76 protein-coding genes, 1 pseudogene and 1 riboswitch are annotated in these 86,392 nt (G+C 63.6%); of the genes and pseudogenes, 51 read left to right on the forward strand and 26 right to left on the reverse strand.

The window, feature by feature from the left end; translation table 11 throughout:
* A partial coding sequence (locus AC0L2B_RS03705) for a co-chaperone GroES (protein WP_473512915.1) occupies nucleotides 1–251 on the reverse strand: 251 nt, incomplete at its 3' end.
* A gap of 250 nt (nucleotides 252–501) precedes the next feature.
* Between AC0L2B_RS03705 and AC0L2B_RS03710 the strand changes: the two genes are divergently transcribed.
* Complete coding sequence (locus AC0L2B_RS03710) at nucleotides 502–1,437, forward strand: bifunctional helix-turn-helix transcriptional regulator/GNAT family N-acetyltransferase (protein WP_473744238.1); 936 nt, start codon at nucleotides 502–504, stop codon at nucleotides 1,435–1,437.
* Between the two features lie 171 nt (nucleotides 1,438–1,608).
* On the opposite strand, the gene AC0L2B_RS03715 is transcribed toward AC0L2B_RS03710, so the two are convergent.
* Nucleotides 1,609–2,442 carry an AraC family transcriptional regulator gene (locus AC0L2B_RS03715; RefSeq protein ID WP_473744240.1) on the reverse strand — a complete coding sequence of 278 codons (834 nt, stop codon included), beginning with the start codon at nucleotides 2,440–2,442 and terminating at the stop codon, nucleotides 1,609–1,611.
* A 265-nt stretch (nucleotides 2,443–2,707) separates the two neighbouring features.
* Nucleotides 2,708–2,912, forward strand: a riboswitch (cobalamin riboswitch).
* 87 nt (nucleotides 2,913–2,999) lie between these two features.
* Between AC0L2B_RS03715 and AC0L2B_RS03720 the strand changes: the two genes are divergently transcribed.
* From AC0L2B_RS03720 to AC0L2B_RS03740, 5 genes are all read left to right on the forward strand, one after another.
* Complete coding sequence (locus tag AC0L2B_RS03720; RefSeq protein WP_473744242.1) at nucleotides 3,000–3,812, forward strand: ABC transporter ATP-binding protein; 813 nt, start codon at nucleotides 3,000–3,002, stop codon at nucleotides 3,810–3,812.
* Nucleotides 3,809–4,756 carry an ABC transporter substrate-binding protein gene (locus tag AC0L2B_RS03725; protein WP_473744243.1) on the forward strand — a complete coding sequence of 316 codons (948 nt, stop codon included), beginning with the start codon at nucleotides 3,809–3,811 and terminating at the stop codon, nucleotides 4,754–4,756. Before AC0L2B_RS03720 ends, AC0L2B_RS03725 begins: the two co-directional genes overlap by 4 nt.
* A 29-nt stretch (nucleotides 4,757–4,785) precedes the next feature.
* Nucleotides 4,786–5,802, forward strand: coding sequence for a FecCD family ABC transporter permease (locus AC0L2B_RS03730; RefSeq protein ID WP_473744244.1), 1,017 nt, complete (start codon nucleotides 4,786–4,788; stop codon nucleotides 5,800–5,802).
* Between the two features lie 466 nt (nucleotides 5,803–6,268).
* Nucleotides 6,269–6,910: a PAS domain-containing protein gene (locus AC0L2B_RS03735; protein ID WP_473744245.1), complete on the forward strand. Its 642-nt coding sequence runs from the start codon at nucleotides 6,269–6,271 to the stop codon at nucleotides 6,908–6,910.
* Nucleotides 6,907–8,955: a putative bifunctional diguanylate cyclase/phosphodiesterase gene (locus AC0L2B_RS03740; protein WP_473744246.1), complete on the forward strand. Its 2,049-nt coding sequence runs from the start codon at nucleotides 6,907–6,909 to the stop codon at nucleotides 8,953–8,955. The genes AC0L2B_RS03735 and AC0L2B_RS03740 overlap by 4 nt, the downstream gene beginning before the upstream one ends.
* A 68-nt stretch (nucleotides 8,956–9,023) precedes the next feature.
* Here the strand turns inward: AC0L2B_RS03740 and AC0L2B_RS03745 are convergent, their stop codons facing one another.
* Nucleotides 9,024–9,485 (reverse strand): CAP domain-containing protein, encoded by a 462-nt coding sequence (locus tag AC0L2B_RS03745; protein ID WP_208602469.1) that lies wholly within the window; start codon nucleotides 9,483–9,485, stop codon nucleotides 9,024–9,026.
* Nucleotides 9,486–9,917: 432 nt separating this feature from the next.
* Here AC0L2B_RS03745 and AC0L2B_RS03750 point away from each other — a divergent pair, with 432 nt between their 5' ends.
* The 5 genes from AC0L2B_RS03750 to fixJ all read left to right on the forward strand — a co-directional run bounded on the left by AC0L2B_RS03750 (nucleotide 9,918) and on the right by fixJ (nucleotide 14,157).
* Nucleotides 9,918–11,123 (forward strand): hypothetical protein, encoded by a 1,206-nt coding sequence (locus AC0L2B_RS03750; protein WP_473744248.1) that lies wholly within the window; start codon nucleotides 9,918–9,920, stop codon nucleotides 11,121–11,123.
* Between the two features lie 61 nt (nucleotides 11,124–11,184).
* On the forward strand, nucleotides 11,185–11,349 hold the full coding sequence (locus AC0L2B_RS03755) for a hypothetical protein (RefSeq protein WP_473744249.1): 165 nt from the start codon (nucleotides 11,185–11,187) through the stop codon (nucleotides 11,347–11,349).
* Between the two features lie 45 nt (nucleotides 11,350–11,394).
* A complete protein-coding gene (locus tag AC0L2B_RS03760; RefSeq protein ID WP_473744250.1) occupies nucleotides 11,395–11,865 on the forward strand; it encodes a group III truncated hemoglobin in 471 nt (156 codons plus the stop codon).
* A gap of 122 nt (nucleotides 11,866–11,987) precedes the next feature.
* On the forward strand, nucleotides 11,988–13,550 hold the full coding sequence (locus AC0L2B_RS03765; RefSeq protein ID WP_473744252.1) for a PAS domain S-box protein: 1,563 nt from the start codon (nucleotides 11,988–11,990) through the stop codon (nucleotides 13,548–13,550).
* Nucleotides 13,540–14,157 carry a response regulator FixJ gene (gene fixJ / locus AC0L2B_RS03770; RefSeq protein WP_287216617.1) on the forward strand — a complete coding sequence of 206 codons (618 nt, stop codon included), beginning with the start codon at nucleotides 13,540–13,542 and terminating at the stop codon, nucleotides 14,155–14,157. Before AC0L2B_RS03765 ends, fixJ begins: the two co-directional genes overlap by 11 nt.
* A gap of 101 nt (nucleotides 14,158–14,258) precedes the next feature.
* Here the strand turns inward: fixJ and AC0L2B_RS03775 are convergent, their stop codons facing one another.
* Entirely contained in the window at nucleotides 14,259–14,822 is a 564-nt protein-coding gene (locus AC0L2B_RS03775; RefSeq protein WP_473744254.1) for a TetR/AcrR family transcriptional regulator, read from the reverse strand.
* 75 nt (nucleotides 14,823–14,897) lie between these two features.
* On the opposite strand from AC0L2B_RS03775, the gene AC0L2B_RS03780 reads away from it, so the two are divergent.
* Nucleotides 14,898–15,719 (forward strand): SDR family NAD(P)-dependent oxidoreductase, encoded by an 822-nt coding sequence (locus AC0L2B_RS03780; protein WP_473744255.1) that lies wholly within the window; start codon nucleotides 14,898–14,900, stop codon nucleotides 15,717–15,719.
* A gap of 59 nt (nucleotides 15,720–15,778) precedes the next feature.
* Nucleotides 15,779–16,873, forward strand: a complete 1,095-nt coding sequence (locus tag AC0L2B_RS03785) for an alkene reductase (RefSeq protein ID WP_473744257.1) — start codon at nucleotides 15,779–15,781, stop codon at nucleotides 16,871–16,873.
* 177 nt (nucleotides 16,874–17,050) lie between these two features.
* Here the strand turns inward: AC0L2B_RS03785 and AC0L2B_RS03790 are convergent, their stop codons facing one another.
* From AC0L2B_RS03790 to AC0L2B_RS03805, 4 genes are all read right to left on the reverse strand, one after another.
* On the reverse strand, nucleotides 17,051–18,751 hold the full coding sequence (locus tag AC0L2B_RS03790) for a flotillin family protein (protein ID WP_473744258.1): 1,701 nt from the start codon (nucleotides 18,749–18,751) through the stop codon (nucleotides 17,051–17,053).
* Nucleotides 18,752–18,809: 58 nt separating this feature from the next.
* Nucleotides 18,810–19,430 carry an OB-fold-containig protein gene (locus AC0L2B_RS03795; protein ID WP_473744259.1) on the reverse strand — a complete coding sequence of 207 codons (621 nt, stop codon included), beginning with the start codon at nucleotides 19,428–19,430 and terminating at the stop codon, nucleotides 18,810–18,812.
* Between the two features lie 5 nt (nucleotides 19,431–19,435).
* Nucleotides 19,436–20,557, reverse strand: coding sequence for a PspA/IM30 family protein (locus AC0L2B_RS03800; RefSeq protein ID WP_473744261.1), 1,122 nt, complete (start codon nucleotides 20,555–20,557; stop codon nucleotides 19,436–19,438).
* Between the two features lie 237 nt (nucleotides 20,558–20,794).
* Nucleotides 20,795–21,154, reverse strand: coding sequence for a winged helix-turn-helix transcriptional regulator (locus tag AC0L2B_RS03805; protein ID WP_473744262.1), 360 nt, complete (start codon nucleotides 21,152–21,154; stop codon nucleotides 20,795–20,797).
* Between the two features lie 106 nt (nucleotides 21,155–21,260).
* Here AC0L2B_RS03805 and AC0L2B_RS03810 point away from each other — a divergent pair, with 106 nt between their 5' ends.
* Nucleotides 21,261–21,965 (forward strand): glutathione S-transferase family protein, encoded by a 705-nt coding sequence (locus tag AC0L2B_RS03810; protein WP_473744263.1) that lies wholly within the window; start codon nucleotides 21,261–21,263, stop codon nucleotides 21,963–21,965.
* Between the two features lie 59 nt (nucleotides 21,966–22,024).
* Here the strand turns inward: AC0L2B_RS03810 and AC0L2B_RS03815 are convergent, their stop codons facing one another.
* Nucleotides 22,025–22,165: a hypothetical protein gene (locus tag AC0L2B_RS03815; RefSeq protein ID WP_167366313.1), complete on the reverse strand. Its 141-nt coding sequence runs from the start codon at nucleotides 22,163–22,165 to the stop codon at nucleotides 22,025–22,027.
* Nucleotides 22,166–22,239: 74 nt separating this feature from the next.
* Between AC0L2B_RS03815 and AC0L2B_RS03820 the strand changes: the two genes are divergently transcribed.
* Nucleotides 22,240–23,067, forward strand: a complete 828-nt coding sequence (locus AC0L2B_RS03820) for a DUF2189 domain-containing protein (protein ID WP_473744264.1) — start codon at nucleotides 22,240–22,242, stop codon at nucleotides 23,065–23,067.
* Nucleotides 23,068–23,402: 335 nt separating this feature from the next.
* Here AC0L2B_RS03820 and AC0L2B_RS03825 read toward each other — a convergent pair whose 3' ends face one another.
* Nucleotides 23,403–25,364, reverse strand: a complete 1,962-nt coding sequence (locus AC0L2B_RS03825; protein WP_473744265.1) for a TadE/TadG family type IV pilus assembly protein — start codon at nucleotides 25,362–25,364, stop codon at nucleotides 23,403–23,405.
* 387 nt (nucleotides 25,365–25,751) lie between these two features.
* Between AC0L2B_RS03825 and AC0L2B_RS03830 the strand changes: the two genes are divergently transcribed.
* Together AC0L2B_RS03830 and AC0L2B_RS03835 are read left to right on the forward strand one after the other, a co-directional pair.
* A complete protein-coding gene (locus AC0L2B_RS03830) occupies nucleotides 25,752–26,612 on the forward strand; it encodes a TIGR01459 family HAD-type hydrolase (protein ID WP_473744266.1) in 861 nt (286 codons plus the stop codon).
* Nucleotides 26,613–26,655: 43 nt separating this feature from the next.
* Nucleotides 26,656–27,639 carry a bifunctional riboflavin kinase/FAD synthetase gene (locus tag AC0L2B_RS03835; RefSeq protein WP_473744268.1) on the forward strand — a complete coding sequence of 328 codons (984 nt, stop codon included), beginning with the start codon at nucleotides 26,656–26,658 and terminating at the stop codon, nucleotides 27,637–27,639.
* Nucleotides 27,640–27,788: 149 nt separating this feature from the next.
* Here the strand turns inward: AC0L2B_RS03835 and AC0L2B_RS03840 are convergent, their stop codons facing one another.
* Nucleotides 27,789–28,343, reverse strand: a complete 555-nt coding sequence (locus tag AC0L2B_RS03840; protein WP_473744269.1) for an HdeD family acid-resistance protein — start codon at nucleotides 28,341–28,343, stop codon at nucleotides 27,789–27,791.
* Nucleotides 28,344–28,672: 329 nt separating this feature from the next.
* Between AC0L2B_RS03840 and AC0L2B_RS03845 the strand changes: the two genes are divergently transcribed.
* From AC0L2B_RS03845 to AC0L2B_RS03860, 4 genes are all read left to right on the forward strand, one after another.
* Nucleotides 28,673–29,578, forward strand: coding sequence for an alpha/beta hydrolase (locus AC0L2B_RS03845; protein ID WP_473744271.1), 906 nt, complete (start codon nucleotides 28,673–28,675; stop codon nucleotides 29,576–29,578).
* Nucleotides 29,579–29,787: 209 nt separating this feature from the next.
* On the forward strand, nucleotides 29,788–30,600 hold the full coding sequence (locus tag AC0L2B_RS03850) for a MipA/OmpV family protein (RefSeq protein ID WP_473744272.1): 813 nt from the start codon (nucleotides 29,788–29,790) through the stop codon (nucleotides 30,598–30,600).
* 307 nt (nucleotides 30,601–30,907) lie between these two features.
* On the forward strand, nucleotides 30,908–33,892 hold the full coding sequence (ileS, locus tag AC0L2B_RS03855) for an isoleucine--tRNA ligase (protein ID WP_473744273.1): 2,985 nt from the start codon (nucleotides 30,908–30,910) through the stop codon (nucleotides 33,890–33,892).
* A gap of 191 nt (nucleotides 33,893–34,083) precedes the next feature.
* Nucleotides 34,084–34,758 carry a hypothetical protein gene (locus AC0L2B_RS03860; RefSeq protein ID WP_473518537.1) on the forward strand — a complete coding sequence of 225 codons (675 nt, stop codon included), beginning with the start codon at nucleotides 34,084–34,086 and terminating at the stop codon, nucleotides 34,756–34,758.
* A gap of 28 nt (nucleotides 34,759–34,786) precedes the next feature.
* Here the strand turns inward: AC0L2B_RS03860 and AC0L2B_RS03865 are convergent, their stop codons facing one another.
* Entirely contained in the window at nucleotides 34,787–35,239 is a 453-nt protein-coding gene (locus AC0L2B_RS03865; protein ID WP_091590719.1) for a nucleoside deaminase, read from the reverse strand.
* 176 nt (nucleotides 35,240–35,415) lie between these two features.
* On the opposite strand from AC0L2B_RS03865, the gene AC0L2B_RS03870 reads away from it, so the two are divergent.
* The 5 genes from AC0L2B_RS03870 to AC0L2B_RS03890 all read left to right on the forward strand — a co-directional run bounded on the left by AC0L2B_RS03870 (nucleotide 35,416) and on the right by AC0L2B_RS03890 (nucleotide 41,927).
* Complete coding sequence (locus AC0L2B_RS03870) at nucleotides 35,416–37,515, forward strand: pseudouridine synthase (RefSeq protein ID WP_473744275.1); 2,100 nt, start codon at nucleotides 35,416–35,418, stop codon at nucleotides 37,513–37,515.
* Entirely contained in the window at nucleotides 37,496–38,050 is a 555-nt protein-coding gene (gene rsmD / locus AC0L2B_RS03875; protein ID WP_473744276.1) for a 16S rRNA (guanine(966)-N(2))-methyltransferase RsmD, read from the forward strand. The genes AC0L2B_RS03870 and rsmD overlap by 20 nt, the downstream gene beginning before the upstream one ends.
* A 94-nt stretch (nucleotides 38,051–38,144) precedes the next feature.
* Nucleotides 38,145–39,509 carry a M16 family metallopeptidase gene (locus AC0L2B_RS03880; protein WP_473744277.1) on the forward strand — a complete coding sequence of 455 codons (1,365 nt, stop codon included), beginning with the start codon at nucleotides 38,145–38,147 and terminating at the stop codon, nucleotides 39,507–39,509.
* Nucleotides 39,510–39,771: 262 nt separating this feature from the next.
* The gene (locus tag AC0L2B_RS03885) at nucleotides 39,772–41,022 is read left to right on the forward strand and encodes a M16 family metallopeptidase (protein WP_473744278.1); all 1,251 of its coding nucleotides are present in this window, start codon (nucleotides 39,772–39,774) and stop codon (nucleotides 41,020–41,022) included.
* A gap of 20 nt (nucleotides 41,023–41,042) precedes the next feature.
* Nucleotides 41,043–41,927: a patatin-like phospholipase family protein gene (locus tag AC0L2B_RS03890; protein WP_236371366.1), complete on the forward strand. Its 885-nt coding sequence runs from the start codon at nucleotides 41,043–41,045 to the stop codon at nucleotides 41,925–41,927.
* A gap of 169 nt (nucleotides 41,928–42,096) precedes the next feature.
* Here AC0L2B_RS03890 and AC0L2B_RS03895 read toward each other — a convergent pair whose 3' ends face one another.
* Nucleotides 42,097–43,248 (reverse strand): helix-turn-helix transcriptional regulator, encoded by a 1,152-nt coding sequence (locus AC0L2B_RS03895; protein ID WP_473744280.1) that lies wholly within the window; start codon nucleotides 43,246–43,248, stop codon nucleotides 42,097–42,099.
* Nucleotides 43,249–43,605: 357 nt separating this feature from the next.
* Here AC0L2B_RS03895 and AC0L2B_RS03900 point away from each other — a divergent pair, with 357 nt between their 5' ends.
* Together AC0L2B_RS03900 and AC0L2B_RS03905 are read left to right on the forward strand one after the other, a co-directional pair.
* Nucleotides 43,606–43,965, forward strand: coding sequence for a hypothetical protein (locus tag AC0L2B_RS03900; protein WP_473744282.1), 360 nt, complete (start codon nucleotides 43,606–43,608; stop codon nucleotides 43,963–43,965).
* 75 nt (nucleotides 43,966–44,040) lie between these two features.
* Nucleotides 44,041–44,472: a c-type cytochrome gene (locus tag AC0L2B_RS03905; RefSeq protein WP_236473203.1), complete on the forward strand. Its 432-nt coding sequence runs from the start codon at nucleotides 44,041–44,043 to the stop codon at nucleotides 44,470–44,472.
* A 154-nt stretch (nucleotides 44,473–44,626) separates the two neighbouring features.
* Here AC0L2B_RS03905 and AC0L2B_RS03910 read toward each other — a convergent pair whose 3' ends face one another.
* Together AC0L2B_RS03910 and AC0L2B_RS03915 are read right to left on the reverse strand one after the other, a co-directional pair.
* Nucleotides 44,627–45,775 (reverse strand): CapA family protein, encoded by a 1,149-nt coding sequence (locus AC0L2B_RS03910; RefSeq protein ID WP_473744284.1) that lies wholly within the window; start codon nucleotides 45,773–45,775, stop codon nucleotides 44,627–44,629.
* A 487-nt stretch (nucleotides 45,776–46,262) separates the two neighbouring features.
* Nucleotides 46,263–47,159 (reverse strand): MBL fold metallo-hydrolase, encoded by an 897-nt coding sequence (locus AC0L2B_RS03915; protein ID WP_473744286.1) that lies wholly within the window; start codon nucleotides 47,157–47,159, stop codon nucleotides 46,263–46,265.
* Nucleotides 47,160–47,324: 165 nt separating this feature from the next.
* On the opposite strand from AC0L2B_RS03915, the gene AC0L2B_RS03920 reads away from it, so the two are divergent.
* The 3 genes from AC0L2B_RS03920 (at nucleotide 47,325) to AC0L2B_RS03930 (ending at nucleotide 51,154) form a co-directional block, all read left to right on the forward strand.
* On the forward strand, nucleotides 47,325–48,236 hold the full coding sequence (locus AC0L2B_RS03920; RefSeq protein ID WP_473744287.1) for a LysR family transcriptional regulator: 912 nt from the start codon (nucleotides 47,325–47,327) through the stop codon (nucleotides 48,234–48,236).
* Between the two features lie 875 nt (nucleotides 48,237–49,111).
* Nucleotides 49,112–50,122 carry a phosphatase PAP2 family protein gene (locus AC0L2B_RS03925; RefSeq protein WP_473744288.1) on the forward strand — a complete coding sequence of 337 codons (1,011 nt, stop codon included), beginning with the start codon at nucleotides 49,112–49,114 and terminating at the stop codon, nucleotides 50,120–50,122.
* A gap of 504 nt (nucleotides 50,123–50,626) precedes the next feature.
* Nucleotides 50,627–51,154 carry a YHS domain-containing (seleno)protein gene (locus AC0L2B_RS03930; RefSeq protein WP_473744290.1) on the forward strand — a complete coding sequence of 176 codons (528 nt, stop codon included), beginning with the start codon at nucleotides 50,627–50,629 and terminating at the stop codon, nucleotides 51,152–51,154.
* On the opposite strand, the gene AC0L2B_RS03935 is transcribed toward AC0L2B_RS03930, so the two are convergent.
* A complete protein-coding gene (locus AC0L2B_RS03935) occupies nucleotides 51,151–53,322 on the reverse strand; it encodes an adenylate/guanylate cyclase domain-containing protein (RefSeq protein ID WP_473744291.1) in 2,172 nt (723 codons plus the stop codon). The two genes, AC0L2B_RS03930 and AC0L2B_RS03935, sit on opposite strands and share 4 nt — an antisense overlap.
* 496 nt (nucleotides 53,323–53,818) lie before the next feature.
* Between AC0L2B_RS03935 and AC0L2B_RS03940 the strand changes: the two genes are divergently transcribed.
* The 7 genes from AC0L2B_RS03940 (at nucleotide 53,819) to AC0L2B_RS03970 (ending at nucleotide 62,053) form a co-directional block, all read left to right on the forward strand.
* Nucleotides 53,819–54,874, forward strand: a complete 1,056-nt coding sequence (locus AC0L2B_RS03940; RefSeq protein WP_473744292.1) for a LacI family DNA-binding transcriptional regulator — start codon at nucleotides 53,819–53,821, stop codon at nucleotides 54,872–54,874.
* A gap of 55 nt (nucleotides 54,875–54,929) precedes the next feature.
* Nucleotides 54,930–56,171: an ABC transporter substrate-binding protein gene (locus AC0L2B_RS03945; protein WP_128169790.1), complete on the forward strand. Its 1,242-nt coding sequence runs from the start codon at nucleotides 54,930–54,932 to the stop codon at nucleotides 56,169–56,171.
* Nucleotides 56,172–56,348: 177 nt separating this feature from the next.
* Nucleotides 56,349–57,275, forward strand: coding sequence for a carbohydrate ABC transporter permease (locus AC0L2B_RS03950; protein WP_287186211.1), 927 nt, complete (start codon nucleotides 56,349–56,351; stop codon nucleotides 57,273–57,275).
* Nucleotides 57,275–58,132: a carbohydrate ABC transporter permease gene (locus AC0L2B_RS03955; RefSeq protein WP_027153854.1), complete on the forward strand. Its 858-nt coding sequence runs from the start codon at nucleotides 57,275–57,277 to the stop codon at nucleotides 58,130–58,132. Before AC0L2B_RS03950 ends, AC0L2B_RS03955 begins: the two co-directional genes overlap by 1 nt.
* Nucleotides 58,133–58,159: 27 nt before the next feature.
* A complete protein-coding gene (locus tag AC0L2B_RS03960; RefSeq protein WP_473744294.1) occupies nucleotides 58,160–60,169 on the forward strand; it encodes a glycoside hydrolase family 127 protein in 2,010 nt (669 codons plus the stop codon).
* 110 nt (nucleotides 60,170–60,279) lie between these two features.
* Nucleotides 60,280–61,443, forward strand: coding sequence for a hypothetical protein (locus AC0L2B_RS03965; protein WP_473744295.1), 1,164 nt, complete (start codon nucleotides 60,280–60,282; stop codon nucleotides 61,441–61,443).
* Nucleotides 61,430–62,053: a hypothetical protein gene (locus tag AC0L2B_RS03970; protein ID WP_473744296.1), complete on the forward strand. Its 624-nt coding sequence runs from the start codon at nucleotides 61,430–61,432 to the stop codon at nucleotides 62,051–62,053. The genes AC0L2B_RS03965 and AC0L2B_RS03970 overlap by 14 nt, the downstream gene beginning before the upstream one ends.
* A gap of 140 nt (nucleotides 62,054–62,193) precedes the next feature.
* On the opposite strand, the gene AC0L2B_RS03975 is transcribed toward AC0L2B_RS03970, so the two are convergent.
* Complete coding sequence (locus AC0L2B_RS03975; RefSeq protein ID WP_473744297.1) at nucleotides 62,194–63,189, reverse strand: threo-3-hydroxy-L-aspartate ammonia-lyase; 996 nt, start codon at nucleotides 63,187–63,189, stop codon at nucleotides 62,194–62,196.
* A gap of 227 nt (nucleotides 63,190–63,416) precedes the next feature.
* Between AC0L2B_RS03975 and AC0L2B_RS03980 the strand changes: the two genes are divergently transcribed.
* Complete coding sequence (locus AC0L2B_RS03980; protein ID WP_473744298.1) at nucleotides 63,417–64,394, forward strand: ornithine cyclodeaminase family protein; 978 nt, start codon at nucleotides 63,417–63,419, stop codon at nucleotides 64,392–64,394.
* 364 nt (nucleotides 64,395–64,758) lie between these two features.
* Here the strand turns inward: AC0L2B_RS03980 and AC0L2B_RS03985 are convergent, their stop codons facing one another.
* On the reverse strand, nucleotides 64,759–66,084 hold the full coding sequence (locus AC0L2B_RS03985; protein ID WP_473744299.1) for an NAD(P)/FAD-dependent oxidoreductase: 1,326 nt from the start codon (nucleotides 66,082–66,084) through the stop codon (nucleotides 64,759–64,761).
* A 176-nt stretch (nucleotides 66,085–66,260) separates the two neighbouring features.
* Between AC0L2B_RS03985 and AC0L2B_RS03990 the strand changes: the two genes are divergently transcribed.
* The gene (locus AC0L2B_RS03990) at nucleotides 66,261–67,097 is read left to right on the forward strand and encodes a GNAT family N-acetyltransferase (RefSeq protein WP_473744318.1); all 837 of its coding nucleotides are present in this window, start codon (nucleotides 66,261–66,263) and stop codon (nucleotides 67,095–67,097) included.
* A gap of 22 nt (nucleotides 67,098–67,119) precedes the next feature.
* On the opposite strand, the gene AC0L2B_RS03995 is transcribed toward AC0L2B_RS03990, so the two are convergent.
* The 3 genes from AC0L2B_RS03995 to AC0L2B_RS04005 are packed head-to-tail and all read right to left on the reverse strand — an operon-like array spanning nucleotide 67,120 to nucleotide 69,302.
* Nucleotides 67,120–67,560 carry a GtrA family protein gene (locus tag AC0L2B_RS03995; RefSeq protein ID WP_473744301.1) on the reverse strand — a complete coding sequence of 147 codons (441 nt, stop codon included), beginning with the start codon at nucleotides 67,558–67,560 and terminating at the stop codon, nucleotides 67,120–67,122.
* Nucleotides 67,553–68,239, reverse strand: coding sequence for a class I SAM-dependent methyltransferase (locus AC0L2B_RS04000; RefSeq protein WP_473744303.1), 687 nt, complete (start codon nucleotides 68,237–68,239; stop codon nucleotides 67,553–67,555). The genes AC0L2B_RS03995 and AC0L2B_RS04000 overlap by 8 nt, the downstream gene beginning before the upstream one ends.
* Nucleotides 68,214–69,302 (reverse strand): glycosyltransferase family 2 protein, encoded by a 1,089-nt coding sequence (locus AC0L2B_RS04005; protein ID WP_023802304.1) that lies wholly within the window; start codon nucleotides 69,300–69,302, stop codon nucleotides 68,214–68,216. Before AC0L2B_RS04005 ends, AC0L2B_RS04000 begins: the two co-directional genes overlap by 26 nt.
* Before the next feature lie 323 nt (nucleotides 69,303–69,625).
* On the opposite strand from AC0L2B_RS04005, the gene AC0L2B_RS04010 reads away from it, so the two are divergent.
* From AC0L2B_RS04010 to lpxK, 6 genes are all read left to right on the forward strand, one after another.
* Nucleotides 69,626–70,969, forward strand: coding sequence for a TldD/PmbA family protein (locus tag AC0L2B_RS04010; RefSeq protein ID WP_473744304.1), 1,344 nt, complete (start codon nucleotides 69,626–69,628; stop codon nucleotides 70,967–70,969).
* Entirely contained in the window at nucleotides 70,956–71,765 is an 810-nt protein-coding gene (locus tag AC0L2B_RS04015) for a 3'(2'),5'-bisphosphate nucleotidase CysQ (protein WP_473744305.1), read from the forward strand. Before AC0L2B_RS04010 ends, AC0L2B_RS04015 begins: the two co-directional genes overlap by 14 nt.
* 76 nt (nucleotides 71,766–71,841) lie before the next feature.
* Nucleotides 71,842–72,087, forward strand: coding sequence for a DUF4170 domain-containing protein (locus AC0L2B_RS04020; RefSeq protein ID WP_023802307.1), 246 nt, complete (start codon nucleotides 71,842–71,844; stop codon nucleotides 72,085–72,087).
* 5 nt (nucleotides 72,088–72,092) lie between these two features.
* The gene (locus tag AC0L2B_RS04025; protein ID WP_473512991.1) at nucleotides 72,093–72,881 is read left to right on the forward strand and encodes a lysophospholipid acyltransferase family protein; all 789 of its coding nucleotides are present in this window, start codon (nucleotides 72,093–72,095) and stop codon (nucleotides 72,879–72,881) included.
* A complete protein-coding gene (gene waaA / locus AC0L2B_RS04030) occupies nucleotides 72,878–74,194 on the forward strand; it encodes a lipid IV(A) 3-deoxy-D-manno-octulosonic acid transferase (RefSeq protein ID WP_287068306.1) in 1,317 nt (438 codons plus the stop codon). The genes AC0L2B_RS04025 and waaA overlap by 4 nt, the downstream gene beginning before the upstream one ends.
* Before the next feature lies 1 nt (nucleotide 74,195).
* Nucleotides 74,196–75,224, forward strand: coding sequence for a tetraacyldisaccharide 4'-kinase (gene lpxK / locus AC0L2B_RS04035; protein ID WP_128176849.1), 1,029 nt, complete (start codon nucleotides 74,196–74,198; stop codon nucleotides 75,222–75,224).
* Between the two features lie 242 nt (nucleotides 75,225–75,466).
* On the opposite strand, the gene AC0L2B_RS04040 is transcribed toward lpxK, so the two are convergent.
* The gene (locus AC0L2B_RS04040; protein ID WP_027153867.1) at nucleotides 75,467–75,700 is read right to left on the reverse strand and encodes a DUF2093 domain-containing protein; all 234 of its coding nucleotides are present in this window, start codon (nucleotides 75,698–75,700) and stop codon (nucleotides 75,467–75,469) included.
* Between the two features lie 143 nt (nucleotides 75,701–75,843).
* On the reverse strand, nucleotides 75,844–76,770 hold the full coding sequence (locus tag AC0L2B_RS04045; RefSeq protein WP_473744308.1) for a LysR substrate-binding domain-containing protein: 927 nt from the start codon (nucleotides 76,768–76,770) through the stop codon (nucleotides 75,844–75,846).
* Nucleotides 76,771–76,859: 89 nt separating this feature from the next.
* On the opposite strand from AC0L2B_RS04045, the gene AC0L2B_RS04050 reads away from it, so the two are divergent.
* Entirely contained in the window at nucleotides 76,860–77,753 is an 894-nt protein-coding gene (locus AC0L2B_RS04050; protein ID WP_473744310.1) for a DMT family transporter, read from the forward strand.
* A gap of 206 nt (nucleotides 77,754–77,959) precedes the next feature.
* Here the strand turns inward: AC0L2B_RS04050 and mutL are convergent, their stop codons facing one another.
* On the reverse strand, nucleotides 77,960–79,819 hold the full coding sequence (gene mutL / locus AC0L2B_RS04055) for a DNA mismatch repair endonuclease MutL (RefSeq protein WP_473744311.1): 1,860 nt from the start codon (nucleotides 79,817–79,819) through the stop codon (nucleotides 77,960–77,962).
* 80 nt (nucleotides 79,820–79,899) lie between these two features.
* Nucleotides 79,900–80,802 carry a LysR family transcriptional regulator gene (locus AC0L2B_RS04060; RefSeq protein WP_473744312.1) on the reverse strand — a complete coding sequence of 301 codons (903 nt, stop codon included), beginning with the start codon at nucleotides 80,800–80,802 and terminating at the stop codon, nucleotides 79,900–79,902.
* Nucleotides 80,803–80,906: 104 nt separating this feature from the next.
* Between AC0L2B_RS04060 and AC0L2B_RS04065 the strand changes: the two genes are divergently transcribed.
* Nucleotides 80,907–81,899, forward strand: a complete 993-nt coding sequence (locus AC0L2B_RS04065; protein WP_128176860.1) for a zinc-dependent alcohol dehydrogenase family protein — start codon at nucleotides 80,907–80,909, stop codon at nucleotides 81,897–81,899.
* A gap of 15 nt (nucleotides 81,900–81,914) precedes the next feature.
* On the opposite strand, the gene AC0L2B_RS04070 is transcribed toward AC0L2B_RS04065, so the two are convergent.
* On the reverse strand, nucleotides 81,915–82,817 hold the full coding sequence (locus AC0L2B_RS04070; RefSeq protein ID WP_473744314.1) for a LysR substrate-binding domain-containing protein: 903 nt from the start codon (nucleotides 82,815–82,817) through the stop codon (nucleotides 81,915–81,917).
* Between the two features lie 92 nt (nucleotides 82,818–82,909).
* Here AC0L2B_RS04070 and AC0L2B_RS04075 point away from each other — a divergent pair, with 92 nt between their 5' ends.
* From AC0L2B_RS04075 to AC0L2B_RS04085, 3 genes and pseudogenes are all read left to right on the forward strand, one after another.
* Complete coding sequence (locus AC0L2B_RS04075; RefSeq protein ID WP_473744315.1) at nucleotides 82,910–84,460, forward strand: trimethylamine methyltransferase family protein; 1,551 nt, start codon at nucleotides 82,910–82,912, stop codon at nucleotides 84,458–84,460.
* Nucleotides 84,461–84,503: 43 nt separating this feature from the next.
* The gene (locus tag AC0L2B_RS04080) at nucleotides 84,504–86,153 is read left to right on the forward strand and encodes an ABC transporter substrate-binding protein (protein WP_473744317.1); all 1,650 of its coding nucleotides are present in this window, start codon (nucleotides 84,504–84,506) and stop codon (nucleotides 86,151–86,153) included.
* A gap of 96 nt (nucleotides 86,154–86,249) precedes the next feature.
* Nucleotides 86,250–86,392: pseudogene (locus AC0L2B_RS04085) on the forward strand (cobalamin-binding protein); the annotation flags it as partial.

The following is an 86,392-nucleotide window of genomic DNA, read 5'->3' on the forward strand; positions in this document are numbered from 1 at the left end:
TCTTCGCCATTGAGCTTGACTTCGGTGCCCGACCACTTGCCGAACAGGATGCGATCGCCGGCCTTGACGTCCAGCGGGACGAGCTTGCCGGCTTCGTCGCGGGCGCCGGAACCAACGGCGATGATCTCGCCTTCCTGCGGCTTTTCCTTCGCCGTGTCGGGGATGATGATCCCGCCGGCAGTCTTGGATTCGGATTCAACCCGGCGTACGACCACGCGGTCATGAAGCGGGCGGAACTTCGACTTTGCCATTTTTTATTCCTCGGTGAGAATGGTGAGAATAGTTCCTCCGTCCGGCGGCGCCGGACAAACCTATAAGCCCGGCGGCGCCGGACCTACGCTTAGCACTCACCAATGGCGAGTGCTAACGTGGCGGTGAGATAAGCCGGTGGCTGGCGAGAGTCAAGGCGCTGAGTGAGCTGATCGACAGCCGCAGCCTGCTTCGAACTGATACTTGACTAAGTCAACTAAATGGTTGATCTTGTGCGGGCAGGAGGATACCATGACGATTCATCATCAACCCGGCAGGGAGCGGATCGATGCTGTGCGGGGCTTTAACCGCTTCTACACCCGCCAGATCGGGCTGCTCGACGAAGGGCTGCTGAAAAGCGCCTTCTCGCTGACCGAGGCTCGGGTGCTCTATGAACTGGCGCATCGCGATGGCCTGACCGCCACCGATCTTGCGCGCGATCTCGGGCTCGACCCCGGCTATCTCAGCCGGTTGCTGAAAAAGTTCGAGGAGCGTGGCCTGGTCGAGCGCGTGGCGACGCAAGCCGATGCTCGGCGCTCGTCGATTGCGCTGACGCCGGCGGGAAGAGCGGCGTTCGCGCCGCTGAACCAGGGTTCGCACGATCAGGTCGCGGCCCTGCTCGAGCGGCTTTCCGCACCGGAACAGGACAGGCTGGTCAAGGCGATGCAGACGGTGCAGCGCCTGCTGGGCGAAAGTGCAGAGCCCAAGGTCCCTTACATGCTGCGGTCTTTGCAGGTCGGCGACATCGGCTGGATCATCCATCGCCAGGGCCTGCTCTATGCGCAGGAATATGGCTGGGACGAAACTTATGAGGCGCTGGTCGCCGAAATCCTCGGCGCTTTCGTCAAATCCTACGACCCGAAATGGGAACGCAGCTGGATCGCCGAGCGGGAAGGGGAAGTCGTCGGCTCGGTCTTTCTCGTGCGCCAGTCGGACGCGGTGGCGAAGCTGCGCCTGCTCTATGTCGAGCCCTCGGCGCGCGGTCTCGGCATCGGCAGGCGGCTGGTCGAGGAATGCATCGGCTTTGCCCGTGCCAAGGGCTACAAGAAATTAACGCTGTGGACCAACGACGTGCTGACTTCAGCGCGCCGCATCTACGAGGCGGCCGGGTTCAAGCTGGCCAATCAGCAGCGCCACCACGCCTTCGGCAAGGATCTGGTCGGCCAGAACTGGAACCTGGAGTTGTAGCGTCTTTCCCTTCTCCCCTTGTGGGAGAAGGTGGATCGGCGCGCAGCGCCGAGACGGTTGAGGGGTGTTGGCCGGATCGCCGGCGGTGCCAAGCTGGAACACCCCTCATCCGGCCGCTTCGCGGCCACCTTCTCCCACAAGGGGATAAGGCAAGACAAGGCGGAGGCTTCCTCACCCTTTGACCGGTATCCAGATTTCCAGCCCGCCATTGCCGCTGCGCGGATCGAATTCGGGACCGTAGCGCTCGAATTCGGGCGCGTCGGCAATCTTGTGCCCGGAGGCCGGCAGCCATTTGTTCCAGATCGTGTTGACCGTGCGGCGGATGGTCGAGATGTGGTCACGATGGGCGAACACGGCGCATTTCTGCGCCGGCACGCGTACGCGCGAAAACCCCTTCGGCAGGTCCGAAAAATCGGACACCTCGACGCCGGCGATATAGTCGAAATTGCCTGCATCGTCGCCGTTGACGCAGACGCCATAGGCGATGTCGCCGACCTCGCCTGGAATGTTGCCGACATAGGGGCCGAACCGCTGCCACTGCATCGGAATGCCGGCGCTGGTTTCGCAGCTGTAGCGCTCGCCGAGACCGGCGATGAGGAACGGCCGGCTGGTTTCGAAACGCGGCGGCTCGAGATTGGCGAGGAAGGACTGGTCCATCAGGATCGGCTCCACGAGATCGAGGTTTTTGAGCGAGCCTTGCGCGCGCACCAGTTCCGGCGTGGTGCCGAACTGGTCGCGGAAGGCACGGGTGAAAGCCTCATGCGAGGCATAGCCGGCGTCGAGCGCGACCGAGAGGATGTCCGGTGCGCCGGCGGCGAGCCTGCGCGCCGCCTCGGTCAGCCGGCGAGAACGCAGGTAGCCCATCACCGAACGTCCGGTCGCCGCACCGAAAGCCCGCGTCACGTGAAAGCGCGACACACCGCTGCTGTTGGCGACATCGTCGAGCGAGATGGCCTCCGGCAGATGGCTTTCGACGAACCACAGCGCTTTCTCGGTCGGGTTCATATGGCTCCTTGCTGTGGGACTGCGCATTGGCCAGGTCATGGTATCGCTTGCTGGTGGAGGCAGTTTGATCGAAATTGCGCACCGCGCAATGCGACGGTGGTCGGCAAGTCGAAGGCGTTGGGCGAAGGGCTTGACGGGAGCAGGCGTTGTCTTTTAAGTAGTAACGTTATTACATTACGAGATTCGGTATGCTCGTTCTGACAAGACCATTGCTCGCGGGGCACTCTGGAACCCGGAAATTTATTGCGCTGGGATTGGCGGAAAACTAGGGTCGCTGACTGATGGTCCCCAAGCCGAAAGGCGAGGGGTGAAAAGGGAACACGGTGAGATTTTCGGATCGAGGCCGTGGCTGCCCCCGCAACTGTAAGCGGCGAGCAAAATCCGAAAATGCCACTGGCCGGCAAGGCTGGGAAGGCAGGATGGCGCAAGGACCCGCGAGCCAGGAGACCTGCCATCGCACGAGTTGACCGGACGGGGTGTGCCGGGAGGAGACGTGGACATCGGTCTTGTCGGCCGGTCCAGCTTCCTTCCGTCGCCATTGAGAAAGTGACGGTAAGTTGGACGCCTGCCAGCCTCTTCTTGAAGCGCGTGAACTGAGCGCCACGGCGAATGGCCAGCGCCTGGTCAGTGCGGTCAGCCTTTCGGTCGCGGCGGGAGACCGCCTCGCCATCATCGGTCCCAACGGCGCCGGCAAGACGACGCTGCTGCGCATGCTATGCGGCACGCTGCGTCCGAGCGGGGGAGATGTGAGATTTTCCGGACGCCGGCTGGAGACATTTCCGGCCGCCGAGCGGGCGCTGCACATGGCGGTCGTCGGCCAGACCGGTCAGCCCGATCCGCGGCTTGCCGTGATCGACTACGTCGGACTTGGGCGGGTCCCGCATGCCGGCTTGCGACGCAGGAGCGAGCAACGCGACATCGTCGTCGAAGCGCTTCGCAGAACCGGCCTGGTGCCGCTGCTCGGCCGCACCATCGGCTCGCTGTCGGGTGGTGAGCGGCAACGCGCTCAACTGGCGCGCGCCATCGCCCAGGAGCCGAAAATCCTGTTCCTCGATGAACCGACCAATCATCTCGATCCGCGCGCCCGCAGCGAACTTCTCGAACTCGTATCGCAGCTTGGCATGACCGTCGTGGCGGTGCTGCATGATCTGTCGCTGGTCACGCCATTTGCCACCAGGGTCGCGGTGATGAACGAGGCCCGCCTGCAGGCACTCGCCGGTCCGCGCGAGGCGCTGACCAAGCAGTTGATCCGCGAGATTTTCGGCGTCGAGGTGCTTCGGCTGCGCCATCCCACCGAAGACCGCGAACTCACGGTGTTCGAAGTCCCGAACCGTGCCTCTTCTGATCTAACCAAGGAGCAACACCCGTGAAACGCCTCGCATTGCCTTTTGCCTCTCTGCTGCTTGCCCAGGCCGCCTTCGCTTTCCCGGTAACAGTCGACAGCTGCGGCACACCGCTGACGTTCGACGCCGCGCCGAAGCGCGCCGTCATCCAGGATATGAACATGGCCGAGATGGCCTTCGCGCTGCGGCTGCAACCGTCGATCGTCGGCCTGACCGGCATCACCGGATGGTACAAGGTCGATCCGGAATTCAAGGCCGGGCAGGGCGCGATTCCGGAACTTGCGCCGAAATACCCGACGCTCGAAAACCTGGTCGCGGTCGAGCCCGATTTCTTCTTCGCCGGCTGGTATTACGGCATGAAGCCGGGCGGCGAGGTAACGCCCGATACGCTGGCGCCGCACGGCATCAAGACGCTGGTGCTGACGGAAAGCTGCGTCCATCTCGACAACAACCGCCCCGCCGCCTCGATGGACCTGCTCTACGGCGACATCGAAAAGCTGGGCAGGATTTTCGGCAAGGGGGCCGAGGCGAAAAAACTCGTTTCAGGCTGGAAAGCGCAACTCGCCGATATCACGGCAAAGGTCGGCGACCGCGAGGGGACGCGGGTGTTTCTCTACGACTCCGGCGAAGACAAACCCTTCACATCAGGCAAGTTCGCGATCCCCAGCGCCATGATCGCCGCTGCCGGCGGCGACAACATCATGGCCGACATGCAGACGAGCTGGGGCAACACGGATTGGGAAACGGTCGCTTCCCGCAATCCGCAGTTCCTGATCCTGCTCGACTACCAGGACGGCGGCGGTTACAGGAAACTGCTCGACTTCCTCAAAGTCCATCCGGCAATGAAGGAGACCGACGCGGTCCGGAATGAGCGCTTCGTCGCGCTGCGCTATGCCGAGCTGACGCCCGGACCCGCCAACATCGAGGCGATCGGCAAGATCGCCAGCGCGATGCACCCGGAAGCCTTCTGAGCTTGCGCCACAGGGCGTTCGAATTGGCCATGGCAGCAGGAGTGGCAGCAATCGCCGCTCTTGCTCTGCTGTCGATCGCCTATGGATCGACGGTCATAGCGTTGAGCGACGTGATTGCTGCGCTCGGACATGCGGCCGGGCTGGATGGAGACCTCGTGCCCGGCTCGGTCGGCAATATCCCGGTCGCCAAGATCCCGGTTGCCAAGATTGTCGTCGATCTCAGGCTGCCGCGCACCATCATGGCGATCTGTGTCGGCGCCGGGCTGGGCGTCATCGGCGCGCTGCTGCAGACGGTAACCCGAAACGACCTCGCCGATCCGTTCCTGTTCGGCCTTTCCTCCGGTGCGGCGGCGGGTGCTGTTTCCGTCATCACCATTTTTGGCGACCGTTTCGGCATCTGGACGTTGCCGGTTGCCGCCTTCACCGGCGGCATATTGGCCGCCGGCATCGTGCTTTTGCTGGTTTCGCGGGTGAGGGGGCAAGGCCCCGAACGGCTGATACTGGCCGGGCTTGCCGTCTCGTTCATGTTCATTGCCTTGACCAACTATCTCGTCTTCGCCGGAGACCAGCGCGCCGCTCACTCGGTTTTGTTCTGGACGATGGGCGGGCTCGGCCTGGCGCGATGGGACAATGTCGGGCTGGCTGCTCTTGGCGCGTGCACCATTCTTGCTTATGGCCTGTGGAACCATCGCAAGCTCGACGCCTTCCTGGCCGGCGAGAATGCTGCCGAAAGCCTCGGCGTGCCGGTTGTGCGGATGCGCAGGACGGCGTTTCTCGTCGCTGCCTTCTCGACGGCGATCCTGGTCTCGGTCGCAGGTGTCATCGGTTTCGTCGGGCTGATGATCCCGCATCTGTCCCGGCCCCTGGCCGGCCCGTTGCATCTGCGCCTGATTGCAAGCTGCGCCCTCTTCGGAGCGATGCTGCTGCTGACAAGCGACCTTCTGGCGCGCACGCTGCTGCCGCCGCAGGAACTGCCGATCGGCATCATCACCAGTTCGGTCGGCGCTTTCTTCGTGGTCACCATGCTCATTCGCAATCGTTCATGATGGGCTGCCATGCACACTTGCCGGCTTCTGGCACAATGCCGAGTCTTTGGACTGACCTCTGGGACCGGCGCAGCGCGCCGAACCGCCTGTCGAGATTTTCACCGGCAGGATCGGCCATCATGTGCGATGGGCCTGCACGAGATTGGCTCCCCCTTCTCCCCTTGTTGGGGAGAAGGTGGCCGCCCACGGGTCTTGCCTCCGGCAAGCCCGAGGACAGGCTCCGCGGCCGGATGAGGGGTGCTCCAGCTTGGAACCGACAGCACTCCGGCCAGCACCCCTCAACCGTCTCGGCGCTGCGCGCCGATCCACCTTCTCCCACAAGGGGAGAAGGCAAGAACTGCGCCATCCCCCGGTCGGCATCGACCCGGTTCACCTGCCATTAGTATATCTGGACCACTATGCGGTCGCTCAGCTTGCAGCGAGCTTTCCTTGCTTTGCGCCAGGCGCCGAACCGGAGGAACTGTGTTTGGTCACGAAACCATCGAGGCAAGCCGCCCAGGCGCCCGAACCGACCGAGCTTGCCACGCTGGCGAAACTGGCGGGCTCCTCGTACGAGACGCTCGAGCGCGAACTCAGGGCTACGATCGCAACACTCGAGCAGCAGGCGCTGCGATTCGAGACGGCGATCGACAACATCTCGCAAGGCATCTGCTTTTTCGACGCCGCTGAACGGCTGATCCTGTGCAACCGCCGCTATGCGGAAATTTACCGCATCGCGCCCGAACACTTGCGCCCCGGCCGGACGCTGGGCGAAATCGTCGAACGCCGCATCGCTGCCGGGACATCCGCGATGGCCAGCGACGCTTATCTCGCATTCGCCCGGGCGGTCAATTCGGGCACGACGTTGAGAAACTGGACCGCCAAACTCACCGACGGCCGGACAATTCAGATCTGCCACCAGCCGATGCCTGACGGCGGATGGGTGGCCACGCATGAGGACATAACGGAACTCACCGCCAATCGCCTGATCGTCGACGAGCGCATCTCGCTGCAAACGCTGATCGACTGGGTGCCCGACTACCTGTGGGTGAAGGACACCGAAAGCCGCTTCGTCGTCGCCAACAGGCCATTGCTTCCGACAGCGGCAAGGCCAAAACCAGTGACATGATCGGTTTGACCGATTCCGATCTTCATGCCCCCGACCTTGCGCAGAAGTTTCGCGCCGTCGAGCAAGGCGTGCTGCGCAGCGGACAGCCGATGATCGATGAGGAAGAGTTCGTTGTCGATGCGTCAGGCGCCGGCAAATGGTTTTCGTCGACGAAGGTGCCGTTGCGCAATGTTCAAAACGATATCTTCGGTCTGGTCGGCATCGCCCACGACATCACCGCCCGCAAGCAAGCGGACACCCTTCGAGACGGGCAGGCGCAGATACTGGAAATGATCGCGACGAGCGCCCCGCTCGAAGATGTGCTCGACTGCCTCATGCGCCTCGCCGAGTCTCAGTTGACGGGGATATTCGGTTCCGTCCTGTTGCTCGATAAGGATGGCAGCCACTTGCGGCACGGCGCCGCGCCGAGCTTGGCAAAGGCCTATACGAGCGCCATCGACGGGATCGCCATCGGCCCCAAAATGGGATCCTGCGGAACCGCTGCCTACCGGCGCGAGCCGGTCATTGTCGCGGACATCATGCACGACCCGCTTTGGCACGATCACCGCGAATTGGCGGCGACCTATGGCTACCGTTCGTGCTGGTCGACCCCGATCGTGTCGCACCAGGGCGCTGTGCTGGGCGCCTTTGCCATGTACTCGACGACCGTGCGCGAGCCGACCGCGGCCGAGACCCGGCTCATCGATTTCACGACGCGTATTGCCGGGATCGCCATCGAGCGCAAGCTGGCCGAAGATCGGATCCACTTCATGGCCAACCATGATGTGCTGACCGGACTGCCCAATCGCGCTCTGCTCGAGGACCGGCTTTCGCAGGCGATCCTCTACGCGCAGCGATACGATCGCTGGGTGACGGTGGTGTTCATCGATCTGGACAATTTCAAACTCGTCAATGACACGCTTGGCCACAATGCCGGGGACGAGCTGTTGAAGACCGTAGCCGGCCGTATCGTCGAGAGCGTAAGGGCGACCGATACGGTCGTGCGGCTTGGTGGCGACGAATTCGTCGTCGTTCTGTTCGATCAACCGACGAATGTCGATCTCATCTCCGAGACCCTGCAAGCCATTCGGGCGGCGATTGCAGAGCCGGTTCAGCTCGGAGCACATCGGCTGAGGGCTACGGCCAGTATCGGCATCGCCAGCTACCCCAAGGATGGGACCAACCCCGACACGCTGCTGGCCAATGCCGATGCGGCCATGTATCGCGCCAAGGAATTCGGCCGCGACAATTTCCAGTTCTACGCTCCCGAATTCAACACCAGAGCGCATGAGAAATTCGTGCTTCAGGAGGACTTGCGTAACGCCCTGGCCCGTTCGGAATTCACGCTGTTTTATCAGCCGCAGGTCGACCTTCGGTCGGGCCTCGTCTTTGCCGTCGAAGCGTTGCTTCGCTGGAATCATCCGACGCGGGGCATGATAGCACCGAACGCCTTCATTCCGACGGCCGAGGAGACAAGTCTGATCGTGCCGATCGGCGATTGGGTCCTGCACGAGGCCTGTCGGCAGAACAAGGCATGGCAGGATGCCGGCCTGCCGCCGATGACCGTCTGCGTAAATGTGTCGACGCGGCAATTCAGGGAAAAGAACCTGATCGGCCGCGTCGCCGATGCCCTGAAAGTCAGCGGTCTCGAGGCCAGATATCTCGAGCTGGAGGTGACCGAAAGCCTGATCATGCAGGATATCGACCTGGCGGTCGCAACGATGAATCAGCTGCAAAACCTGGGCGTTCAGATCTCGATCGACGATTTCGGAACAGGCTACTCCAGCCTCAGTGCGCTCAAGACCTTTCCAGTGGCGCGGCTGAAGATCGACAAGTCGTTCATCAACGATATCGCTGCTCACGAAAACGACCAGGCTGTCGCCAGCGCCGTAATATCATTGGGTCAAAATTTGAATCTGAGGGTCATTGCCGAGGGCGTCGAAACGGACGATCAGGTGGCCTTCCTGCGCAAGAACAACTGCGATGAAATGCAGGGCTATCATTTCAGCGAGCCGGTTTCGGCCCCTGACATCGAGAAAATGCTCAGTGGCGAACCCATGGATTGACGGGTCGACGATGATCTCCCTCAGCCAAGGGCATTGCCGTCAGCGCGGATTGGCCTGTGCCCGCGTTGCTATTTGCCCAGGACAAGGCTCCAGTAACGCCGCGAGCTGTCGCGGCCGTCCCGCACATAGGCCAGGCCGAAGCGGGTGAAGCGGGGGTCGAGCATGTTGCGGCGGTGGCCGGCCGAATGCATCCAGATGTCGAACAGCTTCTGCTGATCGAAACGGCCCTCGGCGATGTTTTCGGCGGCAGCACCGGCAATGCCGTTGCCCTTGACGCGCAAAGCAAATCCCTTGCCCCAGCCGGTCGAGTGGGTCATGCGGCCGCCGCGCGCCATATAGCCGGACTGCTGCAGGGCTGCCTGTTCGAGCTGACGGTCGGGGACAAGCGGTTCGAGGCCGGCTGAGGCGCGGATGCCCGCCAGGGTGCCGACGGCGGAGGCGGAGACCCCGGCGCCTTCGCCGGTGGGCAGCACAGTGGCACAAGCGGCAAGCCCGGCCAGCGCGGCAAGGCCGACGGCCCTAAGCAGCATTCGCCTGTTTGGCGTCGGGCGCGTTTCGTCAGGGCGGGGTTCTAGGGATGGTTGATTGGCGGTGCCGGTGAGCGTCATGCCTGCCTGACATAGCGGCAATAGTGGCTTTTGCCGGGCAGGCGTTCAGAAATCTCGCTCGCTGCGTCCGTCGTCCCACTGGTGGATCCGGCGCGTGGTCCCGAGACGGAATACCAGTTTTCGCGTCAAGCTGATCTTCCAATTTCAATCCGGCGCACCCTGGCGGAAATTGGGGTGCGCCTATTCTGCCTACGTAGCATTACTTAGGCGAAGCACCTGAATTTCCGGAAGCAGAGTGAGGCCGTAAATATCGGGACAGGCGAGGACGCCGAGCAATTGGCTTGCGTTCTGTGCCGACAATGCCCGCCTCCACGGCTGAGTAGCGGGCGCCGCTCAACATCTCGGAGATCCGACATGCCATCCGAAGTCCGCGCAACCATCCAACTGACAAGCGTTCGGTTCAAACGCACTGTCCTTCAACGCCCGCTCCTGCTTGCAGCGGCCGCGCTGGTCGCGGCGTCCGGCCCGGCGGCGGCGCACGTCAAATGGTTCGCGCCCTATATCGTCGATGCTTCGCCTCAGCCGATCGCCGCGACGCTGACCAACACATGGTTCTGGGCAGGGATCGCGCTGGTTTTGGCATTCTTTCTGATCGCAATCGCGATCGAGCGCCGCTCGCTCGGCCAGAACGTCCTTGCTGCAATGGACCGTGTGACCGCCCCTGTCGCGCTCCGGGCCGACGATTTCATGCGCGCCGCGACCGCGGCGTTCTTCGTCGCTATCTTCGCAGTCGGCGGGGTCTATCTCACCCCGGACCTGCAGACGCCGTCCGAACTGGTGTCCTGGGCGCAACTGGCGATCGCCGCGGGCATCTTCTCGCGCCGGACCATGCCGTTTTCGGCCGCCGGCATCATCGCGCTGTGGTTGATCGCGCTACGCGACTATGACTTTTTCCACCTGCTCGACTATCTTGCCCTCGGCGTCGGCGTGGCCGGCTATCTCCTGCTCGCATTCCTCGACGACCAGCGCTGGCGCGAAAAGCGGTTCGCGGTGCTCTTCTGGGGGGTGGCCATTGCTTTGATGTGGTCGAGCCTCGAGAAGTTCGCCTATCCGGAGTGGTTCTACCCGCTGGTCGAAGAGAAGCCGTTTCTGACCTTCGGCCTGCCGCGGGACGTGTTCATCCCGATGGCCGGCGTGGCCGAGTTCACGCTCGGATTCGGGTTGATCTGGAGCCCGCTGGTGCGGCGCCTCTCGGCGATCTCGCTGCTCGTCATCTTCACGACTGCGGTATACCCTTTCGGACGCATCGACCTCATCGGCCACGCCATGATCATGGCTGCCCTGGTCCTGATCGCCGTCGATCCGGTCCGCAAGGATGCCGCCCAGGCCACCACCGCTCCGCTTCCGGCGCTTCGCACGCGGCGCATGGTCACCGTGCCCGCAGCCCTGTCCCTGGCGCTCGTGGCGGTTGCCTCCGGCTACTGGGGTCTCCATGCAGCATTCTACGGCATCGAGGCGAACGCCACCTTGAGGAACACCTCCACCCACTCCGACAGCGCGGAGCATCCGCACGGTCCCGGCAGTGCGAAGGCGGTGCAGCCGGCAACCCATAGCCATTGAGACGCGGAGGACCGGGTCGTCCCCGTCTCCCGAAAGGAATGACCTCCCGAAAGGAATGACGATGAGCCTTCTCAGATTGCTCCTGGAGCTTTTCCTCTATCCCGGAACCCTCGTGCTGCAGACGTGCGGGATCAGCATCGAAGATGACGGTGGGCTGTTCCGGTCTTTTATCAACATGCTGGTCTGGGGCACGGTGACGCTCGGTGTCGCGCTTCTCATTTTATGACCAGCTTTTATAACCAGCCAAGCCTTCAGATGATTGGATGCGAACATGGACGACCGCACGAATTCGATCGCAGGATACAGCCGCAAACATCCGGTGAAGGAACTGGCGATGGGCCGTGCCGGCCGTCTGGCGGCGGTTTCCGAAGAGGCGGTCGAGCGCCTCGTCCACTGTTTCTACGCCAAAGTACGCGGTGACGGGGAACTCGGCCCCGTATTCGAGGCAGCCATCGCGCCGGAGCAGTGGAGCGCACACCTGGCAACGATGTGCGACTTCTGGTCCTCCCTCATGCTGGCGACGGGGCGCTACAAGAGCAATCCGCTGGCCGCTCATACGCGGGTGAAAGGCATCACGCCCGAGCTTTTCGAGAGATGGCTGGAACTGTTCGGCGAGACTGTGGACGAAATCTTCGAGGAGGGCGTCGGCGCCACATTCCGCGCCAAGGCGGAGCGCATCGCGCAGAGCTTCCAAATCGGACTGTTCTACAGGCCTGAGATGGATCGCCCGAAGACGGCCTGAGGCGAGACCCGTTCGCGGCTGCCAATGTGCACCCAGTGCCGCCGATATTGAAGGCAGGTTTACGCTACAGGACTGGCGATCCTGCTGTCCCCGCCGTACCCTCTGTGAGGAGCCATGCCCCAATGCAGAAACGCGAGCAGACGGATTCCGGAATGCCGGACGAAACCATTCCCCAGGCTGGCCAAACCAGCGACGCGGAGCGCCTGGTCGATTTCGTCGCCGACACCGCGATGGCCGTTCTCGACGAGGTGGGGCGGATCAAGAGCTGGAACGTCGGGGCGGAGCAGATCACGGGCTGGCCACGGCTCGAGGTCCTGCACCTGAGTCACTCGTTTTTGTACCCGCAGGAACACATCGCCTCCGGCAAGCCCGCCGCCGATCTCGATCGGGCGCGTGAAAGCCGGCGGCAGGCCGGAGAGCGGGTCTGCATCCGAAAGGACGGATCTTCGTTCACCGCCGATTTCCAGATCGCGCACATGCCTGCGGCGGCGGAGCCCGGGGCAGGCGGCTTCGCGCTTGTCATCCGCGACATCACCGAACGGATCGCGGCGGAGGCGGCGCACAATGCGCGCGAGGCGCATCTCCGTTCGATCCTGGAGACGGTGCCGGACGCGATGATCGTTATCGACGAAGAAGCCCGGATGCAGTCATTCAGCACCACGGCCGAGCGGCTATTCGGCTACAGGGCTGAAGAGGTCGTCGGCGAGAACGTCAAGGTGCTGATGCCCTCGCCATATCGCGAGGAGCACGACAGCTATATGCACCGCTATCTCAGGACTGGCGAACGCAGGATCATTGGGATCGGACGCGTGGTCGTCGGTCAGCGTAAAGACGGTTCGACCTTTCCGATGGAACTCGCGGTGGGTGAAATGCGGTCCGGCGGCGTCCGCTACTTCACCGGGTTCATCCGCGACCTGACCGAACGCCAGCAGACCGAAACCCGCCTGCAGGAACTCCAGTCGGAACTCGTCCACATGTCCCGTTTCACGGCGCTGGGCGAGATGTCGTCGACTCTCGCCCACGAGATCAACCAGCCGCTGACTGCGATCGCGAACTACCTGAAGGGCTGCCGCAGGATACTCGGCCGGATGGACGGCAGCGAGGTGCCGATGCTGCGGGACGCGGTGGACCAGGCGGCGGACCAGGCGCTGCGGGCAGGCCAGGTCATCCGGCACCTGCGCGACTTCGTTGCCCGGGGGGAAAGCGAGCGCCACGTCGAGAGCCTGCCCAAGCTGGTGGAGGAAGCCAGCGCGCTGGCGCTGGTCGGCGCCAAGGAACAGGGCATCCGTGTCAGCTTCCGGCTGGACCCGCAGGCTCCGCTGGTCCTGGCCGACCGCATCCAGATACAGCAGGTTCTCCTCAACCTGGTTCGAAACGCGATGGAGGCAATGGGCGAGAGTGGCCGCTGCGAGCTGGTCATTGCAACGAAAGCGGTCGAAAACGGTTTGGTTGAGGTGAGCGTTCAGGACAGCGGCACCGGCATCGATCCGGAGGTGCAAAACCGCCTTTTCCAGCCCTTCATGACGACCAAGAAGCACGGCATGGGAGTGGGCCTGTCGATCTGCAGGACGATTGTCGAATCCCACGGCGGCAAGATCTGGGCCGAGTCCGCCCCGGGACAGGGAACCACGTTCCGCTTCACGCTCCGGTCCGTGGAGCGAGAGGAGCTTTCCGATGCAGGCTGAAGCAGTGGTGCATGTGGTCGATGACGATCTGGCTGTCCGCCAGTCTCTCGCATTTTTGCTCGCGTCGGACGGCCTTGCGGTCAGGCTGCACGAATCCGCCTCCGCCTTCCTGGAAAACGTGGAGGGTTCGGCTTCCGGCTGCGTCGTTACCGACGTGCGGATGCCGGGCATCGATGGCATCGAATTCCTGCGCCGGCTGAAGGCTCGTGGCTCGCTTCTCCCTGTGATCGTGATGACGGGCCACGCCGATGTGCCCATGGCAGTCGAGGCAATGAAGGAGGGCGCGATCGATTTCATCGAGAAGCCGTTCGATGACGACCTGCTCATCGCGACGATCCGCTCCGCGCTTGGCCGCCGGACGAAGACCATCCAGGATGGCGCACACGTCAGGGATGCGGCGAGGCGGGTAGGATCGCTCACAGAACGCGAACGCCAGGTCCTGGACCTGCTCGTCGACGGCAAGGCGAACAAGGTGATCGCGCACGACCTTGGCATCAGCCCGCGAACGGTCGAAATTTACAGGGCCAACGTCATGTCGAAGATGCAGGCGAAGAGCCTGTCCGAGCTGGTCCGGCTGGCGTTGTTGGCCGACCGCTCTGCCCAGTAGCCGCGCTGGAGGGCCAAGTTCTGCGTCTTTTGCCTGCATAAGGCGAGACACCAGCGCCCTTCGGCGGGCAGTACGATGGCGCAAGCCGGGCCGCAGACCGCCTATCTGGCAGACACTTGGCTGATTCCGGTATCGATCCAGGCACGCGTCTGTTCCAGAACTTCATCCGCAAGCGCCGGATCGTCGATAGCCCGGGCGAGGATCACTGCCCCCACCATCGCTGCCCAGCATCCGATCGCTGCGCGGCGTCTGTCTGCCGGATCCAACTCCGGCAGCGTCTTGCCGATATGGTCGATCTGCGAGCGAAGGCCTTCGGTCATGGCCGAGCGGGCAGCCGGGGTCTGGTGGCGGATGTCCGCAACAAGGCCCGCTGTCGGGCAACCACCGGCGGCATTGTCGCGATGCCGGGGCGAAAGATAGTCATCCACATAGGCGCGAAGGTCGCCCCCTCCGCTTGAGTCCGCGGCGAGGACATGGGCAAGGGTTTGGGCGATCAGGTCGTCCTTCGAGCTGAAATGGCCATAGAAGCCGCCATGGGTGAGCCCAGCGGCTTTCATCACCTCCGCCACGCTGACCGCGTCGAACCCCTTGTCGCGAAACAGCCGGCTGGCAACATCCAGAATTCGGCGGCGGTTCTCCGCCATCTGTTCCCGACTGACCTTCATTTCAAAATCCTCCGCCGGTGCCGTTGACATTTACATGATGGGTATCATATTTAGAACGCAATCATGATGATCGTCATGAATATAGAGTCCATCAGCGAAAAGAGCAATGCCATGACCATTCCGTCAGTCCTCATAACCGGCGCCTCCACTGGCATCGGAGCCGCCTATGCCGAGCGCTTCGCGCGCCGCGGGCACGACCTTGTGCTGGTTGCCCGCGACACGGCACGAATGGAGGCTCTGGCGGCCCGTCTAAGTCAGGAAAATGGCGTGGCGATCGACATCATCCAGGCTGATCTTACGCAGGCTGCCGAGCTTGCAACGGTAGAGACGAGGCTGCGCGACGACGCCCGCATCGGGATCCTCGTCAACAATGCCGGAACGGCCATCGGCGGAAGCTTTATCGAGCAGAGCACCGATGACGTCGCGCGGCTGGTTGCGCTCAACACCACCGCGCTTCTGCGGCTAGCCAGCGCCATCGCCCCGCGTCTTGCGGCGGCCGGCGAAGGGGCGATCGTCAACATCGGCTCCGTGGTCGGCCTGGCGCCGGAGTTCGGCATGACGGTCTACGGCACAACCAAAGCCTTCGTGCTGTTTCTGTCGCAGGGACTCAGTCTCGAGCTCGCGCCGAAGGGTGTCTACGTCCAGGCCGTGCTTCCCGCCACGACGCGAACGGAAATCTGGGGACATGTCGGCGCCGACGTCAACGCGCTTTCCAACGTGATGGAGGTGGGCGATCTGGTCGATGCGGCGCTGGTCGGCTTCGACCGCCGCGAACTGGTGACCATCCCGCCGCTACCCGATGCCGGGCAGTGGGACGCGCTTCAGGCCGCACGCCTGGCCATGCTGCCGAACTATGGGAACCAGCATCCCGCCGAGCGGTACCGCACGGTCGCCTGAGCACCAACGAACCCATTTCGATAACGACCCGCCGCGGCGGGGACAAACAAAGGTGACCCATGACAAGCACAACGCTGTTTGAGCCGTATACTCTCGGCTCGCTGACCCTCTCCAATCGTATTGTCATGGCGCCGCTGACGCGCAATCGCGCCGGCCCGGAGTTCGTTCCAGGCGATCTCGCCGCACAGTATTACGGCCAGCGCGCGTCGGCCGGCCTGCTGATTTCCGAGGCCACGCAGATTTCGCAGCAGGGACAGGGTTACCAGGACACCCCCGGCATCTACTCCCAGGCTCAGATCGGCGGCTGGCGCAAGGTCACCGACGCCGTGCACGCCAAGGGCGGGCGGATTTTTCTGCAGCTCTGGCATGTCGGTCGCGTCTCGCACGTCGACCTGCAGGAGAACGGCGCCGCGCCTGTCGCGCCCTCGGCGATCCGGGCCGCGACCAAGACCTTCGTCGGTAACGGCTTTGTCGACGTTTCGGAGCCCCGCGCACTCGAACTGGATGAATTGCCGGGCATCGTGGAGGATTTCCGCAAAGCAGCTGCGAACGCCATCGAGGCCGGCTTCGATGGCGTCGAGATTCACGGCGCCAACGGCTATCTGCTGGACCAGTTCGCCAAGGACGGCGCCAACCTCCGCACGGATGCTTATGGCGGATCGGTCGAGAACCGCGCCCGGCTGATGCTGGAGGTTGCGACTGCGGTGGTCGAGGAGATCGGCGCCGAGCGCACCGCCATCCGGATTTCGCCCGTCTCGCCCGCCAACGGCGTCTCGAGCAGCGCCCCCCAGGCACAGTTCGACTATATCGTCGAACAACTCGACGCTTTGGGCATCGTCTACATCCATGTCGTCGAGGGCGCCACGGGCGGATCGCGCGATGTCGCGCCGTTCGACTTCGGATCGCTCCGCCGGCGCTTCAACAACACCTATATCGCCAATAACGGCTATGACCTCGAGCTCGCCGCGTCGCGGCTCGCCGAGGGCAAGGCGGACCTGTTCGCCTTCGGGCGCCCGTTCATCGCCAATCCCGACCTTGTGGAACGGCTGCAGACGAGCGCGCCGCTGGCCACGTTCGATCAGGCGACGCTCTATGGCGGCGGCTCCGCCGGCTATACCGACTATCCCGCGATCGCCGCTTCAAGCCGGCCATGAGCCATCGGAGCGCCGCGCCCGCGCGGCCATCCCACGTCGACACCAGCGCCGCCGCCTTCGCCGGTGGGCAGCACGGTGGCGGCAAGGCCGCCTGCCTGACATAAGCGCAATCCTGGCGGCCAAATAAACCGGGCGTGGATTGTTTCCACGCCCGATCAAATCAGCGTTTTGGGCAGTTCAGGCCTTCGGTATCCCAGCCAGGGGGACGACCAGCGCGTCGTCCTCCCCGTCTGCCTCCTCGAACAGATCGGCCCCGTCAGCATCCGTTTCCCGCGGCCGCGTCGAGACCAGATCCTTCAGAGAGCCACCGGCGCCGGCGATGCCGGCTTCCTTCAGGAGCGCGTCGATCAGAGACTTGTTGCCGGTGAACTTCAGCAGCTGGTCGGCCAGATCGCCCGGACCCGAACGCCCGCCTTCGCCGCCCGAGCGACCGCCCGAAAATCCCGCCGTGTCGAACACGCGGATGCTGTCGATACGGCTCGCCGGCTCCATCAGCGCCTTTAGTGCTTCCGGCAGCATGGTGATCCGGGCCTGCGTCAGTTCAAGCTGGATCAGCCGGTCGGAGAGCAGGTTGCGGGCGTCGTTCGTGGCGCGGATGGTGGCGGCCTCGGCCTCGCCTTCCGCGATTACGCCTTCGGCGCGGACCTTCATCGCTTCCGCTGCCGCGCGGGCTTCCACCAGCGCTGCCTCGGCGCGGTCTTCCGCCGCTGCTTTTTCGGCGCTCGCGCCAACTGTCACCGACACAGCCTCAGATTCCGCCGCTTCCTGCGCTTGCAGAACGGCGATCTGCCGGGCGCGGTCGGCAATTTCGCGTTCGCGCGCCGTCTGCACCTTTTCTTCAGCCGCAACCGTCAGCGCCTCGGCCTCGCGGGCCTTGGCTTCAGCCTGGCTGGTTTCCTGGCTCTTCTTGGCGATGGCCACCGCCATGTTCTGGCGCGACAATTCAACCTCGCGCTCAGAATTGATGCGCGCCTCTTCCTTGGCGCGCTGAGCTTCCGCCGCATGCTCGGCGATCTCGCGTTCGCGCGCGATCTGGGCGGCCTGTTCGGCGAGCTTCGCCGCTTCCTCGGCCTTGGCCATTTCGGAGCGGGTGGAGGCCTGCTTGGAGACTACGTCGCGCTCCTGCTCCAGCCGCGCCTCTTCCTCTTGCCGCTTCAACGCGTACTTTTCGCGCGAGGCGTTCAGGTCCTGCTCGGCAATCGCCACTTCGGTCTTCCGCGTCACCTCGTTGCGCTCCTTGCGGCGCTGTTCGGTGATGGTTGTCAGCTTGGCCAAACCGACGGCGTCGAAGGCGTTGGTTTCGTTGAAGAACTCACGCGGCGTCTGGTCGAGGCCCGTCAACGACACCGATTCCAGTTCCAGCCCGTTCGAGCGCAGATCGGTCTCGACTGCATCCTGCACCGCCTTCACGAAGTCTGAGCGATTCTCATGCAGTTGATCGAGCGTGTTGCGCGCGGCCACAGAGCGCAGCGCGTCGACCAGCTTGGCTTCCACCAGATCCTGGATCGCCTTCGGGTCGTTGACACGGTCGCCAAGCGTCTGCGCAGCGAGGCCGATGCCGTCATCCGTGCCGTCGACGCGTACGTAAAACTCGGCACGGATGTCGACGCGCATGCGGTCAGAGGTGATGAAGGCGTCCTCGCGGCGGCGGTCGACCACCAGCTTGACCGTGTTGAGCTTGACCTTCGCCAGCGCATGCAAGATGGGCAGGATCAGCGCGCCACCGTCTTTGACCACTCTGCGGCCGCCGACGCCGGTACGCACAAAGGCCTCGTCACGCTCGGCGCGCTGGTAGAGCCGCCCGAGCACAAAGCCGATCACCGCGATCACGAAGAGAACGATGCCGGCCCAGATCAGAAATTGAACTATATTGTCCATACCTTGCCCCCAGATTTGAAAGTGTTTGATGTTCGGCTTTGCCCAGTGCGCGCTCTGGCTAGATATGCTCCTCGAACGGCATTACGAGCCAGACACGACCGGGTCCCTCGGCGGCTTTCACCACCACGACCAAGGCGCCTTTCTCGATTTTCATTCCCGCGTCTGCGGGCCGCGCCCGCAGCGTATGCAATTCGCCATGCTCATCGCGCACCCGGATCGAGCCGGGCCGACCGTCGTCCAGCGGCCCGAGCGTGACCGTGCCGCGACGCCCGACCAGATGATCGTGGTTGACGGCGTAGCTCTCGTCCTGCGGCAGGAGATGAGCGATCCAGCCGCCGGTGATCTTCGTGACCATCACCGCCGCCGGCGCCGCGCCAAAAGCGTAGCTCCATGCCGGCAAGGCCGGGAAGATCTGCCACAGCATGATGCCGACCATGCCGAACGTGACCAGCAGAAGCAGTATCAGGATGGCGAAGGGTACCCGACCGAAATTCAACCAATCGAATACGTCGCCCAGATGTGTGGCGTCGAGGAGGTGGTCGACCGCGCCGTCTTCGCCGCCACCATGGTCAAAATGCCCGGCTCCAACAAAGAACAGGACGATCTGCAGGACACCCAGCAACATCCCTGCCAGCAATGGATAGAGATAGAGCGCCGGCGCGTGGAGAATTTCTGCCATCGGCGCTACTTCTTACCCTTGAGTTCGCTGCGCAGAGCCGCCAGCCGGTCGTCAATGCGGCGCTGGCGCCCAAATTCTTCGAGTTCGACAAGATCGTTGTCGCGCGGCTTGCCAGCGGGCAGGTCGGTTAGCCGCGCCACGCTGGAAAGCGCGGCCGCAATGCGATCCTCTGGTGCGGGTTTGCGGAACCCGCCGCCAGCGTTGCCTGCCGTGCCCGGGTTCTGCGCCTCGCGGGCGCGACGCGCTATCTTCACCCGCTCCTCGGAATCGCGGCGGGCCGCACTTGCGGCGCTCAGCGCGCCTCGCGCTTCGTCAATGCGCACATCAACATCTTGGATCAGCTTGTCGATAGAGGCGGCCTGCGCGTCAATGTCGTCCTGACGGCCAATACCGGCCCGTGCGAGGTCTTCGCGACCCTCTTGCAGGGCGATACGGATGTTCTGGTCCAGCCCCTCACGTTCCTCGGTCAGGTCGTCCTTCTGCAGGGTGTAGCGCTTGCGCTCGGCGATCAGCGCTGCGAGGTTGGATTTCAGCTCGTCGGCGGCCTTGTCGATCTCGCGGATCGCTTGTTCGGCCACCGCCTCGGGAGCCTTCTTCTCAAGGCCGTCGATCACGGTTTCGACCAGGCTGGCGGCGAGGCGCGAAACGCGCCCGGAAATGGATTCGGTCTGCATGGCTTCGATCTCCCTGTGTTGCATGTCCGCCGACAGCGGAACGGTGAGCAGATAGGCCCCGTTATCCCGTACGAGATGGGAAAGTTGCGCCTTCTCCTGGCTATCGGAGTAGCCGGTGGCCAGGAATCCCGCGAGCACTCGCCCCTCGACGGTCGAAATCGAAACCTTGTCGACGCCCTTGAAGGACATGAGCTTGTCGTCGAGCGGCAGCCGATCGGACGACCAGGCGCCGGAGGCGTATTCGCGAATGCCATTGGTCACCAGTCGCGCCGGCAGGCCCGTCTCGGCGCGGATCGCTTCATAGGCGAGCTTCTGGAGTTCATACGTGTTGGTGCGCTGGGTAGAGGCAGTGCGATCCAGGATGTCGTGCATGACGGCATAAGCCGCGAAAGTCATGTCGATGGCGCGTTCGCCAGCGCGGCTCAGGATCAACTTGTAGTGCGCCGTCTTCATCTTGTTCCCCCTCCCAATCACCTAGCAAGTGATTGAGAGGATTTCAAGTGACAATCACCAAAAACGTGATTTAGTGATAGGAGGGTTAATACACGTGTGTTGTTTGGTAACCGCAGGTGTTGGTCAGTAGACCAACGTCTGGCGTTGCGCGCTCCCTGAGGTATTCGGCCCGGTCGGCTGATTCCACCCAAGCAGTTGCGCAACGTATAGTTGCAATCGCCAAATTTTCCCCACTGCTTATTCCGCCGCCACCAGCCTTGGCGCCGATGAGACCCGGCCGGCCCGATCGTCCTCGGTATCTTCCCACCAGTCGCCCAAGGCGTCGATGAGCGGCACAAGCTTGAGACCCGCTGCCGTGAGATCATAGTCGACGCGTAGCGGATAGCCGGCATGCGCCGTTCGCCGCACTGTCCCGGCTTCCTCCAGCTTGCGCAGTTCCAGCGCCAGAATGCGGTGCGACACGGTGGGGTTGTCACGCCTCAGGTCGCTGAAGCGCTTGGTCCCGTCCTTGAGATAGTAGAGCAGCAAGGTCGGCCAGCGACCGCTGAGCACACGCATGGCCTCTTCGATCGGGCAGCTTGAGACGACATCTTTCATGGCGGATCCTGGTTACAAAACAGTGCGTAATTTACATGGGACGACCAGCGTTTAGGGTCAAGCTTCGCTGCGCAGCGTGATCCCTGAACATGGAAGAGACAAAGAAATGGAACCTATCCTCCTTTACGGCGTCCCGGCGGGAAGTTCGATGGGGCTCGTCGCTGCTTTTGAACGCTTCGGACAGCCCTACCGCCTGTGCCGCGTCGACATGCTCACCGAAATGAAGAACGACGCCTATGCCCGCATCAACGGCCGTCAGGAAACGCCGGTGATGATCACCGACGAAGGCAGAGTGCTCACCGAGACCATGGCGATTGCCGCTTGGCTCGAAGCCCGCGACACGCAACGTCGCATCAGCTTCGACCCGCGCTCGCCGGAAGCCGACCGGATGCATCAGCTGATGGCTTTCGTGAACACTGGTTTCACCGCCGCTTTCACCCCGCTCTGGGCTGCCTATGAAATGGAATCGGCCGAACCGGCCCTGCTGGCGACCTTGCGTGACTTTGGCCGCCAGGCTGTTGCCGAACGCCACGACCGGCTTGAGGCGATGATCGGCGACACCGACTTTCTGGTCGGCGACCGCCTGACGCTGGCCGATACCACGCTGATCGGCGTGGCACGTTGGGCGGAGTTCCACCAGGCGGTCGACGGCGCCGCCTATCCCAGGCTGGCGGCGCTGCGCCGTCGGATCGAAAGCGATCCGGACGTGCGATACGCGCAGGCCATCGAGGACGGCGAAACGCCGGCGGGTTCGGGTGCCTGCCTTGGCCACGTTCCGCTGGCCGAGGTGATTGAACGCTTTGGTGCCTAATGCATGTCGCGCAAAAGTGTGCGGCGGTTTTGCGATAACGACATGCATAAACAAACAACCTAAAGCGCGTCGCAATGAATCCATTCAGCCGCGACGCGCTTTAGCACACGCCAGCGGCGCGGCACGAACACGGCCTGTGCCGCGCCGCGCATGCTCAATCCCACCCGATTCGCGACAAGCACATCGAATTCGGCTATCATGCCATCGCTCTTGAAGTGGCAGCTACGGGCGGCCATCCTGGCGGTGGCCGCCCCCTGAATACGGGAGAATGGGTATGGCCAGCTTTCATGTCATGTCGGACGCGCGTGGGATGCACGTGCAGCCCAGGGTGCGCCGCATCACCACGGCGGACCTGATCGATGTGCTGCGGCTCGGCGTCGAGGATTTTTGGGCAAAGCCATCGCATTACGTCTTCCTGTGCCTGATCTATCCGGTGGTCGGATTGATCATGGCGCAGTGGACGACATCCGGCGCCTACGCCATCCAGCTGCTTTACCCGCTGATGTCCGGCTTCGCCCTGCTTGGACCGTTCGCCGCGATCGGCCTGTACGAGATCAGCCGCCGCCGCGAGCTCGGCATGGACACGTCCTGGTGGCACGCGCTCGAGGTGCGCCACTCGCCGGCGCTGCCGGCGATCGCGGTCATCGGCATCATGCTGGTGGCACTGTTCCTGCTCTGGCTGTTCACCGCGCAATCGATCTACTCCAGCCTGTTCGGCGCTCAGCCGCCGGCCTCGATCGGTGGCTTTGTGCGCGAGGTGCTGACAACGCCCAAAGGCTGGACGCTGATCCTGCTCGGCAATGCGGCCGGCTTCGTCTTCGCCGCGATCGTGCTGGCGACGACCGTCGTCGCTTTCCCGCTGCTGCTCGACCGCGATGTCGGCGCGGTCTCGGCGATCGAGACCTCGGCACGGGCGGTGATGACAAACCCGCTGCAGATGGCGCTGTGGGGCCTGATGGTCGCCGTGCTGCTGGTGATCGGCTCGATCCCGCTGTTTGCCGGGCTCGCCGTCGTCATGCCGGTGCTCGGCCATGCGACCTGGCATCTCTATCGCAGGCTGGTCGAACCGGAGCGGGCGCAGCCGGACCGGCGGCCGATGTAGGCGGAAGTGGCGTTTGGCGCTGCGTGTCGGTCGCCATCCAGACATCTCCTCACGCGGGGGGAGATCGCCGCCGAGGTTTTCGCTCTACGATGTACCCCCACCCCTAACCCCTCCCCACAAGGGGGAGGGAGACTTCCGTTGGCGCCGACGTCGGCAGATTGCCTGCCTTTCGGCGCCAAAGGCGAAGTTAAAGGTGCGCGGCAGCGTTCCCTCCCCCTTGTGGGGAGGGTTAGGGTGGGGGTCCACCTTCGCAAGAATCCCTATGTGGTTGTGCTGCGCGTGAAAGAGGGTCCCTTAAGTCACCACTCCTCGCCTTCAGCCGACCCCCACCGCCTTCAGCCGACGATGCGCAGGTTCGACAATTCGTTGGCGATTTCCCTGAAATTGTCCGACAGCGTCGCCCCGGTCGCGTTCCAGAACAGCTTGGCCGGCTTGGTCGGATCGGTGGGATCCTTGCGGAAGCGCGAGTCCGAGGAGCAGGCCTTCAGCGCGTCGAGTGCTTTCTTGTCACCGGCATCGGTGGTCGACAGGTCGAGCGCAACGGTCATGACGAGAACGTTCGATTTCTTCGCGTTGCCGCAAAGGGTCTGCATCTGCTCGTCCAGCGCGGCGGTGTAGTTGGCGCCCGTGTAGGTCGTCTTGCCGATGTCGGTGCTTGTGTTCATGAACAGCCGCGTCACGCTTCCAGACCCCGGATATGTCAGGCCGGTGTAACCGTAAGCGGCATAGGTCGACCTGTTATTGGCGTAGCCGCTGTCGCTGACGGCGCTGTAGGTATTGGCGCCGTCGGTCAGCACGATGACCACCTTGTCGTTGCCTCTTTCAGTGTTCGGCCGGCCCGCAGTGAAAGGTTCGTTGCTCGACACCGTCCGCCAGCCCCAGGCAAGGCCTTCCGGCACGTTGGTGTTGCCGTTCGGCGCCATGGCGTCGATGGCGTTGTCGATCTCCTCTTTCTGGGCAAGCTGGGTCACATCTTTGAGCGGCGTGATCGGGTTGGTCGTGCAGGACGAATTTGGGCCGTCGCCCGAGGCAGCCGACTTCGAGCCGTAAGGCTTGACCAGGAAATATTTGCGCATGTCCGACTGCCGCTGCGAAGCGGTTGGGCTGTCGGTGTAAGGCCAGTCGGCCCACCAGTTGTTGCCGTAACCATAGTTCAGATAGATCACGTCGTTAGCGCCGTCGCGGTTGAAATCGAGCCAGAGGGTGCCGGCCTCGTCGGGTGCAAACATCGGCACGAACAGCGTGGCAGGTGTGGCGGTATCAGGCGTCGTGTCGTCGTTGTTATACGGGTGCGGCCTCGCCTCCACGCAACCCTGCCAACTCGCATAGCGGCTGGTGGTGTAGATATATTCCGGGGTGGTCCAGTGGCCGCTGCTGCAGTTACCTTTCTTGTTATAGGTGTCGCAGATATACTGTTTCGTGTTAGGCACTTCTTCGCGGCCGGACTCGACGGTGATGTCGGCGTAGAGGCTGAAGCGGGTCAGTGGCTGATCCTCGGTGTCGCCCCAGCCGGTGCCGCGTTTGTACCAGACGCCGTTGAGCTTCTCGGCGTATCTGTCCGGATCGTTGGCGGCGGTCATCTTCGTCCAGTCGAAATCCTCATGCTGGATCGGGGAGATGCCATCCTGGTCCATCCAGCTGTCCTGGTCATGGGTGGGACCGACATTGACCGAAGCAGCGAACGGCACGAGGGAGAACTGCACCGGTTTGCTGACCTGCTTCATCTGCTGTGCCTGCAGCGCCAGCGTATCGACAAGCTGCTTGGCGGCAGTCTTCAGCAGGTCTATTCGCCTCGCGCCGGTGCCGGAACCGAGTTCGTTCATCGAGCCGGAATTGTCGAGCACCAAAGCGACTTCCAGCGTGTTCTTGAGACGGATTTCCGAGCAATCCGTGAAAGTTGTAGCGCCGCTGGTGATCCCGCCGCCCAGCAGCATGGCGGCGGCCGGCAGAAAATAGGGGTGATAGGTAAGGGCGCTGCAGAGCTTCAACGTGCCGCCACCCGCATTGTTGTTGGGCAGGGTGACGGTAAGCGACGTGTTGGCCGGATCGACGGGGCCGAGATTGGTTTCGAAGAAAGTCTTGGCGTAGGCCCTGGCGGCGTCGTCGGTTGCGCCGGAGACGACTTGCTGAGCGGTGGCGAGACCGGCGGCGTCCAAAGCATTCAACGTGGCGTGCTTCTGGCGCAGCAGTTCCGAGTAATCGACGCTGAGCGCCACTCCGCCCATCAGTGGCACCATCGTGATGACCGTCATCAGCGTATAGTTGCCACGCCGGTCCCTACCGAATTTTCGGATCATTGTCTTCAGCCCCTCGCCAAAACCCCTAGTCGGCGAAAGATGCCATCAATCCTTAAATTTCAGATTGCTGAAAAACATCCAAGATCGGCTTGCTTTTTCAAGGCTCGTTAACCACGCCGCCGATGCCGGCATTGCTGCGCGCGGCTGGACCGGCCGCCGAAGCCTTCAGAATGGGGAAGTCTCGGCAAGAGCGGCTTGCGCGCTTGCCTTCGTCAGTGCCAAGGCGATCCTGAAACCTGGGCAATCCTGAAACCAGGGCAATTCTGAAAAATGTGAAAGCTGGTGACAGGGTCAAGTGCTTCGGTTAATGCGAACCTGCCGCGGTGGACCCCTGTCGCGGCGGACGTCGGCGGCGACGCTCGCAACCATCATGATTTGGGAAACGATATGGCGGACTCGCCCGATATTATCGGCTCGCTCGCGGATTTGTCGGGAGCCTATTGTGCCATCCTGTGCGACGTCTGGGGTGTGGTCCACAATGGCGAACGGCATTTTCCGGCCGCGGCTCTGGCGCTGGGCACCGTGCGCGAGGCGAAGATACCTGTCGTGCTGATCACCAATTCGCCGCGGCGCAGCGCCGATGTGGTGGCGCAGATGAATGCGATCGGCGTTCCCTCTGCGGCCTATGACCGCGTCGTCACCTCCGGTGACGTGACCCGCGACCTGATCATGGAGGGGCCGCGAAAGATCTTCCACATTGGCGCCGATCGCGATTTCACGCTCTATGACGGGCTTGATGTCGAGCTGGTCGAGGAGTTCGAGGCGTCCGGCGTGGTCTGCACCGGGCTGTTCGACGACGAGGTCGAGAAGCCGGAGGACTACGCCGATCTTCTGCGGCGGCTGCGCGCCAGGAACCTGCCCTTCATCTGCGCCAATCCCGATATCGTGGTCGAGCGCGGCGAGCGGATGATCTGGTGCGCCGGGGCCCTGGCCCGCGACTATGCCCAGCTCGGCGGGCGCACGCTGATCGCCGGAAAACCTTATGCCCCGGTCTATGACGTCGCGATGAAGGAGATCGCCGACCTGCTCGGCCGCCCGGTCGAGCGCTCGGACGTGCTGGCCATCGGCGACGGCATGATGACCGACATCAAGGGTGCTGCCGACAATGGCTTCGACGTGCTCTACGTGTCGGGCGGCATCCATGCCCGCGACTACGGCGATGCGCTACAACCGGATCCGGCCAGGCTGATCGCCTTTCTGGAAAAGCATGGCTACCGGCCGGTCGCGGTCATTCCGAGACTGCAGTAGGCTCGCTCGATGACGGAAGCCCCGAAATGACGCAAGCCCCGAAATGACGGAAGCCTTCGAACGCGTTTCTGCCATCTCGCCGCTGCCGGCCAATTTGCGGGGTGGCGTGGTGGCGATCGGCAATTTCGACGGTGTGCACCGCGGCCACCAGGCCGTGCTCGAACGCGCGCTGGCCGAGGCCCGCCGGCGCGGCGCGCCGGCGCTGGTGCTGACCTTCGAGCCGCATCCGAGAAAGGTGTTCCGGCCCGAGATACCGCTGTTCGTGCTGACACCGCCGCCGATGAAGGCACGGCTGCTGACGCATCTGGGCTTTGCCGCACTCGTCGAGCAGCCGTTCACGCGCGCCTTCGCCGCACTGTCGGCGGAAGCGTTCGTGACCGATGTGCTCGACAGGAACCTCGGCATCATCCACGCCGTGACCGGCTTCGACTTCCACTTCGGCAAGGACAGGCAAGGCGGACCGGCCTATCTGATGGCGGCCGGCGAACGCCACGGCTTCGGCGTCACCCTGGTTGACGCCTTTCGCGACGAAGGCGCCGAGGTGGTGTCGTCGAGCCGAATCCGCGCGCTGCTGTGCGAAGGGGCGGTGGCCGAGGCCGCGGGCCTGCTCGGCTACCGCTTCACGGTCGAGAGCGAGGTGATCGGCGGCCAGCGGCTTGGCCGGACGCTCGGCTTTCCAACCGCCAATATGAGGCTTTCGCCGGAAGCCACTCTGAAGGAAGGGATTTACGCCGTCCGCTTCCGCCGCGCCGACGGCACGCTTCATGATGGTGTTGCCAGCTTCGGCCGCCGCCCGACCGTCGACGACAACGGCACGCCGCTTCTGGAAACCTTCGTCTTCGACTTCTCCGGCGATCTTTACGGCGAGATATGCGCGGTGTCCTTCTTCGGTTTCCTGCGCGCCGAGGTGAAGTTCGACGGGCTCGACGCGCTGGTCGCGCGGATGAAACGCGACGAGGCCGAGGCGAGGGCGCTGCTTGCCGGCGTCAGCCCGCTGTCCGAGCTCGACGCGGCCGTTGCTTTCTAAAGCATGATCCCGAAAAGTGGGAACCGGTTTTCGGAACAGATCATGCCAAGACAAAGCATGATCCCGAAAAGTGGGAACCGGTTTTCGGAACAGATCATGCCAAGACAAAGCATGATCCCAAAAAGTGGGAACCCATGCCAAACAAGGATCTATTTTTTCAGCGCCAGGCCGACCGCAATGAAGGCCCAGCCCTGGAAGATCAGGTCGACGGCGAGAAACAGCCCCAGCACCCATACGCTGTTGACTGGCCAGCCCATGGCGATGACCAGGCCGGTCAGCGCGCTGATGACGCCGGCCGCAACCAGCCAGCCCCAACCTTTTTCCGGCCTGTGCCTGTACCCGACCCAGGCCCTGAGCACGCCTGATGCGAGAAGGGCGACCGCCAGCAGGAAGGTCAGCACCGCCGACGCCAGCAGCGGGTTGTAGAAGGCGAAGAACCCGGCGACGGCATAGAGAAGACCACTGAGCAGCCAGTAGAAAAACCGGGTCCATGTCTTCACACCGAAGGCATGCATGATCTCGATGATTCCGGCCATCAGCATCAGCCAGCCGACGACGTAGATCGAGGCGACAGTGGCGATGAACAGATTGCCGAAGGCGATGCCGCCGAGGATCAGCAGTAGAACGCCGAGCCCGACGAACCATCCCCATTTCGCCCGCGTCTGACCGATTGCATCTTTCAAGGCATCGCCGTGCAGTGTCATCGCCCTTCTCCCTCAGGTTACCTTTGCCGGCTTGGAAGATAACGCTGACAGGCTTGCCGGTAAAGCGAGCAGGATGCGAGCGCCACACCCCGAGCGATCGCTTGCCAGACGTGGCTAGACCCGAAGCGGCCAAATATCAGACGTAATATTCGACCATGTGCGGCGGCAGTGCTAAAGCATGACGAGCGGGTTCTGGACGACTGTCGTCCTCTTGTCTTCGCCATGGCGCAAACGAAAGCGGTGGCCCAGCGCTGGCTGTGACGCTTTATTGGATGACGTGAGGCTGCTGCTGTCGCCCGTTTTTATGCTTGATGAGGCTAGGGAAGCAAATGAGCGACGTGGACGAAAGCCTCGATCTGACGGAGATTAACGGAGTGCGCAGTTTGCTGACGTCAAAGCCACGACCGGTGGGCTGGGACGAACGCCGGGCACGGCTCGACGAGGTTGGTTCGGTCTGGCCGATTGCGGACGACGTCAGATGTGAGAATGCGGTTTTCGACGGCCTCGAGGGAGAGTGGTCGCTAGCGCCTGAGAGTGACAGCGATAAGGTTCTGCTCTTCTTCCATGGTGGTGGCTACTGCTCCGGCTCGCTCAAAAGTCATCGTCGAATGGTGACCGAGGCAGGTCGAGCAATGGGAATGCGCACCCTCGCGATCGACTATCGACGCGCACCGGAACATCCTTTCCCTGCGCAACATGAAGACGCACTCACCGCATGGCGCTTTCTGGGGCGGCAAGGGATCGCGCCGGATCGCATCGTGGTTGGCGGCGACAGTGCGGGCGGCAACCTCACCTTGTGCCTGGTCAGTATATTGTGCGCGGCAGGGGAGCGGTTGCCGCGATGTCTTTGGCTGGTTTCGCCCTGGACGGACCTCTCGATGGCCGGCGCGACACTATCAACTAAGGACGCAATCGACCCTATCATCCACCGGGCGTATTTGGAGGAACTGGCCACCGCCTATGTTCCCCATGGCGTTGGTCGGCGCGATCCCCTGATCTCGCCATTGTTTGCCGATCTGAGCGGATTTCCCCCAACGCTGATACAGGTCGGTTCGGCCGAGACGCTGTTGTCGGACGCAACTCGGCTCGCGCAAGCCGCTGGCGCGGCTGACGTCAAAGTACGTCTCGAAATTTGGCCGCATATGATTCACGCCTGGCCGGTTTGGAATGCAGGATTGAGTGCCGGTCGCCGCACTCTTCACAGCGCGGGAAGCTTTGTCCGCGGATTTTTGTAACTCTTGGGTGAGCAGCCAGGGTCACACGGCTATTGCCAAAATCCAAAAAGCAGCCGAGACATTCCAGAGTGGGAAGCCCGTTGGCAGCTGCTAGCGCATTTTCAGAAACGCCGCCGATGTTTCGGACATTAAGCCAAATTTTACTGAACTGGCGCCATGGCTTGCGAAGGCTGGTTGTATCGCCAACCTGTTCGACTTATGGAGTAATGATGCGTTTTGTCCGAGCGAATCCGGTGGTTCTGGCCGCCTTCATACTTGGGGCCACCGGTGCCGCCGAAGCCGCCGATGGCGCCTTGGGCTGGCTGTCTGGCGACTGGTATCTGACAGTCGGCGCCACCGGCCTGGTCGCGCCCGATTTCGAAGGCAGCAAGAACTATATACTCAGCGCTCAGCCGATCATCTCGCTCGGCAAGGCCGGTCCTGCGGCCCGCTTCACCTCGCGCAACGACAACATCTCGCTGGGGTTGATCGACGAAGGCGGCTTCCGCGCCGGCCTGGCCGGAAAAATCCTGTTTTCGCGCGATGGCGACGACGCCGACGAACTGAGAGGCCTCGACCCGGTGCGCTGGGGCGGCGAGGTCGGCGGCTTCTTCGAATTCTATCCTTTGGACTGGTTGCGCGCCCGCGCCGAATTGCGGCACGGCATTCGCGCCCATAGCGGCTTCGTCGCCGACATCGCCGCCGACGCATTCCACGATGTGACGCCGGAGGTCAGGATTTCGGGCGGGCCGCGCGTTTCGTTCGCCTCGTCGGACTATTTCGACGCCTATTACGGCGTCGACGCCGAGGAAGCCGTGGCGTCGGGCCTCAGCCGGTACCGACCGGACGGTGGCGTGAAGTCGGCGGGCCTCGGCGGCGCGGTGACCTGGAAAGTGACCGAGCCGATGACGGCCAGCCTGTTCGCCGAATATTCGCGGCTGATGGGCCCGGCGGCCGATTCCAGCCTGGTCGAGGAGCGCGGCTCAAGGGATCAATTCACGATCGGCGTTTCAACGACCTATCGGTTTGATTTCTCGATGTGAGTGCCTTGGCCGGCAATCGCGTATCGGTCGGGTGCATTGTGACCTCACAAGCCGCAGGGAAGACACCGAGAGTTCGGGCTTTTCAACATCGCCTGTCTCGGTTAAAAGCCCAGCCATGACGAGCTTTTCGCGCCTTTTCGCGCTGACGATACGAATTACAAGCCCGGTGTTCCGGGCGGCCTGAGCGCCGCCGGAGCCGCCGGGAATTTTGCGCGCGGCCTCTCGCGCTTTTTCCAGATCATGATAGTTCAACGCCCGGGCTCTTTTGCCGGGCAATGCATATGGCAGACCAATGACCGATACGCCGATGACCGACACTGTTGAAACGATCGACTACTCCAAAACGCTTTACCTGCCGCAGACGGATTTTCCGATGCGTGCCGGCTTGCCGGAGAAGGAGCCGCTGCTGGTCAAGCGCTGGCAGGAGATGGAGTTTTACCGCAAGCTGCGCGAAAACGCCGCCGGCCGCGAAAGATACGTGCTGCATGACGGCCCGCCCTACGCCAACGGCAACATCCATATCGGCCATGCGCTGAACAAGATCCTCAAGGACGTCATCACCCGCTCGTTCCAGATGCGCGGCTATGACTCGAACTACGTGCCCGGCTGGGATTGCCACGGCCTGCCGATCGAATGGAAGATCGAGGAGCAATACCGCGCCAAGGGCAAGAACAAGGACGAGGTGCCGGTCAACGAGTTCCGCAAGGAATGCCGCGAGTTCGCCGCGCACTGGATCAAGGTGCAGGGCGCAGAGTTCCAGAGGCTCGGCGTCGTCGGCGACTTCGACAATCCCTATACGACGATGGCGTTCCATGCCGAGGCGCGCATCGCCGGCGAGCTGTTGAAATTCGCCATGTCGGGCCAGCTGTATCGCGGCTCGAAGCCGGTGATGTGGAGCGTGGTCGAGCGCACCGCACTGGCCGAGGCCGAGGTCGAATACCAGGACTATGAGAGCGACACGATCTGGGCGAAGTTTCCGGTCGTCAGCCTCGCTCGTCAGGTCACCAACGTCGAAGATGGGCAGCCAGCCTTGGATCCGAGGCTGACGCAGACGTCACTGGACTTGCTGGAGGCCGATGTCGTTATCTGGACGACCACGCCATGGACCATCCCCGGCAACCGTGCCGTCAACTATTCGCCACGCATCAACTATGGCCTCTACGAGGTCACTGCGGCCGAGAATGCTTTCGGCCCGCAGCCTGGCGAAAGGCTGATCTTTGCCGAAGCGCTGGCGGAAGAGGCTGCGACCAAAGCCAAGGTGACGATGGACCGCCTCCGTAGCATTTCGGCCGAAGAGCTTGGAAGCCTTACGCTTTCTCATCCCTTCAAAGGTTTGAATGGCGGCTATGAATTCGACGTCCCAATGCTCGCCGGCGAGCATGTCACCGACGAAGCCGGCACCGGTTTCGTCCACACGGCGCCGGGCCATGGCCGCGAGGATTTTGACGCTTGGATGGACGCTGCGTCAGATCTTCGCCAGCGCGGCATCGACACAGCGATCCCGTTCACCGTCGACGATGCCGGCTTCTTCACCAAGGATGCGCCAGGCTTCGGCGCGGACCGCGAGGGCGGTGCGGCGCGCGTCATCGACGACAACGGCAAGAAGGGCAATGCCAACCAGGCGGTCATCGACGAGTTGATCAAGCGCAATGCGCTGTTCGCGCGCGGGCGGCTGAAGCATTCCTATCCGCATTCGTGGCGGTCGAAGAAGCCGATCATCTTCCGCAACACGCCGCAATGGTTCGTCTTTATGGACAAGGAGCTCGGCGACGGCACGACACTGCGCAGCCGTGCCCTGAAGGCGATCGACGACACCCGCTTCGTGCCGGCCGCCGGCCAGAATCGCATCCGCGCCATGATCGAGGAGCGCCCCGATTGGGTGCTGTCGCGCCAGCGCGCCTGGGGGGTGCCGATCGCCGTCTTCGCCGATGCCGACGGCAACGTCCTGCGCGACGAGGCGGTCAACCAGCGCATCATCGACGCCTTCGAGAAGGAAGGCGCGGACGCCTGGTTTGCGGCCGGCGCCAAGGAGCGTTTCCTCGGCAACCACGATGCCTCGAAATGGCAGCAGGTGATGGATATCCTCGACGTCTGGTTCGATTCCGGCTCGACCCATGTCTTCACCCTGGAGGATCGTCCGGATCTGAAATGGCCGGCCGACGTCTATCTCGAAGGTTCCGACCAGCATCGCGGCTGGTTCCACTCCTCGCTGCTCGAAAGCTGCGGCACCAGGGGCAGGGCGCCTTACGACACCGTCGTCACCCATGGGTTCACCATGGACGAGGAGGGGCGGAAAATGTCGAAGTCGCTCGGCAATACTGTCGTGCCGCAAGACGTCATCAAACAGTCGGGCGCCGATATCCTGCGGCTATGGGTGGTGACCACCGACTACTGGGAAGACCAGCGGCTCGGCAAGAACGTGCTGCAGACCAACATCGACGCCTACCGCAAGCTGCGCAACACCATCCGCTGGATGCTGGGCACGCTTGCCCATGACGATGGCGAGGACGTGCCGCTGGACAGGATGCCGGAGCTGGAGCGGCTGATGCTGCACCGGCTCGCCGAGCTCGATGAAGTCGTGCGGGCGGGCTACGACGCCTTCGAGTTCAAGCGCATCACCCGCACGCTGCTCGACTTCATGGTGGTCGAGCTGTCGGCCTTCTATTTCGACATCCGCAAGGACGCGCTCTACTGCGAGGCGCCGTCCAGCGTGAAGCGCAAGGCGTCCGTGCAGGTGGTGCGCCATCTGTTCGACTGCCTGGTGAAATGGCTGGCGCCGATGCTGCCCTTCACCATGGAGGAGGCCTGGCTCGACCGTCATCCGGACGCCGTCTCGGTGCATCTCGACCAGTTTCCGCAAATCCCGGTCGGCTGGAAGAACGAGGCGCTGGCGGAAAAATGGCGCAAGGTGCGGCAGGTCCGCCGCGTCGTCACCGGCGCGCTGGAAATCGCGCGCGCCCAGAAGGTCATCGGCTCGTCTCTGGAAGCGGTGCCGGTCGTCACGCTCGATCATGCGGCGCTCGAAGCGGCGATATCGGATGTCGACATGGCCGAAATGGCGATCACCAGCGATCTGGTCATTGCGCATGGCAACGCGCCTTCTGGCGCCTTCACGCTGGACGACGTCAAGGGCGTCGCCGTGGTGGTCGAGAAGGCCGAGGACCGGGGCCTGCTCAAATGCGCGCGCTCATGGCGCTACACGGCCGATGTCGGGCAGGACAAGGAATTCCCCGACGTTTCGGCGCGGGACGCAGCGGTGCTGCATGAATTGAAGGCGCTTGGTCGTATATAAGGCGGTGCACAAATGCCACGGCGGGCGGCTGATCGGCCTCGGCTCGTTGCCCTTAACGAGTGGTTGAGATAAACACGCGAAACTCCGGACGACAAATTGTCGCCGGATTTCCGTCGGAAGAGCATAGGCGATGGGGACCGGACCTTTGGCCGGCGGCGATCGAGAGGCTGTCTAGAGTGGGACTTTTTGGCATGACCGAAAGAACTTGCGCGCGCGTTGCGCTGCTGGCGCCGCTTGTCGCATCCGGCCTGGCCCTGTCCGGCTGCATGGGCTCGCCGACCTACGGGACCGACAAGACCGCCTCCGCCCAGCTTGCCGGCGATCTCACCAGCGCTTTTTCAGTCATGCCGAAGAACAAGCAACGGATCGACTACAAGCCGCGCCCCGAACTGGTGAAGCCGGCGCCGGGCCAGAAGCAACTGCCGCCGCCGCAGGACAGCGCCACGGCAAGCGCCGATTGGCCGGAATCGCCCGAGCAGCGCCGCGCTCGCCTGCGCGCCGAGGCCACGCTCAACCAGGACGATCCGTCCTACCAGGCGCAGATCGTCGATGACATCCAGACGGATCCGGTCGCGATCAAGTCTGCGATGAAGGACTCGGGTTCCAGTCATCCGCCGGCCTGGAAGCCGGCGGATTCGGACAAGGGCCGCGCCGCCGAAGTCAAGCGCCGCCTTGCCGAACAAAAGCAGGGCGACCCGAACACCCGCCGATATCTGAGCGAGCCGCCGGTGCAGTATCGCGCCGCTTCCGCCACCGCGCCGGTCGACGACCTCGGCGAGGACGAGTACAAGAAAGCACGCCGCCTCAAGCGGGAAGCGGCCGCCAAGAACAAGAGCGGCGGCATGTTCGACTGGCTGCCGTGGTAAGCTGCCGGCGCTAAGAAATCCTGCGACGTTAGGGTTCGCGTCGCTCCCTGAAAAAATCCTTCAGCAGCAGGGCTGCGTCGCTCTCGGCCATGCCTGGATAGATGTCCGGTGCATGGTGGCAGGTCGGTGAGGCGAAGAAGCGCACGCCGTTGACCACAGCGCCGCCCTTCTCGTCGGCGGCGCCGAAATAAAGCCGGCGCAGCCTGGCGAAGGAAATGGCGCCGGCGCACATGGCGCAGGGCTCCAGCGTCACATAGAGATCGTGGCCGGTGAGCCGCTCGCTTGACAGCTTGCGGCAGGCTTCGCGGATCGCCAGCATCTCGGCATGGGCGGTAGGGTCGGCAAGCTCGCGGGTGCGGTTGCCGGCACTGGCAACGACCGTATCGCCGCTGGCGATGACCGCGCCGACCGGCACTTCGCCGCGCAGGGCGGCGGCTTCGGCCTCCTTCAGTGCCAGCGCCATGAAATCCGGCCGCTTCAAGCGGTTTCCATTCCGATTATCTCCTCGCTACTCCGGCGTGATCCTGTTATCTAGCGCATGATCCCGAAAACCGGAATCGGTTTTCGGAAGGGATCATGCACCAAATCAAAGTCCTACAGCGTCCTTTGCGCGTCCGTACGGACGCGCGGCGCTGTAGTGCAAACGAGCAAAGCTACATGGACGACAAAAACAAGAAATTCCCGCGCCAAAAGGGTCCGGGCAAGAACGGCTCGAAACCATCTGGCCCGCGTGGTCGCGATGTCGCTGCCGGCAAGGGCGGCAAGCCGTCCTTCGGCGCGAAAAAACCTTACGCGCCGCGCGGCGACCGCCCGCCGGCAGCTGACGGCGAGCGGCCGAAGCGCGACTTCAAAAGCGGCGACCGGCCGTTCAGCAAGGGGCCGCGCCCTGAAGGCAAGCCTTACGAGAAGCGCGAGGGGCCGCGCAAGCCATACGCCCCGCGTGGCGACCGCCCGCTGGCGGCTGACAGCGAGCGGCCGAAGCGCGACTTCAAAAGCGGCGACCGGCTGTTCAGCAAGGGGCCGCGTCCGGAAGGCAAGCCTTACGAGAAGCGCGAAGGGCCGCGAAAACCGTACGCGCCGCGCGGCGACCGGCCAATGGCGGCTGACGGCGAGCGGCCGAAGCGCGACTTCAAAAGCGGCGACCGGCCGTTCAGCAAGGGGCCGCGTCCGGAAGGCAAGCCTTATGAAAAGCGCGAGGGGCCGCGCAAGCCATACGCGCCGCGCGGCGACCGGCCGGCGGCTGCCGAAGGCGAGCGAAGCGAAAGGCGCTTCGACCGTCCCAAGGGAGACTTCAGCGATCGCCCAAAACGCGACTTCGGCGATCGGCCCAAGCGCGATTTTGCCGGTGATCGGCCCCAAGGGGCATCGGGCGGCTTCAAACCGCGCCCGCGTCCCGCCGAAGCGACGGAAGAGGCTGGTGAGCGCATTGCCAAGCGGCTGGCCCGCGCCGGTCTTGCCTCGCGTCGCGATGCCGAGGAGCTGATCGCGGCCGGCCGCGTCAAGGTCAATGGAAGGGTGCTGTCCTCGCCGGCCTTCAATGTGATGCCTGGCGACATCATCCATCTCGACGGCATGGAGATCCCGCCGATCGAGCGCACCCGGCTGTTCCTGTTCCACAAGCCGGCCGGCGTCGTCACCACCAATCGTGATCCCGAGGGCCGCAAGACCGTCTTCGACGTGCTGCCGGCCGACCTGCCGCGGCTGATGACCATCGGCCGGCTCGATATCAACACCGAAGGCCTGCTGCTGCTCACCAATGACGGCGGGCTGGCGCGCGTGCTCGAACTGCCGGCGACCGGCTGGCTCAGGCGCTACCGCGTGCGCGTCCACGGCAAGGTCGAGGAAAGTGCGCTCGCCGGCTTGCGCGAAGGCATCGCCGTCGACGGCGTCTTCTATGGCGCCATCGAGGCGACGCTCGACCGCGAGCAAGGCACCAACGCCTGGCTGACGCTTGGCCTGCGTGAAGGCAAGAACCGCGAGGTCAGGAACATACTGGGCTCGCTTGGCCTCGACGTAACGCGACTGATCCGCATTTCCTACGGACCGTTCCAGCTCGACGACCTGCCCGAGGGCCATGTGCTGGAGATCAAGGGCCGGGTGCTGCGCGACCAGCTCGGCGAACGCCTGGTCGAGGAGTCCGGCGCCAATTTCGACGCTGACATCACCAAGCCGTTTTCCAACAGGCCGGTGCGGCGCGAAGCGGTGCGCGAAGAGGAACCTGAGCGGCCGAAATTCACCCGCGACGGCGAACGCCGTCCGATCGGCGAAGGCGGATTGATCAAGAACCGCAAGCGCCGCGAAGGCAGCCGCGACGAGGCGCTGGGCAAGCTGTCGACAAGTCCCGGCAGAAGCTTCGGGACGGAAAAGAGCTTTGCTGTGCGCGGCCCCAAATCTGAACGTAGCGGGCCGGGCGGCTTCGGCGGCAAACCGGGCGGCGGGAAAAAGTCCGAACGCGAGCAGCGCCCGATCGAGCCGCCGGGCCAGCGCAAGGCCAATGTCTGGATGGCGCCCGGCGCGCGGCCGATCGGGAAGGGCAGGGCGGACGCCGATGCCGCCAGGGCGGCCGAAGCCAAGGAACGCAAGGCCTCGTTCAAGCCGTCTTTTGGCAAGCCCGCCCATGGAGGGGGAAAACCCGGAGGCGCAAAGCCGTTCGGAAAGCCGCGTGGCGAACGCCCAAATGATGGCGGCAAAGGCGGCGACCGGCCGCGCAGCGGCCCCAAGGGATCCAGGGGAGGCAATGCGGATCGTCGGCGGTGAGTTTCGCGGGCGTCCGCTGGCGACGCCCCGCTCAAGCGCCATCCGCCCGACCACCGACCGCACCCGCGAGGCTGTCTTCAACGTGCTGGCGCATCGTTTCCCCGACAGGCTGGTCGGCGCGCGGGTGCTCGACCTGTTCGCCGGCACCGGCGCGTTCGGCCTCGAGGCGCTGTCGCGCGGCGCATCTTATGGCGTCTTCATCGAAGAATCGGCGGAAGGGCGCGGCCTGATCCGCACCAATGTCGAGGGTTTCGGCCTCACCGGGCGTACCAAGATATTCCGTCGCGACGCTACGGCTCTGGGCGAGGCGGGCACGATGGCCGCGTTCGGCCTGGTGTTCGCCGACCCGCCCTATGGCAAGGGCCTGGGTGAGCGTGCCTTGCGCTCGGCCAAGGCCGGCGGCTGGCTCGCCCCCGGCGCGCTCTGCGTCGTCGAGGAGGCGGCAGCGGCGCCGTTCGAGGCAGGGCCAGGCTTTTCGGTTGTCGACGAGCGCAGCTATGGCGAGACGGTTATCCGCTTTCTCGAGGTTGGATGAAGGGAGCGCAGCGCCTTCAAAATGACGAACAAATCAATTTGCCTGTGGCAACACCCCCGCCTATCGTCCCACCCCATGACAACCGGAGTCGTTAATGACATCTCAGGCTGACTGGCTGCGCGGAACGCTTTTTGCGCTGGCTGTTGTGATGACCGGCCCGGTTCTGGCCGACACCAAGCCGGAAGACGGCAAGGTGACGAATTTCCTGCTCGACAACGGCATGGAGGTCGTTGTCATCCCCGATCGCCGCGCGCCGATCGTCACTCATATGGTGTGGTACAAGATCGGCAGCGCCGATGAGCCGCCGGGCAAGTCCGGCATCGCCCATTTCTTCGAGCATCTGATGTTCAAGGCGACGACCAACCATGCGGCCGGCGCGTTCGACCGCGCCGTCTCCGCCATCGGCGGTTCGAACAACGCTTTCACCTCCTATGACTACACCGCCTTTTACGAGACGGTGGTGCCGCAGGCGCTCGAGCAGATGATGGATTTCGAGGCCGATCGCATGCGCAACCTCATCCTCAACGACGACGTCATCGCCACCGAGCGCGACGTCATCCTCGAGGAACGCCGCTCGCGCATCGACAGCAATCCGCAGGCAGTGCTCGGCGAGGAGGTCGACGCCACGCTCTGGCAGAACCAACCCTATCGCATTCCGGTGATCGGCTGGATGCAGGAGATGGAGAAGCTGAACCGCGCCGACGCCAAGGCTTTCTACGACAAATATTATACGCCCAACAACGCCGTGCTGGTGGTGGCCGGCGATGTCGAGCCGCAGGTGGTCAAGGCGCTGGCCGAAAAGACCTATGGCAAGGTCGCGCGTGGTCCAGACCTGCCGCCGCGCATCCGTCCGGTCGAACCCGAACAGAACACCAGGCGCACGGTGACGCTCGCTGACGCGCGTGTCAGCGTGCCGAATTTTTCGACGCAATGGGTGGTTCCCTCCTATCACACCGCAAAGCCGGGCGAAGCGGAAGCGCTGGACCTGCTGGCGGAGATCCTCGGCGGCGGCAGCCGCAGCCGGCTGTACCAGCAGCTTGTCGTCAAGCAAGGCATTGCCGCCGAGGCCGGCGCCTTTTTCCAGGGCACCATGCTCGATGCCACCAACTTCACCGTCTATGGCGCGCCGCGCGGCGACGCTAAGCTGGCCGATGTCCAGGCGGCGGTCGAGGCCGAGGTCGCCCGCATCGCCAGCGAGGGCGTCACATCGGGCGAGTTGGAGAAGGCCAAGGATCGTTTCGTCCGCTCGATGATCTTCGCCCGCGACAAGCAGGATTCGATGGCCAACATCTACGGCGCGACGCTCGCCACCGGCGGTAACGTCCGGGATGTCGAGGAATGGCCGGGCCGCATCCGCAAGGTCACCGCCGACGAAGTCAGGCAGGTTGCGGCGCGCTATCTCAATCTCAACCATTCGACATCAGGCTATCTCTTGCCGCAGACACAGGCAGGGAATTGATTTGATGAGGAACCAGCATAGCGGCGCGTTTTGCCTTCTCCCCTTGTGGGAGAAGGTGGATTGGCGCGCAGCGCCAAGACGGATGAGGGGTGTTGGACGGAGTGCTGTCGGTACCAAGCTGGAGCACCCCTCATCCGACCGAGCTTCGCTCGGCCACCTTCTCCCACAAGGGGAGAAGGGAAGGTCGCGCATAGCCCCTTTAGTTACCCTGCTCCTCTCCCTCGTCTTCCTCGTCCTGCCGGCGCTTTCCGCTCGTGCGGCCATGAGCATCCAGGAGGTGACGTCGTCAAAGGGCATCACCGCCTGGCTGGTGGAGGACTATTCCGTACCGCTCGTCGCCATCCGCTTTGCCTTCGACGGCGGCACGACGCAGGATCCCGCTGGAAAGGTGGGCCTTGCCAATCTGATGAGCGGCCTGTTCGACGAGGGCGCCGGCAATCTCGACAGCGAGGCCTTCCAGATCAAGCTCGACGACGTCGGCGCCGAGATGAGCTTCGAAGCGGCGCGCGACGGCATCTATGGCTCGATGCGCATGCTTGCCGAGCAGCGCGACGCGGCGTTCGACCTGTTGCGGCTGGCGGTCACAGAGCCGCGTTTCGACCAGGCGCCAATCGACCGCATTCGCGCGCAAGTGCTGTCCGGCATCATCGCCAACGAGCTTGACCCGGACACGCTCGCTCAGCGCAAATGGCTGGAGGCACTATACGGCACCCATCCCTATGCGCGGCCCGAAGAGGGCACCAGGCATAGCATCGCCACCATCACGCCGGACGATCTCATCGCCTTTCACAAGGCGAATTTTGCTCGTGATGGCCTGCATGTGGCGGTGGTCGGTGCCATCGATGCCGAGACGTTGAAGAAAAAGCTCGATCTGGTCTTCGGCGGCCTGCCACAGCATCAGGCGCTTAGCGCGGTCGCCGATGTCGATCCGAAACTCAACCAGCAGCTCGAAGTCAATTACGATCAGCCCCAGACGTCGCTGCAACTCGCCTATCCCGGCGTCGAGCGGAGTGCGCCGGATTTCTTCGCCGCGGTTCTGATGAACGAGATCCTCGGCGGCAGCGCCTTCACCTCGCGGCTGTTCGAAGAGGTGCGTGAAAAACGCGGCCTGGCCTACAGCGTCAGTTCCGACCTGGTCGACCACCAGCACGCCAACGCCCTGGCCATCACCACGGCGACCCGCGCGGACCGGGCGGCCGAGACTTTGGCTGTCGTGCGCGAGGTGGTGAAGCGCATGGCCCAGGAAGGGCCGACCGAAGCAGAACTGGCGGCGACCAAGAAATACTTGATCGGCGCCTACGCCATCAACAATCTGAACTCCTCCGCCGCCATCGCCGCGACGCTGCTCGAGCTGCAGCTCGACAAGCTCGGCAGCGACTATATGCAGCGCCGCGCCGCCCTCATCAACGCGGTGACGCTGGATCAGGTCAAGGCGGCGGCGAAAAAGCTGCTTTCCGCCGAGCCGGCCGTCATGGTCGTCGGGCCGAAGCACGGCGAGGCCAAGGAGGAATGAGCCCAAATGGGGGGCAGGGGATGAGCCCGAGCTTCGGCATCGCCTTCGGCGGCGGCGGCGCGCGCGGGCTGGCGCATATCCATGTCATCGAGGTGCTGGACGAGCTGGGTATAAGGCCGGTCGCCATATCAGGCTCATCAATCGGCGCCATCATGGGCGCCGGCATGGCTTCGGGCATGGCCGGCAGCGACATTCACCACTACATGCGCTCGATCCTCGGCCGCCGCGCCGAGGTGGCGGCGCGCATGTGGCGGGCGCGGCCAGGCACCTTTGCCGAGGCGCTGCAGGGCGGGCTGGGTGTCACCCAGTTCAATGTCGAGCGCATCCTCAAGGCATTCATGCCCGACGCCATACCCGAAAGCTTCGCCGAGCTGAAAATACCGTTGAAGGTGACGGCAACGGATTTCTTCGGCCATAAGCTCGCCGTGCTGCGCGACGGCGACCTGCATTCAGCGCTTGCCGCCTCTGCGGCTATTCCCGCGGTATTCCGCCCGGTGATGCGCGACGGCAGGCTACTGATCGACGGCGGCATCTACAATCCGGTGCCGTTCGACCTGATCGAGGACGACGCCGACATCATCATCGCCGTCGACGTCGTCGGCGCGCCGGCCAAAGGCGGGCGCAAATACCCGACCTCCGTCGACCTGATGTTCGGCGCCACGCAATTGATGATGCAGTCGATCATCGCCGCCAAGCTGAGGCAATGCCAGCCGGACATATTGGTCAGGCCGGCGGTGTCGAAATACCGCGTGCTCGATTTCATGAAGATCGACGCCTTGATGGCCGAAACGGCTGATATCAAGGACGAGCTGAAGCGGGAGATCGAGAAGGCGGTGGAGGCGCGGGCCAAGGTCGACACGAGCAAGCGGCCCAAGCAGGTTGGGGGCGTGGCGCGGAAAGTCTGACGCCTGGCGGCTTCAATCGAAACAAGCGCAAGCGCCGAACATTTTCCGCCGGACCGGAACCGTTTGGCTGATCGCTTCCCGGTCCGGCACTGGACCCGGCCAAGCCGGAACTGATCAAGACCATCCGCGGCGTTGGATACCTGTATCCAAAGCGGTGAACGAGTGTGGTTCAGGGACCAGGCTGCCCGGCGGGCGGAACGATCTGCATGACGAGGCGCATCAGATCGGCCTGGCGGGAGGCGCCGGTCTTCTGGAAGATATTGTCGAGATGCGTCTTGGCGGTCGCGTTGGCAATGTGAAGGCTGGCGGCGGTCTCGGCCAAGGTGTGCCCGGCGACAAGGCTGGCGAGCACGCGGGTTTCGGCCAGCGTAAGCCCAAAGGCTCTCGCCAGCATTCCGGCGGCGTCATGCTCGTCCGGTGCATTGCCGATGAACACCGCGGCAACCGCCGCGGGTTCCATGCCGGCGCGCAGGTCGCCGCCGGCCATCGGCAGCACGCGGGCGAAGACGGGCGGCAGGCCGGATTCGCTGAGGAGGACGGCAAGCCCTGTCTTGCCGATGCTGACCTCATCCTGAGCCGCAAGCATGATGGCGCTGTGAAGTTCCCTGGAAGCCGACGGGATCTTCGCTTGCAGAATGCCACGGACATCCTGAATCGGGCCGCCGCTCCGCAGCATGTGCTTGGCCGAGCGGTTGGCGTGCAGGACGGCACCACGTTCATTGGTGAGGACCACGGCGCATGTGAGCGCATCGAGTGCCTCGGCCATTCCTGCGCGCTCGACAGTGCCGATGTCCAGCATGTTGCTGATCATCACCGAACGGCGCACATGCGGCTGCAACAGTCTGCCAAGCTTGATTTCGCGCTCGGTGATGATGCCTTGCCGCTTATGCCGAGCAACGGCGAAGCCGGCAAGGCGGGTAGGGGTGTGGATCAGGAAGAACGACATGACGTCGACCAGGCCTTGCGGCTTCAGGAACTCCTGAAAATATCGGGAGGTCTCCAGGTAGGTTTGAGGGATATGGCGTGAGACCACATGCGGCATATCGAGCGAAGGCCATGTCGAGAGATCCTCGAGCAGCCGGGCGTGGATCTCGGGGATATATTTCGCCTGTTGCTCCAGCCAGTATGGCTCTATTCCCACGGTCCTGTAGATCAGCAGCTGATCATTGGCGAGGTCGTCAAGCTGCAGAACCGCAGTCTGGGCATCGAGCGCATCCCTGATCCCAGCCAGCGCCTGCTCCCATCGCCCCGGGTCGAGTGCGCAATCATAGATTGAGCCGATCAGCTTCGACAGATCATGATGCGACAATGCCTTGGCCATCGACGGCCCCCCGCATGTCGACAGCGCGTCCGACGCGGAAAGTAGCGCGCTCCCACAGGTGCTCTCGCCTCTCCAAATTTTAGCGATCGCTTAAATTCCGATTATCTCCCCCAAACAGGGGATGCGCAAGGACCCGGGCGGTGAAATACTCTCGCCCAGAAGATAAGGTCACACTTAACTGTGACAACCAGTGGGGTTCAGCGCGTTCCTGGCTCGCGGGCCTTCGCCACTGTGGTGCAGCCGGGGGGACTAATCCAGAATTTCTGCCTGCGTGCGCCGACTAACACGGCGCGCAACCGTCTATTGTTGAAAACTTGAGCCGGGTTCGTCCCGGACAATTCGGGATGGAGCAGCATTATGTACAGGTACATTGCTTTTGCAGCACTTTGCATGGCGGCGATGCCCGCGCATGCCGACGAGCTTGGAGCCATGAAGGCCGAAAGCATCGATCTCGCCGGCTTCCTTGGTGTCGTCTATTATACGCCTCAGGAGGACGGGTATCGGGTGGTCACCACAATCGCGCAGGGCGAGGCTGGCTTGCCAGTGCGTTTCGTGGCGACACTGACCGAGAACCAGATAGTCGCGGTCTCGGTGCCGGGCAAGCTGGGAGAGTCGGACCAGATCATCGAGATATCGCGTGTCGGCGGCAAGCTTGTCGTCAGCCCACAACCGATAGACGGGATCGTGGTTTCTACCCCGAAGCTCGCCGTCGACTGATCCAGGGTTGAGTGATCCAACATCAGTGATCCAACATCGAGTGGTCCGGGGGCATGCGCGTTGCGGCGGCGCTGGATGAGCCTGCAACATGGGCGACAGACGATGTCTCCATGGTTCGTCCTGGCTGTTGTTGTCTTTACCGTTGCCGCCGGCTTCGCCGCGTCTTCGCAGGCTGAGCTGGCCCCTGGCAAGTTCTACGAGGCTGTCGGCAACAAGGTCGATGCGCGAACCTATAACGGTTTTCGTCGCTACCATGGCAGCTGCAATCACTGCCATGGCCCCGACGGCATGGGCTCGACCTTCGCCTCGGCGCTTGTCGACCGGCTGCCCGGCATCGAGGTCTTTCGGCGCAATGTTCGCGACGGCGTGCGCAGCGGCGCTTCGGTGATGAAGGGCTTCGCCGACGATCCCAACGTCGCTCCCTACATCGACGACATCTACGCCTATTTGCAGGCCCGCGCCGACGGTGCGCTTGGCCGGGGTCGGCCCGAGAGGCTGGAAAATTAGTGCATGTCGCGCAAAAGCATGCCCTCGGGCCTGACCCGAGGGTGTGCAGCGGTTTTGCGATAACGACATGCATAAAACAACAACCTGAAGCGCGTCGCTTGAGCCGGTCGAACGCGACGCGCTTTAGCGCCATTGCCTGCCGACCGCAGGCGGTTCACCAAAGGACAGCGAGACGGTCGTCGCCGAGCGCCACATGTGTGCCGAAGGGTGAGCACTCGCGCTCAAGCATGGCAGCGTGCCAGGCGGCATCTTCGCGCAGGGCGCGGTTTAGCCGGAACCTGGCGAGCTGGAACGGCACCAGGTCGAGCGAAACAAGCGTACCGCCCGGTACGGCGAGCCGCGGCAGGTACATCAGCGCAAGCTCACCACGAAACGTTTCGTACCCTGTTATCCCCTCATAGTCGGTGAGGAAGTCGCCGCATCCATAAAGGATCAGCCGGCCGTTGTGGATTTCGATCGGCTTGGGATGGTGGGAGGAGTGCCCATGCACGACATCGAAACCTGCGACATCGATGAGTGCATGGGCAAGCGCGCGTTCTTCCGCCGGGACTAGGTAGCCCCAGTTGCCGCCCCAGTGGATCGAGGCCACCGCGAGGTCGCCAGGCTGTTTTATGGCCTGCACCGATCGGGCGATCTGCTTGAACGACCGGGCCGAGACATCCGCCAGCAAATTGACGCCTGGCTTATAAGCTTCGGCTGCCCATGAAGCTGGAACGCCGCTCGACTCCAGCGCGAAGCCGAAGACCAGCACGCGGCCGCCGCCGGCCAGTTCAATGACGGCAGGCGCCGCCGCCTCGTCCGCGTCAAGCCCGGCCCCGGCATAGGCGAGGCCGGCAAGTCGGAGCGTGTCGAGGGTCTCGACGAGGCCAGGCTCATCCCAGTCGAGCACATGGTTGTTGGCGAGCACGCAGCAGTCTATCCGTGCCGCCGCCAGGCAGCCGATGTTTGCCGGGTTCATCTTGTAATTGATCCCCTTGGGCGCCAAGGACAGGCTGGTGGTGATGCTGGTCTCGAGATTGACGATCCGCGCGTCGGGCGCTTCACGACCCAATTCGTTAAGCGCATCGCCCCAGACATACGCCTCGTCGACCTTTCTCGGGATCGGGCCATTGACGCGTTCGGCAAGCTCGACATAGGTCGTCGCCGATTTGACAAAGCGCTTGCCAAGGTGCGGATCGCCGGGACTGGCGAGGACCTGGTCGATGCCGCGCCCGAGCATCACGTCGCCGCACAGGAACAGCTTTGCGCTGCTTCGGACGGACCGTTCAGATCCTGCGGCGGCGTTGTTCGCGATCTGCGGCATCGCTCTCGAATCTCCTGCGTGCCAACACCCGGTGACCCCAAGGGGTTCCCAGCCAATTTGCGCGGATCCATCGCGCGCCGCGAGATCAACCTGTTCGTTGACCACAGCCAGATCGTGCAGCTCGAGGCGCATCGCTCCGGCATCTGGGGAACCAAGAGCACCTGGGGGCGGATTCAGAATGTTGGTGAGGGGGCTGAGCGACCGCGAACGGCAATCACCCCAGGTTTGCGCTGCCCCTCATCGCCCTGCCGGGCACTTCTCCCAGTATAGCCGAGGCTTTCGCTCTACGATGTACCCCACCCCTAACCCTCCCCACAAGGGGGAGGGAGTCTTCGGCTGGCGCTGATCTCGGCAAATTGCCTGTCTTTCCAAAGGCAAAGTGAGGGCGCGCGGCAGCGTTCCCTCCCCCTTGTGGGGAGGGTTAGGGTGGGGGTCCATCTTCGCAAGAATCCCTATTGGAGCGCAGCTTCATTCCAGCTTGGCGCTCTCAGCCCCACTTCATCTCGCCGGTGGCGACCTTGGAGCCGATGTCGAGCGCCACGCCCATGCCGAGGCCGGGAAAACGGGCTTCCATGGCGGTCTTGAGCGCGGCCGCGTCCTTGGCCTTGGCCAGTTCTTCCTCGAAGGCGATGAGATAGGTTTTGGTGTGCTCGACGCCCGAAAGGTCGGTGGCGGCCTGCAGCGTCATGTGGCCGGGCACGATGATTTCAGGCTTGGCGGCAACAATCTTTTCGAGATTGGCGAGCCAGGCGGCGCGCTGTTCCTTGCCCGACGTGTCGGCGGTCCAGACATGCACGCCGGAAAAAATCATCACCCCGCCGAACACCGCATTCAGCGACGGCACCGAGAGATAGCGCCGATTGGCAAGGCCTTCGGCATCGACGATCTCGATGGTCTCGCCATCGACGGTGAGCGTCTTGCCGTCGAAGACTTCGGGGATGACAACATCGGCGAGCGCCTGCGGGCCATTCTCCTTGAGCTGCGGCCCCCAGACGGCGATTTTCTTGTCGACGCTGCCATTGATGGCGGCCACCGTCTTGGCAGCGGCGATCACCCGTGCCTGCGGAAAAACCTGCTTGATCGGCTTGAGGCCGAAATAATAGTCAGGGTCGGACTGGCTGACATAGATGGTGGTGAGCGTCTTGCCGGTCGCCTTGATCGCCTCGGCCACGGCGCGGCCGTCGGAATAGGTGAAACCGCCGTCGATCAGCAGCGCCTCGGAGGCGCCGGTGATCAGCACCGGGGCGCGAAAGAAGCCGTTTTCGCCAGCCGGAAAATGTTTCCAGGAAAGCCCTGCGGCTGCACGGCCAAGTCCGGCGGGAGCGAAGATGGCAGCGGCGCCGGCGGCGAGGGTGGTTTTCATGATGGCTCTCCGTGTGAACATGGATCTCTCCTGGGCTTGAGAATGCGGAATTCGGGCGGGCGCATCTTCCGGCGCAGCCTCGATGCCGGGAAGATGGCGGAGGCGGAATGCGTATTGAAGGCCAACAAAATAGACGTAATGTATGCCATTGCCTGACAATGAGGTCGCATTAGCCATGAGCCGCGCATGAACCTGAACCGGCTGGCCTATTTCGCTGCGGTGGTCGATGCCGGCTCGTTCACGCGGGCCGCCGAGCGGCTGGGCATAACCAAGGCGGTCGTCAGCCAGCAGGTGGCGCGGCTGGAGCGTGATGTCGGAACGACGCTGCTGATCCGCACGACGCGGCGCGTCCATCCGACCGAGGCCGGCCGGACATTCCATGCCCGCTGCCTGCAGGTTCTGCAGCAGGCCGAGGATGCCTTCGACGAGCTCGCGCAGGCCGCCGCCGAGCCGACCGGCACGCTGCGCATCGCCGCGTCCAACGATTACGGCACCTCAGCGGTGGTGCCGGTGGTCGCCGCCTTCAGCGCGCGCTACCCCGCCTGCCGGGTGGAGCTGACGCTGGGCGACGAGACCATCGACCTGGCGTCCGGTGGGATGGACGTGGCGATCCGCGTCGGCTGGCTGGCCGATTCCAGCCTGCAGGCACGACGCATCGGCATCTTTCGGCAATTCATGGTGTGCGGCGCCGAGTTTGCCGGGCGCTTCAAGGCCGGCGACCCGCAAGACTTGGCCGGGCTGCCCTTCGTCGCCAACATGGCGCTGCGCGAACCGCTGCTCTGGCAATTTTCGCGCGGCGACGATGAGCATGAGGCTGTGCGCATGCAGGCAACGATCGCCATCGACGCGACGCCGGCAGTGCTGGCGGCCGTGCGCGCCGGCGCCGGCCTGTCGGTGCTGCCGGACTTTTTGGTGCGGGATGAGCTGGCCGCAGGGCGGCTCGTCCAGATCCTGCCCAAATGGCGGCTGCCCTCCGGAGGCATCTACACAGTCTACCCCGCCGCACGTTTTCGGCCGCCCAAGGTGACAAGGTTTGTCGAGATGCTGATCGCGGCCGAGCAGAAGGCAGAGTCAGGCGGGGAGGGGCGCCGAGGCTGAAGCTGCCGATCTCCCCCCTTGTGGGGTTGAGGAGTGGTCCGCGAAGCGGACGGAAAGCCAATTGCTTGGCTTTCCAAACGACGAAAGCCGGCAGGCCAGAGGGGATCGTCTAGCGTAATGCGCCAACCTCCACTGTCGCAAGAGAGGAGACCGCGCCCGGTCGAACCGACCCCCTCTGCCCTCCCGGGCATCTCCCCCTCAAGGGGAGAGATCAGCCGTCATCGGCGCCTTCGCCAATCACCAGCGTTGCAAGATGACCGCCAAGGCCCGAACTGCCGATCTCCCCTCTTGTTGGAGGAGATGACCATCTCGGGCAACAAGCACCGACCGCCCACCACTGCTTCGCGCTTCTCCTGCCGGTTGGAATTGGCACCGGGCGACAGGTCGACTGAGATCGACACTGCCGGGCTCTAACTTTATCCCTTTTACCCGGCAGCGTCTGGGAGTATGATTAGTCTTCACTAAAATAAAGGTTTGAAAACGGAAAACCTTCCGTCTTTGGGCGGAGGGACCTATGGGAGGCTCGCATGCTTAGCGGTTTCGGCAAGGCCTGCGCGGTAATCCTTTTTTCAGGGAACTGCGCTTTCGCCCAATCGGATTTGATAGAACCAGAGGCTGGAACGTGGAAGACGTGGGTAATCACGTCTGGCGAGGACTTCCGAGTCCCGCCGCCGCCTGACGCCTCCGCCGCAGCAGCCGAATTGGCACAGATGCGGGATCTCTTGGCGCAAAAGGATCCGGCTGCCGCCGACAAAATCACCTTCTGGGACGCCGGCTCGCCTGGGTACCGATGGATCGATCTGGTCAACAATCGCCTTCTCGAAAGCCAGCAGATTCCAAATGCGCACCGCGTCTACTCCTATTTGACGATGGCGATGTACGACGCCACCATTGCTGCCTGGGACGCGAAGTACTTCTACAATCGGCCGCGCCCGAGCGAGGCGGATGCGACACTGGCGACTGCGCTGCCGCCGCCGCGGAGTCCCTCCTATCCATCCGAGCATGCCGCAGCCGCCGGAGCTGCCGCGACCGTTCTTTCTTATTTCTTTCCCGAAGAGACATCGTCGTTCAAGGCAATGGCCGAAGAAGCGGCACAGTCGCGTGTCCTTGCCGGTGTCCAGTTCCCAAGCGATTCTTCCGCCGGCCTGGAGTTGGGGCGCAGGGTCGCAGAGCAGGTGATTGCGCGGGCAAAGGCCGATGGCTCCGATGCAGTGTGGAGCGGCACTGTTCCGACTGGGCCGTGCATGTGGGTCGGGAACAAACCCGCCAATGTAAACATGCCAAACTGGAAGCCGATCGTGCTGGCTGCACCCGATGAATTCAGGCCGCCGGCGCCGCCCGACTGCCAGTCCCCGGCCGTAAAGGCCGAGATGGATGCAATCCGACAGTCTGAACGAAAATTCCCTAGCAGCTACAAAGCGTTCTACTGGCAAAGCCCATCCGGCCTGTTCACCGACTGGTATGACTATGCCAGCAAGTGGATGTTCGAGGACAAGACGGATACGAACCCGCCGCGTGCCGCGCGGGCTTACGCGATGCTCGCAACGGTCTATTACGACGCCTATATTGCAAGCAACGACGGGAAGTACGCCTATTGGTATCTGCGGCCTAACATGCTTGACGCGAGCATCACTCCCCTGTTCGCAGTTCCAGCCCATCCCAGTTATCCGTCGAACCACTCCACGCTCTCGACTGCCCGATGCGAGGTCCTGGCATACCTGTTTCCCAGCCATGCGGAATTCATCCGCAAAGTTGGCAAAGAGGCCGGCGATTCGCGCGTCTGGGCCGGCATCCACTATGAGATGGACAACAAGGCCGGTGCCGCACTCGGCAAAGCGGTCGCGGAGAAATTCATCGAGCGGGCGAGAAAGGACGGAGCTGACTAGCGGAAGGAGAGGACACGTGCTCGACCCGTTCGAAACCTTCTTTGCCGATCGCCGGTCGAGGCCAAAGGGGTAGAACGGAACTTTGTTCGCCACGTATCAGAAAGTTGCAGGCGCCACGCGCCTTCATCTTCTGACGCTTTGTGACCTGAGACGCAACAGGGCTTCCAAGTTGCCGTTCCCCTGCGCCCCGATCTATAGACCCGCTTCGGAGTCGACTCGTGACATTGGCTGCGTCCGGCGCAAAACGTCAGCAGGTGGCGCAATCGAGGCGACCCGTGCTTTTAACCGCTCTGCACGCGGAAGAAGCCGTTGGAGGACTAGGTTGGGTGGGAAGCAGACCCTCAATGCGATGAGCACGAATGACCGCGATGCGGACTAAGCAGACGAAGAATGGAGCCCGGCGCCCCTGCAATGGGCGCCGGCCTCACCACATTCGCACTCCGAAAATCTCCGAAACGTGTTGCGGCCGAGCGCTACAAGAGCGATAATTAGTGCCCGAACGGAATGACGCAGACGGTTTCGCTTGCCGCGGGGCTGGTAGCGGCCCGGGACGGTCAAATCAGGGAATTCGCCATGCACAATGTCTCTCGGCGAAATGCCATTCGCTTCGTTCTGGCGGTCACAGCCGCCCTGTTTGCGACCTCGATGCCCTCTTTTGCCACGGAAGCGGTTCCGCTGGCGATCAAGGGTTATGACCCGGTTGCCTATTTCACCATCGGAAGCCCCACGCGCGGGCTGCCGGAGATCGAGTACGAATGGGATGAGCACCGCTACCTCTTCGCGAACGCCGAGCATCGCGAGCTTTTCAAGGCCGATCCTGTTCGCTACGCGCCAGAGTTCGGAAATTTTTGTGCAATGGCGCTGGCCCTGGGCGAGATCGACGAGGCCAACCCGGAGAACTGGCTGATCAGCGACGGAAAGCTTTATATTTTCGGCAAACCGGCCCCGATGGGACCCGCGCTCTTCCAGCAGGACCTTGCTGCGAACATCGCGAAGGCCAACCAGAACCGCGCGCTACTTCAAGGACATTAGCGGTTCATTCTCTCGGCCGGTGGCAGGTCGCCTGTGACGGGGTAGAGGCGGGCCTTGCGGAATCCGTCGCGCAGATGTTCGAGATCGCCAGAGCTTAGAAACTTGGTTCCGAACTCCTGCGGGTCGAAGGTTGGGTCGATGCGGCGTATCATCGTCACGACACGCGCGGCGTCCTCCGCTCGATCGACTTGTGCATAGGCGGCCGCCAGCAGGATACGGCTGAAGTTCGCGCCTGCGGTTGTTCGAAGACTAAGTTCCGCCTGTTCGATCGCCGCGTCGTAACGGCGTTTCAGATAGTAGGCCAGGCTCAGCGCAAAGCGATCGATCGCATTGAGATCGGGGTCGATACGCTGCGCCTGCTCCAAGGCCTCGATCGCCGCATCCGTCTGTCCCAGCCACAACAGGATGGTGCCGCGCCCGGCGAGGCCGTGAGCATCGTTCGGATTGATCGCAATGGCGCGCTCGATCTCAACCTCTGCCTGGTTGTATCTCTGACGAAAGAGGTGGATGTGGCCGAGAGTGATGCGCGCGCGCACGTCGGAATCATCAAGGCTCAGCGCCTTGATTGCCAGTTCCTCGGCACGGCTCAGGAAGGCGGTTGGCGATTCCGCCCAGCCCATCGAGCTGGCAATGTGATAGGTTTCGGCAAGTGCCGCATATGCAGCAGCGTAGTTCGGGTCAAGCTCGATGGCGCGTCTGAGCAGGGCGCGCGCCTCCACATTGTTTGCATGCGTCGGGCTCTGCAATGCCGGCCTGGCGCGCAGCACGTAATCATAGGCTGCGAGATTTTCGGTTGGCTTCGCGAACACCCGATTTTGTTCGATCTGGGTCACGCGAATCGCCAGGACTCTGACGATGCGAGTGACAATGTTGTCCTGCAGCGCGAACACGTCCGCCAGCGCCTCCTCGAAGCGTGCAGACCAAATCACCCGTCCCTGCCTTGTGTCGACGAGTTGCGCGATGACCCGCACGCGGTCGCCGGTCTGGCGGACGCTGCCTTCGACCAGATAGCTGACGGCGAGACCGCGGCCGATCTCCTCCGGGCTTGCGGGCTTTCCCTTGTAGGGGAAGACAGCGTTCCACGACATCACGGTCAGCGCGGAGAACCGACCCAGTGCGTTGATGATATCCTGCGTCAATCCATCCGCGAAATACTGACGAGCCGAATCGTCGCTCTGGTTCAGGAACGGGAGAATGGCGATCGCGGGTTTCGTGCTGACTTCAGCACTTTTTGTGAATTGATCGCCAGAGCGCAGAATGCTGAGAAATTTCCACTCAGAGCCAAGACCGGCCCACAGCGCGCCTACAATAAGCAAAATCATCAGAGCCAGAGCGGCGAACAATCCCCGGCGCCAGCCGGCGGGCGCCGGAGCGGCCGTGGCGTCGAGCCGCACGCGAAAGGCGCGCACCGGCCGAGCGATGTTCTTGAGCTTCTGTTCGCCGATATCCTCAAAGGCAATGTCGAGCTTGCCTTGCACGTCTTCCTGCACGCGGCCCGAGACGCAGATGCCGCCAGGCTCCGCGAGCCCCTCCAAGCGAGCCGCCACGTTGACGCCATCCCCGAAAATGTCGTCATCTTCGATGATGATGTCGCCGACATTGATGCCGACGCGGAACTCGATACGTTGTCCTGCCGGCACCGCGACATTGCGTTCCGCCATGCCGCGCTGGATCTCGACGGCGCAGCGCACGGCCTCGACCACACTCGCGAACTCGATCAGCATCCCATCGCCGGTGGTCTTGACAATCCGCCCGCGGTGTTCGTTGATCTTTCGGTCGACCAGAGCACGCCGATGCGCCTTCAGCTGGGCGAGCGTACCTTCCTCGTCGTTGCCCATCAGTCGGCTGTAGCCGGAGATGTCGGCCGCTAGAATGGCCGTAAGTCGCCGCTCTACATGCTCGGTTGACAATCCGACTCTCCCCCGTGCGCTTCGGCCACCTTTTTCCGATAGCTCTGGGCTAAGCACTACGGAACCTAGGGCTCCGTAGTGCTTAGCCCAAGGAGCCCCCAATCGAAGGCGAGCGTCGCGCCCACCGCTGGGCGGTGGAACCGCGAACGCTATGACCTGCTCGGCCACACCCTCACCGATCTTTTGGCCCGCAACCACATCGGAGCGAAAATGGACCCCGGCCCACATGCGCGCGTCGGCCGCCTGCTTGGCCGTCACGCTCCATCAGCGCGGAGTAGCCCACCACATCGGCAGCAAGAATGGCAGCAAGCTTGCGATCCACGACGGCGTTCTTTAAGACCACCTATGCTCGAGGAATGCACCATAGCAGAAGTCGGAGGCATTGTATCGCCGCAAGGCCCTTTGCTGTGCATGCACCGGAAGGTCTGGAATGGGCTCAATTGAGACGTTCATCGCCTGCACCGCAGATGACCGCTTGGGGTCGGTTTCGGACGATAAGCGAAGGTCCGCTCCCGTGAAGAGCGTCGGGAATGTCTGGAAATGGCGCAAAGCGGTCGTAGATCACAGCACCTAGCAAGAAATCTTAGACACGCCCAAAACCAAATCTATCCCTCTTGCCATCCCCACCACCTTCCCCTAATCTCTCCTGAGAAAACCTTTTCCCAATCGCGCTACGCTCGCTGACCCACCAATCAACGCCTCGCAGGACGAATAAGAGAAAACCTTTTTCCAATTAAGGAATTCGCCGCGCACCATGGTTTCCGACGCCTCGCCAGCGCCCGCCAAGCAGCCCGTCACCCTGCGTGAGGTGGCCTCCCTTGCCGGCGTCAGCGTGGCCACGGCGTCGAAAGCGCTCAACGGGCAGGGGCGGATGACCGCCGAGACCCGCGAGCGCATTCGCGAGACGGCGCAGCGGCTGGGCTTTCGCCCGAACAGCCTGGCGCAGAGCCTGTTGCGCCGGCGCTCCTTTACCGTCGGCCTGTTGACCAACGATACCTATGGCCGCTTTTCGCTGCCGGTCATGTCGGGCATTTCGGATGCGCTGGTCGACAAGGGCGTCTCGGTGTTTTTGTGCAATGTCGAGGACGACCAGCGCCTCGGCCAGCTTCATGTCGATGCCATGCTCGACAAGCGCGTCGACGGGATCATCGCTACCGGCAAGCGGATCGACCGCCATCTGCCGGTCGATCTCTCCAATCTCGGCGTTCCCGTGATTTACGCCTTCACTCAGCCCGACCCCGGCGCCATTGCTTTTGTCTCTGACGACGCCGGCGGTGCGCGCCTGGCGGTCGAGCATTTTTGCCGGCTTGGCCGGCGGCGCATCGCCCATGTCAGCGGGCCGGCGAGTTTTGCGGTGGTGCACGCGCGGGCACAGGCCTATCGTGACGTGCTGACCGAGAAAGGCTTGCCGGTCATGGAACCATTGCTCGGATCGTGGTCGGAAGCGTGGGGTCACGAGGCGGTGAAGACGCTTTTCGACGGTAAGCTGTCGAAGCGCGGGGGCGAAAAGCCCGATGCCGTGTTTTGCGGCAACGACCAGATCGCGCGCGGCGTCATCGACGCGCTGCGCGAGCGCGGGCTTGGCGTGCCGGGCGATGTCGGCGTCATCGGTTTCGACAACTGGCAGATCGTCGCCGAGGCAACCCGCCCGCCGCTGACCTCCGTCGACATGAACCTGGCGGCACTCGGGCGCGAGGCCGGCCTCACCTTGCTTTCGCTCGTCGGCGGCGAACCCGCCGAGCCGGGCATCCGAAAACTGCCGTGCCGGCTGGTGGTGCGTCAGTCATGCGGCCGTCCACCGGACGGCTGAGATTAAGACGCCGTGCGGGGAGCGCGGCCTAAGCAAAACCATCAGGAGGAGAACCATGAGAACTATGATTGCCGGGCTCGCTATTGCCGCGAGCATCCTGAGCTTTCCGTCCGCCGCCGCCGAGACCGCGAACATCTGGGTCCGGGCCGACGGCTCGAACTTCATGCCGCGCATCGTCGATGCCTTCAACAAGGGACATGAGAACCAGATCAAGCTGGACATCATCCCCAATGCCGAGATCATCCCGAAATACGGCGCTGCCGCCGCCGGCGGCACAGCGCCCGATGCGCTGTCGCTCGACCTGATCTACACGCCGTCCTTCGCTGCCGCCGGCCAGCTGGAAGACATCACCGACTGGGCGAAATCGCTGCCCTATTTCAACAGCCTGTCGCCGGCGCACGTCAAAACCGGCACCTACAAGGACCGCATCTACGGGCTGCCGTTCTCCGCCGATAGCTCGGTGCTGATCTGGAACAAGAAACTGTTCAAGCAGGCCGGCCTCGACCCTGAAAAGGGCCCGACCAACTGGGCCGAGATCGAGGCCTATGCCGAAAAGGTCAACGCGCTCGGCGGCGATATCAAAGGCTTCTATTTCTCCGGCAATTGCGGCGGCTGCAACATCTTCACCTTCACGCCGCTGATCTGGGCCTCGGGCGGCGACATCCTCACCGAGGACGGCTCGAAGGCGACGCTCGACAGCCCGCAGTTGCGCGGCGCCATCGATCTTTACCGCTCGATGGTCAAGAAGGACCTGGTGCCGGCCGGCGCGCAGACCGATACCGGCTCCAACTTCTTTGCGGCGTTTGCCGCCGGCAATATCGGCATCTCGCCGTCCGGCGCCTTCGCCATCGGCGCGCTGAACACGCAATATCCGGACATCGACTACGGCGTCACCTTCCTGCCTGGCAAGGATGGCGGCTGGTCGTCCTTTGCCGGCGGCGACAATTTCGTCGTCACCAAGGGCACCACCAAAATCGCTGTCGTGAAGGAGTTCCTCGATTTCGCCTATTCGCTCGAGGGCCAGACCATCCTGGCGAAATACGGCAGCCTTCCGGTGCGCGGCGATATCGCCAATGAGGCGTTGAAAGACCTGGACCCGCGCTACAAGATCGCCGCCGAGGCCATGGCCAAGGGCCGCACGCCCTATTCGGTGGTGTTCAACGACCTGATCAACTCCGCCAACGGTCCGTGGAACCAGATGGTCAACGAGGTCTTCTTCGGCGAAGACGTCAATGGCGCCATCGCCAATGCGCAGGAAACCATGCAGTCGATCATCGATTCGGCGCCGCAGCAGTAAGCGCCGGCTTACCTCCCCCATGAGGGGAGGTCGGACCGCAGGTCCGGGTGGGGTCGTTGCGGCAGTGCTCGACGTTCTCTTTGCGTCGGCGCGCTGCACAGGCGACCCCACCCCCGGCCTTCGGCCGGACCCTCCCCTCAAGGGGGAGGGGGACGCAGCGCTAATGGAAGAACAGCCATGACCTCCATCGCAGCCATCTCCACCCCAGCCCGCCCCAGAAAACTGGTCGGCGCCGGCCGCCGGCAGTGGGTCGGCCTGCTCTATGTCGCGCCGGCCGTCGCGCTGGTCGTCGTCTTCTTCATCATTCCGCTTGGCATGACGGCGTGGATGTCGCTGCACAACTGGCCGCTGATGGGCGCGCACTCGTTCATTGGCCTCGACAATTACTGGGCGATCCTGCGCGATACCAGGTTCTGGAACGCGCTCAAATTCACCGGCTACTATACGGTGATCGTCACCATCGCGATCTTCGTCGTCGCCTTTCCGCTGGCACTGTTTATCGAAAGGCCGCGGCCGCTGACCGGCTTCTATCGGACGTCGTTCTTCATGCCGGCCGTCATCGGTTTCGCCTCGGCCAGCCTGCTGTGGTCGTGGCTGCTCAATGTCGATTCCGGCCTGTTCAGCCCGGCCGCCTTCGAGCTCGGCCTGACCGAAAGGAAGGTCAACCTGCTGGCGACGTTCCAGCCGGCGTTCTGGTCGATCATCGCCATGGTCGTCTGGAAGGTGGCGGGTTTTACCATGATCATCCTGATGACCGGCCTGCAATCGATCCCGCCGGATCTGCAGGAGGCGGCGATGATCGACGGGGCAGGGCCGCTGGCGCGGTTTCGCGCCATCACCCTGCCGCTGATGCGCCGCACGCTGGCGCTGGCGCTGATCCTGTCGGTTGCCGGCTCGGTGCTCGCCTTCGACCAGTTCTACATCATCCTGCGCGGCGGACCGCGCAACCAGACGCTGACCGCCGTCTACTGGATTTTCAACCAGTCGTTCGTGTCGTTCAAGCTCGGCTACGGCGCCGCCCTGTCGATGGTCCTGCTGGTCATCCTGGTCGCGCTCAGCCTGATCCAGCTGCGGCTGCTGCGCCAACCGGAGGGCGTTGACTGATGGCGCAGGCAAGGAGCCGCAAACGCCGCATCGGCATGCAGATCGCCGAGCACGCGACGGGCATCGTCGCCTCGCTGCTGTTCCTGGCGCCGATCGTCTGGACCGTGCTTTCGGCCTTCAAGCCGGCACAGGAATCGCGCCAGCCGCCGCTGCCGCCCTGGCCGACGACGGGTTTTTCGGTCGAGAATTATGCCACGCTCAACACCTTTGGCGATGGCCTCTGGCTGCCGGCGCAAAACAGCATCTATGTCTCGGTCATGACGGTGGTGCTGTCGGTGATCGTCAGCGTGCTGGCCGGCTACGGTTTCTCGCGCTTCCGCTTTCCGCTGAAGAACCTGCTCTTCGTCCTCATCCTGTCGACGATCATGATCCCGTTCCAGTCGATCCTGACGCCGATCTTCCTGGTGCTGACCAAGATCGGCCTGCACAACACGCTGACCGGGCTGGTCTGCGTCTATGTCACGCTGCAGCTGCCGTTCTCGATCTTCATGATGCGCAATGCCTTCGACGCGGTGCCGCGCGAGATCGAGGAGGCGGCGCGCATGGACGGCGCCAACAATGTCACCATGCTGCTTCGGGTGATGCTGCCGCTGGTCTGGCCGGGCATCGTCACCATCGCGCTGTTCGCGTTCCTCGGCGCCTGGAACGAGTTTCTGGCGGCGCTGGTGCTGATGACCGACCAGTCCAAATTCACGCTGCCGATCATGATGACGGCGCTGCAGTCGGGCCGCTTCGGCGCCATCGACTGGGGCGCGGTGCAGGCCGGGGTCACCGTGATGATGGTGCCATGCCTGGTGCTGTTCCTGCTGCTGCAGCGCTTCTACATCCGCGGCCTCATGGCAGGGGCCGTGAAGTGACCATTCGAACCGAACCGGAGTAAATTGATGACCGCATCGCAATCCGCCAAGCCGGCTGCCGAGCTGGACCAAACCGGCAAGTCGGACAAGCCAAAACGCGCCTTCCGCCCGCTGCCGGTGCCGCAGGTCGATGTGCGCGGCTTCTGGGGCGACCGTGCCGATGCCGTCGCCACCACGACCGCCGGCATCCTCTATGATCGCTGCGTCGAGGCGCGCATGCTCGAGCAGATCGATCCGGACCGGCCATCTCCGGGCGTCGTCATTCCGTTCCACTCACCCTCGCCGGACGAGGCCGCCGCCGCCGGCAACGAATTCACCGGCTCGACGGTGACCACCCAGATGTTCTGGGACTCCGACTGGGGCAAGACGATCGAGACCGCCGCCTATTCGCTGTACCGCCGCCGCAACGACGCGCTGGAGAAGAAGATCGACGCCGTCATCGACATGTACGGCAAGCTGCAGCAACCCGACGGTTATCTCTCCAGCTGGTACCAGCGCATCCAGCCCGGCCTGCGCTGGACCAATCTGCGCGACTGCCACGAGCTCTACTGCGCCGGCCATCTGATCGAAGGCGCGGTCGCCTACTTCCAGGCGACGGGAAAACGCAAGCTGCTCGACATCATGTGCCGCTATGCCGACCATATCGCCGAGACCTTCGGCGCCGAGCCCGGCAAGAAGAAAGGCTATTGCGGCCATGAGGAGATCGAACTGGCGCTGGTCAAGCTCGCGCGGGTCACCGGCGAGCAGAAGTACATGGACCTGGCAAAATACTTCATCGACCAGCGCGGCCTTGAGCCGCATTATTTCGACGAGGAGGCGCGTGCCCGCGGCGCCGACCCAAAAGCCTATCATTTCAAGACCTACGAATACAGCCAGTCGCACAAGCCGGTGCGCGAGCAGGACAAGGTCGTCGGCCATGCGGTGAGGGCGATGTATCTCTATTCCGGGATGGCCGATATCGCGACCGAATATGGCGACGACACGCTGCGCGCGGCGCTCGACCGGCTGTGGGACGACCTCACCACCAAGAACCTCTACATCACCGGTGGCCTCGGACCGTCGTCGCACAATGAGGGCTTTACATCAGACTACGATCTGCCCAACGAAACCGCCTATGCCGAGACCTGCGCTTCGGTCGGACTGGTGTTCTGGGCGAGCCGCATGCTCGGCATGGGCCCCAATGCGCGTTACGCCGACATGATGGAGCGGGCGCTCTACAACGGCTCGATTTCGGGCCTGTCGCTCGACGGCACGCTGTTCTTCTATGAAAATCCGCTGGAAAGCCGGGGCAAGCACAACCGCTGGAAATGGCATCGCTGCCCGTGCTGCCCACCCAATATCGGCCGCATGGTCGCCTCGATCGGCAGTTATTTCTACGGCCTGTCCGGCGATGCCCTTGCCGTCCATCTCTATGGAAACAGCACGGCTCGTTTCGATATCGCAGGAACGCAAATGGAGCTGCGCCAGACCAGCAACTATCCATGGGACGGCGCGGTCTCGATCACGATCGAGCCCGAGGCGCCGACGACATTCACCTTGCACCTGCGCCTGCCGGCCTGGTGCCGCAAGGCGGCGCTCAAGGTGAACGGGGAGGCGCTCGATCTGCAGGCGGTCACCAGCGACGGCTATGCCGCGATCCGGCGCGAATGGCGCAAGGGCGACCAGGTCGAGCTCGACCTCGAAATGGCCATCGACCGGCTCTATGCCAACCCGCAGGTGCGGCAGGATATCGGCCGCGTCGCGCTTGCCCGCGGCCCGCTGATCTATTGCGTCGAGGAGACCGACAATGCCGGCCAGCTGCACCGCATCGCCTTGCCGCCGACAGCCGAGATCGAGGCGCATCAGCAGCCCAACCTTTTGGGCGGCGTCGTGACGCTTTCGGCTGTTGCCAGGAAAGAGGCGTTTGAAGACTGGGACAACGGCCTCTATCGCACCGAACCGCCGGCGGTTGAGGAAGCAAAAATCACCGCCGTGCCGTATTTTGCCTGGGACAACCGCAATCCCGGCGAGATGCTGGTCTGGCTGAGAGACTCGTGATCCGGGGACGAAGATGATGCCGCCGACGACAGGGATGTCTTGAATTTGCCCCGGCGGCGCTAATTTAGAGGGGAGAGTGGCGCTAGCCGCTCGAATGGGTGGAGGCAGAGTTGGCGCTCGAAGATGTCGCGCGTCCGAGCGCTGGTGCTCGCGCCATGGTCATGACCGTCGCGGCGGTGCCGTTGCTGTTCGTGATCGGTGGACTGGCCATCCGCTATACGGCTTTTGCTTCGGTGTCGGAGGAAACAGGTTTTGCGGCTTATGCCCGTGCGCTGTGCCGGTGGGATTGCGCCTGGTACGTGGGCATCAGCGAACAGGGCTATGAGCGTTTTCCCATTCCAAACCACAGCAATGTCGGTCGCTGGAGCTTCTTCCCCCTCTATCCGATGCTGGTGGCGGCGATCCGGTCAGTTTTCCCTTTCCCTACGATACTGATCGCGACGATCACCTCGATTGCGTGCAGCTACGCCGCCTGTCTGGTGGCGTGGCCGCTGCTCGAGAAGAACATGCGTGCCTATATACTGTATTGCGCGTTTTTGCTCAGCGGGCCGTTCTCGTTTCACTTCACGACCTTCCTGAGCGAACCGCTTTTCGTGCTGCTGACCTCCTGCGTCTTTCTGGCGCTCAAGCGCTCCAGCTATCTCGCCGCGGGCGTTTCATCCGCGCTGCTGTCGGCGACCAGGCTGGTCGGAGTCTTCGTCGTCTTTGCAACCGTCATTCAAATGTTCAGCGAGCATCGCCGGCAGGGCGGATCGGCGCTGTCTTTCCCACGCTGGCTGCTTGGCCGACCGGATCTGCTGGTCGCTGTCCTTATCTCGCCGGCCGGTTTGTTCGCTTACATCCTGTTCCTGTACCTCACCGTCGGAGACGGCTTTGCATTCCTGCACATCCAGCGCGCCTTCGGACGGGTGGCGGGCAATCCGCTGGTCTTCCTGTGGGACGGGCTCTCAGCTGTCCCGACCACCGGATGGCTGCCTACGTCGCCGCAATGGAGTGCGCTCGCCGCGATCGCCGGTCTGGCGCTGTCGGCCGTCCTGGCGGTACGCAGGCAATATGGCGCGGCACTGTTCTGCGCGCTCTGCATCATCCTGCCGCTGATCACCAACCTGGCCTCGATGGTCAGATATGTCATTGGACTTGCGCCCCTGACCATGTTGCTCGTCGTCCTGTTGTCGGCGTCGAGGCTGATTTGGCTCGCGGCTTTGGTTCTCTTCCTTGGCGCCTGTTATTTCATGACTGTGGCGTGGATCGGAGGCTATCTTGCCCTGGTCTGACATTCCGGCCCCGTATCGGCGCGCCGCCTCGCTTGGCGGCTACGCGCTTGCGGCAGTTCTGGCCGGGTCCGAGATCGTCATCCTAGCGCTGGCTCTCAATCCGAACGTCAACGCCGATTACCGCGCCTTTTACATCGATCAGACGACGACCTGCCTCAATCGCGATGCGACCGGCAGCTACACACTTGGCCAGACGGTGTCGTTCCGGAGCGACGGCGCCAAACGGGCAGCCAGCATAAAGGTCTGCGGCTGGTCGGGGTCGGCAGGCGACGGCACCCATTCGCTAGGCGAGACCTCGCGGCTTCGCGTGAAGATACCGCCGCTCCGCGACGGCCTGATGGCCACGCTGCAAATGGCCGCCGTCATTCGTCCACCGCAGATCACGCAAAGGGTGGTGATCTCGGTGAACGGTGTTCGGGTGCATGCGGAGACGCTGTCTGGCAAAGAACCACGAACGGTCTCGTTCGTCGTTCCACCGGCGGCTCTCGGCAAGGCCGATATACTCGAAATCGCCTTCGACTATCTCGACGGCATTCCGCCGACTCCGGCCGCCAGCAACATCTACAAGCGCTCCATCAAGCTGGTGTCGTTGCGGCTGGATGCGATTTGATCACGCTCAACGGCCTGCAGTCCCATGCCTTTCGTGACGCACGCAATGCGCGTACTCACCGAACGCTGCATCACGGCGTTACAACCAAAAAGTGCATTGCCAGCGCAGGACCGCACCATACCAGCTGCGCCCGACCTGCCTTAGGCCTGCCCGCGCGGCGTTTTGTCTGCGGCCGCCATGATCAAGCTGGCGAAGCGCGTGAGATCCACATTGCCGCCACTGACGATGACACCGATGCGCTGGCCGCGCAGTTTTTGCGATTCACTGCGAACCGCCGCCGCTGCAAGGCAGCCGGTGGGTTCGACCACGATTTTCATGCGCTCGGCGAAAAAATGCATCAATTCGATGAGCTCGTCGTCGCTGACCGTGGTGATAGCGGCAACCTTGTCGCGGATGACAGGAAAATTATGCGCGCCCAGATGGGTGACGACCGCGCCATCGGCGATGGATTTCGGCACCTCGATGGTGACGACCTCACCCCGCGCGAGCGATTGCTGACCATCATTGCCGGCCTCCGGTTCAACCCCGACGACCCGGCAGGCGGGCGCGCATTCCGCTGCCGCCAGTGCGGCGCCGGCGAGCAGGCCGCCACCACCAAGGCAGACATAAAGGGCATCGAGAGAGCCGGCCTCCTGGATAAGTTCAAGTGTCGCCGTGCCTTGCCCGGCAATCACATCGGGGTGGTCATAGGGTGGAATGAGGGCGGCTCCCCGCTCGGCGGCGATCCTGCCGCCAATCTCTTCGCGATTCTCCGTGTAGCGGTCGTAGAATATCACTTCGGCGCCATAGCCGCGGGTGGCACGCACCTTCAGCTCGGGCGCATCCCTGGGCATGATGATGACTGCCTTCACGCCCTTGATCGCGGCCGCATAGGCCAGCGCCTGCGCATGATTGCCCGAAGAATAGGCCACCACTCCGCGCGCCCGCGCCGAAATATCCAAGGCCAGAAGCGCGTTCATGGCGCCGCGGAACTTGAACGCGCCGCTACGCTGGAAGTTCTCGCACTTGAAGAACACCTCGGCGCCGGTCAGCTGGTTGAAGGTGCGCGAGGTCAGCATCGGCGTCCGGTGGGCCAATCCGGCGAGGCGCGCCGCGGCGGTCAGAACATCGTCGAATGTCGGGATATTGAGGGGCATTGCGGGTCGCCTTCTACGCTTGCCGGTGGTGGGCTGGCCGATGGTGGGCTTGCTTGTCTGCGAGGATACGTGTTTGCGCGAACCAGCGATCGCATTCGATGGGAAGGTCGGCGCAACATTCGCCCGAATGGCGGGCGACAAACCGTAGGAAATGCCGCTCGTTAGCCAACACCGCTGTCTTCCCCCGAGAACCGCTGGCTAGAATGAGGGAAAGCCGGGGAGATGTCATGTCCGTCACCGCAGACGAGTCGCAGCTGGTACTGCTTGCGGGCGATCAGGTCGCGCCGCTGTTGGAGCCGGATGCCGTCCTCGATGCCGTGCGGCGGTCCTTCGAGCTTCACAGTGCGCGCGAAGGCAGGGTCTTTCCGCTTGTGCGCGAGAAGCTGCATACCGGCGGCATTTTCGGCATCAAGTCGGGCGACGTGCCGAAAGCCGATCTTCTGGGCTTCAAGGCAGCGGGCTTCTGGCCAGCCAACCGCGAGCTCGGCAAGGAACCGCATCAGGCGACCATCGTGCTTTTCGACCCGCACACCGGGCGTCCCTTGTGCATCATCGACGGGAACGCCATCACCACCTTGCGCACAGGGGCGGCTGGCGCCATTGGCCTGACCCTGCTGGCCCGCCCCGAAAGCCGGTCGATCTGCGTTTTCGGCACCGGCACCCAGGGCCGGATCCAGCTGCGCCTGGCACTGCGTGAGATGCCCGGTCTGGACACCATCCATTACCTGACGGCGGACGGCCGCCCCGACGCGGCGTTCGAGGCGGCATTCGAGGATTTCGCGCCGGCCCATTCGAACCAAGCCGCCAAAGCTGTCGGCTCGAGCGATATCATTATCACCGCGACCCCCGGCAGCGGGCCGCTGTTTCCGCCAGAAGCGGTGCGGCCCGGCACGCACATCAACGCCGTGGGTGCCGATACGCAAGGCAAGCGGGAACTGCCCGACGGCCTGCTTCGCCGGGTACGGCTCTTTGCCGACGACTGCGAGCAATCGGCCGCTGTCGGCGAAGGCCAGTGGGACACCGGCTGCCGGGCAATCGAAATCGGCGATCTTCTGACCGGAAAAATTCCGTTCACGCGCGATGCCGCCGACATCACGGTCTTCGATATGACCGGGCTCGCGCTGCAGGATCTGACGGTCGCGGATATGCTCTGGCGACAGGCCAGGAGCCGGGGCACGGGAACGCGCGTGCCATGGCGCTGGTAGGCCGGGCCGAAGTGACCGACGGCGACGGAACAAAGCTCGAGACGCAATCTTCGTTGCGCACGGAACAGTCAATCAGCTCGCCCCGAAGGGTCCACTCAAGAAGATCTTCGTCATCGCTGAGAACTGACCACAGCTTCCTCTGTCCGAAAGGAACGAACTGCCACGCCGGACTATGGCGGACATGCGCCGTGGACGCGGTGAAGCTGTGTGCCTGAAGCGCGCCTGTATGTATTGGATGCCGGAAGAGGGTGCGGCGGCGGCGACCGCATCGGCGAGAGCGGTCATCAAACGGTCCAGATCGCGCCTGAGCCCGTAGGTAACGATCGCTCAGCGCCCTTTGCTGTTGCCATTGCGGTCAATCGCGTCAGAAGGCGCCGACTTCCATTTTGGATCTGTCCGCGAAGCGTGACAGGCGGAATGGCGTCGGATCGACGCTTGCCGCGTCACCGGCGACCAGATCCGCCGCCAGATGGCCAATGCCGGGGCCGGCGCCGAAGCCGTGTCCGGAACAGCCTGCGGCGACGAACGCTCCGCCGATGCTGTCCACCGCCGAAATCACCGGCACTGCGTCCGGTGTGAAGTCGATATACCCGCCCCAGGAGGACACGATGCCGGCATCGGCAATGGCGGGGAACAGGGCCCTTATCTGCGTCATGATGCTTGCCGCCATTCGCTTGTCCGGAGCGGGATCGAGGACGCGGATGCGCTCAAACGGGGTCGGCCTGTCGAGATGCCAGCGACCGAGTGTTTCCGGGCCTGCGAAAAACGAGCGACTTACGCCGATCTCGACGGCCTTCAGCCGTTTGATGAACATCGGCAGAAACGGGCGGGCATAGCGGATCCCCTGCGGCGTGATCTCGAGCGTCGCCCTGCCGCTGGCGGCTATCGTGTAGCTGCCGTCGATCCGGCGCGTCAGGGCACCGTCAGAGGTAAATATTGCCCCGCCAAGATCCGGTGCCGGACCGGTCCGCAAGGTGGTCTGACGGACGCTGGCCTGCGGCAGCGAAACCGCATGCATGCGCAGGAAAGCAGAAGCCCAGGCGCCGGCGGCGCACAGCACCGCGTTGGTGCGGATCAGGCCTTTCTCGGTGACGACGCCGCTCACTTGCCCATTGGTGATATCCAGGCCGCGTGCCGCGCAGTTCTGATGAATGGTCGCGCCATGCTTGCGGGCGCCCTCGGCGATCCGCGGGGCGGCCAGCCAGGGCTCGGCCTTGCCATCGTCTGCCGCGTGGACGCCGCCCAGCCATTTGCGGCCGCCAGCCGTGGGAACGGCGGCAGTGGCCTCCTCGGCCGTAAGCATCCGCGTCTTGACGTCGAACCGCCGCGCAACCGCGCGCCACTTGTCCCATTCGGCGAGCTGCTTTGGATCGTCCGTCGCATAGATGAGCCCGCAACGGCGAAAGCCAAGGTCGTGCCCGATCTCTCCGGTCAGCTCTTGCCACAGCCGCAGCGCCAGATTGGCAAGCGGCAATTCACGTGCATCGCGGTTCTGCCGGCGGCACCAGCCCCAGTTCCGGCTCGACTGTTCGCAGCCGACATAGCCCTTTTCGATCAGCGCCACCGACAGGCCGCGCCGCGCCAGGGAATAGGCCGCGCTGGCGCCGACAATCCCGCCGCCGATCACCACGACGTCCGCTGACTTGGGCAGCGTTTCATCGCTGCTGATGTGGTGGATTAAAGGGGACATGGCGGCCTCGGCAATCAATGATAGCTCGCAGTATCGGCGACCGGTGCCGCAGAATGCACTGACTGCAGCGGCATTTTGGTATTTTTGCACCGAATATTGCCGGCATTCGGCGGGTGGCGCGGAAGAGGCGGTTCTATCGTCCTGTCAGTCTTCCCACTCCAACAGTCCTGGTGCTCATGAACACCCAGTCCGTCACATTCGAACCTTTTGAAGCGCACCATCTTGGGGAAGCGACGGACCTGTCGCGAGCGGCCGGCTGGCCGCACCGGAAGGAAGACTGGGCCATGATCTGGTCCCTGAGCGAAGGTCAGGTCGCGTTGGAAGGCGGCAGGGTGGTGGGAACCGCCTTCATGACCCCTTTCGGAAATACCTGCGCAACTCTCAACACCATCATCGTCGATGAGGCAATGCGTGGTCGCGGGCTGGGACGGCGGCTGACCACCACCGCGCTCGAGCAGGCCGGCGACCGCGAGTGCCGCCTTACCGCCACGGCCGACGGACTGCCTCTTTATGAAAAGCTGGGTTTTGTCGCGACGCACGATGTTCGGCAGCACCAGGGCACCGTCGGGCAGATCAGTGCGCCTCCGGCCGTGGAATGGATCGGGTCCGAGCACCTTCCGACACTCACCGTGCTCGATCGCGCCGCCTTCGGTGCGGATCGTGCCGCGCTCATGAACGCCTTGGCGGGCGAGGGACGGTTTGCCGCCATCACCAACGAGGACGGCATCGCGGCCTTCGCGGCCGTGAGGGCATTTGGCAGGGGCGAGGTCGTCGGACCGGTCGTGGCGCAGGATCGCGATCAAGCGAGAACCCTGATCGCCTTCATTCTCTCCGGAATGCAGGGCCGCTTCGTGCGCATCGACATCCCTGAAGACGCCGGCCTTTCACCCTGGCTCGAAGGACTGGGGCTCGCTCATGTGGGCGGGCCGGTTGCCATGCTTCGGGGCGCAAGCAATATCCCGGGTTCCACGAACGCACGCATCTTTGTCCTGGCCAGCCAGGCCCTCGGCTGAGGCCAACTCAGAAGGCCATGGATCAGGTGGAGCGGTCGCTGTGCTCGCCGGGTCCTCGCTGCGCAAAAACCCATCGGTCGAGCATGAGAAGATTGACCGCCGGAACAAGCAGGCATGTAACCACAATGGCAATGATCGGCGGCAGGCCGAGTTTCGCCGTCAAGAGCGCCGGCGCTGCGTAAGCCACGGCAAAGCCTGTCGCCGTCAGCAGGAGAAAACGCGCAGCTTCCGATCGATGCGATCCATTCGACATGAAGGTTACTGATTTATGGGCGAAATATGAAAACACGGCAGCCGCCGCGTAAGCCGCGAGCGACGCCGGAACCGGCGAAAGGCCGATCCATTTCGATTCGACCAGACCGATAGCCAGGGCAGCATACAGGATTGTCGCGGCGATGCCGACCAACCCGAAGCGCGCCAGCAGCTTCAGCCCGGCGCCGGCAGTCGAACGGTCCTCAGACATGCGCGCTGCACGCATACTGGGCCCCGAGCGGTAGAGGCGCGAGCAGGCGCTCGAGTCGTCTGGCGAAGGACCTGGCCGACGGCAGCAGCAGGAAGTGCTCGGATCGGATATCCTGAAAACCCGTCTCCTGAAAAAGCGACCTTGCTTTGGCGGCGTTGAGCAGGACCGCGTCCTGGTCGAACGGACACCGCAACACCGCGAGACGCGTCAGCGGATTGTAAGGGTTGTGCTCGATGATGCAGGCGACGCCGCCCGGCCGCACGACGCGCCGCATTTCCCGGAAGAAATCGAGCCAGGAGGCGGGCGGAACGTGATGGACGACGCAACTGGCGAAAGCCAGATCGAACGCGCCGTCGCCATAAGGCAGGCGCGGCGTCGTGCAGGCCCGGTAGCTCACACACGGATTGTCCTGGCCGGCGCGCAGGATCGATTGTTCCGAAACGTCGCAGCCATCCAGGCTCTCGAACGCGCCTTCGAGATAAGGGTGGAGCGACCCGACGCCGCAGCCGATATCCAGTGCCCGCACCCCGCCCTGTCGAAGCCCACGCTCGACGGCGAGACGCCGCAGCAGGTCGGCCTTGGCGATCAGAAAAAAGTCGTGCCCGAGTCCGGAAAACCGGATGGATCCTGCGACCGTCTCGCCATAATTCGATTTATAGCTGTCGAAGAGTTCGGCCATCAGCCGAGGCTCCGTTCCTGGGTTTTCGAAACGGTCGACGGCTCTCACTGGCGGCACGCATCGCCTTGTCGAAGCCGGCGACCCGATCGATCACGTAAAGCGGACGGCGTTTCACCTCGGCGTGGATGCCGCCGACATAGAGCCCGACCACGCCGGTCATGAAAAGATTGATGCCGCAAAGCAGCGACACGATCACCACCGTGGATGTCCAGCCGGCAATGATGCCGGTTTCAAAAATCCAGGCGAAGATGGCGTAAATGCCGAACAACACCGCAAGCGCGGAGATCGCCAATCCGCCCCACAGCGCCATGCGCAGCGGCTTCTCGGAGAAGCTTACGATGCCGTGAACGGCAAGGTGCATCATCTTCCAGAATGGGTATTTGGTCTGGCCAAGGGTCCGCGCCGGGCGTTCGAAAGGCACCGCCGTCTGCTTGAACCCCATCCAGGCGAACATGCCCCTGACGAAACGGTCGTGTTCGGGCATTTGCTTGAAGGTTTCCAGAGCCTTGCGCCCGACCAGGCGAAAATCGCCGACGTCGCGGGGGATGTCGACCGACGTCATCTTCTCCAGCAGGCGGTAGAAGAGACTCGCCGTCAGGCGCTTGAACCAGGATTCGCCCTCACGCTTGACACGGCGGGCATAGACGATCTCGAAGCCTTCCTTCCACTTCGCCACCAGATCGAGGACCACCTCCGGCGGGTCTTGCAGGTCGGCATCCATGACGATGACGGCATCACCCGCAGCCGCATCCATGCCGGCGGTGATCGCGACCTGATGGCCGAAATTGCGGGAAAGCTCGATCAGCCGGAAGCGCGGCTCGACGGCGACGACGTTGCGCAGGTATTCGACGCTCCCATCGAGGCTTCCGTCATCGACGAAGATCGCCTCAGTCTCGCCGTCCAGCCGGCCGATCAGCGAACTGATCCGCTCGATCAGTCGCGGCAGCACCTGTTCTTCATTGTATATGGGAAGGACCAGCGAGTACCGCGGCGGCGACACGTTCACCGCAGTCCTGATGCTTTGGATCACAGGGTCTCGCATGCCGTTGAAAATGGAACGCAAGCTACAAAGTTCCAAGGACATACAAGAAATCGCTAAATTTAGCGGTTTCGGGCAGGTGCCGATCATGCGTGGAAAGGAACACAGGCGTTACCGCAATCGAACGTCCACTTGTGGTCGGAGCACGGCGCCATTGGGCAATCGGCCAGTCCGAAACCGCCGCGAAGCAACCTTTGAGGCCCGCTTCGATCATGCCGCCCAAAACCGGGTGTCTGCTGGCCGATCTACCCCGCTTGCCACTTCTGCCATTGCACAAGCCACATCAGAACAATAGATGGTGCGGAGCGGCCGCCCCTTATGTCAGGCGGAAAAACAGGACTATGCGCATGACCGATACGCTGGACTCAGCGAAATTGACCGACCGGGTCGCGGCCCTGGTCGAGGCTGCCAAACGGGCCGGCGCCGACGCCGCCGACGCGGTTGCGGTGCGCGGCCGTTCGACCGGCGTGTCGGTGCGGCTTGGCAAGGTCGAGGGCACCGAGGCGTCCGAGAGCGAGGATGTCTCGCTGCGCGTCTTCGTCGGCAAGCGGGTGGCGAGCGTCTCGGCAACCGCTGCCTCCGACCCGAAAGCGCTGGCCGAGCGCGCCGTGGCGATGGCGAAAGTCTCGCCGGAAGATCCCTACCAGGGCCTCGCCGATCCGGCCTTGCTGGTCAAGAAGCCGCGCGACCTCGATCTGTTCGATCCGACGGAAGTCTCGGCCGACCAGTTGAAGGAAGCGGCGCTGGCCGCGGAAGCGGCGGCCCTTGCCGTCAAGGGCGTTACCAATTCGGCCGGCAGCGGCGCCAGCGCCGGGCTTGGCGGGCTGGTGCTCGCCACCTCGCATGGCTTCGTCGGCCACTATGTCGCCTCGCGCTTTTCGCGCTCGACCAGCGTCATCGCCGGCGAGGGCACCGGCATGGAGCGCGACTATGAATACTCCTCGCGCCAGCATTTCTCCGATCTCGACGCGCCCGAGGACATCGGCCGCAAGGCCGGCGAACGCGCGGCGCGGCGCATCGGCGCGCGCAAGGCGGCGACCGGACCGGTCGATGTGGTGTTCGACCCGCGCGTCGCCCGCGGCATCGCCGGCCATCTCGCCGGCGCCATCAATGGCGCCTCCGTCGCGCGCAAGACCAGCTTTCTGCGCGACATGATGGGCAAGCAGGTGGCGGCGGCCGCGATCACCGTCACCGACGAGCCGCTCCGGCTCCGTGGCCAGGCGTCGCGTCCGTTCGACGGCGAAGGCATCGAGGGTGAAAAGCTGCTCATGGTCGAGAAGGGCGTTTTGAACCACTGGTTCCTGTCGACCTCAGTCGCGCGGGAATTGGGGCTGACCACCAACGGGCGCGGCTCGCGCAACGGCTCCTCCGTCTCGCCGTCATCGACCAATCTTGCCATCGAGCCGGGCGAGCGGACGCCCGAGGACCTCATCAAGTCGCTCGAATCAGGCTTTTACGTCACCGAGGTGTTCGGCCAGGGCGTCGACATGGTGACTGGCGAGTACAGCCGCGGCGCTTCCGGCTTCTGGATCGAGAATGGCAAGCTCGCCTATCCGGTTGCGGAAGTGACCATTGCCTCGAACCTGAAGACGATGTTCCTCAATATGGTTCCGGCGAGCGATCTCGATCGCAATTTCGGCACCGCCGCACCAACGCTGCTGATCGAAGGCATGACCCTTGCCGGAGCTTGACCAGGTCGCCTCCGCCGCCGGGGCTCGTGAGGATCTGCCGCTGCTGCGCGACGCTGCCCGCGAGGCGGGCGCCATCGCCATGCGCTATTTCGGCAACAATCCGCAAGTGTGGATGAAGGGCGGCACCTCACCGGTGAGCGAGGCCGATCACGCCGCCGACGCCTATCTGCGCCAAACCTTGCTTGCAGCGCGGCCGGACTATGGCTGGCTGTCGGAGGAGACGGCCGACGATCCGGCAAGGCTTGCCGCCCGCCGCACCTTCGTCGTCGATCCGATCGACGGCACGCGCGGCTTCCTCGAAGGCCTGCGCTCCTGGTGCGTCAGCGTCGCGGTGGTTGAGGACGGCCGCACGCTTGCCGGCGTGCTCGAATGTCCTGCCACGGAGGAGACCTATTGGGCGCTGCCCGGTGAGGGGGCATTCCTGAATGGCCGGCGCATTGCCGTGCGCCGCCCGGCAGCGATGGTCGAAATTGGCGGGCCGAAGCCATTGATCGCCCTGATGCCGGCGGAATGGCAGGGCCGGCTGAGCCGCGTGCCCTATATTCCCTCGCTCGCCTATCGGCTGGCGATGGTCGCCAATGGCAGGCTCGACGCGACCTTCGTCAAACCCAGCGCACATGACTGGGACATCGCCGCGGCGGATCTCATTCTGAGCGAGGCCGGCGGCGCATTGCTCGACCAGAAGGGCCGCGCACCGCGCTATGCCGGCGAAGTGATCCAGCACGGCGCGCTGGTTGCCGGCAGCGGCGAACTGCTCGCCGTCCTCTCCGCCGTCGTCGCAGGGCTGGACGGCTGAACGTATCATCAATGGTTCCAAAGTCGGCGGCTTTGGTCTAGACCTGTCACAAACTCACGATATGTGAAGGACCGACATGACCGCGGAAGACGGAAAGAAGCAGCTTTTGCACCTGGTGTTCGGCGGCGAACTGAAGACGCTTGGCGGGACAGAATTCCGTGATCTCGAGACGCTCGATATCGTCGGCATCTATCCGGATTATCAATCCGCGCAAACGGCGTGGAAAGCCAAGGCCCAAGCCAGCGTGGACAATGCCCACATGCGTTATTTCGTCGTTCACCTGCACCGGTTGCTCGACCCCGAAAACAAGCCTGCCGGTTGACATGGATGGATCATGAAGGCGTGAAAGGGCCGGCCACGAGGTCCGCGGCAAGGCGGCGCCGCGGTGGCACCCCGAAGACATTCTGGCGCAAGATACGCGAACCGCTGGCGCAATCGCGATTCGTCAAGAACGCGATCGCCAGCCTGTTTGCGCAGTTCGTTCGCCTCGTCCGCCTGACCAACCGTGCTGTCGACGGATCGGCGCAGATGTCGGGCGGCGCCTACTCGCAGTTCGAACCCGCCATCGTCGCGTTGTGGCACGGCCAGCATCTTCTGACTCCGGCCTACTATCCCAAGGGACGGCCAGTAGTCGCCATGGTATCGCGTAGCGCCGACGCTGAGCTCAATGCTCTGATGATCGAGAAATTCGGGATCGAGGCGGTGCGCGGCTCGGGCGGACGCGAAGGCGCGAAGCGTCGCGACAAGGGCGGCGCCAAAGCGCTGATCGCCCTGAAAAAGTCACTCGCCGCCGGCAAGAACGTCGCCATGATCGCTGACATTCCACATGGCACGCCGCGCGACGCTGGGCTTGGCATCGTTCTCCTGGCGCGGCTTTCGGGCCGGCCGATCCTGCCCGCCGCCATCGCCACCAGCCGCCGCAAGGTGCTGGAGCGCAGTTGGGACAAGACCACGATCAATCTGCCGTTCGGCCGCTACTCGATCGTGCTCGGAGCGCCGGTGTTCGTTCCTGCCACTGCGGACGAGGCTGAAATGGAACGCAAGCGCCAGGAGGTCACGGCCGCGCTTAACGCCGCGACCGCCGAGGCCTACCGCCTCGTGGATGGCTCGAAATGAGCGAGCGCTGGGCGCGCACTTTCCTGACGGCGTATCGTTTCGCAGGCGCTGCCGCCTATCCCCTGGTCGGGCCCTATGTCGCCTGGCGCACCTCCAGGGGCAAGGAGGACCGCATTCGCCGGCGCGAGCGCTATGGCATCGCCGGGCGCGAACGCCCCGAGGGGCCGGTGATCTGGATCCATGCGGCGAGCGTCGGCGAGACGATCGCCGTCGTGCCGCTGGTTGAGAGCATCCTCGACTACGGCGTCAACATCGTGCTGACGACGGGGACCGTCACCTCCGCTCAGGTTGCCGAGGAACGGCTCGGCGACCGCATCATCCACCAATACGTGCCGCTCGACCTCAAGCCGGCGGTCAGCCGCTTCCTCGACCATTGGCGACCGGATCTGGCGATCATCGCCGAATCGGAGATCTGGCCGATGACCATCCTCGAGCTCGGCGCACGGCGTGTGCCGCAGGTGCTGGTCAATGGCAGGCTGTCGGACCGTTCGTACAAATCCTGGAAGAAGCGCGCCAACATCGCCGAAGCGCTGTTCGAGAATCTCGCCCATGTTGTCGCCCAGTCGGATGTCGACGGCGAGCGCTTCCTTTCGCTCGGCGCCCGGCCGGTCACCGTATCCGGCAATCTCAAGGTCGACACCACGCCGCCGCCGGCCGATGAAAGGGCGCTGTACACGCTGAAGCGCCAGATCGGCGCCCGCCCGACCTGGGCGGCGATCTCGACCCATGACGGCGAGGAGGCGGTCGCCGCCGAGGTTCACGCGATGCTGCACAAGCGGCACCACGGTCTTTTGACCATCGTCGTGCCGCGCCATCCCGATCGCGCCGAAGCGCTTGCCGCGCAGATTTCCGGCATGGGCCTGAAACTCGCTCGGCGCAGCAAGGGCGACCGGATCATCGCCGATACGGACATTCTGCTCGGCGACACGATGGGCGAGATGGGGCTTTATCTCCGGCTGACAGAGATCGCCTTCGTTGGCCGGTCGCTCACCTCGGAGGGCGGCCAGAACCCGCTGGAGCCGGCCATGCTAGACACGGCGGTGCTGGCCGGCCGCAACGTCCAGAATTTTCGCGAGACCTATCAGCGCCTGCTCGACAGCGGCGGCGCCAAGCTGGTGCGCGACCGCGACATGCTGGCCGGCGCCGTCAATTTCCTGTTGACCAACGAGGTGGCTCGCCACGAGATGATGGCGGCGGGTGCGGCGACTGTCGAAGAGATGCGCGGCGCGCTGGCGCTCACCTTGAAGTCGCTCGAACCCTACATTCAGCCTTTGGTCGTCAAATCGCGCCTCAAGGGCGCCAACGGCCGTTAAGATGGCCAGCGAAGCGCCCCCCTTTTGGTGGGAAGAACCGGACTGGCGGGCGCTGGCGCTGGCGCCGCTGTCGGCGGTCTATGCGCTGGTTGCCGGTCGCCGCATGCGCTCAGCGGCGCGCGAGAAGATCGAGGCGCCGGTGCTTTGCGTCGGCAACTTCACCGTCGGCGGCACCGGCAAGACGCCGGTGGCGATCGCGCTGGCCCGGCAAGCCAGGCGCATGCAGCTCAATCCAGGTTTCCTGTCGCGCGGCCATGGCGGTTCCTTTGCGCGGCCGCATGTCGTCGATCCGCACCATGACGCCGCCAAGCATGTCGGCGATGAGCCGCTGCTTTTGGCTGCGCATGCGCCGGTCGCAGTGACGCCGAACCGTGCCGCCGGCGCACGCCTCCTGCTGGAAAAGCATGGCTGTGATTTCCTGATCATGGATGACGGTTTCCAGAGCGCGCGCATCCACATCGACTATGCGCTGGTCGTCGTCGACGCACGCTACGGCGTCGGCAACGGCCGCGTCATTCCTGGCGGTCCGCTCAGGGCTGGTATCGTCGACCAACTGGTTTTCACCAGCGCGCTGCTGAAGATGGGCGAGGGCCTTGCTGCCGATGCCGTCGTTCGCCAGGCGGCGCGCGCCGGCCGGCCGATCTTCGAGGCGCATACGCGGCCAACCAGCAAGGCGGGGCTGGCCGGCAAGCGATATCTGGCCTTTGCCGGCATCGGCCATCCCGACAAATTCTTCGACACGGTCCGTCAGGCCGGCGGCGAGGTTGCGCTGGCCCGGTCGTTTCCTGACCATCATTTCTATGGCAAGGACGAACTGGCCGAACTGGCAACGACGGCGCGAGGTGCCGGACTTGGCCTCATCACCACCGCCAAGGACGCCGCCCGGCTGCGCCACGATGCCGCGTCGGCCGATTTCCTCGGACAGCTCGATGTGCTGGAGATCGACACCGTGTTCGATCCCGACCACGTGCCCGAACGCATCATCGACGAGACGCTGGATGCCTGGCGGCAGCGCAAGCTGCAGGGGTGATCTTGGAGCATTGCGTCGTTGGGAGAGCTGTTTGACGCTGGCGGGACAGCGCCCCCCTCTGTCCTGCCGGACATCTCCCCCACAAGGAGGGAGATCGGCCGTCACCCCGGCTTTCGCCAATCACCAACGTCGCAGGATGAGCAGGGCGCTAAAGCTGCCGATCTCCCCCAAGTGGGGGAGATGCCCGGCAGGGCAGAGGGGGGCGCGAAGGATCGCTACTGAACGGCTTTGATGGCGCCGCCCTAACGTCGGCTGCGCAGTTCGGGATGTGCCTCGATCTCGCGGCGCAGCGAGGCCGCGGCACTCACATAGGGCTCCTGCCTGGCGACGCTCCAGTATTTGAGCTCATCGAGCGGGATGCTTTCGCCGGTGACCGCACAGCGCACGAAGGCGCCGGGGCTGGTCACCTGGAAGTCGCCGTCCAGGTAGCGGATACGGGCTTCCTTGCCGCCGGGGCCTTCAAAGCGATTCATCATGACATGGAGCCAAGGTTCATGACGATGTCATCGCCACAAAATGCCGGCAAGGTCAAGCTCCGAGCGAGGCAAGATTGGCTTCAGTCGGCTTCGTTTCGGACGGCAACCAGCCGAGCAGGCCGGCAAAGTGGATGCCCCGCATCCTACTGCTCGGCTGCGATGAAATCCTCGATCTTTTCCGATGCCAGTCCGGCCTGGGCCGCGATGCGCCGGGCAAGCTCGGCTGCGGCGGCGCGCGGGCGCCCGATAGGCCGGTCGAGCCAGTAGGATATCGGGCTGAGGACGACGCGCTCGTCGGCGGCGATGATACGGCCAGACTTCAGTTGATCCTCGGTCATCGGCGGCCGCGCCAGCGCGATGCCGAGACCATGGGCTGCGGCGCCGAGCACCAGATTGTAGTCCTCGAAACGGCGGTCCTGCGGACGCGGGCGATAGTCGATGTCCTGTGCGGCAAACCAGGCACGCCAGGCCGAGGCGTCGGAATCGTTGATCAGTGGGAATTTGAGCAGCCGGGCAGGGTCGCCGCGGCCGATCTCGCGGGCGAGGTCCGGCGAGGCGACCGGAAACACATGTTCCTCGAACAGCTGCACCGAGACGCGGCCGGGGATGCGGCCGCGGCCGCAGCGGATCGACAGATCGATGCCCTCGTCGGCAAGGTCCGCCTGGCGGATATCGACGTCGAGCACGATGCGCAGCCTGGACGGATTGTTTTCCAGCGCCGCCATGCGCGGCATCAGCCACAGCCCGCTGACCGAGGGAATCGAGGTCAGCCGCACCACGGCGGTGCCGCGCGGCTCGATCCAGCGGTCCGAATTGCTCGATATCAGCGCGAAGGCCTCAGTGGTGCGCAGATGCAGGCGGTTGCCTTCGATCGTCAGCGAGACACCTCGCGCGCCGCGATCGAACACTTTCAGCCCGAGCCAGTCCTCCAGCTTGGCGATCTGCCGGCTGACGGCGCCATGGGTGAGGTTGAGTTTTTCGGCAGCGGCCGAAAAGCTACCCGTCCGTGCCGCGGCGTCGAAGGCGCGCAGGGTTTCGAGCGGCAGCATCGCGTCTGAGCTGTGATCCATAATCACAGCTGACCCTCGATTTGGTCGTTTGTCAACCGATCGGGAAAGGCGCTTTGTATGTTGAGAGCATGAAACGCGGGATTAATGAAATGAACGCTTGTACCGGCACGTTGAATACGACACAGCGGATCGACACCACGGCGGCCATTGCGGTGGCGTTGACAGTGGTCGGCTGGGCCTCCGCCTTTCCGGCGATCCGTGCCGGCCTCGTCGCTTTCGGGCCGCTGGAACTTGGCGCGCTGCGCTTCGCCATCGCGGCGGTGCCGGCGGCGATCTTCCTCGCCGTCAAGCGGCCGGCGCTGCCCCGGCTCGATGAATTATGGCGCTTTGCCTTCGGCGGCGCCGTCTTCGTTGCGCTGTACACGGTAATGCTCAATTTCGGCGAGCTGACCGTCTCGGCGGGTGCCGCCGGCTTCATCATCAATGTCAGCCCGATCTTCACCGCGATCATGGCGATGGCGCTGCTTGGCGAACGCTTCTCGGGCCTGGCCTGGGCCGGCACATTCCTGTCCTTCGCCGGCATCGGCATCATCGCCATGGGCGAGGGACAAGGGTTGCATTTCGACAATGGCGCGCTGCTGGTCCTCGGCTCGGCGCTGTGCTCGGCGGTCAACACCATCGTGCAAAAGCCGCTGTTTGCCCGCCATCATCCACTGACCATTTCGGCCTCGAACATGCTGCTCGGCGCGCTCTGTCTGCTGCCCTTCCTGCCGAACGGCCTGGCGCAGGCGGCAGTTGCCGATACCGCCGGTCTCGGCGCCGTCGTCTTTCTCGGCATCGTGCCAAGCCTCATCGCCTACGCCGCCTGGGCGACAGCACTTTCCCGGCTGCCGGCGGCGCGCGCCTCGAACTTCCTTTATCTGGTTTCCCCGGTGGCGACGCTGATCGGCTTCTTCTGGCTGGGCGAGGTGCCGACGCTGCTCGGCATTCTCGGTGGCGCGCTGGCGCTCGGCGGCGTCATCGTGGTGAATTTGAAGCGGTGAATCAGAGGGTTGGGGCTGTCTCTTGACTCGAAAAGAGCCGCTATACAGCGGCTCTTTTCGGACCCCCACCCCGCTGCTTTGCAGCGACCCTCCCCACAAGGGGGAGGGTAAGTTCCTTGCGAGGCGTCCACGGCTGGGCTCCCTACCTCCCCCTTGTGGGGAGGTCGGACCAAAGGTCCGGGTGGGGGCTGCGCCCTGCGAGCCCTTCACCGCCGCCCGAACAGTCTCTCGATATCAGCGAGCCTGAGCTCGATATAGGTTGGGCGGCCGTGGTTGCAGGTGCCGGACCCGGGCGTCGCCTCCATCTGGCGCAGCAGTGCGTTCATCTCTTCCGGCTTGAGCAGGCGGCCGGAACGCACCGAGCCGTGGCAGGCCATGGTCGCAGCTATTTTGTCCAGCCGCTCTTTCAGCGTGTCGACGGTGTCGTTGTCGGCGATCTCGTCGGCAAGGTCGCGCACCAGCTGCTGGACATTGGTTTCGCCGAGCATCGACGGCGTCTCGCGCACCGCTACCGCACCCGGGCCGAAGCGTTCGACGGCGAGGCCGAAGCGGGCCAGTGTTTCGGAATGCAAGGCGAGCCGCTCTGCATCCTCTTCCGGCAGATCGACGATCTCGGGCAAAAGCAGCATCTGCGACGGCACGGCGCGCGCATGCAACGCGTTCTTCAGTGCCTCGTAGACCAGCCGCTCATGCGCCGCATGCTGGTCGACAATAACGAGCGAATCCCGGGTCTGCGCGACGATATAGTTCTCGTGCACCTGCGCGCGTGCGGCACCCAGCGCCATGCCGAGCAGCGTCTCCGCCGCTTCGTCTTGTCCGGCGCGCGCGTCGGCGCTGTGAAGCGAACCGGCAGCGAACGCCGCCTGATCGTTTTCGCCGAAGCCGCCATTTGCAGATCCTGCATCCAGCGGCCGTTGCGGCGAGCGGGCCGGATCGAAACCGGCGAAGCCGGAGGCCCGGTAGGCCGCTTCGTAGCTGCGATGGCCGTTGGCCGGTCCTGGATGCGCATAGGATGCTGCGCCTGGCCGGAATGCCGCCATCATGCCGGCCGCTCCTGATGTGGCGGCACGGATGCCGGCATTGGCCAGCGCCTCGCGAATGGCGCCGACGATCAGCCCGCGCACCAGCCCCGGATCGCGGAAGCGGACGTCGGCCTTGGCCGGGTGGACATTGACGTCGACGATGGCCGGATCGAGCGTCAGGAACAGCACCGTCACCGCATGGCGGTCGCGCGGCAGCACGTCGGCGAAGGCGCCGCGGATGGCGCCGGCAATCAGCTTGTCGCGCACCGGCCGGCCGTTGACATAGGCATATTGCTGCAGCGCGTTGGCGCGGCTGAAGGATGGTATCGACACGTGGCCGGCAAGATGCACACCGTCGCGCATGGCGTCGATGGCGATCGCGTTGGCCGGAAAGTCGGCGCCCATCACTTGCGCGACGCGGCGCAGCCGGCCTTCCGGGCTGTCGTCGGTCGCCGGCAGTTCCAGCGTCGAGCGGTCGGAGCCGGCCAGCGTGAAGCGCACGGCCGGGAAAGCGATGGCGATACGCTTGATCACGTCGCTGGTCGCCGAGCTTTCGGCGCGCTCGCCCTTCATGAATTTGAGCCGCGCCGGCGTGGCGAAAAACAGGTCGCGCACCTCGACCGTGGTGCCGCGATTGGCGGCCGCCGGCTTGACGGCAGATACGCGGCCGCCTTCGATGCCGATCTCGGCGGCGCCGTCGCCGTTGGCGGTGCGCGAGCGGATCGACAGCCGCGCCACCGAGCCGATCGACGGCAGCGCTTCGCCGCGAAAGCCGAGCGAGCGGATGTCATGAATGTCATCGGCGAGCTTCGAGGTGCAATGGCGTGCGATCGCCAGCGGCAGTTCCTTTTCCGGGATGCCCGAGCCGTCGTCGGTGACGCGGATCAGGTTCAGCCCACCGCCGGCGGTGACGATCTCTATTCTGGCAGCGCCGGCATCGAGTGCGTTCTCGACCAGTTCCTTGACCACGCTTGCCGGACGCTCGATGACTTCGCCGGCGGCGATCTGGTTGATCATCGTTTCGGAAAGCTGGTGAATGGGCATGGGGGTACTATACGCGGATTCGTCGCCCAAGCGGGAGGGGCGAATTCAGGAATCCGCGCCGCTCACCGTGCTCCTGCATTTCACGTCATCAGCCTGGGCAGTGCCGCTGCCAGCGCGTCGACGGCAAGGCGGACCTTCAGCGGCAAGTGAGGCGTCTGCAGCCAGAGCGCATAGGCGTCGTAAAGAAATCCCGGCTGTTCCGGCAACAGCACGACAAGTGCGCCGGCCTGAATGCGCTCACGCACCAGCCAGTATGGCAGCCAGGCGAGCCCCATGCCGGCTGCCGCAGCATCGGCGATCGCAGCGAGGTCGTCGAGCCGCAGCCGGCTGACCGGCATGACCTCCAGCGCACGCTGGCCATCACGCGGAAACAGCCACGGTTGAACGACACGGCCCGAACGGCGGTAGATGATGGTCTGGTGGCTGCCGAGATCCTCTACCCGCCGTGGCTGCCCGTGCATCTCGAGATAGGATGGCGACGCGCAGACGACCATGCGCTGGCGCGCGACCCGACGCGCCATCACGCCGGCCTGATCCTCCAGATTGCCGGTCCGGATGGCAAGATCGCAGCCATCCTCTGCAAGATCGGCGATGGGATCGCTGAAAGACAGGTCGAGTTCCAGAGCGGGATATCGCTGCGCGAGTTCCAGCAGCATCGGGGCAATGCAGCGCCGGCCGAAGTGTACGGGCATGATGACGCGCAGCTTTCCGCGTGGTTCGGAAAGTTGATCGGCCGCCAGAGCATCCGCAGCTTCGGCTTCAGCGAGCACCAATCGGCAGCGCTCATAGTAGGCGCGCCCGAAGTCGGTCAGGCTCTGGCGGCGTGTGGTCCGGTTGATGAGGCGCACGCCCAGACGCTCCTCGAGAAACCGGACATGCTTGCCGACCATCGGTCCGGACAGATCGAGAGCGGCAGCAGTCGCCGCGAACGAGCCAAGATCGACGGTTTTGACGAACACGGCCATGCTCGTAAGGCGATCCATATTCAAAACTCCCAGTTTCTACTGTCTTGCCCAAGCAAGCATTTATCTGCCGGATGGCCGATGGCATAGCGTATTCGGTTCAAATATTTTGGAGTTATGGCCGCATGGCACGTGTTGTTCGCTTTCATGAGCATGGTGGTCCCGAGGTTCTGCGCATCGAGAATCTCGATATTCCCGCGCTCGGTCGGGGCGAGATTCAGATCCGGGTCAAGGCATTGGGTCTCAACCGGGCCGAGGCGCTGCTGCGTTCGGGCACTTATATCCAGACGCCGCCGTTGCCTTCCGGTCTTGGCCTTGAGGCAGCGGGTGTCGTCGAAGCGGTCGGCGAAGCCGTGCACGGTTTTGCGCCAGGTGACGCCGTCAGCGTCGTGCCGCCATTATCGATGGCCCGCTGGCCCGCCTATGGTGAGATCGCCACATATCCCGCCCATCTCGTGGCCAAGCACCCGCCATCGCTTACCTGGGAAGAGGCGGCAGCCGTCTGGATGCAATATCTCACCGCCTATGGCGCACTGATCGACATTGCCAAGCTCAGCAGAGACGACTTCGTCGTCATTACCGCGGCATCGAGCAGTGTCGGACTTGCCGCGATCCAGATTGCCAACATCGTTGGTGCGACCGCGATCGCGGTGACGCGGACATCTGCCAAGAGAGAGGCCCTGCTCAAGTTCGGGGCGGCCCATGTCGTCGCTTCAGCGGACGAAGATCTGGAAGCCCGGCTGAAGGAAATCGCCAGTCCGGACAACATCCGAGTGGTTTTCGACGCAGTCGGCGGCCCGATTTTCGAACCTCTGACGGCGGCGATGGCACGGGGTGGCATTCTCATCGAATATGGCGGCTTGAGCCCCGAGCCGACGCCGTTCCCGCTGTTCGATGTGCTGGCCAAGACGCTGACGCTGCGCGGCTATCTCGTCCACGAGATCACTGGCGATCCGGTGAAGTTGGAAGCTGCCAAGGCGTTCATCCTCGACGGATTGATGTCGGGTTCGCTAAAGCCGGTAATCGCCAAAACCTTTTCATTCGAGCAGATCGTCGAAGCGCATCGCTTTCTCGAGTCGAACGAGCAATTCGGCAAGATCGTCGTGACGGTTGATTGAGCATTAATGGGAGCCTCACGCCTGCGCCGCCAGCCAGTCCCGCACCTTGCGGGCATTGTCACTGAGCTCGCGGGTTCTCGACCAGATGACATGAAAGCCCTTGCCGGTCGTCATCGTGTGGCCGGTCGCACGCACCAGCAGACCCGACGCCAGCAGGCGCTCGGCGAGGTGACCCCAGCCGAGCGCAATGCCTTGCCCTTCCATGACCGCCTGGATCACCAGGGCATAATCGTTGATGCGCAAGCCGCGCCCGGCATCGGTGATGTTGACCCCGGCCGATTGGAACCACTCGTCCCAGCTCGCGGCTTCGCGAAACGGCTCTTCAAGATGGATGAGCCGGTGCGATGGCAGATCCTCGACGCTCTCCGGCAGTCCGAACCGCGCCACATAGCTCGCGCCGGCAACCGGGAATATTTCCTCATCGGCGAGCGGCAGCGAATGATAGTCCGGCCATTCCCGGGGTTCGCCGCCACGAACGCCGAGGGGAATGTCTTCGGCGATGATGTCGAGATCGCGGTCGGCGGTCTGGATGCGCAGGTCGATGCCCGGCAGTTCGTCGCGGAACTGCTGCAGGCGCGGCATCATCCAGAACGAGGCGAAGGCGGTCGAGGCAGCGAGCGTCACATGGCCGCCGGTCGCCTGTAGGCGCAGATCCTCCGCCGACTTGCGGATGTGCGACAGGCCGAGCGAGACGTCGGCGTGGAAACGCTCGCCGGCTTCGGTAAGGCTGACCTGACGATGGCGGCGCTGGAAGAGTTTCGCGCCGAGCTGCTCTTCAAGCCCGCGGATCGCATAGGACACGGCAGCCTGCGTCATGCCGAGCTCCCGCCCGGCGGCGGTAAAGCTCGACAGCCGGCCGGCGGCCTCGAAAACGATCAGGCTGCCGGCCGAGGGCAGCAGATGGCGCAAGCTTCGCATAAGCTGAGCTTATACAAGTGATCAGGATTTTCCAGCGTCACAGCCATATTTCCTCTCGCTAGGCTGGTCGTCATTGGGAGGATAGAGTTGCCATGAACGCACCGGCCGCCGAAGTCACCGAACACGCCAACCGCCGAGGGGGCGGCCGCCTGGGCCGCAAGGCGCTGCGGGGAACTCCGATGGCGTCGTTTCCGACGCTGGTTCGCAACATACCCGCCTATCAAATGGTCCCGGACGAGGCGGTGGAATTGATCCATGAGGCGTCGCTCTCGATCCTCGAAGAGGTGGGCTGCGAATTCCGCGACGACGAGGCGATCACCCTCTGGAAGGACGCCGGAGCCGATGTCTCCGAGACGCGCGTCCGCATTGACCGCGCGCTCTTGATGGAACTGGTCTCGAAAGTCCCGCCGGAGTTCACGCTCAACGCGAGGAATCCTGAGCGATCGGTGCGTGTCGGAGGCAACAACTCGATGTTCGTGCCGATGTATGGGGCGCCTTACGTGCGCGACCTCGACAACAACAGGCGCTACGGCACACTCGCCGACCTCAACAATTTCCACAAGCTCGCCTATATGGCGCCGGCGCTGCATTCGTCGAGCTCGGTCATTTGCGAGCCGATGGAAATTGCGGTGCCAAAACGTCACCTCCACATCATCCATTCAGCGCTGAAGCACTCCGACAAGCCGTTCATGGGCATCGTGACATCCAGGGAACGCGCCGAAGACACGATGGCGATGGCGGGCATCGTGTTCGGCGAGGATTTTGTCCGCGACAACCCGGTGTTGGTCGCGATCACCAATTGCAACTCGCCTCTGGTATGGGACGCCACCATGCTGGACGCGATGAAGGTCTATGCACGTCACAACCAGCCGTTGATCCTGGCGCCGTTCGCGCTGTGCGGCGCCTCGACTTCGGCCTCGGCGGTGGGAGCGGTCGCGCAGGTCAATGCCGAAGCGCTGGCGGGCGTCGCCTTCACGCAACTGCTGCGTCCGGGTTCACCGCAGATCTACGGACAGTTCATGGTCACGGTCGACATGAAGACCGGCGCGCCGATGGGTGGCACGCCCGAGGCCGCCCAGATGATGTATTTGATGGGAGCACTGGCGCGAAAATACCGGCTGCCATGGCGCACGTCGGGCTTCCATGTCGGGTCGAAACTGAATGACGCCCAGGCGGGCTACGAGGCGAACATGCTGATGCATGCCGCCATCCTTGCCGGCGCCAACTACATCTGGCACGCCGCCGGATGGCTCGAGGCCGGCCTGACCTGCGGCTATTCAAAATTCGCGACGGACTGCGAACAGCTTGTCGGCTGGTACAAATATGCCGGCGGCCTGCCGTTCGACGATTTCAAGGAAGCGATGGCGGCGATCCGCGAGGTCGGGCCGCAGGGCCATTTCCTCGGCACCCAGCACACGCTCGAGCATTTCCAGTCCGCCTTCTTCATGCCCAGCATCATGGACTTCAATTCCTACGAACAGTGGAAGGCTGAAGGGGCAAAGGACCACGACACGCGCGGCCGCGAGAAAGCGCGCAACATGCTCGCCGATTATGAGGAGCCGAAGCTCGATGACGGCATCGCCGATGGTCTCAAAGATTTGATCGCGCTGCGCGAGGAGAAGCTGCCGGACAGCGTTAGTTAATCCAACGGGCGAAGACCCAAAGGCAACCATAAGGGAGGAAATAATGGCACTCTTCAGAAACAACGGTGATCGTGTTCCCAGCGTTATCAAGGCGATGGCTGAAGAAGCCCGCTCAGGCCGGATGGACCGGCGCGAGTTTCTGGCGCTGGCAAGCGCGTTCGGGGCATCGACTGCCCTTGCCTACGCTATGATCGGTCTCGCGGTGCCGGGACGGGCTTTGGCCGAAGAGCCCAAGAAAGGCGGAACGCTGCGCGTATCGATGTCGGTGAAGGCGCAGAAGGATCCGCGTACTTACGACTGGGTGGAGCTTGCCAACATTTCGCGCTGCTGGCTCGAGCCGCTTGTCCGCTACACCCGCGAATTCACTTTCGAGCCGGTCCTGCTCGAGAGCTGGGACGTCAACGACGACGCCACCGAATACGTGCTGCATCTGCGCAAGGGCGTCACCTGGAACAATGGCGACGCCTTCAACGCCGACGACGTGGTCTACAATCTGACGCGCTGGTGCGAGAAGGATGCCTCTGGCAATTCGATGGCCGCGCGCGTCGGTGCGCTGATCGACGTCAAAACCGGCAAGGCCAGGGACGGGGCGATCACCAAGGTCGACGACAACACGGTCAAGCTGACGCTGAACGAACCTGATATCTCACTGATCCCGAACTTCACCGACTATCCAGCGCTCGTCGTCCACCGCAAATTCGATGCCGATGGCGCCGATCCGCTCGCCAAGCCGATCGGCACAGGGCCTTTCGAGCTTGTGTCTTATTCGGTCGGCCAGAACGCGGTCGTCAAGCGTCGCGAGAATGGCAAATGGTGGGGCGGTGAAGCGCCGCTCGACAGCGTCGAATTCATCGACTACGGCACCGACTTCAACGCCTCGGTGAATGCATTCGAATCCGAGGAAATCGACGTCAATTTCGAGACGCCCGCCGACTTCATCGACATCCTCGACCAGATGGATCTGGTGAAATCGGAGGTCGCGACAGCAACCACGCTCGTTGCCCGCACCAACATCACGCACAAGCCTTATGATGACCAGCGGGTACGCAACGCCCTGCAAATGGCCGTCGACAACAATGCGGTGCTCGAACTTGGCTACGCCGGGCGCGGTACCCCAGGTGAAAACCACCACGTCAGCCCGATCCATCCGGAATATTTTCCGCTGCCCAAGAAGACACGCGATGCGGCCGGCGCCAAGAAGCTGATGGCCGAGGCCGGACAGGCCGATTTCGAGCATGAACTGATCACCGTCGAGGACGATTGGCAAAAGAACACCGGCGACGCGATTGCCGGCCAGCTGCGCGATGCCGGGATCAAGGTGAAGCGCACGGTGCTGCCGGGTTCGACCTTCTGGAACGACTGGACGAAATACCCCTATTCCATGACCATCTGGTACATGCGCCCGCTCGGCGTTCAGGTGTTGGCGCTCGGCTATCGCACTGGCGAGGCCTGGAATGAAACGGCGTATTCGAATCCTGATTTCGACGCCAAGCTCAAGCAGGCCCTCTCACTCATCGACGTGGAGAAGCGCCGCGAGGTCATGAAGGACGTCGAGCAGATCCTGCAGGATTCCGGCGTCATCATTCAGCCGTTCTGGCAGAAGCTGTACAGCCACATGAACAAGAAGGTGAAGAACTACGCGGTCCACCAGACTTTCGAGATGGATCTTCAGAACGTCTGGCTGGCCGCCTGAGTTAGCTCCCAAGGCTGGCAATGACCCGCCGGCACCCGTTGCAGAAAACAGGTGCCGGCGGACCGCAAGCCATTGAAATCAGTGAGTGCGTCAAACATGGCCGACGACGAGATCATCCTTTCCGAGCTTTCCGACGACGAACTCGTGCAGCAGATGCACGATGACCTTTATGACGGGCTGAAGGAAGAGATCGAGGAAGGCACCAACATCCTGCTCGAGCGCGGCTGGGCGCCTTACAA

The organism is Mesorhizobium sp. WSM4815 (genome assembly GCF_055811575.1).

Excerpts from the sequence above, each read along its gene's own strand:
- AC0L2B_RS03850 (WP_473744272.1), top strand. The coding sequence starts at position 29,788 with ATGCGTTTTGTCCGAGCGAATCCGGTGGTTCTGGCCGCCTTCATACTT.
- AC0L2B_RS04010 (WP_473744304.1), top strand. The coding sequence starts at position 69,626 with ATGACCGATACGCTGGACTCAGCGAAATTGACCGACCGGGTCGCGGCC.
- lpxK (WP_128176849.1), top strand. The coding sequence starts at position 74,196 with ATGGCCAGCGAAGCGCCCCCCTTTTGGTGGGAAGAACCGGACTGGCGG.
- AC0L2B_RS03800 (WP_473744261.1), bottom strand. The coding sequence starts at position 20,557 with ATGAAGACGGCGCACTACAAGTTGATCCTGAGCCGCGCTGGCGAACGC.
- AC0L2B_RS03740 (WP_473744246.1), top strand. The coding sequence starts at position 6,907 with ATGATCGGTTTGACCGATTCCGATCTTCATGCCCCCGACCTTGCGCAG.
- AC0L2B_RS03990 (WP_473744318.1), top strand. The coding sequence starts at position 66,261 with ATGAACACCCAGTCCGTCACATTCGAACCTTTTGAAGCGCACCATCTT.
- mutL (WP_473744311.1), bottom strand. The coding sequence starts at position 79,819 with ATGCCCATTCACCAGCTTTCCGAAACGATGATCAACCAGATCGCCGCC.
- AC0L2B_RS03885 (WP_473744278.1), top strand. The coding sequence starts at position 39,772 with ATGAGCATCCAGGAGGTGACGTCGTCAAAGGGCATCACCGCCTGGCTG.
- AC0L2B_RS04050 (WP_473744310.1), top strand. The coding sequence starts at position 76,860 with ATGAACGCTTGTACCGGCACGTTGAATACGACACAGCGGATCGACACC.
- AC0L2B_RS03960 (WP_473744294.1), top strand. The coding sequence starts at position 58,160 with ATGACCGCATCGCAATCCGCCAAGCCGGCTGCCGAGCTGGACCAAACC.
- AC0L2B_RS03710 (WP_473744238.1), top strand. The coding sequence starts at position 502 with ATGACGATTCATCATCAACCCGGCAGGGAGCGGATCGATGCTGTGCGG.
- AC0L2B_RS03780 (WP_473744255.1), top strand. The coding sequence starts at position 14,898 with ATGAATATAGAGTCCATCAGCGAAAAGAGCAATGCCATGACCATTCCG.
- AC0L2B_RS03715 (WP_473744240.1), bottom strand. The coding sequence starts at position 2,442 with ATGAACCCGACCGAGAAAGCGCTGTGGTTCGTCGAAAGCCATCTGCCG.
- AC0L2B_RS04060 (WP_473744312.1), bottom strand. The coding sequence starts at position 80,802 with ATGGATCGCCTTACGAGCATGGCCGTGTTCGTCAAAACCGTCGATCTT.
- AC0L2B_RS04065 (WP_128176860.1), top strand. The coding sequence starts at position 80,907 with ATGGCACGTGTTGTTCGCTTTCATGAGCATGGTGGTCCCGAGGTTCTG.
- AC0L2B_RS03940 (WP_473744292.1), top strand. The coding sequence starts at position 53,819 with ATGGTTTCCGACGCCTCGCCAGCGCCCGCCAAGCAGCCCGTCACCCTG.
- AC0L2B_RS03785 (WP_473744257.1), top strand. The coding sequence starts at position 15,779 with ATGACAAGCACAACGCTGTTTGAGCCGTATACTCTCGGCTCGCTGACC.
- AC0L2B_RS03895 (WP_473744280.1), bottom strand. The coding sequence starts at position 43,248 with ATGGCCAAGGCATTGTCGCATCATGATCTGTCGAAGCTGATCGGCTCA.
- AC0L2B_RS04020 (WP_023802307.1), top strand. The coding sequence starts at position 71,842 with ATGACCGCGGAAGACGGAAAGAAGCAGCTTTTGCACCTGGTGTTCGGC.
- AC0L2B_RS03835 (WP_473744268.1), top strand. The coding sequence starts at position 26,656 with ATGACGGAAGCCTTCGAACGCGTTTCTGCCATCTCGCCGCTGCCGGCC.
- AC0L2B_RS03910 (WP_473744284.1), bottom strand. The coding sequence starts at position 45,775 with ATGCCGCAGATCGCGAACAACGCCGCCGCAGGATCTGAACGGTCCGTC.
- AC0L2B_RS03860 (WP_473518537.1), top strand. The coding sequence starts at position 34,084 with ATGACCGAAAGAACTTGCGCGCGCGTTGCGCTGCTGGCGCCGCTTGTC.
- AC0L2B_RS03750 (WP_473744248.1), top strand. The coding sequence starts at position 9,918 with ATGCCATCCGAAGTCCGCGCAACCATCCAACTGACAAGCGTTCGGTTC.
- fixJ (WP_287216617.1), top strand. The coding sequence starts at position 13,540 with ATGCAGGCTGAAGCAGTGGTGCATGTGGTCGATGACGATCTGGCTGTC.
- AC0L2B_RS04040 (WP_027153867.1), bottom strand. The coding sequence starts at position 75,700 with ATGATGAATCGCTTTGAAGGCCCCGGCGGCAAGGAAGCCCGTATCCGC.
- AC0L2B_RS03900 (WP_473744282.1), top strand. The coding sequence starts at position 43,606 with ATGTACAGGTACATTGCTTTTGCAGCACTTTGCATGGCGGCGATGCCC.
- AC0L2B_RS03920 (WP_473744287.1), top strand. The coding sequence starts at position 47,325 with ATGAACCTGAACCGGCTGGCCTATTTCGCTGCGGTGGTCGATGCCGGC.
- AC0L2B_RS03880 (WP_473744277.1), top strand. The coding sequence starts at position 38,145 with ATGACATCTCAGGCTGACTGGCTGCGCGGAACGCTTTTTGCGCTGGCT.
- AC0L2B_RS03810 (WP_473744263.1), top strand. The coding sequence starts at position 21,261 with ATGGAACCTATCCTCCTTTACGGCGTCCCGGCGGGAAGTTCGATGGGG.
- AC0L2B_RS03915 (WP_473744286.1), bottom strand. The coding sequence starts at position 47,159 with ATGTTCACACGGAGAGCCATCATGAAAACCACCCTCGCCGCCGGCGCC.
- AC0L2B_RS04025 (WP_473512991.1), top strand. The coding sequence starts at position 72,093 with ATGGATCATGAAGGCGTGAAAGGGCCGGCCACGAGGTCCGCGGCAAGG.
- AC0L2B_RS03980 (WP_473744298.1), top strand. The coding sequence starts at position 63,417 with ATGTCCGTCACCGCAGACGAGTCGCAGCTGGTACTGCTTGCGGGCGAT.
- AC0L2B_RS03790 (WP_473744258.1), bottom strand. The coding sequence starts at position 18,751 with ATGGACAATATAGTTCAATTTCTGATCTGGGCCGGCATCGTTCTCTTC.
- AC0L2B_RS03815 (WP_167366313.1), bottom strand. The coding sequence starts at position 22,165 with ATGATAGCCGAATTCGATGTGCTTGTCGCGAATCGGGTGGGATTGAGC.
- waaA (WP_287068306.1), top strand. The coding sequence starts at position 72,878 with ATGAGCGAGCGCTGGGCGCGCACTTTCCTGACGGCGTATCGTTTCGCA.
- AC0L2B_RS04075 (WP_473744315.1), top strand. The coding sequence starts at position 82,910 with ATGAACGCACCGGCCGCCGAAGTCACCGAACACGCCAACCGCCGAGGG.
- ileS (WP_473744273.1), top strand. The coding sequence starts at position 30,908 with ATGACCGACACTGTTGAAACGATCGACTACTCCAAAACGCTTTACCTG.
- AC0L2B_RS03890 (WP_236371366.1), top strand. The coding sequence starts at position 41,043 with ATGAGCCCGAGCTTCGGCATCGCCTTCGGCGGCGGCGGCGCGCGCGGG.
- AC0L2B_RS04000 (WP_473744303.1), bottom strand. The coding sequence starts at position 68,239 with ATGGCCGAACTCTTCGACAGCTATAAATCGAATTATGGCGAGACGGTC.
- AC0L2B_RS03760 (WP_473744250.1), top strand. The coding sequence starts at position 11,395 with ATGGACGACCGCACGAATTCGATCGCAGGATACAGCCGCAAACATCCG.
- AC0L2B_RS04080 (WP_473744317.1), top strand. The coding sequence starts at position 84,504 with ATGGCACTCTTCAGAAACAACGGTGATCGTGTTCCCAGCGTTATCAAG.
- AC0L2B_RS03945 (WP_128169790.1), top strand. The coding sequence starts at position 54,930 with ATGAGAACTATGATTGCCGGGCTCGCTATTGCCGCGAGCATCCTGAGC.
- AC0L2B_RS03825 (WP_473744265.1), bottom strand. The coding sequence starts at position 25,364 with ATGATCCGAAAATTCGGTAGGGACCGGCGTGGCAACTATACGCTGATG.
- AC0L2B_RS03755 (WP_473744249.1), top strand. The coding sequence starts at position 11,185 with ATGAGCCTTCTCAGATTGCTCCTGGAGCTTTTCCTCTATCCCGGAACC.
- AC0L2B_RS03730 (WP_473744244.1), top strand. The coding sequence starts at position 4,786 with ATGGCAGCAGGAGTGGCAGCAATCGCCGCTCTTGCTCTGCTGTCGATC.
- AC0L2B_RS03845 (WP_473744271.1), top strand. The coding sequence starts at position 28,673 with ATGAGCGACGTGGACGAAAGCCTCGATCTGACGGAGATTAACGGAGTG.
- AC0L2B_RS03765 (WP_473744252.1), top strand. The coding sequence starts at position 11,988 with ATGCAGAAACGCGAGCAGACGGATTCCGGAATGCCGGACGAAACCATT.
- AC0L2B_RS03995 (WP_473744301.1), bottom strand. The coding sequence starts at position 67,560 with ATGTCTGAGGACCGTTCGACTGCCGGCGCCGGGCTGAAGCTGCTGGCG.
- AC0L2B_RS03830 (WP_473744266.1), top strand. The coding sequence starts at position 25,752 with ATGGCGGACTCGCCCGATATTATCGGCTCGCTCGCGGATTTGTCGGGA.
- AC0L2B_RS03955 (WP_027153854.1), top strand. The coding sequence starts at position 57,275 with ATGGCGCAGGCAAGGAGCCGCAAACGCCGCATCGGCATGCAGATCGCC.
- AC0L2B_RS04045 (WP_473744308.1), bottom strand. The coding sequence starts at position 76,770 with ATGGATCACAGCTCAGACGCGATGCTGCCGCTCGAAACCCTGCGCGCC.
- AC0L2B_RS03985 (WP_473744299.1), bottom strand. The coding sequence starts at position 66,084 with ATGTCCCCTTTAATCCACCACATCAGCAGCGATGAAACGCTGCCCAAG.
- AC0L2B_RS03805 (WP_473744262.1), bottom strand. The coding sequence starts at position 21,154 with ATGAAAGATGTCGTCTCAAGCTGCCCGATCGAAGAGGCCATGCGTGTG.
- AC0L2B_RS03840 (WP_473744269.1), bottom strand. The coding sequence starts at position 28,343 with ATGACACTGCACGGCGATGCCTTGAAAGATGCAATCGGTCAGACGCGG.
- AC0L2B_RS03870 (WP_473744275.1), top strand. The coding sequence starts at position 35,416 with ATGGACGACAAAAACAAGAAATTCCCGCGCCAAAAGGGTCCGGGCAAG.
- AC0L2B_RS03795 (WP_473744259.1), bottom strand. The coding sequence starts at position 19,430 with ATGGCAGAAATTCTCCACGCGCCGGCGCTCTATCTCTATCCATTGCTG.
- AC0L2B_RS03745 (WP_208602469.1), bottom strand. The coding sequence starts at position 9,485 with ATGCTGCTTAGGGCCGTCGGCCTTGCCGCGCTGGCCGGGCTTGCCGCT.
- AC0L2B_RS04070 (WP_473744314.1), bottom strand. The coding sequence starts at position 82,817 with ATGCGAAGCTTGCGCCATCTGCTGCCCTCGGCCGGCAGCCTGATCGTT.
- rsmD (WP_473744276.1), top strand. The coding sequence starts at position 37,496 with ATGCGGATCGTCGGCGGTGAGTTTCGCGGGCGTCCGCTGGCGACGCCC.
- AC0L2B_RS03975 (WP_473744297.1), bottom strand. The coding sequence starts at position 63,189 with ATGCCCCTCAATATCCCGACATTCGACGATGTTCTGACCGCCGCGGCG.
- AC0L2B_RS03820 (WP_473744264.1), top strand. The coding sequence starts at position 22,240 with ATGGCCAGCTTTCATGTCATGTCGGACGCGCGTGGGATGCACGTGCAG.
- AC0L2B_RS03775 (WP_473744254.1), bottom strand. The coding sequence starts at position 14,822 with ATGAAGGTCAGTCGGGAACAGATGGCGGAGAACCGCCGCCGAATTCTG.
- AC0L2B_RS03930 (WP_473744290.1), top strand. The coding sequence starts at position 50,627 with ATGACGCAGACGGTTTCGCTTGCCGCGGGGCTGGTAGCGGCCCGGGAC.
- AC0L2B_RS03925 (WP_473744288.1), top strand. The coding sequence starts at position 49,112 with ATGTACGACGCCACCATTGCTGCCTGGGACGCGAAGTACTTCTACAAT.
- AC0L2B_RS03950 (WP_287186211.1), top strand. The coding sequence starts at position 56,349 with ATGACCTCCATCGCAGCCATCTCCACCCCAGCCCGCCCCAGAAAACTG.
- AC0L2B_RS03905 (WP_236473203.1), top strand. The coding sequence starts at position 44,041 with ATGAGCCTGCAACATGGGCGACAGACGATGTCTCCATGGTTCGTCCTG.